Below are 88,997 nucleotides of genomic sequence, written 5' to 3' on the forward strand. Positions count from 1 at the left end.
ATCTTCTCAACCAATGATGTGCTATCTGCTTTTAATAACTCACTAGCTTGGTTAATCACTTGTTGCTGTTGATGTAACAATGCAATCGCATTTTCGCCAGTTACCGCTTCCACACGACGCACACCGGCTGCAACTGCACCTTCAGACACAAATTTAAATAAGCCAATATCACCCGTTTGTTTTACATGAATACCGCCACATAATTCAATAGAGAATGGCCCCATATCTACAACACGTACGACATCACCATATTTTTCACCAAACAGAGCCATAGCCCCTTTCGCTTTTGCTTCTTCAATATCCATTGTTGAAATAGAGACATTCAAGTTTTCACGAATTTTCTGGTTTACAATACGTTCAACTTCTTCTAAATCTGATTTAGCAATCGCTTCAGGTTGAGAGAAGTCAAAGCGCAAGCTCTGTTCTGACACCAGTGAACCTTTTTGTGCAACATGATCACCGAGAACTTGGCGTAAAGCCGCATGCAACAAGTGAGTTGCACTGTGGTTTAACGTAATAGCGTGACGACGTTGCGCATCAACTTGAGCAGAAACCGTATCACCCACACGCAATGATCCTGAAGTTAATTGACCAATATGTCCAAATACTTGACCATATTTCTGTGTGTCACTGACTGCAAAATGGCAAAATTCATTTGAAATTAAGCCACTATCCCCGACTTGTCCCCCTGATTCACCATAGAATGGCGTACTATCTAGGATAACAACAGCATTTTCACCCGACTGGATATGTTCTACGGCGACCCCATTACTAAATAAGCCAACTACTTTTATAGCACTAAGTTCTGCCGTTTCATAACCTTTAAATACTGTTGAGCCTTCAACTTTAATGACATTATTGTAATCTACACCAAAATTACTGCTTGCTTTTGCACGCTCGCGCTGTGCGGTCATTTCGGCTTCAAAACCAGCTTCATCAATGACAATATCACGCTCACGACACACATCAGCTGTTAAATCAAGAGGGAAACCGTAAGTATCATAAAGTTTAAATGCTACCTCACCTGATAAGGTTTTGCTTTCAACTTTTGCTAATGCCTCTTCTAATAATGCTAAACCACGCTCAAGCGTACGTGCAAATTGCTCTTCTTCCGCTTTTAAGGTTTTTTGAATATGAGCTTGCTTCGCTGTCAAAATCTCACCCGCTTTTCCCATCACTTTTGCCAACACAGGCACTAATTGATAGAAAAATGCTGCCTTCGCACCAAGCAAATTACCATGGCGTACAGCGCGGCGAATAATACGGCGCAATACATAGCCTCGCCCTTCATTTGAAGGCACAACACCATCTGCAATTAAGTAAGAACACGCACGAATATGATCAGCTACAACACGCAATGATTTATTATCTAAATCACTAACATTCAATAATTCTGCCACCGCCTTAATAAGCGTTTGGAAAATATCAGTTTCATAATTGGAATTCACATGCTGCATTACCGCCGTAATACGCTCTAATCCCATCCCGGTATCCACTGATGGTTTTGGCAATTTCTCCATTGTGCCATCCGCTAAGCGATTAAATTGCATGAAAACAATATTCCACACTTCAATATAGCGATCACCATCTTCTTCTGGTGTACCGGGTAAGCCGCCCCAATATTTATCACCATGATCGTAGAAGATCTCTGTGCAAGGCCCACAAGGCCCAGTATCTCCCATTGCCCAGAAGTTATCCGAAGCATATGGAGCACCCTTATTATCACCAATTCGAATGATATGATTTTCAGGTACACCAACTTCTTTATGCCAGATATCATAGGCTTCATCATCCGTTTCATATACCGTGACATAGAGCTTTTCTTTAGGCAAACCTAACCATTGTGGTGAAGTTAAAAATTCCCAACCAAATTTGATCGCATCCTGTTTGAAATAGTCTCCAAAACTGAAGTTACCCATCATTTCAAAAAAGGTATGATGGCGCGCAGTATAACCCACATTCTCTAAATCATTATGCTTACCACCCGCACGTACACAACGCTGAGCCGTAGTTGCACGAGTATAAGGGCGTTTTTCTAAACCAAGAAATACATCTTTGAACTGGTTCATCCCCGCATTAGTAAAGAGTAAAGTTGGATCATTTTCTGGAACAAGTGAGCTACTTTCTACAACAGTATGCCCTTTAGAATGGAAAAAATCTAAGAAACTTTGTCTAATTTCAGAAGTGGTTTTCATTAAAATTACCTTTAATACGTTTTACATCGTTATGCTTAACGGGCGATATTCTACACGTTTTTTAATTAGCTGTATTGAGGCAATGCAAAATTTCAGGCAAAAATATACCGCTTGTAGCAATAAATTCCTACTGCTACAAGCGGTACTAGCTTAATCCTAGAGCGTTTAAGCAATAACGCATTGAACTAAATTATCAACAGCTCTTACTCATCTGCCAAAGGAACAACCAGCATATCAATACTAATACTGTTCATCACTTGACGAGTTGAAGACATAAATTTACTCCAAAAGTCTTGATGATGCCCTGTTACTAAAAGATCTACTTGATATTTATCGACAGCTTCTTCCAATACCTGACTGAAATCACCACTGCCATTAAGACGCTCAGTAACAGGATAATCACTCTTACTAGCAAGTTCGTCTAACGCCTTCACAGTATCTTCAGACACTGAATTTTGCACTGACTGCATATTAATATCAATCAACCCTGTATATAGATCTGAAAAATTTACATCCACATGGATAATCGACAATTTTGCGCCGTGCCGTTTCGCAATATCAGCCCCTTTACGGACTAAAATCAAACTCTCTTCGGAAAGATCGACAGCAACTAAAACATGTTTATACATAATAAACTCCTTTGCTTATGGATGATTTGTTGTATCGGATAATAACAAACTTTACAAAAAGAAAATTTGAACTAGATCTCAAATTTAGAAAATTTCTTGCTAGATAAAAAAACAAGCGGTTGAATTTTGCAAAATTTCTGCAAATTCCAACCGCTTGAAGAGTACATTAATCGCCAAGCAATTATTTTTTCTTCGCTTTAGGATTTGGTAAATCTGTTACTGAACCTTCGAATACTTCAGCGGATAAACCAATAGACTCATGTAAAGTTGGGTGAGCATGGATAGTTAATGCAATATCTTCAGCATCACAACCCATTTCAATCGCTAAACCAATCTCACCTAGCAATTCACCACCATTCGTTCCCACGATAGCACCACCAAGGATACGATGTGTATCTTTATCGAAGATTAGCTTAGTCATACCGTCTGAACATTCAGAAGCAATTGCGCGACCAGAAGCAGCCCAAGGGAATTTTGCCACTTCATAGTTTAAGCCTTCTTGCTTACACTCTTTCTCGGTTTTACCTACCCATGCCACTTCTGGCTCAGTATAGGCAATAGAAGGAATCACTTTTGGATCGAAATAGTGTTTCATACCAGCAATCACTTCTGCTGCCACATGACCTTCGTGAACACCTTTATGTGCTAACATTGGCTGACCAACAATATCACCGATAGCAAAAATGTGTGGGACATTAGTACGCATTTGTTTATCCACAGGAATAAAACCACGTTCATCCACATTCACACCTGCTTTACCAGCATCAATTAATTTGCCGTTCGGTGCGCGACCAATAGCCACTAACACAGCATCATAACGCTTAGTATCATTACACGCTTTGCCTTCCATAGAAACATAGATACCATCATCTTTTGCTTCTACCGCAGTGACTTTGGTTTCCAGCATGAGTTTGAATTTTTTCTCAATACGTTTAGTGAAGATTTGTACAATATCTTTATCCGCAGCAGGAATAACCTGATCGAACATCTCTACCACTTCAACTTCAGAGCCTAACGCTTCATATACAGTCCCCATCTCTAAACCGATAATACCACCACCCATAATGAGTAATTTTTTCGGAATTTCTTTGAGTTTTAGTGCATCAGTAGAATCCCAAATGCGTGGATCTTCGTGTGGAATAAATGGTAATTGAATTGGGCGAGAGCCTGCTGCAATAATGGCATTATCAAATTTAATCGTTGTTGGATTACCATCACGATCACGAGCAACTAAAGTATTTGAGTCTGTAAATGTAGCTTGACCTTCAACCACAGTTACTTTACGTGCTTTTGCCATACCCGCAAGACCGCCAGTTAATTTAGCAACAACAGCCTCTTTACCTGCACGAACTTTGTCTAAATCAATGGTTGGCTCACCAAAGGTGATTCCATTTTTTTCTGCATGTTTCGCTTCTTCTAATACCTTAGCAACATGTAATAATGCTTTTGATGGAATACAGCCCACATTTAAACAGACACCGCCAAGTGTTGAATAGCGTTCAACAATCACAGTCTCTAAACCTAAGTCTGCACAGCGGAATGCCGCTGAATAACCTGCAGGGCCTGCACCGAGTACCACTACCTGTGTTTTAATTTCTTTGCTCATAGTTTTTTCCTTTTGTAGGATGGGCTTTAGCCCATCGTAGGGAAAGAATAATGGGCTAAAGCCCATCCTACAACAAGCGGTCGGTTTTGCAAAATTTTCTGCAAATCTGACCGCTTGTATTGATTACATTACTAAACGGCGAATATCCGCTAATACTTGACCTAAGTAGGTTAAGAATCTTGCACCATCTGCACCATCAATGACACGGTGGTCAAATGATAATGAGAGAGGTAACATTAAGCGTGGCTCAAACTCTTTACCGTTCCAAACTGGGCTCATATCAGAACGAGACACGCCTAAAATAGCCACTTCTGGTGCATTCACGATTGGGGTAAAGTGAGTTGTGCCTAAACCACCAAGACTTGAAATGGTGAAACAGCCACCTTGCATATCCGCAGCAGTTAATTTACCTTCACGCGCTTTCTTAGATACTTCCATTAATTCACGAGAAAGTTCAATAATGCCTTTTTTGTTCACATTTTTGAACACTGGTACAACTAAACCATTTGGTGTATCTACAGCAACACCGATGTTGATGTATTTTTTCAGCGTGAGTTTTTGACCATCTTCAGAAATAGAACTGTTGAAGCGAGGGAAAGCTTCTAATGCTTTCGCTGCTGCTTTCATAATGAAGACCACTGGCGTGATTTTCACATCTAATTTTTGTTTTTCCGCAACTTTATTTTGCTCTTTACGGAATGCTTCTAATTCAGTGATATCTGTACGGTCAAAGTGCGTTACATGTGGAATCATTACCCAGTTACGGTGTAAATTTGCACCTGAAATTTTATTGATACGGCTTAATTCAACTTCTTCAATTTCACCAAATTTGCTGAAATCGACTTTTGGCCAAGGTAATAAACCTAAACCTGCACCATTTGCGACACCAGTACCTGCCGCTGCTGGCGCTTTACCGGCTTTCACATCTTCAAAGACTTGCACTGCTGTTTTCACATAAGCTTGCAAGTCTTCTTTCACGATACGACCTTTACGACCCGTACCTTGTACCTTGTCTAAGTTTACGCCAAATTCACGCGCTAAACGGCGAATTACTGGGGTTGCGTGTGCATAATTTGCACTTGCTGCTACAGTTTCTTGGCTTAAGCCTGCTACGTTACCGCTTGCAGGTTGTGCAGCACTCACTGAAGAAGCTGCAGCTGGTGCAGCAGCTTGTGCAACCAGTGCAGGAGCTGCTGCTGGAGCTGCGCCTGCGACTTCAAAACGCATAATCAATGAGCCAGTTTTCACTTTATCGCCCACGTTGATTAAAATTTCTTTCACCACGCCAGCCACTGGTGCAGGGACTTCCATTGACGCTTTATCACCTTCAACGTTGATGATAGATTGATCCACTTCAACAGTATCGCCCACTTTCACCATAATTTCAGTTACGTTTACTTCATCGCCACCGATATCTGGTACATTCACATCTTGCACAGATGCTGCAACTGGCGCTGCTGCTTGAGCTGGTGCAGCCTCTGCAACAGGAGCCGCTGCACCTGTTGAGAATTTCATAATCAATGAGCCGGTTGAAACTTTATCACCTACATTGATTAAAATTTCAGTTACTGTACCTGCAAATGGCGCTGGCACTTCCATAGAGGCTTTATCACCTTCTACGTTGATGATAGATTGATCGGCTTCAACACTATCGCCCACTTTTACCATAATTTCGGTAACATTAACTTCATCGCCACCAATATCAGGGACGTTTACTTCAACGATAGCAGCCGCTTGTACTGGTGCTGGTGCAGCTTCAACCGCTGGGGCTGCTGCTTGTGGAGCTGGTGCAGCATCTGCACTTTCTAATTCTAACATTGGTGTGCCCGTGGTTACTTTGTCACCCACTTTCACTAATACTGCTTTAACCACACCTGCTTCAGGCGCTGGGACTTCCATAGAAGCTTTATCACCTTCTACATTAATCACAGATTGATCAGCTGAAATGGTATCACCTACGTTTACCATTACTTCGGTTACGGTAACTTCATCGCCACCGATATCAGGAATTTGAATTACTTTTGACATTTTATTTTTCCTTTATGAAAAATGTAGGGGCGCACGACGTACGCCCGCGGACGCAAACATTGCGTCCCTACAGTTTATTACGCATATAACGGATTGATACGATCTACATTCAAACCAAATTTCGCAATCGCTTCTGCAACCACTTTAGTTTCCACTGTGCCTTCTTTCGCTAATTGAGAAAGCGCAGCAACAACAACGTAACGTGCATCAACCTCGAAGTGTTCACGTAAGTTTGCACGGCTATCTGAACGTCCGAAACCGTCAGTACCTAATACGTGATAGTGTTTGCTTGGTACGTATGCACGAATTTGTTCTGCATAAAGTTTCATATAGTCGGTTGAAGCAACGGTTGGTAAATCTTGTAACACTTGTGCAACATAAGGAACACGAGGTGTTTCAGTTGGGTGTAATAAATTCCAACGTGCTACATCTGCTCCATCACGGCCTAATTCGTTAAATGATGGGGCTGAGAATACATCAGAAGAGATACCATAGTCGTTTGCAAGGATTTGTGCAGCTTCACGTACGTGACGCATAATCGCACCAGAACCTAATAATTGAACGCGACCTTTACCTTTTGCTTCAACGCTTTCAAATTTATATAAACCTTTACGGATACCTTCTTCTGCACCTGCTGGCATTGCTGGTTGCTCAGTGATTTCATTTAAAGTGGTGATGTAGTAGAACACATCTTCTTGTTTCTCACCGTACATACGGTTAATACCGTCTTGTACAATAACAGCTACTTCAAATGCAAATGATGGATCGTAGGTTACACAGTTTGGAATAACGCCCGCTTGAATATGGCTATGACCATCTTCGTGTTGTAAACCTTCACCATTTAAAGTTGTACGACCTGATGTACCACCTATCATAAAACCACGTGCTAATTGGTCACCGGCAAGCCACATCATATCGCCCACACGTTGGAAACCAAACATTGAGTAGTAGATGAAGAATGGAATCATTGGTTGGTTGCTAACAGAGTAAGAAGTTGCTGCCGCTACCCAAGATGCGGTTGCACCTAACTCGTTGATACCTTCTTGTAACACTTGACCATCCGTTGCTTCACGATAATAAGCCACTAAATCACGGTCAGAAGGCACATAGTTTTGACCCGCTGGTGAGTAAATACCGATTTGACGGAATAAACCTTCCATACCGAAAGTACGTGCTTCATCTGCAATAATCGGCACAATGGTCTTACCAATATTTTTATCTTTTAATAACGCGTTTAATACACGGCTAAATGCCATTGTGGTAGAAATACCACGCGGTTGCGCTTCTAATAATTTTTGGAAATCAGGTGTATCTAAGCTAGGAACTTGATATTCGCCCGTAAATTTTGGATTACGTGCAGGTAAGTAGCCTTTCAATGCTTTACGTTGTGCATGTAAGTAATTGTACTCTGCACTGCCTTCAGCAAATTTAATATATTCCAGATTCTCAACTTGTTCATCTGTTAATGGCAATTCAAAATAGTCACGGAAGCCTTTTAAGCTCTCTAATGACATTTTTTTAGATTGGTGAGCGGTATTTTTACTTTCCGCTTCTGGAATTTTATACCCTTTTACTTGATGTGCTAAGATCACAACAGGTTTGTCTGATTTTTGTGCTCTTGCATATGCAGCATAAAGTTTTTCGCTATCGTGTGCACCACGGCGTAATGCCCAGATTTCATCATCTGTCATATCTGCCACTAATGCTGCAGTTTCTGGGTAACGACCGAAGAAGTGTTCACGAATATAAGCACCGTTTTTAGATTTGAAGGTTAAGTAGTCACCATCAACAACTTCCATCATTAACTGTGCTAATTTACCACTTGTATCTTTAGCAAAGAGCTTATCCCACTCACTGCCCCACAATACTTTGATTACTTCCCAGCCCGCACCGGTAAATAGGCCTTCTAACTCTTGCACAATCTTACCGTTACCATGAACTGGACCATCTAGACGTTGTAAGTTACAGCTAATAGTGAAGATTAAGTTGTTTAATTTTTCACGTCCAGCAATGGTTAATGCACCTTTAGATTCGATTTCATCCATTTCACCATCACCTAAGAACGCATACACTTTTTGTTCAGAGGTATCTTTTAAACCACGGTTTTCAAGATATTTTAAGAAACGCGCTTGATAAATCGCATTCACAGGGCCTAAACCCATAGAAACTGTAGAGAACTGCCAAAACTCTGGCATTAATTTCGGGTGAGGGTAAGAAGAAAGACCATCAGCAAATGCTTCTTGACGGAAATTATCCATTTGTGCTTCAGTAATACGGCCTTCAACAAATGCACGTGCATAAATACCCGGTGCTGCATGACCTTGGAAGAAAACTAAATCGCCGCCATCTTTTTCAGTTGCAGCTTTGAAGAAATGGTTAAAGCAAACTTCATACATTGTCGCTGCAGATTGGAATGTAGAAATATGGCCACCTAAATCTAAATCTTTTTTCTGGCTACGTAACACCATTGCAATCGCATTCCAACGAATTGCAGAACGGATACGACGCTCAATAGCGTGATCGCCTGGATATGCTGGCTGCTCTGCCACCGAAATAGTATTCACATAATCAGTTGTTACACCTGATTGAATTGCCACACCTTTACCGCGTGCTTGTTGCATTACCTGATCGATAATAAATTGTGCACGCTCTACGCCTTCTTCGCGAACTAATGAATCAACAGCTTCTAACCAATCGTTCGTTTCGATTGGATCTACGTCATTTCGAATAATTTCTGACATAGTCTTTTCCTTTTTGTGAGTGAATAAACAGACAAAGTACTCAATACTTTGTTTACTTGTAAAATTTTTAAACAAAAACTTTTATCTTTCTTCACATTTATTTTATCGACATTCAGGCAATAGGCAGCGCTCAATTGCCAAGTTCAAACTTATCCAATTGATTTATAAGAACTTTTTATGACATTATAAAAATGCTAAAAAAGATTGATAAAAAGTTGCGTAAAGGTTACCAAAAATGGCTTATTTTGTCTAATTTCTTAGGTTCGACTAAGGCATGAGAAGAATTTAAATAAGCGCCTTATCACTTAGTGACAGACGATTTGCTAGAGTTATGCTATGCTTTAAAGAAATGTTGTAAAAGGAATCACAAATGCATAAAAAACTACTCATTCTACATACTGGTGGCACTATTTCAATGAGTGAAGGCGAAGATGGCAAAGTCTCACCAAGCACAAAAAACCCCTTATTAGCCTCATTAGCTAAACTCAATCATCCAGCAACACTACACCAAGAGGCGATCTTGAATGTACCATCACCCCATATAACGCTTAGCCATTGGTTAGTTTTAAAATCTCGCATTGAAAAAGGGGTAAACGAAGAAGGATTTGATGGTGTCATTATCACCCATGGCACAGACACACTAGAAGAAACCGCTTACTTTCTCGATTTGGCCCTAGATATCAATGTTCCTGTAGCAATTACGGGAGCGATGCGTTCAAGCAATGAATTGGGGGCAGACGGTTTAATTAATTTACAAAGTGCGATTTTGGTTGCGTTAAGTGACGAAAGTAAAGGTAAGGGCGTGTTGGTCGTGATGAACGATGAAATTCATAATGCCAAATTTGTCACCAAAACACACACGACAAATGTGGCAACATTCCAAACACCTACGTTTGGCCCTTGTGGTCTAATTGCTAAAAATAGGGTGATCTATTTCCAAAGTTTAGAACACTATGAGCGTTTTCCTATTAAAAAAGTAGAAAAAACCAACGTTCAGCTCATTAAAGCCTATGTTGGCATGGACAGCTTCTTATTAGAGCAACTAGCCCTAAGCCAATGTGATGGTGTCGTCATTGAAGGTTTAGGCGCAGGTAATTTACCGCCATCTTGTCTAGCCGGTGTAGCCGCACTGATGAATGCAGGTATTCCAGTTGTGTTAGTTTCTCGTTCATTTAATGGTGTCACTCAAGATGTTTATGATTATCTTGGTGGTGGAAAGCAATTAAAACAGCAAGGCGTTATTTTTACAACGGGTTTAAGCGGGCAAAAGGCACGTATCAAATTGATGGTTTTGCTTAACCAGCAACTAGAAAAACCATTAGCGGAATATTTTTAATCTTAGCAAGCGGGTAAAAAAGAACAATTTTTTGCAAAATGTCCATAAAAACACACCGCTTGCATAAGCACACATAAAAAAGGCAGCCTAAGCTGCCTTTTATTCTTTTAGAATGCAATATTAGAGCTGTGGGCCTGCCACTACTAATGCTTTACCTTCATCATTGGTGGTGTATTTGGTAAAGTTTTTCACAAAACGACCCGCTAGATCTTCCGCTTTTGCTTGCCATTGTGCTTTATCAGCATAGGTATCACGAGGATCTAGAATAGCAGGATCAACGCCAGGTAACGCTGTTGGCACTGCTAAATTAAAGATTGGCAATGTTTTCATCTCTGCATTTTCGATAGAACCATCTAAAATTGCATCAATAATACCACGGGTGTCTTTAATTGAAATACGTTTACCTGAACCATTCCAGCCCGTATTAACCAAGTATGCTTCCGCACCTGATGCTTCCATACGTTTTACTAATACTTCTGCATATTTTGTTGGATGTAATGACAAGAATGCCGCACCAAAACAGGCAGAGAATGTTGGGGTTGGCTCAGTAATACCACGCTCTGTGCCTGCCAATTTTGCTGTAAAACCAGATAAGAAGTAATATTTGGTTTGCTCTGGGGTTAATTTAGATACTGGAGGTAATACGCCAAATGCATCCGCCGTTAAGAAAATTACTTTCTTCGCATGCCCTGCTTTTGATACTGGCTCAACGATGTTTTTAATATGATAAATTGGGTAAGAAACACGGGTATTTTCAGTTTTTGAACCATCTGCAAAATCAACTGAGCCATCTTCACGCACAACTACATTTTCTAATAACGCATCGCGTTTAATTGCCGCATAAATATCTGGCTCATTTTCCGCAGATAAATTGATAGTTTTCGCATAACAACCACCTTCAAAGTTGAATACGCCATCATCGTCCCAACCGTGTTCATCATCACCGATTAATTTACGTTTAGGATCGGTTGAAAGTGTTGTTTTACCTGTACCAGATAAACCGAAGAATATTGCAACATCACCATCTTCACCAACGTTTGCAGAGCAGTGCATTGATGCAATACCTTTCAGTGGTAATAGGTAGTTCATCATTGAGAACATCCCTTTTTTCATCTCACCACCGTACCAGCTACCACCAATTAATTGAACCGCTTCAGTTAAGTTAAATGCAATAAAGTTTTCAGAGTTTAAGCCCTGCTCTTTCCAATTAGGGTTAGTCACTTTAGAACCATTCATGACAACAAAGTCTGGTTTAAATGTGGCTAACTCTGCCTCACTTGGACGGATGAACATATTTTTCACGAAGTGGGCTTGCCACGCAACTTCAGTAATAATACGCACCGCCAAACGGCTATCTGGGTTTGCGCCACAGAAGGCATCAATGACGAATAAACGTTTATTAGAAAGTTGATTTGTTACCAAACCTTTTAAGTGAGTCCAAGTTTCTTGGGTCATTGGCTTATTATCATTTTTGACTGCATCCGTTGTCCACCATACGTTTTCACGGCTAGTGTCGTCTAACACAATATATTTATCTTTTGGTGAACGACCTGTGAAAATCCCTGTATCTACTGCAATCGCACCACTTGTGGTTAAACGACCTTTCTCAAAGCCTTCTAACTCTGGTTTCATCTCCTCTTCAAACAGTTGCTCATAACTTGGGTTATAAACAATTTCAGACACATTTGTAATACCTAATTGAGCAAGCTCTTGTTCTACACGATTTAACATAAATTACCTCTGTTAGATAACGATAAAAAAAAGATATGCGAATTATAAAATTTTTCTTTAGAAAAAAATGTTACCTACTTCAAATTTTTACACATTACATGAAAAAATTTCCAAAGCTTCGACGGGCAATGTACAATAGCAATTGTTTAAAAAAGGAAGATATATGCGACTATTGATTGTATTTTTAGCGGTCACCCTTGTCTATTTCCAATATCTCTTTTGGTTTGGCGAAAATGGGTGGCTAGATTACCAAAAAGCAGAAACTGCATTCAAAGAACTGAATGAGCGTCATGATAAATTAGAAGCGCGCAATAAAATGATTGAAGCAGAAATCGACAACCTGCAACGAGGCTTAGAAGCGTTAGAAGAACGCGCTAGAATGCAACTTGAGATGGTAAAACCCGATGAACGCTTTTACCGAATTATCCCTAAAAACTAAGGAATCAATATGCTACATGCTCAACGCAATATTGTTGCAGTGATCCCTGCATCTGGCGTAGGTAGTCGAATGAATGTTCCTCTGCCTAAGCAGTACCTCAAAATTCAAGGGCAAACTATCTTAGAACACACACTCAAGGCATTTCTTGAACATTCTGGTATTAGCAAAATTGTCGTCGCGGTCTCACCGACGGATCCCTATTACTCTCAACTTGAACTATTAAAACATCCTAAAATTCAGATTGTTTTTGGTGGAGAAACACGGGCAGATTCCGTCTTTAATGCCTTACAAGTAGTAGAGGACAGCGATTGGGCATTGGTTCATGATGCTGCAAGACCTTGTCTCAAGCGCTCAGATCTCGACAAAATTTTGCAAAGTAATGATGAACACGGTGCGATCCTTGCCATTCCTGCGGTTGATACCATAAAACGTGCAAGTGGTGAAAAAATTGTACGTACAGAAGATCGCTCAACGCTCTGGCATGCATTAACCCCTCAGTTTTTTCAAGCGGGTTTACTCAAGAGAGCGTTACAGTCTGCATTTTGCCAACAAGCGATAATCACAGATGAAGCCTCGGCAATGGAATTTGCAGGCTATTCACCGCGCTTAATTGCCGGGCGAAGCGATAATCTAAAAGTGACTCGCCCTGAAGACTTGGCTCTTGCTGAATTTTATTTAACTAGAGGAAACGAAGAACATGATTAGAATTGGACACGGATTTGATGTTCACGCCTTTGGGCAGGCTCGCCCGCTAATGATTTGTGGTGTTGAAGTGCCTTATCATACCGGCTTTATCGCCCATTCCGATGGCGATGTTGCGCTACACGCATTAACCGATGCGCTACTCGGAGCCGTGGCGCTTGGTGATATTGGCAAGCTATTCCCTGATACTGATATGCAGTTTAAAAACGCCGACAGCCGAAAACTTCTGATTGAAGCTTACCGTCAAGTACAAGCTACCGGCTATAAAGTAGGTAATGTAGATGTCACCATTATTGCTCAAGCACCTAAAATGCGCCCTTATATCGATCAAATGCGAGCGACCATTGCACAAGATCTAAATTGCGATATTTCACAAATTAATGTTAAAGCTACTACCACCGAAAAATTAGGCTTTACCGGACGCAGTGAAGGTATCGCTTGCGAAGCAGTAGCGCTATTAACAAAAGCTTAATCTCAGATCTAAAAAGGCTAACCGATTACTCGATTAGCCTTTTCTTAATTTATGCTATTGGTAAATTAATTACCAGTATACACGCATACCTACACCGATTGCTTTATCAATTTCTTTACCTGTATAGGTGCTTGAACCAGTATAAGATTTAGTTTGTTTATGAGAACCTTCCACGAAAGCAACCACTTGTTTGTGGAATTTGTAGTCTGCACCTGCTAAGAAACCATGAGTTTTTGATTTGCTTACATCAACATCATGATCTTTTGATTTTAAGCGTTCATAAATATAGTTACCATAAACACTAACTGCTGGAGTTACTTGGTAAATTACACCTGGAGACACATAGAAACCGTGAGTTTTTAATTCGTCTTCTTTCTCAAATTTATAACCAGCTTCGTGTACTAAAGTTAAGTTTTCAACTTTATAGCCTAGAGAGAAAATTACGCCATCTTTACGATGTTTGTAATTAGCGTGAGTTTCGTAGTTAGTATGACCATAACCACCTTTAACGAATAAGGTTTGAGCTGGAGCTACTTCTGTCTCATAAGTTGCACCAATACCATATGCATTTTTGATTGGAGTTTTTAATGCACCACCTTTATCATTTTCGCTTTGTGCAAAGTTATAGTTTGCACCTACTTGTAAGCCTTCAATGCCTTTGTAATCATAGCGAACGACAGAATTACCAGCGGTTTCAATATATTTACTTTTTGGAATCATGCCGTATTCGTAATCTTTAGTTAAGCCATAATCATCTGCAATGGTTAATTGACGACCGAAAGTTACTTCACCAAACTGTTTGCTACCTAAGCCAACATAAGCACGTTTAGTATAAATATCACCGAATTTATCACGGCTTGAATTTACACCATCGAAACGTAACTCAGTGCGTGCAAAAGCAAATAAGTCTTCGTTAATATCATGTTTTACACGTAACGCGATACGAGTGCCTGCATTACGTAAGTTTGAGCGAGTTTGCCCTGATTTCACACCATTTGCAGTTTTAGTTGTAGTTCCAGCTTCTTCCATGATGAAACGTAAAGAACCATCAAAGTTAATGCTAGTACCATCATTGTCATAAATAGTAACTGCTGATGCTGATGCTGCGAAAGCGGTAACTGCTAATGCGACAAGAGTTTTTTTCATAGTGTTCACCTTAAATAGTTTTAGTTTAATTTAAAAATTACCCTCGTAAGGTATAAGAGTAATTCATCGAACTGCATTTTGCCTCTACACAGAAAAGACTGTAAGTAAAGGCAATCTTTGTTGCGGGTGAATAATGCCGAAAGAGCGTATAACTGTCAAATCAATAGCTTAGCAACACCAAATTTAAACAAATCCTTAAATATCAATAAGTTACGATTTAAATTTATGCTAATTTATGATTTATTCCATTTCAGAATAAAACGACAACCAGAGCTAACACATTGATTTTAAAGTGGTTTTGTATAAATTTTTAAAAAAATCAAAATTCTGTGAACTATTTCACATTTTTAGAATAAATCCTATTTTGAAGGCGATTAAATGAACAGCTTTTGCAAAATATTCTTATTTTTTAAGCGCTTGTCTCATTGTTCTATATAAGGCTTTAAGCTAGAATTGTGAAACTTCTCTTCGAAGCTATTACTATATTGAACGGTATCATGTCGATGTTTTACTCTGCTCTTCAACAAAAATTGCAAGCACTTTCGCCTTTTGCCCACTTAGAAATTCGCTTAAGCCATCCGCTATTTACGATAAAACAGGGGGCGGTTGCACAATTTGTGCAAGAAATAGAACAGACTGGTAAACACCTAAGCCGACAAACAGATAGCCATTATGCAGAATTCTATGCACAAAAATTAGTACAACAATTTGATTTACTACAACGTGCGATTACACAACAAAAAAAGACGCGCACTCAAACTCATCGATTTCACCAAACATACCGCTTCCCTAAAAATATTCATAATCTGCCACCAGAAAAGCGCTTGGCTGAATACCGTAAAGCCCTGCGTTTACTCAATGAAAAACTGACATGGCTCACAACGCAAGCACAAACTGCTGATAAAATGCAACGTATTAGCTATATCGATCAAATAAATGAAACAGAATATCGCAAGATGAAATGTTTGAAAGCGATTGATGAGCTAGAAAGTATAAAGAAAGGGTAAAATGACATTTACATATTAACATAAATGGTGGGCTCGCCCACCATCTATAAAACCACCCGCTGAAATTAACGACACTGTGCTTTAAAACGCAATAGATGATCGAGTAACACAATTGCCATCATGGCTTCAGCAATTGGCACTGCGCGAATGCCAACACAAGGATCATGTCGCCCTTTAGTGATTAATTCCACTGCCTCATTATTGAGATTTACACTTTTCCCAGGAATAGTAATACTTGAAGTGGGTTTAAGAGCAATATGGGCAATAATAGGTTGTCCTGAGCTGATGCCACCTAAAATCCCCCCTGCATGATTAGAAATAAACCCTTCTGGTGTCATTTCATCACGGTGATCTGTCCCTTTCTGCTCGACCACGGCAAAACCATCACCAATTTCTACCCCTTTTACTGCATTAATTGACATTAACGCATGTGCAAGATCAGCATCTAAGCGGTCAAAAACAGGCTCACCTAAACCAACCGGCACATTCTCTGCAATCACGGTCAATTTTGCGCCAATCGAGTTACCCTCTTTTTTTAGCTCTCGAATAAGCGCATCAAATTGCTCAACGGCATGCTCATCTGGGCAGAAAAACGGATTACTGTTTACTTTGTCCCAATCAATATTGGCTAGATTTTCAACGCTTTTCGGATTGATTTTCACATTGCCAATCTGTGATAAATAACCACGTATTTGAATGCCAAACTGCTCTTTTAAATACTTTTTCGCAATAGCACCTGCGGCGACACGCATTGCAGTTTCTCGCGCAGAAGAGCGCCCACCGCCGCGATAATCGCGAATACCATATTTTTGTTGATAAGTGTAATCGGCATGCCCTGGGCGGAATTTATCCATAATATCGCCATAATCTTTTGAGCGTTGATCACCATTTTTGATCATTAAACCTATGCTTGTTCCGGTGGTTTTTCCTTCAAATACGCCCGATAAAATTTGCACCTCATCATCTTCACGGCGGGGGGTGGTATAACGAGATGTCCCCGGTTTACGCCGGTCAAGATCAGGTTGAATATCTGCCTCACTGAGTGTCATATTCGGTGGTATGCCATCAACAATACACCCTAACGCAATACCGTGTGATTCGCCAAAAGTCGTTACTTTAAAAAGCTGTCCAATACTGTTTCCTGCCATAAATTTTCCTGTGTTTGCAAAAAATTAACTAACAATAACCGCTTGATTAGCGCTTGTCTAGGGATATTACTCTCTGTCTAACAACTACTTGCGCTTGCCTATACCAAGCACTTCTGCTAGTGCTAAAAGATGCGAAATTATCCCTAATTTGAGCTTTTTCTCTCTGCTTGATGCACATGGACATCAAGTTGATTAAAGGCAATTTGAATTTGATGCTGTTTAAAGAGCTGATCAATACGCTGATAGAGAAAATTGCGTGTGGCCGAGCGATCATCAATTTCCGCCACAAAAACATTCAGCTCATGCTCAATCCAGCCATCACCAAAGTGCGTGAGATTAACACTTGGGGAAGGTTCATGCATCACTTTTTCAGCTTCCTCTGCAGCTTGCAGTAAGAGCTGACGCACCAGTGGCAGGTTTTCACCAGAATTAATCTTCATTTTTAATTGTACTCTCGTCACGGTGTTATTCAGTGTCCAGTTAATAAAGCGATCGGTCACAAATGCCTGATTCGGCAGAACAACTTCCATGTTTTCGTCATCAATTAAAGTTGTTGAACGCAAACGAATACGGGTAATCACCCCAGTAAAATTACCTACTGTTACTTTATCACCAACACGAATTGGACGCTCCACCAACAATATCGTCCCCGAGACAAAGCTACCAAAAATCTCACGAACCCCAAAACCAAGACCCACTGACAATGCGGTAAAAATCCACTGCACTTTACCCCAAGATATCCCTAAAGCAAGAAAGGCGGAAATACTGCCGATTGTCACAATTAAGTAAGTAAGCACTGCAATGATGGTATGAGGCGTGCCTTTAGAGAATTTACTCCGAGAGAAAACGGTGACCTCTAAAATCCCTGCAATATTCTTAACTAAGAAGTAGGTAATCGCAATATAAAGCACCGAACGCAATAAATTCAGCAATGTGATGGATTCAACCACACTGCCCTGCGCAGTGTTTTCAATCTGCTCCCAGAGTATAACGGTATTTAAATAGTTTGCGACACTAATAAGGTCAGACCAAATCGCATATAGCCATGCAAAAAGCACAACCCAACCAACCAAATCGGCCACACGGAAAATTTGTTGGTTTACCGTTGAGATCTTAATTTTTTCTTCCGGTTTTTCTTTACTTGGCTCTACCCCTTGTTCTAAATGTTGCAGTGCCTGTTCACGGATCTTCTCACGTTTGCTTTGTAAACGGCGATATGCCATCCGGCGTGAAGAGATCGTCAAAGAGCGGTAAGCAAAATAGCGCCCAAACACCCAGACTAATGCAATTAAGTAACTTTTAATCAGATGTTCGATCAGATAAACCGCGGTATAATAGTAACCCAATACAATTAATACAATTAAACTAATCGGGGCAACAAATAACACCAATCTCAGCAGTTTAAATAAACTCACATTACGCTTTGTACCATCTTCTGTCTTAGCGTTCTCATACTCTTGAATACCGCGATCGAGCAATGGACGCAAAACAAAGGTACAAAGTGCAAGCGCAACAATTGTCATTACTTGTCCAATAACATCATTGCTAAAGCCAATCAGATCAACTTGTGAAAAAATAGATGACACAAGTAATAACACAACAATCCAAACTGACTGACGAATAATGCGTTGGAAAATCTCATTGCTCGCTTGTGGCATACCAAAGTGGCGATATGCCATGCCATTCGGGCGCAATAATGCCAGTACCGTGGCAAAGAAAATCCAATAGTAGAATGCCCGAGTTACCCATTCCCAGCTGGCTAAAGGATTAGGCACAAAAAGATATAAGCTGATAATCGCGACAGCTAAAAATAGCAATCCGCTTGGCAGTGCCAAAATAATTGTCCAAAACATTGCTTCTGGCGAATGCCAATGACTATCGCTAGTTAGCGTATTCACTTGGCTTGCCAGCGTCGAGAGTCGAGCCTTAATCGCGGCTTTCTTCCAAGCAATTAAGCCATAAATGGCAAATAAAAAGAGAATAAATGCCAACGTTGAAGGCAGGTTTTTGCCTAAATTATCAAAACCCAAATATTTCGCTAAAATAGCAATTTCATCTACTGCTAAGCTCGGAAATTCTTTTAGCCAAGAGAGATCAAGCGGGTTATTACTCTGTACCCAGAAGCTCTGCTGTTGCAATTTATCTTGTAGCGCATCACTAATCTCAATAATCTGTTTTTGTGAAAGATCCATTTCACTTGAAAGTGTCAGCTGCGCATTGAGTGTTTTAATCAACTCAACCAGAATTTTCTCTCTGTCTTTCAATACCAGTGCTAACGTATCCCGCTCCGCGCTATCCAACACACTATTATGTTCGCTTTCAATGCGGCTAAGCACATTGGGTAAGTTATAGAGTTCATCTCTGCGCTGTGAAAGATCAAAAATCTCTACCCGCAATTTCGCAATATCTTTCGCTAATCCTTTGTTTACACGCTCGGTCGGCAACGACAATTTCTGTTGATTAATAATGCGAGACAGCACTAAAGTGCCTTGTAGTGCATTAATCTGTTCCTCAACTTCGCGCTGAGTTTTGGTTAAATTATCGAGAATGCTCTTAATTCGCTGATTATCTTGAAATAACACATTAGAACGCTGTGTTTGTTCCACAAGATACTGGCTCAAATCCGTGTTGATACCCAATTCTTCTTGGATAAGCGGGTTTTCTGCCTTATCACTCGCTTTCAGTTGTTCTGTTTGCTTGGCTTGTGCTTCATGTTCTTCCAAGCGCTTGTTATTCAAGGTTTCTTGCACCGCTGACAACTGTAATTGTAGCCATTGCTGTTTTAAGCTTGCTTCTGTTTTTTGTGATTCATCAAGTGAAATGAGCACATCAATATTTTGTGCTAACAGATTGTTATATTTATTATTAATATCTAAATATTTCAGCTCGGTATCGTATTTATCAATTAACGAACGACTTGCTTGGCTATTGAATTTCCAACGGCGCAACTGCTCGGCTTTTACACCATTCTCGGTAATCTGTTTACGTGTTTGCTCTAATGCCGAACGATAATTCGCCACACTGGAATTTAATTCACTATTTAGCAACTTTTGGCTATCTGTTTCTTGTTGCAATGCAATCTGCTTTTGCTCTAATGCCTTAATAGACAATGGCTCAAACTGTTGATTATCAAAGTGTTCCAGTTTTTGCTGCAAACTTTGAATAGCACTCTGTAAGGCTGCTAACGTTTTTGGAGACTCTTTTACTTTGGTCTCTAATAAAGCAATTTCTGTTTGCTGTTTCTTAATTTTATCTAACAGCTGGAGTGAGCCTTCCAAGTTTTTAATTAGCTGGATATTTGCTTCATTATTTTCCGCTTTTAGCTCTTCAATTTGCATTCGCAAATCCACTGCATCATCAAGTGTGAGCTCAGCGCTCATTGTATAAGCGGTAAAAAAGCTAAATAAACAAATTATCCAAATATATCTTTTAATCATGCTGCTACCTGTTCGAAATCTGCTGAAGATAGTCTTGAAGACCTTTTCGGGAGATTTTAATCCCTGTGTTTGTAGAAGTGAGATAGTCGTCCAATGAAAAATAGGCAATGGGCTGTTTAAATTTCTCTAAATATTGTTTGGCAAAATTTTGCAATTTTTCGACCGCTTGTGAACTGAAATCTTCAATAAATTGTACAAACGCCACAGGACGTTGCCCAAATTCTGCATCATCTTGAGGGATAACCAACACATTTTGTACGAGCATGGAAGCATATAACACTTGCTCAATCTGCTCTGGCTGAATATTTTCCCCACCAGAGATAAACATATTATCTAATCGACCATTTATGATCAGCTTACCATCAGCCGTCCACACGCCTTTATCTTTGGTTGCAAACCAACCCTCTACTTTAGGCAATGGCTCAATTCGCCCAGCTTGCCAATAGCCTAAAGCAAGACAATCACTTTGCAGATAAATCTGATCTTGTATGATCTTGACTAAACGCCCAAGCAGTGGCTTACCCACATTATCTGTCTCTTGTTCCACTGCACAGATTGTTGATGCCATTTCAGTCATACCATAGCCTGCGAAAGTGGTAATACCAACTTGCTGTGCAGCCGAGATTAACTCCGCAGGGATATAACTGCCTCCCAGTAAGATTTTTTGCCCATATTTCTTTGCAAGATCTGTATATAAATAGCGCTGTAGCTGGGTTGGTACCAGTGAAGCATGACTCGTCTTTGCCAATAGTGGATAAAAATCTGCTTTCTCTTCACATAAACTTAAACTCGCACCACGTAGTAACCAGCGCCAAACAATCCCCTGTCCTGAGACATGAAATAACGGCAAGCTTAATAGCCAACTATGCTGTTGCTCAAACTGCATTAAACGACATACGCCCTCGGCATTAAGCAAATGGGAGAAAAGGGAGTGTACCACCGCCTTTGGCTTACCAGAAGAACCAGAGGTTAGGGTAAAAGTGGCAGGACGTTTCAGATCCCAATCGATCTGCCATTGCTTGTTACAAGCGGTTAAATTTGGCGAAAATTCTACAAAATCATTATCTTGAAGCAATAAATCAACGTGATTATCTGCCAAAATAGCTTTTTGTTGTATGCTTGGCAAGTTAGGATTCAAGACTAAAATCCGCCCACCTTCTGCAATAACAGAAAGATAACAGAGTAAGCCTGCTAACCGATGTGCGCCGCTATAGGCAATAATCTTGTCTTTAAATGGAATATGCCTGCGCTGTAGCCAATGGCTTGTTTGGGCTAACAGTTGATAGAATTGCCGCCAAGAAAGTGAAGATGGAAGCTGTGAGAAAAGTACAGAATTTCCCTTCTTCCAGACGATGGCTGTTTGTTGGGGAATTTGATTTGCCCAATAAACAGGCGGAAAAACGGGAAATTCTGTCATAGATAAAAGTTATGCGAATAATGCTTTGACACGCTCAATCAGCGGTTTTGGTAATTCCATTGATTCCATTAAGGCACACAAAATAATCCCTTTTCGTTCGGTATTATTATTGGTAATGACCCAAAATGGCGAATCTGGAATCTGTTTCGCTTTAGCGCCACTTCCGTTAGTTAAGATCGTCTCTGCATCACGAGCAAAGTAGATACGTTCACTACCTTGAATATTTTCAGTGGCATGTGCAAAGCCTTTTGGATAAGCAGTATAAAGCGCAGAAAGTAGCTGCAAAAACCGGTTTACCCCTTTTGTTTCATTCACAAAACTATTTGAGGCAAGCACGAATTCTACTTTCTTGACGATCTTTTCTTGCTGATTTAAATTCTGCTTTTTCTTTGGAATTTGCGCCAGATCTTTTAGTTCATTTAACATATTTTCCTGAACTAAAACAAAAGGTTGCGGAGATGCCGGCAAGCGTAACAATCGACGCAGAATATCAGAGGAACTCTCACCGATCACTTGTGTACGGCTGGCAATATAATGATATAATTCGTCATCTACTTCGATCGTTTTCATTGGCATATCCTTGTTTCTTTTGCTTACGAAAAATTATTGGCATTATACGCATTTCATGATGTTTTTTATAGATCCTTTCGCAGATATTGCATAACACTAGACAAATTATGAACAAAAATCCTTTATTAAATTTTCATTTTCAGCCGGCTGAAACACCCAAAACTGATAAACCAAGCACGCTTGTTTTCATTCATGGCTTATTTGGCGATCTCAATAATTTAGGCATGATCTCTCGTGCCTTTGCCACAGATCACAATATTTTACGCATTGACCTACGTAACCACGGGCAATCATTCCACCATGAAGAAATGCGCCTATCTCAAATGGCAGAGGATCTTTATCAAGTGGTTGAACATTTAAATTTAAATAATTTGATCGTTATTGGGCATTCGCTTGGCGGCAAAACTGCAATGATGTTTGCCCACCTCTTCCCCAACCTTGTACAAAAGTTAGTCATCATTGATATTGCCCCTGTTCGCTATATCAGCAACCGTCATGATGCCAATTTTGCTGGGCTATTTGCTGTTCGTGATGCACAGCCTGAAAATCGCCAACAGGCCAAGCAGGTTTTTCTTAAGCATATTGCTAACGAAGGTGTCGTGCAATTTATGCTGAAATCCTTTGATGCTAATAGCCCTGAACGTTTTAAATTCAATCTTTCTGGATTGTATAAAAATTATGCTAATGTGATGGGTTGGCAAGATGTGTTCGTGGAAAAACCAACGCTGTTTATCAAAGGGGCAAATTCAGACTACATGTTGCCCGCCTATACGGCTCAAACTGTCGCCCAATTCCCAAATGCAAAAGTAAAGGTGATTGCCAATACGGATCACTGGGTACATGCAGAAAAACCGGAAGCCGTTATTCGAGCAATTAAGGAATTCATTTAAGTCTTTTCTGACAAATATTCCCCCTCCCTGTGCTTCGCTAGGAGGGGAAATAAACCTATTTCACCAGACTTATCAATCCTTCAAAATCTTTCACCACATCGTAATGAACAGTATCAGCGCTCATTTTCTGGAAGAATTTTCTTGCACATTCAATTTTTGCTTTTTCTGTTCCCCGTAGATCCATTGAAGAAATAGAGCCTTTGGTTTCAGCAATAAAATAGGTATGTTTAACCTCTCCACTCATAAAGGAAATTGCCCAATCTGGATTGTAATCACCCACTGGAGTTGGAATAGCAAAACCGCGCGGTAACTTCGCATAAACCACTACATCGCGATCTTTATCTAACGCTTCAACAAAGTTTCTCTCAATACCCTGCGAATCCACCACCGCATAATCATAAATATGCTTTTTCAGCCCAATGACGGCTTTACTAAAATCCCGAATGGTTTGTTCTGCGGTGAACAAGGTTGTATCAAACACTTCATTGGTTCGGTGATAACTCAGCCGATCGATAAAGATCGTAGCAAGCTGTTCTTTAATCAAGCGACTCGCTTCACTGATAAATTGCTCTGGATTTAGTGCAAATTTTGCGAAACTCTGAGAGCTAATCTGCTTTAAAATTACCGCAATTGTCTTGCGAGTTAAGCCAACATTTTTTGCCAGCGTACCTACTAAATCGTATTTCACCTTGCTATTTAGCGTGACATTGTATTGATTTGTTACTGCTTCTCTTACCTTGAATTGATCAATACCAATTTGTTCACCACTTTCTAGCCTATAAGTTAAAGGCATAACGTTTAGTTCCCGCTCTAATGCTCGCACGGCATTGCTAATAAGTTCTTGACTATCAAAATTCACCTGATATACCGCTTTATGATGAATTTTCTGCCATAGTGCTTGAAACTCTTTACGGTTAAAATTAGCATTAAGCGGATTACTTTTCGCTCTATTGGTATTTTCAATTGGCACATGGCTTTGCGCTGAGCGACAAATTAAAGCCACAAGCGCTGCTTGATACTCAACAAATTCTGCTGGTAGTGCTAAAGCCCCATTTTCTACTGCGGAGTGAAACTCAGGAGTAAGCTGATCGTCATCATCAACAAAATCATTTTTTAGGAGATATTTATACAGAAGACGTGCTTGTTTTTCGTTGATTTCGAGCTTTTTATCATGCCCACACAACACTTTCCCCACAAAAAACGCCTCATTAAAAACTGATAATCGTGACAACGTTTCGCTAATTTCTGATTGTAATCCTTTAACAAAATCCGTATAGCTTTCATTTGCTACAACGGTTAATTCATTAATTTGATGAACGGTATTCAGATTATCTTGGCGCTCCCCTTTTTTATTCACCGCTAAACGTAATCCTCGCCCTACTTCTTGCCTTCTCGACACATTATTATCACTGTGTTTCAGTAAGCAAATCGTAAACACATTGGGATTATCCCAACCTTCACGTAATGCGGAATGCGAAAAAATAAAGCGAGTAGGCTCTTCAAAGGAAAGCAGTTTTTCCTTATCTTTCAAAATCAGATCATAAGCGTCTGTATCATCCGAAAGCCCGGCTTCCTCACCTCGCCTTTTCACGCTTGGATCAGTTAAACGCTTGGTTTTATTATCGATAGCAAAATAGCCATTGTGGGTTGCCCCCACCTGAATTTGTTGCAAATAGTCGGCATAATCACGGTTTAAATATGGTTCAGCGAGCAGCTCGGCAACTTGGGTAGCATACTCTTGTTCAAACATTCGGGCATATTCACCCTTTTCATCTGCCTGAGTGTAATCCCGATATTTCGCGACTTCATCTATGAAAAATAGCGACAAAGTTTTAATCCCTTGCGTAAACAATATCCGTTCTTTGAGAAGGTGTGCTTTAATCGTTTCACGGATTTGGATACGGCGTAACGCTTCTTCGCTAAGATCACCTACGGCATCCCCCACTGCGAGTACGATGCCATTAAGAAAATGTAGTTGATCTGTACGAGCATCAATATCGCTAACATTCCAGCCCTGATATTGTGCCAAACCATTACTTAATGTGTGTAAACTATCACCTTTTTTGATTTTGCAAATTTTACGTTTAATCTCACCGCTTGCCAGCTGTTGTTCTATTTCCACCACCGCAACAGGATCGCGTTTAGAAATCTCAATCCCTTGCAGATACAAATATCCACCCAAGCCATTCAACCCCTGGATTTGAATGCCTTTTACCGCAATTTTCTTCACCAATTTTTGATGAAAGGCATCTACCGCATCAAGACGATAAATTTTATTGTGCTCGGTTTTATGCGTTGCAGAATAACGCAGAATAAATAGCGGCTTGAATTTTGCCAAAGCATCCTGTGTTTTCTTACCTTCCATTTTCTGCGGTTCGTCTAAAATCAATATCGGACGCGTTTGTGCAATCACCTCTATCGGCTGGCGAGATTGAAAACTATCCAACACTTCATAAATTCGACGATTATCTTTACCTCCGGCATTAAACGCCTGAATATTGATAATCATCACATTGATATTACTATCCGCTGCAAAACTTTCTAACTCATGTAAACGCTTAGAATTGTAAATAAAGTGCCGTGCTTTTTTGCCGTAATCTTGCTGAAAATGTGTCGCCATCACTTCAAAGGATTTTTTCACCCCTTCACGAATCGCAATACTCGGCACAACAATAATAAACTTACTCCATCCATATTTGCGATTAAGCTCAAAAATAGTGCGAATATAACAATAGGTTTTGCCTGTGCCCGTTTCCATTTCAATATCAAGGTTGATAGGCAAGCTACCCGTGCCAATCAAGCGGTCGGATTTCGGCAAATTTTTGCTAAGCTGGATTTGTTGTATATTGGTTAGCAACTCCATCTCACTTAAAGTGAGTTTCGGATTGGCAAAGATTTCACTCAATGTTTGCTGACCGCTCTGCTCCTCTCTTTTACTGAAATAATTTTGCATCGAACGAAACGGCTCACCATTAAAGCAATCGGCAACGGCGTTTACTGCATCTAGTTGGTACTGTTGGTGTTTGAACTGGAGTTTCATTTTATATTTCTCATTTTTATTGGAAATCTCCCCTCTCTCCTAAAAAGGGAGAGAGCAATTATCGAAAAATGTTCATTCATCTTTCTTCATTATGATTTTGGAAAATCAGATGAATATTTATTCCTTTCTAAACGAGCCCCCTCTTAGTCAAAGAGGGGGGAGATTTGCCACACTCTTTAAATCACACTCAACCCTGTATTTGGGCAAATCTGTTTAAAAATCTGCACGGCATTGATTTTCACACTGTCACTTGCAAATTTTGCATCTAAAAAGACCGCTTGTTGTGGTTTCATTTCCGCAAGTTCGGTAATCAGATTTTCGTCAATCTCATCAAAACAGGCGATCAACTGTTTATCCGCTACGTTAAATACCGTTCTTCCCTGAATTTCTCGGTTTTCAATCGGGCTACTTAATGCAATTCCCAGATCCAACATGGCTTGGAATAGCAAATCTTCTGCTGTACGGTCGTTTTTTATCGCATTGGTAAACAAATCATCTTGACTTAATTGTTGTGGTGTATAGAAAATGTCCGCCATATTACTACTATCAACTTTCAACACACGAAAACCGACATCTACTCCACTATTCTGCTCGGCAATCTGTTTACCTGCACGGCGAATGCGTTCTTTGGAAATTTCGGCAATGGTGGCAAAACCCGCTTTATATGCTTCGGATTGAATATCCGTTTTTTCAGGTAACTGCACCATAATAAATTTGCGATTGCCGCCGTCTTCAGCATTAAGTTGCATTACAGCGTGGGCGCTAGAACCTGTCCCAGCAAAAAAATCCAAAATTAGAGCATCATTTGAAAGTACCTGTGAAAGAATTTTTTTCATTAACTCTAATGGTTTCCGATATAAGAAAACCTTGCTTTCCATCAGTTTATCAACTGATTTTTCTGTTCTTGATTGAGGATCAAACCACCCTAATTGTGATTTTATCGGCATATAAGGATTATCAAATTCAGAAAAGAATTCTTTTTGTTTTGGTAGCCCGTCTAGATTCTTTGGAAAAATAACTCTCCCTTCCAAAATCATTTTGGTTAAAGATTTTTGTGAAAATGCCCAATAATTGGTGTATTCATTGCCTGTATTAGGATCTTTAATAGTAAATTTGTCAGCTTCTCTTTCTAATGTACTTTTTATATTCGATAATCGCCATAAACCTCTTGGATCATTATCTGGGTTAGAAAACCCCTCTATCGTCCGCAACTCTCCTAGCAACTTTCCGGCATTTTGCCTTGTATAACATAAAATATATTCATGAATATTCACGACCATATTTTTAGGAGGAACACCTTTTGCTGAATTCTTCTTATCCCAAATAAAACATTCAACAAAATTCTGCTCCCCAAAAATCTCATCACAGACCCTTTTCAAATTTGCTTGTTCATTATCATCAATCGAGATAAAAATTACGCCGTCATCGGCAAGCAGATTACGTGCGAGTTTTAATCGAGGGTAAATCATTGAAAGCCAGTCGGAATGAAAGCGCCCGTTGCTTTCAGGATTGCTGACAAGACGATTGCCTTGCTTATCGGTTTGGTTGGAACGCACAAGAAAATCGGCTTTATCCTCGGCAAAATCATCACGATACACGAAGTCATTTCCAGTGTTATAAGGGGGATCAATATAGATCATCTTCACTTTGCCAAGGTAGGTTTCTTGCAATAGTTTCAGAGCATCAAGGTTATCACCTTCAATAAAAAGGTTTTCGGTGGTGTCAAAATTTACACTTTCAGCGCGCGCTGGGCGCAGGGTCTTGGCAATTGGCGCATTAGCAGCAAGAATTGCCTCTCGTTTACCAACCCAGTTGAGCTGATAGCGTTCTTGATTGCCTTCAATAAGATGCTCGGAAAGCTCTTGTTGCAATAGTTCAAAATCAATTTTGCCCTCTGAAAAGCAATGTGGGAAAAGGTGTTGAAGTTGAGAAATATTTTGCGCGGTTTGATCAGCACTGTGCATTTTTAGTTGTTGCATAGTGCCTCCGCAGAGAAAAGATTAAAGGCAGAATTTAGGCGGTTGCGTTGCGTTGCGTTGCGTTGCGTTGCGTTGCGTTGCGTTGCGTTGCGTTGCGTTGCGTTGCGTTGCGTTGCGTTGCGTTGCGTTGCGAGTTTATTCATTTTGTTTTCCTATTCAAGCAAAATTCAAAAAAACTTGTGAATTATATAAAAAAGCGGTCGATTTTGCAGAATTTTTTGCAAAATCGACCGCTTGCTAAGTGTTAAGATTAAGCTTTAGCCGTGGGCTACACGTTCCACCGCTTTACGTGCATATTTGTCTTCATCAAATTCTCGCAGTGGTTTATGTTCGCTACCTAAGAAGGTATAGATCACCGGCAATACGAATAAGGTAAACATTGTACCAATTGCTAGACCCGCAACAATGACCATACCGATACTGAAACGAGCAATTGCCCCTGCACCAGTTGCAAAGAGAAGTGGGATTAAGCCCGCAATCATTGCCGCTGTAGTCATGAGAATTGGACGCAGACGGATTGTTGCTGCATACATAATTGCATCAAAACGTGATTTGCCATGATGTAACTGCTCTTCTTTTGCCACCTCGCACATTAAGATACCGTGTTTAGTGATCAAACCAACTAAGGTTACTAAGCCTACTTGTGAGTAGATATTTAAGGTTGCACCCGCTTTCCCTGCAATACCAAGCACATTCATCACAATCAATGCGCCAGAAACGGCAAGCGGTACGGAAACCAAAATGACCATTGGGTCACGCCAAGATTCAAATTGAATCGCTAACACGAGATAAATAATGATTACTGCTAATGCGAAAGTCATAACCATTGCATTACCTTCTTGGATATATTGACGAGCTTCCGATTTGAAGTCGTACTGATAGCCTTTCGGTAAACTGCGATCCAATTCAGCTTGTGCCCATTTTACTGCATCACCAATTGAGCCAGAGACAACGCCGCCAATGGTTGCGGAATTCAACTGATTCATACGGTTTAAGCTAGACGGTGAAGTTGTTAATTCCATCGTAACGAATGAACCGAGAGGAATAGACTCGCCACTTGCCGTAGTAACATAGTAGCTCATTAAATCTTCTGGATTTAAACGATCTTGGCGTACGGCTTGCGATACAATTGGATAAGCCCGTGAATCAATATCCACACGCGTAATAATCGCTCCAGATAAGAATGAACCTAATGTACCACTCACTTGTTGCATCGTTACACCGTACGCTCCCATTTTTTCACGGTCGAATTTCATATTCATCGTAACGGTGTCAAATTTTAAGTCTAAGTTGTTAAAGAAGAATTGCCCTGATGCTCTCGCTTTACCAAGAAATTCTGCTGCCACATCAGCAAGTTTCTCATAACTATCTGACGTAGTGATAACCAATGAGAATGGTAAACCGCTTTCTCCTGTTGAGATTTCAGGGAAGGAAATCGCGTTTAAATCCATTGCAACGACTTTTTTCGCAATTGCCGCTACATCATTTGAAATAGCCGCTCGTTCACGCTCACGGTCGTTCCAATCTTTCAAACTAATAATTGCCAAACCACTATTGCTACCATTAAACCCTGCAATGCTCATCATTGAGTTTACTTCCGGAATCTGTAGCACTTCTTCTTCAAACGACTTCATTGCTTCTTGCGTATAGTCTAAGTTGGTATTTGATGGCCCATTACCAATACCAACAACGAAACCACGGTCTTCAGTTGGTGCGACTTCGCTTGAAAGTGAGGTTAATAAAAACGGTAGGCTAGCAAAGATTGCGACAGCAAATACAAGCATAAAACCACGCACTGCCATGACACCAGCCAACATATTGGTATAGCATTTGGTTACGCGATCAAGAATATTGTTAATGCATTTCGTGAATTTACTTTCGTTTTCTTCATCATGTGCTTTTAATACCTTACCCGACATCATTGGTGAAAGAGTTAAAGCCGCAATACCTGAAATAAATACAGCGCCAGCAAGAGTTAAAGCGAACTCTTTAAAGAGTGAGCCTGTTACGCCTTCCATTAACGCCATTGGCGAATACACGGCACCAAGGGTAATCGTCATTGAAATAACAGGAATTGCAATTTCACGCGTACCAATGATTGCAGCATCAAATGGTGGTTTTCCCTCTTTTACATGACGTTCAACGTTTTCTAATACAACGATTGCATCATCTACTACTAAACCGATAGCAAGAATTAATGCCAATAAAGTGAGCAAGTTAATGGAAAAACCGAACATTTGTAAAAAGAACAGTACTCCAATAAGTGAAATCGGAATCGTAATGATCGGTACAATCATCGCTCTTAACGAGCCTAGGAATAGCACAATAACAACTAATACAATTAAAGTTGCTTCCCCAATCGTTTTGATTACCTCATTAATTGAGCTATTAATTGCTATCGTTTTATCATAGAGAATTTCACCGCTGATGGAAGGAGGCAAGTTACGTTGCACCTGTTCAAACATTGGGTAAATATCTTTTGCCACCGTAAGTGAATTTGCTGTCGTAGCCGCTGAAACGGCAAACACAACTGCATCTTTACCATTAGCTGTTGCACGAGCAGCATCAGATGATTTATCTAATTCAACCGTTGCAACATCTTTCAGCTTGATTTGATCCCCTTTCGCAGTCGTGGAGATGGTCACATTTTCTAGCTCTTCAACCGATGGTGTAGTAGATTCCACTTTGTTTTTATACACCGTGTAATAACCATTCGCATTACCTGCGGCAGTTTGTAAGTTGTTCGCACTTAATGCCTGTAAAATTGCAGCACCCGAAAGATTTTTCGCTGCCATTTTGTCAGGGTCAAGCCAGATTCTTAATCCAAATACCGAACCACCAAAAATATTTACAGACGACACTCCATTTACCGTAAAGAATTGTGGCTTCACCACACGATTTAGATAATCTGTGACCTGTGAAGTATTGAGTTCATCTGAAACAAAGCGAATATACATCAAGGCATCATCGCCCCCAGTTGAAACTCGAATTGACGGATCATCAATACCACTTGGTAAATTTGCACGTACGGCATTTACTTTTGATGAAATATCCGATAACGCGGCATTAGGGTCGGTATTTAATTTCATTTTTACCGTAATCGTAGTGGTACTCGGCGAACTACTTGAGGTCATATAGTCAATATTATCCGCTTGAGCTACCGCTTCTTCTAGCTGCGAGGTTACCAATGCTTGCATTAAGCTTGCATCTGCACCTGAGTAGTTTACGCTTACAGTTACCACTGAAATTGTCATTTCAGGGTATTCTCGTACCTGTAATTTGCTGATGGACTGCAAACCTAAAATCGTAATTAAAAGGCTGATACAGACCGCGAGTACAGGGCGTTTAATAAATATATCGGTAAATTTCACGACAAACTCCCATTACAGTTTGTTGTTTTGTGCCGGTGCTGTCACACCTACCGCTTCACGCTCGGATACCATAACCAACGAGCCATTGCTAATGCGTTGCATACCACCAGTGACAATCACATCACCCACATTAACACCTTTAGCAAGCTGAGAATAGATTCCTCGACGTTCCAGCGTTTTGACTTCAGCTTGTTTTACTCGGTAAATTTTATCTACTTGCAAGCTTGGATTCTGCTCTGCCATTTTGCTTACTAAGCTTTTATCTTCGTCCGATAAATCCTGCAAAACATACACACTTTCGCCGTACATCGTATAAGCAACGGCAATCTGCGGTACCACCACTTGGTTATACTGGGTTGGCATGGCAATATTTAAACGAGCAAACATGCCCGATAATAATTTGTTTTGCCCTTCTGTAACTACTGCTTCAAGATTAATTAAGCCCGTTGTACGATCAACCGCAGGATCCATCGCGGAAATACGAGCAGGAAATGTTTGCCCTGGTAATGCATCAATCGTTGCTGTTACTTTCTGCCCAATTTCAATTCGCTCAAGATCAGTTTGCGGCAACGTAAAGCGAATTTTCATTGAGCTTTGGTCTTCCACTCGCACAATTTCTGTACCTGCTGTTACGAATTGCCCAACATTGACGTTCACAATACCCGCCATACCATCAAACGGTGCATAGATTTGGCGGCGAACAATTTGTTCTTTTAACGCTTCAATATTTGCTACCAATGCTTCGTAAGTTGCTTTGGCGTTATCAAACTCCATACGCGATGCACTGTTGCTCGCCACTAAATTTTTATAGCGGTTGTAGTTTGCCAAGGCGTTTGGAAGTTGCGCTTCACTCGCTTTTAAGCTTGCACGTTCTGCACTACTATCAATTTCAACTAATAATTGTCCTTTACGCACACGATCACCTGAGCTTACCGCCACACGGGTAACGGTGCCAGCAGCTTGAGCGCTTAACATTGCACCTTGATTTGGACGAATAGAGCCGGTCGCACCAATCATTGGTGTCCATTCGCGCGACTCCACCTGCATTACCGTGACTCCACTCACCGTCTCAGGCATATTTGCCGCTGCTTCTGCTTTCTTCCCTGCAATAAACTGTTGCATGCCAACTACCCCAGCAAAGGCAAGCAGGACAACAATCAAAGTAATCACGATTAAGAACTTCCGCCCTTTGCCAGGCTTGTTCTGCTCGTATGTGACTTGCTCTGTCATAATTTCTCCATAATTAAATTACAATTTAAACCATAATCGTTTTCCAAGTGCGGACTATCACCTCTTCAATAACCGCATCGGATAAAGTTTCCTTACGTAGCAGTTGCATATACATCAACTCCCACGTTACTTTCATGCTCATCGCCATCAAAACATAAGATGGCAATGGCGCAATCACACCTTCTCGCTTACCATTTTCAATAAATTGACACCAAGCCAATTCTTGATTATCAATACAAGACAATATCATCGTTTGGAACGTTGGCAATGACTCATATTGGTGCATATTGGCAACGACATTTGGATTGCTTTGCATAAATTCCCACGTAGCTAACCAAAGTTGCCGATATTGCTCAAAAAACGCTAACGTTGGGTCGTAATGCGTTTTCACAAAATGATGAAATTCATTAAATAGATGCCTAACCAGTTGATTCAACAATTCCTCTTTATCTTTAAAATAGAGATAAATTGTCCCCACTGAAACCCCAGCTTCCTTTGCGATTTTATGTGTTGAAAGATATTGGATACCTTTCCGTGCCATTAACGAATCAGCCGCTCTTAAAATGCGAATTGCCACATCATTATGTGGCAAAACATCATCAAACATAGTTAAGACCTTTTCGTAACTGAACGATTGTTCATTTTACTGATTTTTCAATTTTTCGCAAATATTCCTTAGGGTATGCTCGTTTAAATTCAGCGGCATTGGCGCTAAAAATGACACAAACAGCGACTAATAAAGTGTGCGCGGTTAACCTAGGTTCTTGTGCGCAAACAAGTTGAGCTCAATGATGAATTAGCATGAGCAACAGCGCCAGGACAATTTGCAAAAAATTCCACAAAAGCAACCGCTTGTTCTCTTTGTAATTTCATTGGATTTCATGAATAATAGCGACTCTACTTTTTAACCTCCACAAATACTATGCATAAAACCATTGTGATCAAACTGGGGACTAGCACCCTCACCCACGGTACGAAAAGTTTAAGCCGTCCTCACATGCTAGAAATTGTTAAACAGATGGCCAATTTACACCAGCAAGGACATCGCTTAATTTTAGTTACTTCTGGAGCTGTCGCGGCAGGGCGAGACTATTTAGGGCATCGCGAACTACCACCAACATTGGCAAGCAAACAGCTTCTCGCTGCAGTCGGACAAAGCCAATTAATTCAAGTATGGGAAAGTCTGTTTTCAATTTATGGGATAAAAATTGGGCAAATGCTCCTCACCCGTGCAGATATTGAAAATAAAGACCATTTCTTGAACGCTCGTGATACATTGTTTGCACTACTAGAACAAGGCATTATTCCTGTAATTAATGAGAATGATGCTGTTGCCACCGCAGAATTTCGTATCGGCGATAACGATAACCTCTCCGCCTTAGTGGCTATGCTCTCTCAAGCAGAGCAGCTAATATTACTCACCGACCAACAAGGTTTATTTGATAGCGATCCTCGTAAAAATCCTGCGGCAAAATTACTTAGTGTGATTGAAAAAATCACCCCTGAAATTCGTCAAATTGCTGGGGGAAGTGGTTCAACGCTTGGCACTGGCGGCATGTTTACCAAAGTCGTTGCCGCAGAAATTGCAACCCGTTCGGGTGTTGAAACAATTATTGCTTCAGGCGAACATGAAAATGTGATCTTTGAAATTGTAAACGGAGCAGCAATTGGTACCCGTTTCCTTGCGCAAAGCGATAAAATTGAAGGGCGTAAGCAATGGTTATTTGGTGCTCCACCGGCGGGAAGCATTACCATTGATTTAGGCGCAGAAAATGCGTTATTAGCACAGCATAAATCCCTCTTGCCTGCTGGAATTAGTGCGGTACAAGGTCAATTTGCGCGCGGGGAGGTATTAAAAATTCAAAGCAGTGACGGGCAAATTCTTGGTTTGGGCATTTCCCGCTACAATAGTGAAGCGCTTAATCAAATCAAAGGGAAAAAATCAAGTGAGATTGAAACGCTCTTGGGCTATGAGTTTGGTGCAGTTGTACTACACCGTGATGAAATGATTCTTTACTAGGAGAAATAAGATGGAGTTTAGTTTCGACATTATTGCGCTTTTGTTCATCGCTGCTTTTGTTTCAGGTTTTATTGATGCAATTGCCGGTGGTGGAGGCTTAATTACTATTCCTGCCTTACTCTCAGTCGGCATTCCTCCCGCGATGGCATTGGGGACAAATAAGTTGCAAGCCTGTGGTGGTTCTTTTTCTGCTGCACTGTACTTTATACGCCATCGACAAGTCGAAATTAAGCATTTAGGGAAATTAATTGCTTTGACATTTGTGGGGGCTGCGCTTGGGGCAATTACCGTCCAGCTCATCGATATTAGTCTGCTAAAATCTGCACTCCCCTTTTTAATTTTAATTTTGGCAGTTTATTTCTTATTTAGTCCATCCATTAGTGATCAAGACAGCAAACAGCGGATCAGCTACACACTATTTGCCTTCACTGCTGCAATAGGCATTGGTTTCTACGATGGTTTATTAGGGCCTGCAACGGGTTCATTTTTCACTCTTGCTTTTGTTTTATTGTTAGGTTTCAACCTGACTAAGGCAGTTGCACACACAAAAGTATTAAACTTTACCTCAAACTTTGCCGCACTTGTCTTTTTTATATTAGGTGGTGTTGTGCTATGGAAGATCGGTTTGATTATGCTCGTTGGTCAATTTATCGGTGGTAACCTTGGTGCAAAAATGGCGATCACAAAGGGCAAACAGCTGATCAAACCGCTTATTGTTACTATGTCATTCCTTATGGTGGCAAAAATGTTATGGGAACAAGGATATTTTGCTTAGCGATAATCACCCTTTAATTTGCATTACTGCAGCCCATAGCAAGCGGTCTCTTTAATCTAAAATTTTACAAAATTATGAACAAACAAAAACGTATCGAAATTCTTACCCGTTTGCGTGCTCAAAATCCACACCCAACGACAGAATTAATCTATCATTCTCCATTCGAACTATTGATTGCCGTGATTCTCTCTGCCCAAGCTACCGATGTTGGTGTGAACAAAGCAACGGCAAAACTTTTTCCTATCGCCAATACTCCCCAAGCAATTTTAGCGCTAGGCGTAGAGGGTTTAAAAGAATATATCAAGACTATCGGTTTATTTAATAGTAAGGCAGAGAATATTATCAAAACTTGCCGTGATCTAATTGAAAAACACAATGGTGAAGTACCTCAAACACGTGAAGAATTAGAAGCTCTCGCTGGTGTAGGCAGGAAAACGGCAAATGTGGTTCTTAACACGGCATTTGGGCAACCAACTATTGCCGTAGATACACATATCTTTCGTGTTTCGAATCGGACTAATTTTGCGCCAGGTAAGGATGTCGTAAAAGTTGAAGAGAAACTACTTAAAGTTGTACCCAATGAATTTAAAGTCGATGTGCATCACTGGCTAATTCTGCATGGGCGCTATACTTGCATTGCACGAAAACCTCGCTGTAATTCTTGTATTATCGAAGATTTATGTGAATATAAACAAAAAACCGATATGTAAAAAGAGGCTGAACATTTATGTGTTCAGCCTCTTTCATATAGATTAAGATCGACTATTCATTTAAAACTAAGCGAAGTAGCCTAGCCTTCAATAAACTTCGGCGCGGTAAATACCGTTACTTCTGGTACTTCACCTTGGAATTTTTCTACCTGTACAATTGCAGTATTTGGTGAATTGCCCTGAGCCAATTTTGATGTTCCTTCATCACGGGTCAGCACATTCGGGTTACCAAATTTACATAACGGTTGCTCAGATTGCCCTAAATCTGCTGGGTCGTACCATGCCCCCTCATGTAAACAAACCGTACCTTTGATAATGCCATCTGTTACCACTGCACCAGCAAGCACTTGTCCACGACTGTTAAAGATACGTACCACATCACCATCTGCGATACCACGAGCTGCCGCATCTTCTTTATGGATTAAGACTGGCTCACGACCAGCTACAGTGTATTTATCACGCAATGAGGTATGGCAAAGCTGACTGTGTAAGCGGTAGTATGGGTGTGGAGTGACTAACGCAAGCGGAGCTGCTTCAGTAACATTACCTGCATACTCATCTGGCACAAACCAAGTTGGGTGGCCTTTACAGTCATCATAATTCATTTTAGCGACGACATCAGAGAAGATCTCAATTTTACCTGATGGTGTGCCTAATGGATTGAGTAGCGGATCATTGCGGAACTCTTCATAGCGCACCCATTTTTTCGCAGCCTCTTTTACTGGGAAGGTGACAGGTTTATTTTCTTCCCAGAATTTTTCAAAGCGTGGCATATTCACACGATTTTTACGAGCAGCATCAAAGGCAGTTTGGTAGAAACCTTGTAACCACTGCATTTCCGTTTTACCTTCGGTGAATTTATCAGCCACACCTGCACGTTTGGCTAATTCTGTGAAAATATCGTAATCACTTTTCGCTTCAAATTGTGGCTCAACAACCTGTTTCATTGGGAAGATATACATCATTGAGTAGTCGCCTGACATGGTAATGTCGTTACGTTCATAGCTAGTTGTAACTGGCAATACAATGTCCGCCATACGAGCTGTTGGTGTCCAGTTCACTTCATTTACAATGATAGTATCTGGTTTTTGCCACGCTTTCACTTGTTTGTTGGTATCTTGCAAGTGAGTGAATGGGTTACCGCCGGCCCAGTAGATTAGTTTAATTTCTGGGTAAGTAATTTCTGTACCGTTATATTGAATAGTTTTACCAGGATAAAGCAACGCATCCGCCACACGTGCAACTGGGAAAGAGAATTTAGACGCATCATCTAACCAAGATTTTTCACCTGCTTCGGCAGCCGTTGCGGTAATTGCACCCACAATACCACCTGTCGCACTTGGTACACCACCATTTGCATAGTGATAACTGAAACCAAAACCACCACCCGGTAAACCAATTTGACCGAGCATTGAAGCAAGGGTCACTAACATCCAGTGAGTTTGTTCACCATGACGTTGGCGTTGCATACCCCAACCGCCCATTAACATTGTGCGTTTAGCAGAGAAATCTGCAGCTAATTGTTTAATGGTTTCTGCTGGTACACCTGTAATGTTTGCCGCCCAATCAGCATCTTTTGGCTGATTATCTTCTTTGCCTAATAAATAGTTTTCAAATTGCTCAAAGCCTTTGGTGTATTTTTTTAAGAATTCCTGATCGTGTTTACCTGTGGTTACTAATGTATGAGCAATCCCCATCATTAATGCAACGTCTGTTGCCGCACGGGTTGGAATCCACTCTGCATTTAAGAATTGGCAGGTTTCACTTTTCACTGGATCAATACAGATCACACGTTTACCACTCTCTTTGAGTTTTTTCAGGTATTCAATCCCGTGTTGGTCGGTTGATGTCCATGCATTACGCAAGGTTAAAAGCGGATTTGCCGCCCAAAATACTACAATTTCGCTGTTTTCTAACACCACTTCCCAGCTCGTTTGCTGTTCATACACTTCGATCGTACCTAACACGTGTGGCATAATCACCTGAGCTGCCCCAGTAGATAAGTCGCCTTTTACCCCCACGAAGCCACCAGTTAAGTTTAAGTAACGGTGTAATAAAGTACGAGCAGCATGTAATGCACCAGAACTATACCAGCCGTATGAACCTGCGAAAATACCGCTTGCACCGTGTTGATCGGTAACACGCTTCACTTCGCCAGCCACTAAATCTAATGCTTTATCCCAAGAGACACGCACCCATTCATCACGACCACGCAAGGTGGTATCTTTATTGCCTTCCAAGTAGCCTTTACGCACCATTGGATATTTCACACGGGCTTCACTATAAAGCTGATCAGGAACAACGGTTTGTAATTCGTTTTCAATGCTCATTGGCATTGCCGGCCCCGATTTCACCGCTTTACCGTCTTCCACAACAACCCCGATAGGTCCCCAGTGTGCAGCGGTCATCACCGTTTTACTTTCAGAGGCTTGCGCTGGCGCAGACACTACCGAGCCAACAACACCACCGCCAAGCGATACACCAGCTGCACCAAGTGTTGTATTTTTTAAGAAATCACGACGTTTGAGATTGATTTGGTCTTGTTTTTTCATAAAACACCTCATTTGAGAGAGTTCACAAGATTTGCAAAAAAGACGGGAAAAGTTGCCGCTTGTCATACAAACGTAGGGGCATGATGCTCACGCCCACGGGCGTACGCAGTACGCCCCTACAGTATCACAAATTCCACAAATCATTGTGAAGTTGAAAATACGACACCTTTCTAAACAGGAGTGGCCAATCCGTTTCCAAATTAACCATTGAGTGAAATTTCACTGGCACTGCCACCATATCGAACGACTTAGGTAAACAGGCTCGGAGTCGGGAAATAAGAACTGGTCGCATTATAGTTTTCTCTCTAATAAAGCATAATACGTAAAAATACGCATTCCGAAGCAAATTTGAGCAAGATCAAAGTTTATGCTATGCGATCAATGTGGCAAAAAATATGCAAAATAGACCGCTTGTATAACAAAAAGACGAAAACATTGCTGTTTTCGTCTTTCATCTTCAATCTTAATTAACTTGCTAGCTCTGCTCTTAAAAGCTCAGCCCCTCGGCTAAGTGCGTTGAGTTTACCTCGTGCTACTGCGCGTGAAAGCGGTGCCATGCCGCAATTGGTGCAAGGATAGAGATTTTCCACATCCACAAATTGCAACGCTTTTCGCAATGTATCGGCAACCTGTTCTGGGGTTTCAATCACATTTGTTGCCACATCGATCGCTCCCAGCATCACTTTTTTGCCACGAATTAATTCAAGTAGATCCATTGGGACTTTTGAGTTTTGGCACTCCAGTGAAATAATATCAATTTTAGATTGTTGCAGTTTAGGAAAGCTTTCTTCATATTGTCGCCATTCATTGCCTAGCGTCTGTTTCCAATCCGTATTCGCTTTAATGCCATAGCCGTAGCAGATATGCACCGCTGTCTCGCATTTTAGCCCTTCGGCAGCACGTTCTAAGGCGGCAATTCCCCAATCATTTAATTCATCAAAGAAAACATTAAATGCAGGTTCGTCAAATTGAATAATATCTACCCCCGCCGCTTCCAATTCTTTGGCTTCTTCGTTAAGAATTTTGGCAAATTCCCACGCTAATTTTTCACGGCTTTTATAATGCCCATCAAACAAGGTATCAATCATTGTCATTGGGCCGGGTAACGCCCATTTAATCGGTTTATCGGTATGTTGGCGTAAGAATTTAGCATCTTCAACAAATACCGATTTAGGGCGATGTACCGCCCCAACAACACTTGGTACACTCGCTTCATAGCGATTACGGATTCGTACAATTTCACGTTTAGTAAAATCCACGCCTTCTAAATGCTCAATAAAGGTTGTCACAAAATGCTGACGTGTTTGTTCACCATCACTGACAATATCAATGCCTGCCGCAGTTTGTTCCATCAAAGAGACTAAAAGCGCATCTCTTTTTGCTTGTAACAGTTCACTGCCACTTAATTTCCATTCTGACCATAATTTTTCAGGCTCAGCAAGCCAAGCAGGTTTTGGCAAACTGCCTGCAGTAGAAGTGGGAAGAAGAATTTTACTCATTCGTTATTTTCCTATTATTGAAAACGGGTAGGAGCGAACCAATGTGTCCGCCCTATTAAATTAGTTTTTATTTTTCATTCACCCAAGCATCTAAAATGGCTTTAAACGGCTGAATAAAATGTGTTTGGGCATATTCACCTTGTTTAATCGCAAGCTCGGTACGCTCTACACGGTCATATTCTACTTTGGTTACCGAATAATCTTCATAATTGAGGCTGGCTTTATATACCTGCCCTGCCACTGAGTTGGCGTTATACACCTCAGGGCGGTAAATTTTTTGGAAGGCTTCCATTGTTGCAATCGTGCTGATCAATTCTAAATTGGTGTAATCATTAAGCAGATCTGCATTTTGATCAAAATAGAACGCATAAGGTGCAACGGATTTTGGTGGCATAAAATAGCGTACCGTTAAGCCCATTTTGGCAAAATAGTCGTCCGTTAAAGAATAATCATCTTGACGGTATTCTACACCTAAAATTGGGTGTTCATTCGTGGTTTTTTGGTAAGTACGAGTCGTTGCTACACTTAAACAAAGCACGGGAGGTTTGTTATTTTTTGCTTTGTATTCAGGCGAATCAAGCAGATGTTTAAATAATTTACCATGTAGTTCACCATAGTTGTCAGGCACGGTAAAATTTGGCTTATCTTTGTTAAAATCACGCAATAGCACGCTAAAATCGTAATCACGCACAAAAGAGGAAAAGTTATTGCCGATAATACCATCAATGGTTTTACCTGTTTTATGATCAACGACATACGTTTTTAACCATTCCACACCCGGAAAAAATTCACCGTTGCCTTCCACATCAATATCCATAGAAACGATTTCTAATTTTACCGAATAGCGATCTGCGGTTGGATTATCCCAATTGGCCAAATCATTGAAACGTTTGTTAATCATTGCAATCGCATTTTGCAGATTTTGTTTACGGTTTTCACCGCGCGCTAAATTGGCAAAATTGGTGGTTAAACGAGTGCTTTGATCGGGTTGATAGTTTTCATTAAATTCAAGGGTTTGCACTCGGCATTTAAAATAGGCTGTCATATTACTTCCCTGTATTGTGTTCTGGAATAACGCCTATTCAATCATAAATTTTATGTGAAGAAAAATGAGATATTTCACATTTATTTATGAAAACCTTTCATAATAGTATAAATAACAAGCGGTTCTTTTTGCAGAATTTTTTGCAAAAAGAACCGCTTACAAAAAAGCGAAAACATGGCTGTTTTCGCTTTTATCACTTAACTGACAATCTAGTGTGAGCTGCCTTTAATATCTTTTGCATTACGTTGCAGATAGATTGTTACTGCACGTACATCGTCAGCAGACATTGATGTTCTGTCTTTCATTGAATTCACCACACCAATCCACTGATTTGCTGTGTAATGATCAGCACTGATCGCAGCATGGCAACCACTACAATGGGTTTCATTCAGATTATTACCAAAAGCATTTAAGGCATTAATATTTGCAGTCACGCTGTTTTTATCGGCAATAATCTCAAAGCTAATTTCTTTCCAATCAGAATCTGTTACGCTATCGTGAACAGTATTTAATACCGTTACTTTAGCTTGTTCTTCTGCACCAAGCAACGCAACCATAATTCGCTGACCAAGCCCCGCATACACTACGCTTTCAGCACCAGCTTGTTGCCAGCCTTTCACGGTTGCGGTTACCTTGCCATTTTCTTCTTTCCAGTTACTCATTTCTGCAAATGGCAATAAACGGACTTCTCCGCCTTGTTGCAGCTGAACACTGTTCATTGCCAACGAGAATAAAGTTTTATCATTTGTGCCAAATTCTGCACCATGCTTTGCGAGCTCACCTAATGCAGCAGCACTATCAACTTCAACCTCAGGCATAAAATGCGCAATCCCTTTGTGGCAATCAATACAGGTTTGATTGGTTTCCATTGCAAGTTTATGCATTTTCTGGGCAGCTTCTTTTTGCTCAGAGAGCACCATCGCATCAAAACTATGACAAGAACGACAAGTTGCAGAATCGTTGGCCTTCATATCATCCCAAACTTTTTGCGCCATTTCTAAGCGATGTGCTTCAAAAGCTTCCTGATCAGGAAGTTTATTGGTGACATAGGTATGCCATAAATCTTTTACCGCAAATACTTTAGTTTTAAGGTAATCAATACCTTCATGTGGAATATGACAGTCTTGGCATTCAGCTCGAATCCCTTTACGATTGGCAAAGTGTACGCTACCTTCCCATTCTTCTTTCGGGTGGCTCATAGAGTGGCAACTGACACAAAATTCTGTTGTACTGGTTTTATGCATAGCATATTGTGTGCCACCAAATAATGCAGCACCTAGCCCCACTAAGCCAAGAATTGCTAGGGACTTTTTCAATTTACTCATCGAATAATCACTCCAAATAAAATACTAAGATAGGTTTTATCCTAAAATCGGCAATGAGGAGTTGTGTGGGGAATATCATTACCGATAAGGAAAGGAGACCTACAACCTGAAAGGAACTACGGTATTATTTTATTTAGGCGATATAACTGCCTCAATACGCAAACTTGCGTATTGGTGGCAGTTGTTCTAAAGAGATTTGATAAAAATCAAATTTGTGTGGGTTGCAAGCGGGCTATTTTCAGCCAAAATTTGCAAAAAGTTATTTCAGTTCAAACCAGTTAGGTAATTTGAAATGGCTTTCAGCAAATAAGCTTGGTGCAATAACGGTATTACGCCCCTGCTGAATTTGATAGATCAAATGCGGCTGACTAATTGAGAGATCGGTCGTACTATCTGGATACGTTAGCCCAATTTGGTGTTCATTACCAAAAAAATACGAGCCATTGATGCCATGATTCACTAGCGTACGAATACCTTGTGTCACTTGTTTAAAGTGGCGGGGATAATCGCTCTTACGCCAAACATTCGCTAAGATATTGATTTGGTCAAACGCAAGGCTGGCCTGTGAAAAACTCGGTGCTTTACCAAAAGTATTTTGATAAAGCTGGTTAAATTGCTTACCCGCATAAGTAGAAGCAAGCCCCGTTGTCGTTGCCCAAACAACGCCTTCACACAACTGCTGATGCGGTTGTAACGTACTTGGTGAATAGATGGCATATAATACAGCATTGAGTGGTTGCGCAATGAACGCCGCATAAAAGTTAAGAATATCCTCTGTAAAATAAGAGGCAAAGACAATTAAAGTCGGATCAATATTATGCAGTTGCACCATTGCTTGCTGAAAAACATTTGTTGATTTTTCTAACTCAACTACCTCAACTTGCCAATTAAGTTTGCGCAAAGAGGCAACCAGTTCATCCATCCCAATATCAATGCATTGCCATTTTACAGTCACTATCGCTACGCGGCGATTTTTCAATAACATCGGATAGCTGGCTTGATATGCCTGCAAAAAGCGCACCACGCCTAGCCCATAGTTAATGCTGCTGGCACAGACTTGGAAAATATTACCAATTCTTCCCGATTTTTGTGATCCACTATGGCTCGCATCATGTAAGTAAGGAATACCCTCGCTCGCAACCAAATCATGCACTTCAGGTAAATAACAAGCATAATTAGTACATATTGCCTCAACTTCCTGATCAAAAAGCTGTTGATAGGCATTGATAATACTCTGTTTTTCTTCCACTTGATAAGCAGATTTCACTAATTGAACTTTCCGTCCATGAATACCACCTTGGCGATTGATCTGCTCTACCGCCAGTTGTGAACCATTCAATAATTCTTCTGTATCAATTTGCCCTAAGCCACTTTCGACAAACGGAATCCCTATAGTAATCGGCTTATCTGCACAATTTGCCAAGAATGTGCTTGTGCTAGGACTCTTTTCTACTTGGTGTCTGTCTGCTAATTGTGCCACTAATTGCTCAATTTCAAATGTCGGCAAAATAGAATGTTCTAGTTGTGCTGGCGTAGGCAAACAATATAAATAATGCTGTGTAGCAAAAATCGCCAACAATGTACGATTATTGATCCCAACTTTATCAAAAATATGTTCCACGTGTTTCGCCACAGTTCGATTGCTAATAAAAAGGCTTTCTGCAATTTCACTATTGCTTAACCCATGGCTCAGCAAAGTTAGAATTTGTAACTCTCGCTCACTCAATTGATAAGGAATCTGTTTAATCCAGCTGCAACGGACTAACGCCAAATAAGGCTGATGCAAACTCAGAGTAAACCGATACCAATTTTGTTCATGCTGATAGTAGAAACAAAGATTCTGATGCCTAGAATGGAATAACGCCCGCGCATAGTCAATAACCTGTCTAAAACGAGACAAAAATACTTTGCCCTCGCCATCCTCCCATTCCGACAGTTCTCCTTTTATATCAACTAAACAGGACCATTGTTCTCGCTGCATATCTATATCCATAAAATAATTTTTCTTATTATAAATAAAATAGGCATTTCAACAAATGACTCAAATCAAACTATGGAACTATTTGATTTGATTGCATTTTTATTTAACAGAAGTTTGTCTGCTAAAGAGAGAACAATAAAAAAAAGCCCGCAATCAACAATCGAAAGCGGGCGGAGGTCTTACCTAAGGAAATGAAAAAAACTTCGCTATATCCATTTAAGCATCTAGCGCTCTATCAGACTAAGCTCTGAAAGTAAAGTTCAAAAAAATTCAAAAATTTTAACGATTTTGAAAAAATTGTTTGTAAACGATAACGCTGCTTCATTGAATTATCCACAGACCCTAGCTAAAATGCCATTTTATTTTACTAGGGGAAAGCCATGTCGATCCGAATTCTTCCTGAACATGATATCAAACAAGCAGCCAGTTCATTGCACACGCCAGCGTTGCTTTATGCTAATCCGAAAAATTTATATGCCAGACGTGAAAAGCGCCTTCAGCAATTGGCCGAAAAACACCCCTTTAAAGATTATCTTATGTTTGCTGCACAAATTGTTGCAGCGCAAGCTAAAGTACTAGAGCATCATCCAATTGCTGATCACCATGCTGAGCTTGAAAATATTTTGCAAAAAAATCATGGAATTGCACCGCTTGATATACAACAGTTCCAACCAGATGCCGAGTGGCGTAAATTGCTTAGCTTGCTCATTGATGAACTTAGCCCCCATTTTCATGCTAATGAAACAGTAAACGCAACCTTAGATTGGCTGAAAAAAGCTTCTGAGACTGAGCTAGACATACTAGCTAAACGGTTACTGAATGGCCATTTACATGAGGTTGGTGCGGATAAAGCTGTTTTCTTATGGGCAGCATTATCACTTTATTGGTTACAATTAGCGCAGCAATTACCTCGTAATATGCAGACAGAAACTGGCGAACGTTGTCATTGTCCAGTATGTGGTTCAGCGCCTGTTGCCGGCGTGGTACATTTCGGTGAAACGCAGGGCTTACGCTATTTACATTGTGCACTGTGTGAAAGTGAATGGCATGTCGTACGCGCAAAATGTTCTAACTGTGAACAATCGGGGAAATTAGATTATTGGAGCTTAGATAAAGCTGATGCGCCAATTAAAGCAGAAAGCTGTGGTGATTGTGGTAGTTACCTGAAAATTCTCTATCAAGATAAAGATCCTTATGTCGAAGCGGCAGCGGATGATTTAGCAAGCCTATTTCTTGATGCAGAGATGGAAGAAAAATCATTCGCACGTAGTGCAATTAATCCATTCCTATTCCCTGCTGAATAATATAAAAAAGCCAGAACTGAGGTTCTGGCTTTTGACTGTATTATTTAATGACTTCTTGGCCATTCATATAAGATCTTAATACCTCTGGCACAGTAATTGAGCCATCAGCATTTTGGTAGTTTTCTAGCACGGCGACAAGCGTACGTCCCACTGCTAGGCCTGAACCGTTTAGGGTATGAACCAAGCGAGTTTTCTTCTCACCTTTTGCCTTGCAACGTGCTTGCATACGACGTGCTTGGAAATCCCACATATTTGAGCAAGAAGAGATTTCACGATAGGTATTTTGAGCAGGTACCCATACTTCTAAATCATAAGTTTTGCAAGAACCAAAGCCCATATCGCCCGTGCAAAGCATCACTTTACGGTATGGCAAATTAAGCAACTGCAACACCTTCTCGGCGTGTCCTGTTAGCTCTTCTAAAGCTTCCATTGATTTTTCAGGCGCAACGATTTGTACTAATTCCACTTTATCAAATTGATGCATACGAATTAAGCCACGAGTATCACGCCCATAAGATCCCGCTTCTGAACGGAAACAAGGTGTATGAGCAGTCATTTTAATTGGCAAATCGGCTTCATCGATAATTTCATCACGCACAAGGTTGGTTACTGGCACTTCTGCTGTTGGGATTAAACCAAAAGCACGTTGCACTTCATTCGGATCTTGTCCTGTAAGTGGTTGAGTGTGGAATAAATCTTCACCAAATTTTGGTAATTGTCCTGTGCCATATAACGTATCATGATTAACTAAATAAGGCACATAGGTTTCGATATAGCCGTGTTGTTCTGTATGTAAATCCAACATAAATTGTGAGATAGCGCGGTGCAAGCGTGCAATTTGCCCCTTCATCACCACAAAACGACTGGCAGTTAATTTTGCACCTGCGGCAAAGTCTAAACCGCCAAAACTTTCACCAAGAGTTACGTGATCTTTTGGTTCAAAATCAAATTGGCGTGGTTCGCCCCAACGTAAAATTTCTTTATTTTCCGTGTCATCTTTACCAAGTGGCACTTCATCTGCGGGTAAATTTGGAATAGTCAAAAGTAAATCACGAATTTCAGCTTGTACTTTATCTAATGCTACTTTGGCATCGTCGAGTTCATTGCCCATATTATCTACTTCGGCAAGCAATGCAGAAATATCTTCACCACGGGCTTTGGCTTGACCGATAGATTTAGAACGAGCATTACGTTCTGCTTGCAAAGTCTCGGTTTTCACTTGTAAATTTTTACGTTGTTCTTCAAGCGTTTGAACTTTTTCCACGTCCAAAATGAAATTACGTTTGGTTTTGAGTGCGTCTGCGACCTCCGCAAGATTAGTACGCAGTAAATTTTGATCGATCATGTTGTTTCCTTATTTTGCAAAATTTTGTTAATTTGTAACCGCTTATTTTACGAATTATCTATTCGCATTTTTCATAATTCGAGCTTTATCACGTTGCCATTCTCGGTCTTTGATATCATCTCGTTTATCGTGTTGTTTCTTACCTTTTGCTAAGCCTATTTTGACTTTCACCCATGCTTTTTTCCAGTACATTGCCGTAGCAACAATAGTAAAACCATCACGGTTTACTTTGCCAAATAGGCTATCAAGTTCACGTTTTTTCAGCAGTAACTTACGAGTACGAGTCGGATCGGCAACGATATGGGTTGAAGTCGCAGTTAAAGGGGTAATCATTGCCCCAAACAAAAAGGCTTCGCCATCACGGAAAATCACATAGCTATCGCTAATATTACCCTTTCCTGCACGTAGAGCTTTCACTTCCCAGCCTTGTAATTCAAGACCAGCTTCAATCTCATCTTCAATAAAATAGTCGTGTCTTGCTCGTTTATTCAGAGCAATAGTGTTATCCGACACTTTAGGTTTTTTTGCCATAGTTTGAATTATCTAGAAAAATTTGGCGTTAATTCTACCTTAAACTGAGCTATGTTTGAACGGACAAGCGGTGAATTTTCAGGAAGATTTTGCAAAATAGTAAGAAAAAAGCACCGCTTGCACGGTGCTTAGTTTGTGAATGGTTATTGTAAGGCGCTGGTTGCCTTCGATTTTTTCACTTTAATCCCTTTGCCTTTCGCAAGAGTAGGTAAAATTTCTACCCCTTCTGGCGGATTTTCCAATGCAATCGCTAACACTTCATCAATGGTTTCCACAGGGTGAATAGAAAGTGCTGCTTTGGCATTTTCTGGGATCTCTTCCAAATCTTTTTCATTCTCTTTTGGAATAATCACCGTTGTAATCCCACCACGATGCGCCGCGAGTAATTTCTCTTTCAAACCACCAATTGGCAACACTTTACCACGCAAGGTAATTTCACCGGTCATCGCCACTTCTTTGCGCACAGGGTTGCCCGTTAAACTAGATACAAGTGCGGTACACATTGCAATACCAGCACTCGGGCCATCTTTTGGCGTTGCACCTTCTGGCACATGCACGTGGATATCTCGTTTTTCATAGAAATCTTCGGCAATGCCCAATTTTTCTGCTCGAGAACGTACCACCACCATTGCCGCTTGGATAGACTCTTTCATCACATCACCGAGTGATCCCGTGTAAGAGAATTTGCCTTTACCCGGTACTGAGGCAGTTTCAATTGTCAGTAGATCACCACCCACTTCTGTCCACGCCAAACCTGTTACTTCACCAATGCGATTTTGACTATCCATTTTGCCATAATCAAAACGGCGAACACCTAAATAATCGTGCAAATTGCTGTCATTCACCGTGATAGATTTTAATTTTTTATCTAACACTAACGCTTTCACAGCTTTACGACAAATTTTTGCAATTTCACGTTCTAAGCTACGCACACCAGCTTCACGAGTGTAATAACGAATAATGCCCATCACGGCACTGTCATCAATGGTCAATTCGCCTTCTTTTAAGCCGTTATTTTCCATCTGTTTCGCAATTAGATGCTCTTTGGCTATGTGCATTTTTTCATCTTCGGTGTAGCCTGATAAGCGAATCACTTCCATACGGTCAAGTAATGCAGGTGGAATGTTCATTGAATTTGAGGTTGCCACAAACATCACGTCGGATAAATCAAAATCCACTTCCAAATAGTGATCGTTAAACGCTTTATTTTGCTCTGGATCTAGCACTTCAAGTAAGGCTGATGCAGGGTCACCTCGCATATCTTGTGCCATTTTGTCAATTTCATCAAGCAAGAAGAGCGGGTTTTTCACACCGACTTTCGCCATTTTCATCATTAGGCTACCCGGCATTGAGCCAATATAAGTACGGCGATGACCACGAATTTCCGCTTCATCACGCACGCCACCTAATGCCATACGGGTATATTTACGCCCTGTTGCGTTAGCGATAGATTGACCCAGTGAAGTTTTACCCACCCCTGGTGGGCCTACTAAGCAAAGAATCGGGCCTTTGAGTTTATTCAAACGGCTTTGCACCGCAAGATATTCCACAATGCGTTCTTTGACACGCTCTAAACCGTAGTGATCTTTATCTAGCGTTTCTTGGGCTTTTTGCAAATCTTTCTTCACCACAGACCGCTTGTGCCACGGCATTTGCAAAATCCAATCAATATAGCTACGTACCACTGTTGCTTCCGAAGAGCTTTGTGGCATCGCTTTTAATTTATTAAATTCGCTATCAACTTTTTCTTGCACCTCTTTTGGCAATTTTGCTGCGGTAATTTTCTCTTTGAGCTTATCTAGCTCACTCGCTTCACTTTCGTCTTCCCCGCCAAGTTCTTTACGAATCGCTTTAATTTGCTCGTTTAAGTAGTAATCACGTTGATTTTTTTCCATCTGCTGTTTAACACGATTACGGATACGACTTTCAGTTTCCATCGTATCAATTTCAGTTGCCATTGCGACTAATAAAGCCTCGAAACGTGCCACCAGATTTAACTCTTCAAGCAACGCTTGTTTTTTTGCAACAGGAGCAATAAGGTTGGCAGCCATGGTATCAGCTAGACGGTCTTCAAAAGCGATTTTTTGTAGCTTCGGAAGAATTTCTGATGGTACTTTTTTGTTTGTTTTAACGTAATTTTCAAATTCACTCAGCGCAGTTTTCGAAATTGCTTTAAGTTCTTCATTCTCATCATCAAATTCTGAAACTTGTGGGGTGACAGATGCCCAAAAACCATTTTCGTCGTCAAAAACCTTTTCAGCTTTTGCCCGTACTTGCCCTTCAACGAGCACTTTTACCGTGCCATCAGGCAAATTCAACATTTGAATAATATTCGCAATGACCCCAAAATGATAAATATCCTCAGAGGTAGGATCTTCATCATTGGGATCTTTTTGGGTGACCAAGAAAAGCTGTTTGTTGCTTTCCATTGCCGTTTGCAAGGCTTTTACCGACTTATCTCGCCCCACAAAAAGTGGCATAACCATAAACGGAAAAACCACGACATCACGCAGTGGTAGTAATGGAAGGTCAATAGATAATTTCTTTTTTCTTGCCATTCGATTTGCTCTCCATAAAAACAATTCGCACATTATGGGGGCGATATAGGGAAATACAAGGGGATTTTGTGAAAAAGCATAATATTGTGAAGATAACAAGAATCGGCATTCAAAAATGGTGGAAAAAATGCTATATTCTGCGTCAATTTTTGTTAATTACGGCTACAAATGAGCAATTATCAAGACATTTCTATCGCTTTTGCTGGTGTTTGCCAATGTGCAGAATTGGTTTATCAGTTTGCCCATACCGGTAATGTAGAGCAAACATATTTTAAAACTTCACTACAGAGCCTGTTGATTACCCAGCCTGATTCTACGCTTCATGTGTTTGGCGATAATCCTGCCAACCTTTCGATAGGCTTCGAAACAGCGCTTGCACAACTTGGTGGTAAACCTGGAAAAATTGATGCTGAAGTTAGTCGCTACTGGATTGGCATACTTGCCCTAAGCCGTAAATTAAATAAAAACCCACAAGCTAAAGCAGAGCTCGCTCGCCGTTTGCAACAACTTGAGCGCCAATTGCCCCTCTACGATAACGATATTCTGCACGCCCAAATCCTGAGTAGTATTGCTGCTATTTACAGCGATATTATCAGCCCAATGGGGACTCGAATTCAGGTTTTTGGTTTGCAAGAGCTACTTTCCCGAACCGATATTCAAAATAAAGTTCGCGCCAGCCTATTAGCCGGTGTACGAGCAGGTATTTTATGGCAACAAGTTGGAGGTAGCCGTTGGCAATTCTTTCTCGCGCGCAAAAAATTAATTAACACAACGCAATCGTTGTATTCATCTCGCTAGACTTACAGGAGCTTATTCTATGCAATTTACCGCCTTAACCGCACTTTCGCCAATTGATGGACGTTACCAAGATAAAGTCTCGGCATTACGTCCTATCTTTAGTGAATTTGGTTTATTGAAATACCGTGTGACGGTTGAAGTGCGCTGGCTACAAAAACTCGCCTCCCACCCTCAAATTCAGGAAGTTCCCTCTTTCTCCGCCGAAGCTAATGCATATTTGAATAAAATTGTCAGCGAATTTTCACTGGCAGATGCAGAGCGAATTAAAACTATTGAACGCACCACTAACCATGATGTAAAAGCGGTGGAATATTTTCTAAAAGAAAAAAGTGAAGCCGTGCCTGAATTAGCGAAAGTTAGTGAGTTTATCCACTTTGCTTGTACTTCTGAAGATATTAATAATACCTCTCATGCCTTAATGTTAAAAACAGTACGCGAAGAAGTATTATTACCTGAATGGGAAAAATTAATTAATGCGGTAAAAACGCTTGCTGTGCAATATAAAGATATTCCTTTACTGTCCCGCACTCACGGACAGCCTGCTACACCAAGTACAATTGGCAAAGAATTTGCAAATGTTGCTTATCGTTTAGAGCGCCAATTACAACAGCTACAACAAATTGAAATTCTTGCTAAAATCAACGGAGCTGTAGGCAACTATAATGCCCACCTTTCTGCTTATCCTGAAGTAGATTGGCATCAATTTAGCCAAGAGTTTATCGAACAATCTTTAGGTGTAACGTGGAATCCATATACCACGCAAATTGAACCACACGACTATATCGCTGAATTTTTCGATTGTGTTGCTCGTTTTAACACTATTTTGTTAGATTTTGACCGCGATATGTGGGGTTATATTGCATTAAATCACTTCAAACAGCGTACGATTGCAGGCGAAATTGGCTCAAGTACAATGCCACATAAAGTAAACCCGATTGATTTTGAAAATTCTGAGGGTAACTTAGGTTTAGCTAATGCAGTATTAGCCCACTTAGCTAGCAAACTCCCAGTCTCTCGTTGGCAACGGGATTTAACAGATTCTACAGTATTGCGTAATTTAGGTGTTGGTTTAGGTTATGCGTTAATTGCTTACGCCTCAACCTTAAAAGGTATTAGCAAATTAGAAGTCAATCAACAGAATTTACTTGATGAACTAGATCAAAACTGGGAAGTATTGGCAGAGCCAATTCAAACTGTGATGCGCCGTTATGGTATCGAAAAACCATACGAGAAATTGAAAGAGCTTACCCGCGGTAAACGGGTAACCGGCGAAGCAATGCGTCAGTTTATTGATGGGCTTAATTTACCACAAGCGGAAAAAGAGCGTTTAAAACAGATGACACCAGCAAGCTATATCGGCTATGCGGTAGATCTCGTTGAAAAACTTTAATTTGGTAAAATTTTCTCAGGAAGAGACCGCTTGCAAGCGGTCTTTTTCCATTCAAAAAATACAAAATAGAGAAAAGCATGAAACAAACTTTACGCCACAATAAGATCTTGGAGTTAGTCAAACAACAAGGTTATGTTAGTACAGAACAGTTAGTCGAAGAGCTCAAAGTGAGTTCTCAAACAATTCGACGTGATTTAAATGAATTGGCAGAAAATCATCTGATCCGTCGTCACCATGGCGGTGCAGCAACACCATCAACAACGGAAAACAGTGATTATATTGACCGTAAACAATTCTTTTCTCAGCAGAAAAGCTGTATTGGTCAAGAAGTTGCCAAGCTGATTCCCCATGGTTCATCATTATTTATTGATATAGGCACAACGCCAGAAGCCGTTGCTCATGCACTTTTAGCTCACCAGAATTTAAGAGTCGTCACCAATAATCTCAATGCAGCATATTTATTGATGCAAAAAGAAGATTTTAAGATTACCCTTGCTGGCGGTGTACTACGTACCGATGGAGGGATTATCGGTGAGGCAACGGTGGAATTTATTAACCAATTCCGCTTAGATTATTGCATTTTAGGCATTAGTGCGGTGGAAGCCGATGGCTCTATGATGGATTATGATTATCATGAAGTACAAGTAAAAAAAGCCTTAATGCGTAACGCTCGCCAAGTAATACTTGTGACCGATCATTCCAAATTTAGCCGTAATGCTATTGTACGTTTAGGCAATATTCGAGATGTGGACTATATCGTTACAGATAATCCGCTACCTTTAGAATTAAGCCACCATCTTAGTCATAGTGATGTTGTTGTTTGTGTTTGTGGAGAATAGATGAAATCGCATTTTACCCGAGAAAAATGCCAAGGTTATATCCAACTGATGCGATTAGATAAACCTATTGGTACACTGCTATTACTTTGGCCGACACTGTGGGCATTATTTTCAGCACAAAATGGCGTGCCTGATATAAAAATCCTGCTAATTTTTCTCTTTGGCGTTTTGCTTATGCGCTCTGCTGGTTGCGTGATCAATGATTATGCCGACCGTCATATTGATGGTAGTGTTAAACGCACCGCACAACGCCCTTTAGCGACAGGGAAAGTAACTGAAAATGAAGCCAAAGCATTATTTGCTCTATTGGTAGCAGTTTCATTTTTCTTAGTGCTTCATTTAAATCGATATACGATCGCACTTTCATTTATTGCTGTTGCATTAGCTTTTGTATACCCTTTTATGAAACGTTATACCCATTTGCCACAGTTTGTGCTTGGCATGGCTTTCGGCTGGTCAATTCCAATGGCATATGGTGCAATACAAGAGGCATTACCATTAGAATGTTGGCTACTCTTTTTTGCTAATTTAGCATGGACAGTTGCCTATGACACACAATATGCGATGGTTGATCGCGATGATGACTTAAGAATTGGCGTAAAATCAACCGCCATTCTGTTTGCACAATACGATAATAAAATTATCGCTTTGTTACAGTTTATTGCGCTAATGTTATTGGTAAGTTTTGCATATTTAAAAAGTTTTTCTAGCGCTTACTATTTGGCTTTAGCCCTAACAGCAAGCCTGTTTAGTTACCAATGCAAATTAACTAAACTAAGAGAACGCGAGGCTTGTTTCAAGGCATTTTTAAATAATAACTATGTGGGAATAGGCATATTTATTGCGATATTATTCGGTATTTTAGGCAATGCCGTTGAAATTTAAAGCAAACGAATCAGCCTACCCTTATTTCTACTTGCATCATCTCAGCATCTCCCTTAGAATAACGCTCGTTTTGTTGCTCTTGTCAGTAACAAAACGAGTTTAAAACAGAATCACCTTGCCTGGGTGGCGAAATTGGTAGACGCAGCGGATTCAAAATCCGCCGGTGAATAACCGTGTCGGTTCGAGTCCGACCCTAGGCACCAAATTTTAAGAGGCCGCTTTCAGCGGTTTTTTTATTTCATCAACACATCCGCAAAATAAGACATAATAGAAAAATGGTTGCAAAAAAACTGTCCTTTTTGCCAAAATCCACATATCCGTAAATATGGCGTAAGAAATAATATTCAACGCTATAAGTGCAATGCCTGTCTAAAAACATTTACCTTTAAGAAAAAATTAGCCCCACTGAAAATATGGCTTGAGTTTACAGAGGGTAAACAAACTTACCTTCAATTATCTGAAAAATATCATTGTTCGATAAGAACTATTCAAAGGTATATTGATAAATCCCCTAAAAAAGCATTATCTTTCCCACAAAGCAAATATTCAAATCTACTTATTGATACGAGCTTTTTTCATAGAAAATTTGGTGTAATGGTTTTTATGGAGACATTATCTAAGAAAGTGATTTACCATCAAATTGTCAAAACAGAAAAATATATTTATTACAAGAAAGCACCCAACAAACTGAGAGAAAAAGACTATATCATTAAATCGGTTACCTGTGATGCTAGGCGAGGGCTACTGAAAGATTTATTCGATACTCCTACACAAATCTGTCAATATCATATGGTTGCAATCGTGATGAGAGCATTAAGAAAAAAACATCAATCAGACGCAGGGAGAGAATTAAAAACTATCGTCAAAACTTTAAAAGAAAGTTCAAAAAATGAATTTTATCTACGTTTATATTATTGCTTTGAAAAACACAAGGCGTTTTTAAATGAACGGTCTGATAAACCGAATGAAAAAGGGAAATATCCTTATAAACATCGCGCGGTAAGAAGTGCCTATGCCAGTTTAGTAAGATATTGTTTATACAGGATTTTTGCATAAAAAAAGTTGCTAACAATTCAATGAAATAATTATTAGCAACCACTTTGCCTACTATGCCTTTTTACGCTCTACCCATTTTCCATCAATATAATCCACAATCCATTTTGTTGCTTTACCGTTTTTTTCTGAATTCACGTATTGACGTTTTTCTTTACGGCTAAAGCGAATCACGGCTTCGTTACCTTCAGGATCCTGTGTTGGAGCATTAGCTAAATAACGTAATTTTTCAGGTAAACGTTCTCGATATTGGGCTAATTCTGCCACTTTAGCAGGGCGACTTTCTCGTGATTTAGGGAAATTATGAGCCGACATAAATACCCCACTAGCCCCATCTCGCAATACAAAATACGCATCTGATTTTTCACATTTTAACTCTGGGAATGGAATTGGATCTTCTTTTGGTGGTGCAACTTCACCGCTTTTCAACACTTTACGCGTATTCTCGCAAGCAGTACAACCCATATATTTGCCAAAACGCCCCAGTTTTAAGTGCATATCCGCACCACACTTATCACATTCTACTACAGGGCCGTCATAGCCTTTGATTTTAAAGGAACCTTGCTCAATCACATAACCATCACAGTTTGGATTATTACCACAGATATGAATTTTACGCTCTGGATCAATCACATAGCTATCCATCGCTGTATCACATTTCGGGCAACGTTTGCGTTGGCGAAGTGCATTGGTTTCCGCTTCTTCGTCTAATACGTTCAACAATTCTGCTTCGGGAATTAAGTTGATCGTCGTTTTACAACGTTCTTTAGGCGGTAACGCATAGCCAGAGCAACCTAAAAAGACCCCTGTACTTGCAGTGCGAATTGCCATTGGGCGGTTGCATGTTGGGCAAAGAATATCGGTTTCCACCAAGTTATTCGGACGCATTCCACCTTCTAACTCATTGAGTTCTGCGGTGGTTAATTTTTCTGAAAAATCTGCAAAGAAGCGGTTAAGCTCTTCTTTCCAGTTGCTATTACCATTCGCAATTTGGTCGAGTGTATCTTCCATATTGGCGGTAAAATCGTAGTTCATTAAATCGCTAAAAGATTCATTTAGACGATCGGTGACGATCTCGCCCATTTTTTCTGCATAGAAACGGCGGTTTTCCACACGTACATACCCACGCTCTTGAATGGTTGAAATAATCGCTGCATAGGTTGATGGGCGGCCAATACCCCGTTTTTCAAGCTCTTTTACTAATGCGGCTTCAGAATAACGAGCGGGTGGTTTGGTAAAATGTTGGCTTGGATTCACCGCTTGTAGTGCAAGCGGTTCATTTTTGCTTAAATTTGGCAATTCTTGGTCTTCTGCGGTTTTACCTTGAATTGGTAACACCTTCGTCCAACCATCAAAACGCAACACTCGCCCTTTCGTCTTCAATTCATAATCGCCAGCTTGCACAGTCACGCTTGTACTGTCATATTCCGCTGGAGGCATTTGGCAAGCAAGGAATTGTCGCCAAATTAAGTCGTAAAGGCGTTCAGCATCTTTTTCCATGCCTTTTAAATCAGCCATTTTGGTTTTTACATCAGAAGGACGAATCGCTTCGTGGGCTTCTTGAGCTTTCTCTTTACTTGCAAAGAAATTTGGTTTGCCTGGCAGATATTTCTCACCAAATTGTGCTTCAATGTAACTGCGTGCCATTGCTAAAGCATCTTGGCTTAAATTCGTACTATCGGTACGCATATAAGTGATATAACCTGCTTCATATAGACGTTGAGCTAACATCATCGTTTTCTTTACACTGAAACCTAAACGAGTGCTGGCGGCTTGTTGTAAGGTTGAAGTAATAAATGGTGGTTTGGCTTTTGACGAAGTCGGTTTTTGCTCAATTTCACTAACAATAAATGCAGAATTTTGCAGATTTTTAACCGCTTGCTCTGCTTCATTTTGATTTTTTGCCGAGAACTTTTTGCCTTTAAAGTGCGTTAAATCAAGATTTAACCCGCCTTTTTGTGCTTGTGCTGTTGCGGCGATTTCCCAAAACTCTTCAGGTTGGAATGCCTTAATTTCACGTTCCCGCTCAACTAATAATTTCACTGCAACCGATTGCACACGACCAGCTGATAAGCCTCGTGCCACTTTTTTCCAAAGCAATGGCGACACCATAAAACCCACCACACGATCTAAGAAACGGCGGGTTTGCTGTGCGTTTACTCGGTCTAGGTTCAACTGTTCTGGCTTTTCAAAAGCCGCTTTAATCGCATTTTTAGTAATTTCGTTAAACACTACTCGAGAAAAACGGCTGTCATCTCCGCCAATCACCTCGCGTAAGTGCCACGCAATTGCTTCCCCTTCTCTATCCAAGTCGGTTGCGAGATAGATATGGTCAGCTTTTTTAGCGAGTGACTTGAGTTCAGAGACGACTTTTTCTTTACCAGCAAGAATCTGATAATTTGCTTTCCAATCGTGGTAAGGGTCTATCCCCATACGTTTAATTAACGCATTGCGATCTTTTTCTGCTTTAATTTTTGCTTTTTCTTCCGCTGATAGCCCTTTCGTAGAAATAGGCTTGGCTTTCTCGCTCTTTTCTGTCTTTTCTGCACCGCTTGTTGGCAAATCACGGATATGCCCTACACTGGATTTCACTACGAAATCACTGCCTAAATACTTATTAATCGTTTTCGCTTTGGCTGGCGACTCAACGATCACTAATGATTTTCCCATACCTATTCCTAATTAATTTCTGCTATTCAGCTCAAAATGCGCGAACTCTAACAAGCTCACACAAAAAAAACAAGTTCACACTCATCAAACGAATAAACTAAAGGCAATTTTTCATTGCCTTATAGCTTAATAATACAATTAAATGGCTATGCTTCTTTTTCATTTACCACAATCGGTATATTTTCTTCTTTGCGCAATAAGTTTTGCTCACGAAAATTAATTGGGAAATGACAAGCAAATTCATGCTGTTTAAGTTTACGTAATGGTGGCTTTTGCCCACATTTCCGTTGCGCAAAGGGACAACGAGGCCCAAGGCGGCAACCTATTGGCATATTTTGCAACATGGGTACAGCGCCTTTTAAACTATTTAAATGGCTTTTAAACGGCAATGGATTCGAAAAATCCGGCACACTATTGAGCAACACGGATGTATAAGGGTGATAAGGGCTTTTCATCAATGTTTCTTTATCAGCAATCTCCACGGTCTGTCCGCAATATAGCACATTAAAATGATCGACCCATTTATAGATACTTTGAATCTCATTACTCACCAGAATAATAGAAGTACCGAGGTTTTTGTTCATGCTGGATAACAAGCGATATATTTGCAAGCGTGTACTCGGCTCCATGGTATTAGTTGGTTCATCCGCCACTAACAACCTTGGCTGATTTGCTACTGCCATCGCAATCATGACTTTCTGCGCCTCACCTTCTGTAATATCACAGGGATAACTTTGCATAATATCTTGATGATCTTTAATGCCAACTTTATGCAACAATTCTATTGCTTTACGCTTACGCCAAGTAAAAAATTGCCACCACTTACCTTTAAATAGAATAGTTTGAATAAGTTGTTTCCCAATAGGTTGGCTAGGGTCCAAACAGGATAGAGGGTCTTGAAAGATCATAGAAATATCTCCTCCCACTAATTGGCGCCGCTGGTGTGGCGACAACTTTAAAAGTTCTACGTCATTGAACCGAAAGCGATCTGCACTAACAATCCATTCATCTTTAACTAAGCCGCAGATAACTTTTGCAATCAAACTTTTACCAGAGCCACTCTCTCCAACTAAGCCACATACATCACCACTATCAAGCGTTAAATTGATATTATCTACCATTTTAATCCGCCCATTAGGCGTATCAATTTCAATACTTAAATGCCGAATATCTAATAAAGCCATATTTCCTCGTTAATGACGATATTGACGTAACACACGTACGATGCTGTTACCAAGCAATGCAATGATAAGCACGCTAAACACGATGGCTAAGCCAGGCAATACGACTGTCCAAGGCGCAATATAAATTAGGTCGATTGCATCACGAATCATTGCTCCCCATTCTGCTGTTTGGCTTTCTGCGCCCAATGAAATGAAGCTAAGCGCACTAATGTCAATTACCGCGATCGTAAAAATCTGACAGAGCTCTTTAATCGCCACAATACTTACATTTGGCAAGACTACCTTTTTGATCAGTGTCCATTTATCTGCACCATCTAAAATTAATGTCACCACATACTCACGTTTTAATTCACGTCTTGTTGTTTGATAGATTCGGTGAATAAAATGCGGTAGTAGTGCTAAAAATACCGCAAGCATCGCATTGATCAAATTCGGAGTCATTAGCGTAGCAATAATAATTGCTATCAGTAACACCGGCGTAAATAAAAAAGTATCAAATAGATGGCTAAGCAACAATATAGGGCTTCCTTTTTGGATTCCAGTCAGAATCCCTATAATTCCACCAATAATAGCTACTGAAGCACTAATCAAGAGTGCCGAGCCCACGGTGTAATAAAAACCGTATAAAATACGGCTAAAGACATCTCGCCCTAAATTATCTGTGCCAAAAAAATGACTAATTTGTCCCTCATTGCTCCATGAAGGGGGCATAAGCTCAAACCCTACAAATTGCTGATCTGAACTGTAAGGTGCTAATAAATAACCCGCAAAAACTAATATCAACAACGCGATGAATAGCACTAAACTAATGAGTGCTAGCCGATCTTTACGGAGTTGCTGCCAAAACTGACGAAAATAATCCTGCTGACGAAATTGTTCTGGCTCTTGATTATTTAGCATTAAACCAATCCTTTTTATGCGAAGGGTCACACAATGTCGTGACCAAGCTGGCTAAAAGATCAACGCCTAAGACAAAGACCCCAATTGCCATTACACCGGCTGAAATCGCTTGATAATCTTGTAGTGCAAGCGCATTAATTAGCCAGCGACCAATCCCCCCCCAGCTCACAACATTCTCGACCAACATGCTAAATGCGAATACTAAAGTGACATTCCGTGCAATCATCGGGATTAGTGGTGGCAAAGTATTGCGTAAAACGTGCCGATACCATACTTTTAGTGGAGACCACCCTCGTGTACGCGCCACTTTAACGTAATTCTGTCTTAATACATATTCTGCGCGTTCTGCTGTGAATCGCATTGTTTCCAATGTCGCCGGTACTGCTAATATGAGCGTAGGTAACGCTAAATGCTGTAAGGCACTTTGCATCATCTTCAGCTTATATGGGCTATCTGATAAAAAAATATCAATCAGTTTAACTCCTGTAATACTCTGCACAGCATAAATTGGGTGGATTTCACCCATAGCCGCAATTTCCCAGCTATTCATTGATGCATACGCCTGTAAAACAATGGCTAACCAAAATACAGGTACTGCAAGACTTAATGAACCCAAGGATAGCAATAACTTGCCAAATATGTTTTTACGTTGTGTAATACCTAAAAAACCAAGCGGAATACCGAGCAGTAGAGACAATACTATGGCAGCTACCGTTAATGAGATAGTAGCGGGGAATACTTGCAAAATCTGCTTTAATAGCGGCTCACCTGTGCTATGGCTAATCCCCAGATCACCTCGTAAAAAATCCTGTAAATAGCCGAAATAGTTTGTAATAGCATAGCTATCAAACTGATAAATCGGATCTCGCAGCAGAATGTTATAACTAATTATTGATAGAATTCCTAATGTGATTAAGGTCAATAATAGCTTCTGAATAAAGCGAATCAGCATTATTTCAATCTCATTTTAGATAAATTTACCTGTCCGAAAGGGGTAATATCCACTTTCTCCACATCATTATTCGCGACCAACAAACGTTTTACATTTACTAATGGGAAAAGCGGTAATTGCTCTTCAAGCATACGCTGCGCTTGCAGATAAAGTAGCTGACGTAAAGCATTGTCTTGCGTTAATCGGGCGTAATTCAGCACATGATCAAATTCATCGTTACACCAGTTTGCTAAATTTGTCACTGAGTTTTTCGCTTGACAGGCAAGCATAGACGATAAAAAACTATCTGGGTCAAAATCATTCGCAAGCCAACCACTTAAAATCATATCGTAGTCAGCATTTTCTTCTTCCAAACGCTGCGTTAAATAAGCTCGACTAACCGCTTTTACTTTAATAGGAATACCCGCCTGAGCAAGATCAAAGCGGATCATCTCTGCCATTTTCATTGGATTTGCGTTATATACTCGCTTTTCATCCACCACCCACAGTATCAACGGCTTATTATCAAACTGAGGCTCTTGTCGATGCTGTATTTCTTGGTAAGGATAACTAGTGAGATTCTCTACCGCGGCTAATACCTGAGGCACAACATTTTGTGGCACTTCTGCTCTGCCATAAAATAGCATCTGTACAATTCTCTGACGATTAATTGCCTGAGTAATACGCTTACGCAGTGTAATATCATATGCAATCGCTCGGTCAAAATTAAACGCCAAGTAGGCAAGATTTGCCCCTGAGCGCTCTACCAAATAGCCCTTCTCATCTTTTAAAATCTGTAATTGACTTGGCTCAGGAAATGCAGCTACATCACATTCACCATTTAAGAATTTTGCCATGCGCCCAGTGCCGCTAGTCGAAAAATCCACAATCATATGGCTAATATGTGCTTTTTCTCCCCAATAATGAGGGTTCGCTTTCAGGCGCACAGAGTCATTTTGAATATAACTTTCGAGCTGATACACACCTGTGCCCACAGGTAATAAATCTAGCATCACTAAATTTTCATCTGCATTTAATTGCAAAGCATATTCTTTCGACAAAATTACCGCAAACTGACTAGCTAAATGCGAGAGCAACGAATTATCTGGTTTCGTTAAATAAATTTTAACAACATGGCTGCTCGGTGCAGATATTTTTGCAATTTTACTTTTAAGATCAATACTCTCAAAAAAAGGAAAATGCGTACGAGATGCCAAAACACGAGCCAAATCACTTTGATTGCGCTGTATTTCACTTTGTTCTTCTTTATGTGTCATGGACAAATCTGCATTTTCCTGACCGATCACTCGATTTAAAGAAAATAATACATCTTCTGCGTTAAAAAAGCGTGTAGGCGTGAACCAGCTGGTTTGATGAAATGCAACATTTTCACGCAGATAAAATGTAATTTCCAAGCCATCGTCACTCACCTCAAAACGTTTAGCTAAAGCAGGCTTTAACGTATTGCTTTCAGCATCAAAACTAAGCAACTTATCATATATCTGTTCCGTTACCACATTCATATTAGTGCCAAGATCGGCTTTTTGTGGATTAAATGAAAAACCAGATACACTGGTACAATAAACCAAGCTATCTTGCAAGAGATTCGCGGGAATACTCGGTGCAGACAAAGCTGATTTTGCACAAAACAGCGAAAAAATAAGCGCTTGTAACTTCAATTTCATTGCTTGCCAATCCCATAAAGACGCAATTTATTCGCCACCGCGGTATGCGAAAGCCCTAAACGTTGAGCGAGTTTACGTGTACTTGGATACTCTGCGTAAAACTTGCGTAAAAGCGAAGCTTCAAAGCGATCGACTAACTCTTCTAAACTATGATTGGCTAGACTATCCAGATCAAAGTCATTTGGCACATCGTCTGGCAGATTTAAATCCGCTAGACTCAATTGCCCATTAGCTAAGCTGCAAGCACGGAAAATCGCGTTATATAATTCTCGTAAATTGCCCGGCCAATAGTAATTTTGCAATGCTTGTACAAATTCTGGTGGATAAGTTGGCTTTTCAATTGCCAGTTGTTGGCTAATCTGTGTAACAAAATGCTCCGTTAATAGCGGTAAATCGCCTTGTCGTTCCCGCAATGGCGGTAAATTTAGCGTTAAGACATTTAAACGATGATAAAGATCTTCACGCAATTTACCCTCTGCAACTAGCGAAGCCAGAGATTTTTGCGATGTACAGATCACTCTAACATCCACTTGAATTTCACGATCCTCTCCCACTCGACGGAAAGAGCCATCATTTAAAAAACGTAAGAGTTTTGCCTGCATCTCTAATGAGAGCTCGGCAACCGCATCAAGCAAGACTGTTCCGCCATTTGCGTATTCGAAGAAGCCGATACTATCTATGCCGTTACCGCGATGCCCAAACATTTCACTTTCTGCATCTTCAGCAGGCAAACCGGCACAATTTACTGCAATAAATTTTTGCTCACGCCGGAAGCTAAATTGATGACAAGCTTTTGCTAAGAGATCTTTACCCGTACCAGTTTCCCCTTGGATTAATAATGGTGCATCTAATAAAGCAAATTTTTTTGCTTGTTCAATCACCGCTTGCATTTTATGACTCTGAGCCACAACTTGATCAAATTCACTGTATTGGCTGGCCATGAAATGACGTAAATCCAACTGCATTCTTTGTGGCTGTAAATTAACCACATAGCCTACAATTTGATTTTGCTGCTCTTCTCGTAATAGGAGTGGCAACAAATCTAGCTGCCACAACTGCTCATTAAATTGTGTGGCATGGGAAATAGGCTGTAGATGTGCAATCTGTGCATTGCGCCCTTTTTCTAAATACGCCCCATACCATTTGGTTCGATTTAAATTTGGCATCACCTCATTTAGTGGCAATTGTTCCAGATGCTGAATGCTATCTTGCTTACGCTTAGGTAAGTTCAAACGATAAATTGGTAATAAAAGTTTACATGCTTGGGAATTAGCAAATGTAATTTTGCCGTGAATATCCAAAGAGAGCACAGGATTAGGTAACGCTTCTAATAAAGCTTGCAATTCGAGCTGCTTACGCTCTTGAGGAAGGTGGGGAATTGTATGCACAGTTAAAACACTAGCAATCTGCTGAATTTCAGTAATCAATTGTTGCATAGCATGCTCTGCAACTTTCTCCGTACGTAAATAAATCAGCCCCTTCTCTGCAAGTTTCTCGAGTTCAATGGCTTCTAAGTTAATATTCTGTTCTGCTAATAATTTAAGCAAGTCTTGAGCGATACCGACTCGTTCAATACATTCGATCACTAAACGCATAATTATTCCCTTTGGTAAAATTTGCCACAATCTAAACCGCTTGATAATGGCGCATATCATACCCTGTAAACAACCAAATTGGAAACTTTTGTTTACAAAAAACAAAAGGCGGTTAAAAAACCGCCTTGGTAGTTATAACTAACCATTAAGAAATAGTCGTACCTTCTTCCGTACCGGTAATCACCTGTTTTAATGCTCCAGCTTTTCCCATATTAAATACGCGAATTGGCATACCATGGTCACGTGCAAGAGTAAAGGCTGCTAAATCCATCACTTGAAGCTCTTTATCAATAACTTCCTCATAGCTCAATGCTTTGTATAATACCGCATCTGGATTTTTCGCTGGATCTTTATCATATACACCATCCACTTTAGTCGCTTTCAATACCACATCGGCTTCAATTTCAATACCACGTAAACAAGCTGCAGAATCAGTAGTAAAGAATGGGCTACCAGTACCCGCAGAGAAAATTACCACACGTTTTTCACGCAACATTTTGATCGCTTCAGACCAGTTGTAGGTATCACAAATACCATTTAATTGGAAAGCAGACATTAATTTTGCATTGACATCAGCACGGAATAAAGAGTCACGCATTGCTAAGCCGTTCATTACCGTTGCAAGCATCCCCATGTGGTCACCAACAACACGATTCATACCTGCTTTTGCTAGTTTTGCACCACGGAATAAGTTACCGCCACCAAGCACAACACCGACCTCTACGCCCATTTCAATCAATTCTTTAATTTCTAACGCCATACGATCCAAAATAGATGGATCAATACCGAAACCCTCTTCACCTTGCAGTGCCTCACCACTAAGTTTTAATAAAATACGTTTATAGATTGGAGCTGACATCTGAATACCTCTTTTATTATCACATGGAAACCTAATAAAAAGCGGTTTGCAAAATTTCCTTGAAAACACACCGCTTGTGATTAAATTTCTAACCATAAAAAAGGCGGAAATCTCCGCCTTTTTAGAAGAATTAAGCGTTACCGCCAGTGATTTTTGCAACTTCTGCTGCGAAATCTTCTTCTTTCTTCTCGATACCTTCACCGACTTCTAAACGAATGAAGTTAGAAACAGAAGTGTTTACTGATTTTAAGAAATCACCTACAGAAACAGATGGATCCATTACGAATGGCTGACCAGTTAATGAAACTTCGCCAGTGAATTTCTTCATACGACCTTCAACCATTTTCTCTGCGATTTCTTTTGGTTTACCAGAGTTCATTGCAATATCAATTTGGATTTGACGCTCTTTCTCAACCACTTCAGCAGAAACATCTTCTGGGTTTACGAATTCTGGTTTGCTTGCAGCAACGTGCATTGCAACTTTTTTCAGCTCTTCTTCAGAACCTTCACCTGCTACTAATACACCGATTTTCGCACCGTGTAAGTATTGTGCAATTACGTTACCTTCTAAGTATTGAACACGGCGAATGTTCATGTTCTCACCGATTTTTGCTACTAATGCAACACGTTTTTCTTCAAATTGTGCTGCTAATGCTTCGATAGAGATGTCTTTATTTGCAGCAGCATAGTCTGCAACTTCATTTGCAAGACCAACGAAACCAGCATCTTTTGCAACGAAGTCAGTTTGGCAGTTCATTTCAACTAATACACCAAAACCGTTTGCAATACGCGCAAGAATGACACCTTCAGCTGCCACATTACCTGCTTTTTTCGCTGCTTTTGCTTGACCAGATTTACGCATGTTATCGATTGCTAATTCGATATCACCATTTGCTTCTACTAACGCTTTTTTACATTCCATCATACCTGCGCCAGTACGTTCACGCAGTTCTTTCACTAATGATGCTGTGATTTCAGCCATTTTAAAATTCCTCTTAAGTATAGATAAAGAAAAGCAGGGGAATTTCGCCCCTGCTTCACCGTTTAGGATGTGTTTTAAGGGCGTGCCTTAAATTAATGATTATTCAGCTGCCGCTTCTGCTGCAACTTCAGCTTCTTGACCACGACCTTCTTTGATTGCTGCAACCGCTGCATCTAAGTAAAGTTGGATCGCACGAGCTGCATCATCGTTACCTGGAATAACGTAGTTTACGCCATCTGGGCTTGCGTTAGTATCCACGATAGCAAATACAGGAATACCTAAGTTGTTCGCTTCTTTAACAGCGATATGCTCGTAGTCTGCACCGATAACGAAGATCGCATCTGGCAAACCGTTCATATCTTTGATACCGCCTAAGCTTAACTCTAATTTTTCTAACTCACGGGTACGCATTAATGCTTCTTTCTTAGTAATTTTATCGAAAGTACCATCTTGAGTTTGAGCTTCTAAGTCTTTTAAGCGTTTGATTGATTGACGAACTGTTTTCCAGTTAGTCAGCATACCACCTAACCAACGGTGGTTCACGTAGAATTGTTGGCTCTCTACAGCAGCTGCTTTAACGGCATCACCTGCGGCACGTTTAGTACCAACGAAAAGAATTTTACCATTGTTAGCAGCGATACGAGTTAATTCTGCTAATGCTTCATTGAATAATGGTAAAGTTTTTTCTAAATTGATGATATGAACACCGTTACGTGCACCGAAAATGAATGGTTTCATTTTTGGATTCCAATAACGAGTTTGGTGACCGAAGTGAACGCCTGCATTAAGCATATCGCGCATAGATACTTGTGCCATAAGAAATTTTCCTTTCTGTTGTTTTCTAAGCTAACGCTTAGATGGGTTTTGCCTCCACATATCCTTGTAATCGACTATCGCTAGCACCCTGATTAAAAGTGGCTGATATGTGTGTGATTTTGGGTTAATAACATAAAAAATGTTTTTGCGAACTTAAGGCGCACAAAAACGGGCGAATTCTATCAGAAAATAGCCAAATCACAAACATTTTTTTATTACAAGCGGTCTGTTTTGGCTAATTTTCTGCAAGTCCCCCGCTCATGTTATTTTTTCTTCACCGGACGTTGCCAACCTGCGATATGACGCTGTGGCACACGGGTAATCACCAATTCATTTTCCGCCACATCTTTCGTAATGGTTGCACCTGCACCGATAGTTGCACCATCTGCGATTTTTACAGGAGCAACTAATTGACTGTCAGACCCAACAAACACATTATCTCCGATAATGGTTTTAAATTTGTTAGCACCATCATAGTTACAGGTTATTGTCCCTGCCCCAATATTGGTATTTTTACCAATCTCCGCATCACCAATATAAGTTAAATGGTTTACTTTCGAGCCATCGCCTACGACTGCATTTTTAATCTCAACGAAGTTACCCACGTGAGTATGTGCAGCAAGGTTTGTCCCTGGACGGAGGCGTGAGAACGGCCCAATTTTTGCGGCTTTACCAATCACGGTATCTTCAATCACCGAATAAGGTTTGATCTCAACACCATCGCCGATTTCGCAATTTTTCAACACCGAACCTGCACCAATTTTCACGTTGTTACCGAGAGTGACCGAACCTTCTAAAATCACGTTCACATCAATTTCTACATCTTTACCATGTGAAACCGTACCACGCAAATCAAAACGGCTAGGATCAATAATCGTTACCCCAGCAAGCATCAACTTTTCCGCTTGTTTTTTCTGGTAGTAACGTTCAAGTGCCGAAAGTTGCAGACGGTTATTCGCCCCCTCTACTTCCATTAAATCGGTTGCTTGCACCGCTTGAACTTTAAAACCATCACGGTTTGCCATTGCAATGACATCGGTGATGTAGTATTCACCCTGTGCATTGTTATTGTCTAATTGAGCAAGCCATTTTTTAAAGCTCGCCCCGCTTGCGACCATCACGCCCGTGTTCACTTCTTGAATTTTAAGCTGTTCAGGATTGGCATCTTTCTGTTCCACAATCCCGACTACAGAGCCATTTTCACGAATAATACGTCCATAACCTGTTGGGTTATCTAACACAACGGTTAATAAACCAATGCCATTTTCAGGTTTTGCCGCAATCAATTTTTCTAAGGTTTCAGGGGTAATCAACGGTGCATCGCCATATAGCATTAAGATATTTTCATCATCTGCAAAAAACGGTGCGGCTTGTTGCATTGCATGACCTGTGCCTAATTGCTCTGCTTGATGAACCCAATTTACTGGCTCATCAGCAAGACGAGTTTGTAATAATTCCGCACAATGTCCGTAAATTAAATGAATTTGTTTTGCCGAAAGCTGTTTAGCCGTATCAATCACGTGTTTTACCATCGGTTTACCTGCTACAGGGTGCAACACCTTTGGCAAATCAGAATACATACGCGTGCCTTTACCTGCGGCTAAAATTACCACACTCAGTTGAGTCATAGAAAATCCTTGTTTTATCACATAAAAAATCGGCGTATTTTAACCGATTTTTGTTGAGGATTAAACGCCAACATTCCTTAAATAATCTAAAATTGCTATACTCCGTCCTTTCAACCTAAGGAGTCTAAAATGCCAAACAGCACAGCACAGCACAGCACAGCACAGCACAGCACAGCACAGCACAGCACAGCACAGCACAGCACAGCACAGCACAGCACAGCACAGCACAGCCTGATCTCAACGCTGCCACAAGTCAAGCCTTTTTAAACGAACTCGACCAAACCCTCTGGACTGCCGCCGACAAACTGCGTAAAAACCTAGACGCCGCCAACTACAAACACATCGTTCTCGGCTTTATCTTCCTAAAATACATCTCCGACAGCTTTACCGATTTTCAAGATAAGCTAAGAACCCAACTCACCACGCCCGAAAACGAACTCTATCTTGACCCTGCACTATTTGACGAACAAGAATTTAGCCAAATTCTCGCCGAAGAGTTGGAACAGCGGGATTACTACGCCGCCGAAAACATCTTTTGGGTGCCGGAGCAAGCCCGCTGGGACAACACCAAATCATTAAGCAAACTCAATCTTGGCGATGAGCTGCCTTGGGGAGACAAATTCAAAGGTGTCAGCCGTTTGATTGATGATGCCTTTGAAGCCATCGAGCGAGAAAACCCCAAACTCAAAGGCGTACTCCAACGCATTGCCGGCTTTGGCGTGCCTGATGAGATGCTCACGGGCTTGATTGACCTGTTCTCACGCACCAATTTCACCCAGCCGATGCTGGACGGCGAGCCTGTCCATCTGCAAGCCAAAGACATTTTGGGACACGTCTATGAATACTTCCTTGGACAATTTGCCCTTGCTGAAGGCAAAAAAGGCGGTCAATACTTCACACCCAAATCCATTGTTACCTTAATTGTTGAAATGCTCGAACCCTATTCAGGGCGGATTTACGACCCGGCAATGGGCAGCGGCGGATTTTTTGTTCAAGCCGACCGCTTTATTCAGGCTCACGCTGGCAACCGCAACGCCATTTCTGTTTATGGGCAAGAATCCAACCCTACCACCCGCAAACTGGCGGTGATGAATATGGCGATTCGTGGTATTCCTTTTGACTTTGGCGACAAGCCCGAAGATACCCTACTAAATCCTTTGCACATCGACAAAAAAATGGATGTTGTGATGGCAAATCCGCCCTTTAACCAAAAAGAGTGGTGGAGCGAAAGTCTAGCAAACGACCCACGCTGGGCATACGGCACACCGCCGCAAGGCAACGCCAACTTTGCGTGGTTGCAACATATGATTTACCACCTCTCCCCCAAAGGCAAAATGGCACTCCTGCTCGCCAACGGCTCAATGAGCAGCCAAACTTCAGGCGAAGGCGACATTCGCAAAAACATCGTGCAAGCCGACCTTGTCGAAGCGATGATTGCCCTACCCAACCAACTGTTCACCAACACCCAAATCCCAGCCTGTATTTGGATTATCAATAAAGCCAAAGCCAGAAAAGGTGAAGTGCTGTTTATCAACGCCACCCAAATCGGCTATATGAAAGACCGTGTCTTGCGTGATTTTACCGCTGATGACATTGCCAAAATCAGCGACACCTACCACAACTGGCAAAAACAGGACGGCTACGAAAATATCCCTGCATTTTGTTATTCCGCCACGCTGGACGAAATCGCCAAAAACGATTTTGTGCTGACCGCAGGGCGTTATGTCGGTGCGGAACAAGAAAAAGATGATGGCGTGCCGTTTGCAGAAAAAATGCAGGAATTGACCGCTTGTTTAAATGAACAATTTAAACAGGGGCGGGAATTGGAACAGCAAATCCGCAAGAATTTAGCGGAATTGGGGTTTGAGTTAGCAACAGAATAAAAATAATGCTCGTGCGTAGGGGCGTATGTCATACGCCCACAACGATATAAATGCCTAGATTTGAATATGAATAATGTTCCATTCGGGCGTACGACGTACGCCCCTACATTCATCATCAAATCACAAGCGGTGGAAAATTAACAGAAAATTGCAAATTTGGAGAGGAAAATGGCTGATAGAAATAAATGTACATTACAAGAATTAACAATAAGTATAAACACTGGATTGGATGCTATTCGCAGAGCCCCTATTATTGAAAAGAAAACAGATATTAGATGTTTAAGAATACAAGATATTTCACAATGCAAGTCTTTTGAAAAATGGGGATATACCGAAGTTATAAAAAAAGATTTCGAAAAGTTTCAACTAATTACTGATGATATTATTATGGCAAGAACTTGTTCTACAGGAATTTGCTATTTAGTAAAAGAAAACATCCCTGCCGTTTTCAATAATGGATTAGCTAGAATTAGATTAGATAAAGAAAAAGCATATCCACAATTTATGTATTATGTTTTTAAATCAAAGCATTTTACAGACTATATCGATGGTATATCTCGTGGTACGTCTGTTCAGTTGAATATGAAAATTGGAGATTTAGAAAAATATGAATTCCACTTACCAAGTTTAGAAAATCAAAAGAAAATTGCCTATATTTTAGGTAAATATGACGACAAAATCCACCTCAACACCCAAACCAACCAAACCCTAGAAGCCATTGCACAGGCGATATTCAAAAGCTGGTTTGTGAATTTTGACCCTGTGCGTGCCAAAGCAGCCGCCCTAAGCGAAGGCAAAAGCGAACACGAAGCCAACCTTGCGGCAATGTCGGTGATTTGTGGCAAAGACACCAGCGAGTTAAACGACACCGAATACAAAGCGCTTTGGCAAATCGCCGAAGCCTTCCCAAGTGAGCTTGTGGAAAATGAACAATTTGGCGAAGTTCCGAAGGGGTGGGAAATAACAACATTTGGAGAGGTTTCAGAATGCTTTGATAGAAAACGTATTCCTTTATCCAAAAAACAGAGAGAAGAAAAAAAGGGAACAATTCCCTACTATGGAGCAACATCAATAATGGATTATGTTAATGAAGCCATTTTTGATGATATTTATTTGTTAGTTGGTGAAGATGGTTCTGTTCTAAGAGAAGATGGCACCCCATTTATCCAATATATTTGGGGTAAATCTTGGGTAAATAATCATGCTCATGTTTTACAAGGTAAAAATGGTATATCAACTGAACATTTAATGACATTCATTAGAACAGAAAATATATCTGCTTATGTAACTGGTGCGGTTCAAATGAAATTAAATCAAGCAAATATGAATAGAATACCATTCCTAAAAGCCAACAATAAAATTAATATTGTTTTTGACTGTTTTTTAAAATCAATTTATTTAAAATTTAGAAACAATATTGAAGAAAATCAAATCCTAGCCCAAACCAGAGACCTGCTCTTACCCAAATTATTAAGTGGAGAAATCCACTTATGATGAAATGGATTTTAAGCTCCATAGATAAAGCACCCAGTTTTGGTGCTTATAATAGGCATGTTGAAAATATTATTTCTAATGTTTATTCAAACCCTGTTTTTAGCATTGAGCTGTGTAAGACACTTATAGAAGGAGTATGTAAAACTATTCTCAAAGATAAAGGAAATAAAATTACAGATAATTTTCCCAATTTAGTTTCTAGCACACTAAATAATTTAAATGTAGATTTACACCCTGATGCCAAGCATATCAAGGAATTATCAAAAAGATTGAACAGCGTTTTACATTATATTGCCGAAATTAGAAATCAATGCGGCTTCGCCAGCCACGGACAAGATATTGAGCATTGTAACCCTTCGTCTGATTTAGCTTTATTTGTCATTCATACAACCAATGCAATCCTTGGATTTATTTTACATTTTTATATTGTTACTGATGATTATAGGAAAGGACAAAGAATTAGATATGATGATTATGCAGAATTTAATGAAGAAATAGATGAGGAATATAGTGAATTTAATACAGGATATAAAATTTCCTATTCAAGGGCCTTGTTTGACCAAGATATTGAAGCATATAAAGAATTACATAATGAATATATTTCTTCAAAACAAGATAGATTGCTTGAAACATTGTGAGTAAAAAATAAAAAACTTTGAAATTTACACATGGGCGTACGACGTACGCCCCTACAATCGATGTTTTGATTTATATTTGAGCGAAAATAATGTTCCTTCGGTATTTTAATTTACATCTAAACCAAAATAATGCTCGTACGTAGTGGCGTATATCATACGCCCGCAAAAATATAAATTAAAATTTCGGATTGGGATTATCAGGATAAAAACAATCCTGTTGCCAATTTATGACATTGTTTTCAATATATTGGTAAATATGTTCAAATTCTTTTTGGTTGCGGATTATGCGGTCGTGATAACCACGTTGCCACGCAAAATCCAAATCATGTTGTCTGGCAAATGAGGTTAATGCGGATTTTATACCACGAACAATCGAACCAATATTGTGGGTATTGGATTGGAAATAATGCTGAGAAATATCAAAATCAGTATTTAATGTGATAATCAAATGAAGGTGGTTTGGCATTATGGTGTAAATGGGGATTTCGATAAATTGCCTTGTATATTTTGATGTTTCAATAATGATATTTTTTAATTTATTACCAAGTATAGATAAAGTCATTCCATCATAGGATATTTCACCAAAATAATGCAATTTATGCTGGGTGCAAATAGTAATGAAATACGAACCATTTTGGTAATTATCCCATTTTACACGAATGGATTTTCTGGTTGGTTTCATTTTGATACCTCATTTGTGCAATGGGCGTACGACGTACGCCTCTACAATCGGAATTTTAAATTTATATTTAAGCAAGAATAATGCTCGTACGTAGGGGCGTATTGCATACGCCCTCAATAACATAAATCCCAACGGATAAACGTAAATAATGTTCCGCTTGGGCTACGACGTACGCCCCTACAATCGGGATTTTAAATTTATATTTAAGCAAGAATAATGCTCGTATGTAGGGGCGTATGTCATACGCCCATAACAATATAAACCCAATATTATAACGATGAATAATGTTCCGTTTTAAATTTAACAAATCACAGAGATAAAATCCGATTGGATTGCTATTTTTTCGATCCAGATCGCAAAAATAAAAAACAAGGACACACTATGCTGATCAACGAAAACACCATTGAACAATCCGCCATTGCGACTTTGCAAAGCTTGGGCTGGCAATACACCTACGGCAAAACGATTTTGGCAGGTTTAGAACACGAATGGCGAGAGCGAACCGCCGAGGTGATTTTAAAGCCGTTGTTGATGCAAGTCATCGCCAAATTAAACCCCAATTTGCCCACTGCCGAGATAGACAATGTGGTGGCACAGGTGTGCCGTGCCGACAGTGGCGATTTGGCGGAGCGTAACCGTCAGGCTTATGATTGGCTAAGAAATGGGGTAAAAATCACTTATCAGCAAGACGGTGAGCAGGTGTCTGATGTGGTGCAGCTGATTGATTTTCAGCGTCCGGAAAACAACGATTTTCGTATTGTCAATCAGCTGGATATTGGCGGTAAAAAGGGCAAACGCATTCCTGATTTGATTGGCTTTGTTAATGGCTTGCCGCTGGTGGTATTTGAGCTGAAAAATCCGCTCAAAGAAAATGCCGACATTGGCAAGGCGTTTGCCCAACTGCAAACCTATAAAGATGAAATCTCCGATTTGTTTGTGTTTAATCAGGCACTCGTGATTTCAGACGGCATTGTCGCCCGTATCGGTTCGCTGACCGCCGATTTCGACCGTTTTACCCCTTGGCGTGTGGTCGATGAAAAAAATCAGAGCAAACGCGTTGTGTTTGAAGATGAACTCACCGCCTTACTGCAAGGCGTGATGAATCCCAAAAATCTCTTGGATTATGTGCAGAATTTTGTGGTGTTTGAACGGGACGGCAAAAACCGTTTGATTAAGAAAATCGGGGCGTATCATCAGTTTTATGGCGTGAATGAAGCGGTGGATTGCACTCTGCTTGCTGCCACAGGCAACCGCAAAATCGGTGTGTTTTGGCATACGCAAGGTTCGGGCAAATCGCTTTCTATGCTGTTTTATGCTGGCAAAGTATTAAGCAAAAGCAGCCTGAAAAATCCGACTTTAGTGTTGGTGACCGACCGCAACGATTTGGACGGTCAGCTTTATGCCACTTTTTGCGGCGGTGAGGCACTACTCAAACAAACACCAATCCAAGCCGATGGGCGAGATGAACTCCGCTCTGCCCTTGCCAGTCGTTCAGCAGGCGGTGTGATTTTTACCACCATTCAAAAATTCGGCTTAATGGAGGACGAGCTTGCCCATCCAGTGTTAAACGAGCGGGAAAACATCATTGTGATTACCGATGAAGCGCACCGTTCGCAATATGGTTTTAGCCAAAAAATCAACCACAAGGGCGAGTATCGTGAGGGTTACGCCAAGCATTTACGCAGTGCATTGCCCAATGCGTCTTTTATCGGTTTTACTGGCACACCGATTTCTCTTGATGACAAAGATACCCAAGAAGTCTTCGGCAAATATGTGTCAATCTATGATTTTGAAGATGCAGTGGAAGATGGGGCAACCGTGCCGATTATTTATGAGCCACGCCAAATCAGTCTCGGTGAAAGCCGTGAATTTGCCAAAGTGATGGAAGAAGCTCAAACACTGATAGAAGAAGATGAAACCAGCTATAACTTCCGCCTGCGTGAAAAACTGCACAGTGTGGATAGCCGTTTGCAGAAAATGGCGGAAGATATTATTGCCCATTATGATGAGCGTACCAAACAGCAAGACGGCAAAGCGATGGTTGTGGTGATGAGCCGTGCCATTTGCGTCAAACTCTACGAAAAAATCACCGCACTTCGCCCCGAATGGCACTCAAACGATGTGCTTCAAGGCAGCATTAAAATTGTGATGACAAGCAATGCCAGCGACCCTGCCGAGTGGCAAGTACATAATCAGGACAAAAAAACCTTAGAAAAACGCTTTAAAGACCCAGACGACCCACTCAAAATCGTGATTGTGCGAGATATGTGGCTGACAGGGTTTGATGCCCCTTGTTGTAACACAATGTATATTGATAAACCAATGAGCGGACACAACCTGATGCAGGCAATCGCTCGGGTAAATCGGGTATTTCGCAACAAAAGCCGTGAAAATGGCGGCTTGATTGTGGATTATGTGGGCTTAACCGATGAGCTAGAAAAAGCGATGAAGCAATACACCAACGCAGGCGGCAAAGAAAAGCCGGTGCGAGACATTTCAGCGGTGCTGGAAAAAATGGTGGAACACATCACGGTCATTCGTGGGCTATTTGCCACACCGATTGACGGACAAGCGGTTGATATTGCCAAAATTTTGCAAATCAGCGAACCTGCCAAACTGCTCAATGCGATTTTGCAGGCTGCCAATCATATTCTCGCCCTAGACCGCATTCAGCCAATTGATAACACTGCCAAAGACAAAACCCCACGCAAAAGCGCTTTTTTACAGTCGGTACGCTTGGCGAAAAAAGGTTATGCTTTATGTGGGGCATTAAAAGCAGTTGAACCCTATAAACAGGAATTGGCGTTTTATGATGCGGTGCGTGCCACCATTATCAAAAACAGCACCGCTCCTCGCAATCCTTCGGGCGAAGACCGCTTGTTGCAACTTACCGCCTTGATGAACCGTGCGGTACAGTCGGACGGTGTGGTGGATTTATTTGATTTGCTGAAAAAAGACCGCCCGAACATCAACCTGCTTTCTGATGAGTTTTTAGAAACAGTGAAAAACAGCCCGACCAAAGATTTGTGGCTGTCGGCAATGGAGCGTTATCTTGTCGCACAACTGCGAGAGCAAAGCGGTGCCAATCTTGCCACCAAAAAAGCATTTGAACAGAAACTCAAAGAGGCGATGAACCAATACCACAACCACAATTTAAGCGTATTGGAAATTTTGGAAGAGCTGATCGCCCTTGCCAAAGAGTTTGAAGCCCGCCAAAAACGAGGGGAACAGTTGGGGTTAAGCTCTGCGGAAATGGCGTTTTATGATGCTTTGGCACGCAACGAAAGTGCGGTGCGGGAAATGGGCGATGAAGTGTTGATGAACCTCGCCAAAGAGATTACCGATAAATTACGCAAATCGGTCACCGTAGATTGGCAATATAAAGACTCGGTGCGTGCCAAAATGCGAACCTTAATCCGCATTGCCCTACGTAGCTATAAATATCCGCCCGATTTACAGGCGGAAGCGATTGAGTTTGTGTTGCAACAAGCAGAAGAGATCGCCGGAGAATTAAGCGAAAACGACATATAACAAAAAACAAGCGGTTATTTTTGCCAAAAAAATTGCAAAAATAACCGCCTGTTAATCGTTAATTAGAAATTCGCATTACGAGGCGAGCGTGGGAATGGGATCACTTCACGAATGTTTTGTAAGCCAGTGACATACACGATCAAGCGTTCAAAACCTAAACCGAAGCCCGAGTGTGGCACAGTGCCGTATTTACGTAAATCACGATACCACCAGTAATCTTCTGGATTTAAGCCCATTTCAACCATACGTTTATCCAGCACATCTAAACGTTCTTCACGTTGTGAACCGCCGATGATTTCACCAATTCCCGGTGCTAACACGTCCATTGCGGCAACGGTTTTGCCGTCATCATTTAAACGCATATAGAACGCTTTAATATCTTTCGGGTAGTTTTTTACCACCACTGGTGATTTGAAGTGTTCTTCCGCTAAATAACGTTCATGTTCAGAAGATAAATCAATCCCCCACTCTACTGGGAATTCAAAGTTTTTGCCTGATTTGAGCAAAATCTCAATCGCATCGGTGTAATCCACTTGGGCAAATGGCGAATTGATGAAGTTTTCAAGGCGGTTGATCACGTCTTTATCAATGTGTTTGGCAAAGAATGCCATATCATCTGGGCGTTCTGCGAGTACCGCTTTAAAGACATATTTCAGCATATCTTCGGCTAATTTAGCGTTATCAGCTAAATCGGCGAAAGCAAATTCAGGCTCAACCATCCAGAACTCGGCTAAGTGGCGAGTAGTGTTTGAATTTTCTGCACGGAATGTTGGACCAAACGTATAAACTTTGCTTAATGCACAAGCGTAAGTTTCGCCATTTAACTGACCTGATACGGTTAAGAAAGATTCTCGTCCGAAGAAATCTTGGCTGAAATCCACTTTACCGTTTTCACCACGTGGTAAATTTTCTAAATCCAATGTTGAAACACGGAACATTTCGCCTGCACCTTCGGTATCAGACGCAGTGATTAATGGGGTTGCGACCCAGTAGAAACCTTGTTCGTGGAAGAAACGATGAATCGCTTGAGCTAAACAGTGGCGAACACGCGCAACCGCACCGATTAAGTTGGTGCGTGGGCGTAAATGTGCCACTTCACGTAAGTATTCAATCGAGTGGCGTTTGGCTGCCATTGGGTAAGTATCTGGATCTTCTACCCAACCGACTACTTCGACATTTTTTGCTTGTAATTCAACCGCTTGGCCTTCTGCTGGCGATTCAACAATCACCCCAGTAACAACAACAGAGCAACCTGCGGTTAAACGTAAAACTTCATTTTGGTAATTTTCAATATCGTTATTAACAATTGCTTGGATTGGGTCAAAACAAGAACCGTCATACACGGCAAGGAAAGAAAGACCCGCTTTTGAATCACGGCGGGTACGTACCCAACCACGCACAGAGACCTCGGTTCCTACGGCAATTTTACCGCTAAGAATTTCCGAAACTGATGGGAATTTAGACATATAAACCTCTGATATTTAGAATTTTTGCAAACAAAAAACCCAAGCATTCTACAAGAAAAAGCCCTTGCTGATAAGCGGATAATGCAGATTTACAAAAATTAACGGATAAATTAAAATCTTAGCCTTGTTCCTCCCTAAAAATGGTCACTATGAAAAAACATCATTTAGAAACGCTTATCTCTCGTGAAGACATCCTTTCTCGTACTCAAGAACTTGCCAGTCAAATTAACGCACACTATCAGCATTTGCAGTGTGAAAATTTAGTCGTTGTGGGATTATTACGCGGTTCTTTTATGTTTATGGCAGATTTAGTTCGTTTAATTGATATGCCATTAGAAGTCGATTTTATGACAGCTTCTAGCTACGGCAGCGGTACAGAATCTAGTCGCGATGTTAAGATCTTAAAAGATCTTGATGGTGAAGTCTTTGGTAAAGATGTCTTACTGGTTGAAGATATTATTGATACCGGCTTTACCTTAAATAAAGTGCGTGAGTTGTTAATCCTCAAGGGGGCAAAATCTGTCTCTATTTGTACTTTGCTCGATAAACCTTCTCGCCGTGAAGTTGATGTACCAGTACAATGGGCAGGCTTTGCAATTCCTGATGAATTTGTAGTGGGTTACGGCATCGATTATGCACAACGCTACCGTAATTTAGATTATATCGCTCAAGTTGTTATTGAAGAATAATTAGCAAAATTTTGTATAAAATGAACCGCTTGGTGGGAACACTAAGCGGTTTTTATGTACTAAATCGCGTTCAATGTAACCAAGAAGACTCAATATGTGGAAAAAAACGTTACCCGCTTTGTTTATTCTCTCTCCATTCGCGCTTGCTACACCAGCAACCATACCAACTATGCCACCCACAGAGAGCACAACAGCAGATGTCGAACTGCAACCTCTAGCCTTAAAACAGCAATGGTTGAATGAGCAACAAACTCTTTTGCTGCAACGTGAAAATTTCTTGCAGTTAGAAAATCTAATAAATACAGCAATTAAGCAAAAAATGGTTTCCGAGCCCTTAATAAAGCTTGCTTCGCAATTAATTTCTGAAGAGTATCCTTTGCAAGAAGAAACACAATGGCTTCTTTTACGCGCCAAACTGGCTATGGTTACTCCCGAAAACCTCGCAACACGTGTACAAGAAATACAGACCTTCAGCAAACAGTATCCAAATACAGCCAAACGCAATAAATTAGCACAACTTCCTATCTCACTTTATGCAGAACACCAAAAGCGAGAGGAATTATTGCAATATGCAGGTAACACACCTGCTGAAGGGTTAAAAAATCAATGCCTCGTATTCGAGAGTAAATATCAGCAATTCAATGCAGAGCATACTGAATCCTTCAAATATGAACAAAAAAAGCTGTTGCAAGAGTTTGATCTTTTTTGGCAAAACACTCATACCACATTACCCCCAGAATGCGATTCATTAACCCAAGAGTGGCTAAAGCAAGGCTTTCTTAATGTAGAAAAAATAAAAAATAAAGCTGTTATTCACTTTCAACATAATCAAACACTGGCGGATATCCCCTCATCCGATGAAAATGTGCAGCAATGGCTAACAGAACTTGAATTTCTACGAACCAATGCAAACAGTTTGCAAACTTTTGCCGAAAATCAAGCGCTTGACCCATGGAATCAAGCCATCATCACCAAAGCATTTACATCATTTGTGAAAAGCCAGCCTGAAGAGAGCAATCAGGATCACTGGGCTATTTACCAAACTTGGGCAGAAAAATTCCAACTCTCCGCTGATGATATTCGCCAATGGAAAATCGCTTTTCTCAGTCGTGCATTTGATAATGATAACGTGGCATTTCAGCAATGGCGCGATGCACAACTTGCTGAATTAAAAGCAGATAATCTGCTTGAGCGGCGTCTTCGTATGGCAATTTGGCAGAAAACAGATTTGAAACCTTGGTTGGCTCTCCTCTCACAGGAAGCACAAAATAAGCAAGAATGGCAATATTGGATAGCCAAAACCAGCCCTGAGAAAGCAGCGCGCCTAACTAAATTAAGCCAAGAGCGTGGTTTTTATCCGATGCTTGCCGCAAATGCTCTGGGAAAACCTTATCAATTTGATTTTCCAAAAGCGCCAATGCTCAATGAAAATCAGCTAATCGCCTTTCGATCCCAATTAGCCAGAGTTGCAGAACTCCGGGCGTTACAACGTTTCGACCGAGCGAAATTGGCATGGCAAGATCTGCTACAATCCGTCAGTTTTACAGAAAAACTAGCCTTAACACACTATGCGCAACAACAAAACTGGTTTGATTTGAGCGTAGAAGGCACAATTATCGCCAAAGCATGGGATTATATTGATTTACGCCTGCCAAATGCTTATAGCGAATGGTTTGATCTCAATTTAAAGAATAAAAAAATCAGCAAAAGCTTTGCTATGGCAATTGCACGCCAAGAAAGTGCTTGGAATTTCCAAGCTAAATCGCATGCCAATGCTCTAGGGCTAATGCAAATGCTACCCACGACTGCAAAGCAAACGGCGAAAAATAATGGTTTACCATTTAGCGGAGAGCAAGATCTATTACAGCCATTTCGCAATATTATGCTTGGCACCACTCATCTTGCTGAATTAAATGAGAAATACCCCAACAATCGCATTCTAATCGCAGCAGCTTATAACGCAGGAAGTCATCGAGTTGAACGTTGGTTAGCAAGAGCGAATGGAAAATTGGCAATGGATGAATTTATTGCCTCTATCCCATTCTTTGAAACCCGAGGCTATGTACAAAATGTGCTCGCTTATGATTATTACTATCAAATGTTACAGGGTTTACAACCATTGCAGATGTTTACTAAAGCCGAACAACAACGCTATTAGCTTAATCCCAATAAGCACAATAAAAAATAACAAGCGGGTGGTTTTGCAGAAAAATTTGCAAAACCACCCGCTTGTTAAGTTATGACGCGAATGCTAACCAACCACTGAAGGTAAATTCGGTAAGAATGGGATCAACATAATAAAAATCCCAAAAATTAGCGCTAAAAATAGCGCAATATTGCCCCCCGCAACACGATAAGGCAAATTCGGATGTTGCTGACGTGCTCTCCAAGCTAAGCCAATAGGTAAAATCAAACCATAAAAAGCAAATAGAAGCCCCGCATAACCAAGCGCTGCAATAAATCCATTTGGATAAAATAGTGCGAAACCTAAAGGTGGAATAAAAGTACAAATTGTCAAGAAAATGCGATTTGTAGAGAGATTAAGCCGCTTAAATAGATCACCCACACCTTCAAAAATCCCCATTGCTACCCCTAAAAATGAGGTAATCAACGCTAAAGCAGAAAACAGGCGTACTAATTCGCCGAGCATATTACTCCCTGTAATTTGTGCCGTTGCGCTAACTAATCCATTTAATGTCGGATCTTGTTTTAACACTGCAACAAATTCATTTTGGCTAAGCACGCCATGTGTTGCTAACTGCCACAATAAATAGGCGCTAAGGGGAATGAGTGTACCAATAATAATCGCTAATCTGATTTTACGAATATCTGCCTCAAGATATTCATTGATTGATCCCATAATCACGTGAAAACCGAAAGAGGTAAAGAAAATAGGCACTGCCGAAATCACTAATAAATTATCTAACGGAATAGCGCTTAAATTGGCCAACTTAGCTTTAGGTAACATCATCAGCAATACAACAAAAAAAGCGACAACTTTACCAATAAAGAGTATCCGAGTGAGCCCATCAACACTTTTAATGCCTATCGCAACAACAGCACCTAATACCAAGGTAAAACATAAAATTCCTAAAGTTAAGTTTGTTTGACTATCCGCCGAAAACGGCAATACACCAGATAGTAACGAACCACCTCCTGTAATATATGCTGCGAGCAGCGCATATAACAAAACAAGCAAACTGAATGTAGCTAATATACGCCCCATTACCCCAAAATACTGCTCAGCTAATGTCGCTACACCGACATTACGCACCTTTGCTGTTTGGTAAACCTCCATAAAAAGCAAGCCGGTATACGTTAATAAAAGCCATAACCCTACTAATAAAAGAACTGTCATTGAAAAACCAATACCCGCTGAAGTTAATGGCATTGCCAACATACCCGCGCCAATTGTTGTGCCTGCAATCATCAATGCACTGCCTAATAATTTATTTCGCATTTCTGCCTCCTTAATGTATAAGGCGGGCATTATAGTTAGCATAAAAATAAATGTAACTAATTATTTTCATTGGAAATTTTCTTATACAAAGATGTAAATTTTCTTGCAAAGCTTAGGTAAAAAACACCTCAAAATGATTTTGCAAAAAAGTAGCAACACTACCCGCTTGCCTCATTGCCACCAAAAATTAGCATAATTAAAAACTAACAAGTTGATAAATAAACGTATTTTTTAATATTAAAGACCAAACACTATCATTTACTATACAACTCTCTACTTTCAAATTTCTCGTATTAACGTAACGCATTCTTTCCAAACAAATAATATCTACACTAGTTCCAAATATCTTTCCTATCTTTTTGCAGATAATTTCAACACTTTAACTCAGCATATAAAAAGAAAACGCTCAATTCTGCAACAATGGTTACAGAACTGAGCGTTTTCATCACCAGTAAGTAATTTATTACCAGTGGCTGACTTATCCTACGTCTTTCGCCGCTAAACCTTGCAAGGCTGCCGTCACTGCTTCCACTGCTCGTTTGGTTTTGCTACCCGTGCCGTGTAGGCGTTATCAAAAGTCTGCTGTTTATCGTTTAAATCCTGTTTTAATGCAAGATATTCAGGATGTTGAGCGATTTCTTCTTCTGTTTTACCCTCATTTTTCAAACGGGTTTCCACTTTGCCCATTTCCAGCTTCGCTTCCGTCACTTTTTCACGCGCCGAATGCGTGTAAATTTGGAATGCCTTCTCCGCAATCTCACCTATGCCTTTCACCAGCTCCTGTGTTTCTTTCACCTCACTGATGTCGTGTTTCGTCACTTTTTGATTGGCGTTTTGTGTATCTCGGTTGAGCTGGCTAAGCGTTTTTTCGGCGTTTTTATCGTTTGTGAGTGCAATGTTGATATTTTCCCCAATCGCTGCTTTTGTCGTGCTTCGCTCACTTTCGTTTTTATTGCCCAGTAAGCTCAGTGCCGACATCGGGTTCACTCCGCTTGTGCCACCGCTAATCGCTGCACTTCTTGTTTTCAGTTCACTGTGGTTTTCAATATCGCCGGTGGTCAGCGTGCCGGCTTGGAAGCGGTTGTTTTCTTGGTCTGCTTCGCTGGTAATGATTGCTCCATCAAGATGTGTGTTGCCTTAAACGGTAACATTCATTCCGCCTTTACCAATATCGACACTCGTTTGGTTTTCATCCTGTGCCGTGTTTAATTTGGCTGAGTTGTAAGCCGCATTTGCCTTTGCCCCACCGCCAGAGCCGTAAGTGACAGACACGCTGCCACCGGCTTGCACTTGCTCACTACTGTATTTGGTGAGGTCTTGGCGGCTAATGGCTTCAAAGTCTTGCACCTCTCCGGCTTTGACATTAGTGGCATCCAGTAAGAGTTTGCCGTTTGCAGAATGTGTGACTAATTTGCCCGCTTGTAATTGGTTGTTTTGCCAGGCTTGGCTTTGCAAATGTAATTCTGAATGCCTAAATAGATTTTTAAACAACAACGAAAAAACATCATCAACCTTTGCTTTTGGCAAGGTTGACGATTTTCCCGAAGATTTTACCAATTCAGAAACCACTACAAATTGTTGTTGGGATTGACTGAAAATGATTTTGTGAAATCTATGGTTCATTTTTAATTTTCATATATCAGGCAAATGTTTATCACCCGTCTGGAGACGGGCGCTATCGGGGAGTACCATTGAATATACATTCACCAACCAATACTAACCTTATATTTACTAGGTAATTCAGTTATTAATCTATTGTATAAACAAGCTCCTTGTATAAAAAACTCAGTTTCATCTTTCTTAGATTTAAAGTTAGAATTTGGTGGATAATCATCATATATAGCATTATATTTATCTCCCCATGTGGAAATATCATTTTTCAACTCATTACTTATAGGTAGATTTGTAGGATCAATATTTTCAACATTCCCATCATCATATAAAACCCATAAAGAATAACAAAAAAAATCAGGGTAGAATTTCAAATTTATCATTTAGAACCCCCGATGGTGCGAGCGTCCTCGCTCGTACCAAAATTTACAAAATATTAGGCAATATGTTTATCACCCGTCTGGAGACGGGCGCTATCGGGTTAAACATTGTTCTTGATATCATCATATATGAAAATTTCAGATACTAGCAATTTTACCTTTTTGAAATAACTTTTTATCTGAAGGATTATTTACCATAATAGATTCCTTTATCCTACTTCCATCTTCTAGTTTTAATTCAAAAGCATTTTCTGCAGAATCCTGACCATCTATATACAAATCCACGATAACCCCTGTAAATATTCTACTTTTAATCTTTCCTTTTGATATATTATCCCACCATTCTGTAGTTCCAAATAATCCAAACTCTCCTAAAAGACCTATGTTGTTATTAGATAATGTTGCCTTTTGATACATTCTCATTAAATATGGCTCGTCTATATTTTTTTCTGAGATCAAATACTTTCTTCATAGTAATTACTCCTAAAATTATTTTTCTATAGCTCGTAGGTTGGGTTAGCAAAGCGTAACCCAACAAGTATTTATTCATTACATTGGGTTTTCGCAGGCTCAGCCTAACCTACGAGCTACAAGCTATCTCCTTTGTCCAAAATACATAATCATAATAGATAGAGCGGTAATAATAGGCATAAATAATAAAAATCTAATATCTTCGTATATAAAGTTCCAAAAAGGTATTCTCATCTTGTACCTAAAAAAATAAAAGTATAACTTTATAAATGAAAATATACCTAATATAGCAATATTAGAAAAAATATATGATATCAAAAATGCAAACACATAAACTCTTAGAGGGTGTTTCATTTTTCCACTCCATTCAAAAGTTTAAATTTTTCATATTCATTTTCTGAAAATTTATTACTAATACTATCTATAGCATTTCCTACTCCTACAGGAACTGAGCTAGGTTCTACAAACCGAGTAATTGGGCTTCCCACTTTAATCGGCTCTGTTCTCAGGCTATTTCCATAAGTGTTAATATTTTTACCTAAGGTATTTTCAACTCCTTTACCAAACCCATAGCCTAATGTGCTTGTTACTGTTTTTACTCCTGCATTTTCTAAACCACCTTCTAAGAAGCCTACTCCTAAATTCCAAGCTGTATAAGCTTTAAAGCTAAAATCTTTAGTTACATAGGCTTCTGCCATATCTTTTGCAGTATCTTTTAAGCTGACCTCTCCACTAGCAAGATATTGAGAACCAGCACTTACTGCACCATTCGCGCCGACAATCAAGCGAGTTGATGGCGAAGATAAATCAAATAAATTTTTCCCTATCTTTGTAAGCCCTAATCCCGAATAAACGTAATATTCAGGTACAACTGGCTCTGCCCCTAATTCTCGTCCAAATACTTTATAATCATTTGAAAGTACTGAAATATTTGGATATTCAAATTTTGCACTAAATTCATAGGCATTCGTTTTTTCAGTTCTTACTGCACTAGCTGCTTGATCAATTCCTTTTTCTAATGCTTCTCGTAAAGTAGGATCGTTTTCCAGTCTATTTCGTACATTAGGATCAGCTAAAGCCCTCTCAATATTAGTAATAGTCTCGTGCCCTACTAAAGCCTGACTTGGTTCAATTTTAGCTTCAGCCTTGTTTGTATTCATCACTCTTGCCATCCAGCCAGAACCATCAAATTGTACATTTGTTCTAGCGTAATCAAAACCATCCTGTGCTGCTTTAGTATGTTCTGCACAGGCTTCACTACTACCGCCAAGACGACAAGCCGCTTTTAAGTTTTCGCTATTTGCCCGATTAACATCGGAAAATTCGTCTTTTACTCCTTTGATACATTCTTGATTATCTCCGCAAGTGGCGATTTCTCGTTTGTAGTCTATCCAGTCTTGTTTAGAAAGATAGTTATTCTCCACCGCTCTCTTAAGGTGTTGTTGGCTGTGTTGTTTATTTGACCTCTTGTTGGAAGCGAAAAATCTACAAGCGGTCGTTTTTCAGAAAAATTTTGCAAAATGGAAACAACATCCACAGTATCAGCAGAAATGACTTTAGACTTTCCGGCTGATTTAGCAAGTTCAGATACTACAACGAATTGTTGAGTTGCCCTGTTGAAAATAACTTGATGGATGTTGTTCATATTTACTTTTTAAAAAGTGCAAAATACCTAACAAAACTAACCGCTTGTAATTTGTGTTAGATCGTACTAGCGTGGACGCTAGCAATATATACTTCAGGCTAATCCTTGCTCGTGCCAAAACAACCAGTTGTTCTACCACTAAATTTAGAGCTTGTTGAATTTGGTGATTGAATATACTTTTTTATCATAAAATAAACATCTAAATTACTTTTTAGCCCACCATTAAGTAATAAGAAAACTCTCATTGCTCGCTTCATATAAACAAGCAACTCTAAATAAGGGATTCTCTCCTCGTATTCATACCCTATAAAAAAAATAACATCATTACTATATGAAATAAAATCAATCCCATATATTTCCCCTCTGAATTCTGATTTGTTCAATATGCACCTAAATAACTCTATCAAATTAATATCATTATATGCAAAAGCAAATAATGTACACAAATGACTTCTACATTTTTTAAAATACATTTTTTTATAAAATAATGTTTCAGGCTCTATATTTCCATACCTAAGTTTCTCACATAATGATAATTCATATAGTTTATACTCTGATTTATTTAGATGATGGATGAACATTTCTAACCTCACCTGTATTTGGATCTATATATACTCTGAATCTAATGCCATCATAGGTTACTGAATAGTTTTTAAAACCTTGTCTATCAATATGATCTCTATAACTGGTTGCTACAGCATCTTTAGCTAAGTTATACATTGAGTTATCATTGTATATAGAACTATCATATACTGTTTTAGGCTCTTTTATATTTTTAAACCCGATATTATTCCCTTTTCCATCAAAAGCTGGAATTTGGTAATAAATATCATATATCCCATTGTAGGGAGTAGGTATTATATCTCTGATTTTTCCATTAATCTCGTTGCTATATAATGATGAGACAAATTTATCTAAGTTGTGTCCTCCTTTTATACCTTTTCTGTCAAACCCGTGTTCATTTGATAAATGAAATTTAATTTGTTCATTCATTGGTACATATTGGTCATATTTTCCAAATCTAGATCCACTATATGAAGAAATTCCATTTGATAAAAAATCTCCCCATAATGAAATTTTATTGACTATATTTTCAGATAGCCCTGCATATCTAGAAAAATCCGCATTTGCCTTCACTTTTGCATTTTTCAGCACATCATATCTGTCTGAAAAACTTGTGACTTTTTCATAATCTTCAGAATAAAGATCTGAATAACGAGTATAAGTCGGGTAGTTATAACCTGTCGGAGTATATTCTGCCCCTGAGTAGCTGAATTTATCTCGTTCGAGTTTTTGCCGCTCTACTTGGCATTCAGCAGACAGACGGTTTCCTTCACAAGCTGAAATTAAAGCAATATCACTTTCTCTATCTTTACGGTTAATTGCATCAAGCTCAGACTTCTCTGCGTCTGTAATCGTGCCGGTTTGAAGTTTGCCTTCTAAAACACGTTTTCGTTCCGCCTCCTGTCGAGATAGGTAGTTATTCTCCACCGCCCGCTTCGCCGTTCCTGCCCCAAACACCGTATCCGCCGTTGTGCCGCCTGCAAGGTTGCCCGATACCGCCCCCGCAAGTTGTCCCGCTACTTTTAACAGGTTTTTCTCTTCGGTAGTGAGTTCGTTCGGTTGTTTGTTGAACACTGTTTCAGCCAGTAACATTGCACTGCCTTCGCCGACTAAACCAGCCACCGCCCCTGCACCAACGTTGTTGCCTGATACCCCAGCTTCTAATGCAGAAAGGGCGGCGTGCGCCAGTAAATTTGCCGTTTTGCTGTCTTTCGTTAGCTCGTGGATTTGGGCATTCAGCTCCGGGGAAAGCGCCGCTACTGCCACTTGCCCTGCACTGCCGCCACTTAGCACTGCGCCAAGTGTTGCCACTGCAGCCTCCATTTGCCGTCTTTTCGAGCCACCTTCTTCCCAAGCTTTATCTTTGGTTTCTTTGGCTCTTTTATCGGCATAGCTATTCGCTGCTTCGCTGAGGTTGCCAAGCGCATTGCTAATAGAGGCTTGCTCTTTCAGAACTTTGTTAATATCCTTCGGCTGTGCCACCTGTCGATTTGCTTGGCTTAAATCCGT

67 protein-coding genes, 1 tRNA gene, 2 pseudogenes and 1 riboswitch (1 of these 71 only partly in view) are annotated in these 88,997 nt (G+C 40.3%); of the genes and pseudogenes, 23 read left to right on the forward strand and 47 right to left on the reverse strand.

All coding sequences use genetic code 11. The annotated features are described in order from the left end of the window. The 5 genes from alaS to aceE form a co-directional block, all read right to left on the reverse strand. A protein-coding gene (gene alaS, locus EDC51_RS01655; protein WP_131928002.1) for an alanine--tRNA ligase crosses the window boundary here: on the reverse strand, positions 1-2,195 show its 5' portion. The gene continues 433 nt to the left of window position 1, outside the view; only the first 2,195 of its 2,628 coding nucleotides appear in the window; it begins with the start codon at positions 2,193-2,195; the stop codon falls past the left edge of the window. A 203-nt stretch (positions 2,196-2,398) separates the two neighbouring features. Then, the gene (locus EDC51_RS01660; RefSeq protein WP_015432550.1) at positions 2,399-2,824 is read right to left on the reverse strand and encodes a universal stress protein; all 426 of its coding nucleotides are present in this window, start codon (positions 2,822-2,824) and stop codon (positions 2,399-2,401) included. Between the two features lie 181 nt (positions 2,825-3,005). Further along, entirely contained in the window at positions 3,006-4,430 is a 1,425-nt protein-coding gene (gene lpdA, locus EDC51_RS01665) for a dihydrolipoyl dehydrogenase (protein ID WP_125134908.1), read from the reverse strand. Between the two features lie 123 nt (positions 4,431-4,553). After that, positions 4,554-6,458, reverse strand: a complete 1,905-nt coding sequence (gene aceF / locus EDC51_RS01670) for a pyruvate dehydrogenase complex dihydrolipoyllysine-residue acetyltransferase (RefSeq protein WP_131928003.1) — start codon at positions 6,456-6,458, stop codon at positions 4,554-4,556. Between the two features lie 77 nt (positions 6,459-6,535). Then, on the reverse strand, positions 6,536-9,199 hold the full coding sequence (gene aceE / locus EDC51_RS01675) for a pyruvate dehydrogenase (acetyl-transferring), homodimeric type (RefSeq protein ID WP_015432553.1): 2,664 nt from the start codon (positions 9,197-9,199) through the stop codon (positions 6,536-6,538). 370 nt (positions 9,200-9,569) lie between these two features. Between aceE and EDC51_RS01680 the strand changes: the two genes are divergently transcribed. Next, positions 9,570-10,535, forward strand: coding sequence for an asparaginase (locus EDC51_RS01680; protein ID WP_015432554.1), 966 nt, complete (start codon positions 9,570-9,572; stop codon positions 10,533-10,535). 120 nt (positions 10,536-10,655) lie between these two features. Here the strand turns inward: EDC51_RS01680 and pckA are convergent, their stop codons facing one another. Continuing rightward, positions 10,656-12,266, reverse strand: coding sequence for a phosphoenolpyruvate carboxykinase (ATP) (gene pckA, locus EDC51_RS01685; protein ID WP_131928004.1), 1,611 nt, complete (start codon positions 12,264-12,266; stop codon positions 10,656-10,658). 163 nt (positions 12,267-12,429) lie between these two features. On the opposite strand from pckA, the gene ftsB reads away from it, so the two are divergent. From ftsB to ispF, 3 genes are read left to right on the forward strand one after another with little or no spacing between them, the layout of a single operon-like run. Continuing rightward, on the forward strand, positions 12,430-12,705 hold the full coding sequence (gene ftsB / locus EDC51_RS01690) for a cell division protein FtsB (protein WP_131928005.1): 276 nt from the start codon (positions 12,430-12,432) through the stop codon (positions 12,703-12,705). A gap of 9 nt (positions 12,706-12,714) precedes the next feature. Then, positions 12,715-13,410 (forward strand): 2-C-methyl-D-erythritol 4-phosphate cytidylyltransferase, encoded by a 696-nt coding sequence (gene ispD / locus EDC51_RS01695; protein ID WP_131928006.1) that lies wholly within the window; start codon positions 12,715-12,717, stop codon positions 13,408-13,410. Further along, on the forward strand, positions 13,403-13,879 hold the full coding sequence (gene ispF / locus EDC51_RS01700; RefSeq protein ID WP_015432558.1) for a 2-C-methyl-D-erythritol 2,4-cyclodiphosphate synthase: 477 nt from the start codon (positions 13,403-13,405) through the stop codon (positions 13,877-13,879). Before ispD ends, ispF begins: the two co-directional genes overlap by 8 nt. A gap of 69 nt (positions 13,880-13,948) precedes the next feature. Here the strand turns inward: ispF and EDC51_RS01705 are convergent, their stop codons facing one another. Beyond that, positions 13,949-15,025: a porin gene (locus EDC51_RS01705; RefSeq protein ID WP_015432559.1), complete on the reverse strand. Its 1,077-nt coding sequence runs from the start codon at positions 15,023-15,025 to the stop codon at positions 13,949-13,951. Positions 15,026-15,522: 497 nt separating this feature from the next. On the opposite strand from EDC51_RS01705, the gene priC reads away from it, so the two are divergent. Next, positions 15,523-16,032: a primosomal replication protein PriC gene (gene priC / locus EDC51_RS01710; RefSeq protein WP_131928007.1), complete on the forward strand. Its 510-nt coding sequence runs from the start codon at positions 15,523-15,525 to the stop codon at positions 16,030-16,032. Positions 16,033-16,097: 65 nt separating this feature from the next. Here the strand turns inward: priC and aroC are convergent, their stop codons facing one another. The 4 genes from aroC to seqA all read right to left on the reverse strand — a co-directional run bounded on the left by aroC (position 16,098) and on the right by seqA (position 22,604). Then, positions 16,098-17,180, reverse strand: coding sequence for a chorismate synthase (aroC, locus tag EDC51_RS01715; RefSeq protein ID WP_131928008.1), 1,083 nt, complete (start codon positions 17,178-17,180; stop codon positions 16,098-16,100). A gap of 143 nt (positions 17,181-17,323) precedes the next feature. Next, positions 17,324-20,617 carry a mechanosensitive channel MscK gene (gene mscK / locus EDC51_RS01720; protein ID WP_131928009.1) on the reverse strand — a complete coding sequence of 1,098 codons (3,294 nt, stop codon included), beginning with the start codon at positions 20,615-20,617 and terminating at the stop codon, positions 17,324-17,326. Positions 20,618-20,621: 4 nt separating this feature from the next. Continuing rightward, complete coding sequence (menE, locus tag EDC51_RS01725; protein ID WP_131928010.1) at positions 20,622-22,034, reverse strand: o-succinylbenzoate--CoA ligase; 1,413 nt, start codon at positions 22,032-22,034, stop codon at positions 20,622-20,624. Positions 22,035-22,043: 9 nt separating this feature from the next. Further along, positions 22,044-22,604 carry a replication initiation negative regulator SeqA gene (gene seqA / locus EDC51_RS01730; protein WP_025267038.1) on the reverse strand — a complete coding sequence of 187 codons (561 nt, stop codon included), beginning with the start codon at positions 22,602-22,604 and terminating at the stop codon, positions 22,044-22,046. A gap of 107 nt (positions 22,605-22,711) precedes the next feature. Between seqA and EDC51_RS01735 the strand changes: the two genes are divergently transcribed. Next, positions 22,712-23,494: an alpha/beta fold hydrolase gene (locus EDC51_RS01735; protein ID WP_131928011.1), complete on the forward strand. Its 783-nt coding sequence runs from the start codon at positions 22,712-22,714 to the stop codon at positions 23,492-23,494. A 55-nt stretch (positions 23,495-23,549) separates the two neighbouring features. On the opposite strand, the gene EDC51_RS01740 is transcribed toward EDC51_RS01735, so the two are convergent. The 6 genes from EDC51_RS01740 to EDC51_RS01760 all read right to left on the reverse strand — a co-directional run bounded on the left by EDC51_RS01740 (position 23,550) and on the right by EDC51_RS01760 (position 33,721). Next, positions 23,550-26,534, reverse strand: coding sequence for a type III restriction-modification system endonuclease (locus tag EDC51_RS01740; protein WP_131928012.1), 2,985 nt, complete (start codon positions 26,532-26,534; stop codon positions 23,550-23,552). A 176-nt stretch (positions 26,535-26,710) separates the two neighbouring features. Continuing rightward, the gene (locus EDC51_RS01745) at positions 26,711-28,513 is read right to left on the reverse strand and encodes a site-specific DNA-methyltransferase (protein ID WP_131928013.1); all 1,803 of its coding nucleotides are present in this window, start codon (positions 28,511-28,513) and stop codon (positions 26,711-26,713) included. Beyond that, entirely contained in the window at positions 28,501-28,656 is a 156-nt protein-coding gene (locus tag EDC51_RS10835; RefSeq protein WP_170169257.1) for a hypothetical protein, read from the reverse strand. Before EDC51_RS10835 ends, EDC51_RS01745 begins: the two co-directional genes overlap by 13 nt. 114 nt (positions 28,657-28,770) lie before the next feature. Beyond that, positions 28,771-31,884, reverse strand: coding sequence for an efflux RND transporter permease subunit (locus EDC51_RS01750; protein ID WP_131928014.1), 3,114 nt, complete (start codon positions 31,882-31,884; stop codon positions 28,771-28,773). Positions 31,885-31,896: 12 nt separating this feature from the next. Continuing rightward, entirely contained in the window at positions 31,897-33,114 is a 1,218-nt protein-coding gene (locus tag EDC51_RS01755) for an efflux RND transporter periplasmic adaptor subunit (RefSeq protein ID WP_131928015.1), read from the reverse strand. Between the two features lie 25 nt (positions 33,115-33,139). Continuing rightward, complete coding sequence (locus tag EDC51_RS01760; RefSeq protein WP_025267036.1) at positions 33,140-33,721, reverse strand: TetR/AcrR family transcriptional regulator; 582 nt, start codon at positions 33,719-33,721, stop codon at positions 33,140-33,142. A gap of 315 nt (positions 33,722-34,036) precedes the next feature. On the opposite strand from EDC51_RS01760, the gene proB reads away from it, so the two are divergent. From proB to nth, 3 genes are all read left to right on the forward strand, one after another. Beyond that, the gene (gene proB, locus EDC51_RS01765) at positions 34,037-35,134 is read left to right on the forward strand and encodes a glutamate 5-kinase (RefSeq protein WP_131928016.1); all 1,098 of its coding nucleotides are present in this window, start codon (positions 34,037-34,039) and stop codon (positions 35,132-35,134) included. Between the two features lie 10 nt (positions 35,135-35,144). Then, complete coding sequence (locus tag EDC51_RS01770; protein ID WP_025267034.1) at positions 35,145-35,909, forward strand: TSUP family transporter; 765 nt, start codon at positions 35,145-35,147, stop codon at positions 35,907-35,909. A gap of 74 nt (positions 35,910-35,983) precedes the next feature. After that, entirely contained in the window at positions 35,984-36,619 is a 636-nt protein-coding gene (gene nth, locus EDC51_RS01775; RefSeq protein WP_131928017.1) for an endonuclease III, read from the forward strand. 80 nt (positions 36,620-36,699) lie between these two features. Here the strand turns inward: nth and torA are convergent, their stop codons facing one another. The 5 genes from torA to EDC51_RS01800 form a co-directional block, all read right to left on the reverse strand. Continuing rightward, positions 36,700-39,171, reverse strand: a complete 2,472-nt coding sequence (gene torA, locus EDC51_RS01780) for a trimethylamine-N-oxide reductase TorA (protein ID WP_131928018.1) — start codon at positions 39,169-39,171, stop codon at positions 36,700-36,702. 147 nt (positions 39,172-39,318) lie between these two features. Then, a riboswitch (molybdenum cofactor riboswitch) is annotated at positions 39,319-39,451 on the reverse strand. Positions 39,452-39,638: 187 nt separating this feature from the next. Beyond that, entirely contained in the window at positions 39,639-40,670 is a 1,032-nt protein-coding gene (locus EDC51_RS01785) for a methionine synthase (protein WP_131928019.1), read from the reverse strand. A gap of 67 nt (positions 40,671-40,737) precedes the next feature. Then, on the reverse strand, positions 40,738-41,715 hold the full coding sequence (locus EDC51_RS01790; protein ID WP_131928020.1) for a putative oxygenase MesX: 978 nt from the start codon (positions 41,713-41,715) through the stop codon (positions 40,738-40,740). Between the two features lie 209 nt (positions 41,716-41,924). Further along, positions 41,925-43,040 (reverse strand): NapC/NirT family cytochrome c, encoded by a 1,116-nt coding sequence (locus tag EDC51_RS01795; protein WP_025267032.1) that lies wholly within the window; start codon positions 43,038-43,040, stop codon positions 41,925-41,927. Between the two features lie 259 nt (positions 43,041-43,299). After that, a complete protein-coding gene (locus tag EDC51_RS01800) occupies positions 43,300-45,021 on the reverse strand; it encodes an ABC transporter substrate-binding protein (protein ID WP_131928021.1) in 1,722 nt (573 codons plus the stop codon). A 380-nt stretch (positions 45,022-45,401) separates the two neighbouring features. Here EDC51_RS01800 and fdhE point away from each other — a divergent pair, with 380 nt between their 5' ends. Beyond that, the gene (fdhE, locus tag EDC51_RS01805) at positions 45,402-46,325 is read left to right on the forward strand and encodes a formate dehydrogenase accessory protein FdhE (RefSeq protein WP_131928022.1); all 924 of its coding nucleotides are present in this window, start codon (positions 45,402-45,404) and stop codon (positions 46,323-46,325) included. A gap of 40 nt (positions 46,326-46,365) precedes the next feature. On the opposite strand, the gene serS is transcribed toward fdhE, so the two are convergent. The 3 genes from serS to lon form a co-directional block, all read right to left on the reverse strand. Further along, entirely contained in the window at positions 46,366-47,670 is a 1,305-nt protein-coding gene (gene serS / locus EDC51_RS01810; RefSeq protein WP_131928023.1) for a serine--tRNA ligase, read from the reverse strand. Positions 47,671-47,724: 54 nt separating this feature from the next. Beyond that, positions 47,725-48,201, reverse strand: a complete 477-nt coding sequence (smpB, locus tag EDC51_RS01815; RefSeq protein ID WP_015432586.1) for an SsrA-binding protein SmpB — start codon at positions 48,199-48,201, stop codon at positions 47,725-47,727. A 143-nt stretch (positions 48,202-48,344) separates the two neighbouring features. After that, a complete protein-coding gene (lon, locus tag EDC51_RS01820) occupies positions 48,345-50,759 on the reverse strand; it encodes an endopeptidase La (protein ID WP_131928024.1) in 2,415 nt (804 codons plus the stop codon). Between the two features lie 168 nt (positions 50,760-50,927). Here lon and hflD point away from each other — a divergent pair, with 168 nt between their 5' ends. The 6 genes from hflD to EDC51_RS10905 all read left to right on the forward strand — a co-directional run bounded on the left by hflD (position 50,928) and on the right by EDC51_RS10905 (position 55,727). Further along, positions 50,928-51,557 carry a high frequency lysogenization protein HflD gene (gene hflD, locus EDC51_RS01825; RefSeq protein WP_131928025.1) on the forward strand — a complete coding sequence of 210 codons (630 nt, stop codon included), beginning with the start codon at positions 50,928-50,930 and terminating at the stop codon, positions 51,555-51,557. Positions 51,558-51,576: 19 nt separating this feature from the next. Beyond that, positions 51,577-52,947 carry an adenylosuccinate lyase gene (gene purB, locus EDC51_RS01830; protein ID WP_015432589.1) on the forward strand — a complete coding sequence of 457 codons (1,371 nt, stop codon included), beginning with the start codon at positions 51,577-51,579 and terminating at the stop codon, positions 52,945-52,947. 77 nt (positions 52,948-53,024) lie between these two features. Then, positions 53,025-53,786, forward strand: coding sequence for a DeoR/GlpR family transcriptional regulator (locus EDC51_RS01835; RefSeq protein WP_015432590.1), 762 nt, complete (start codon positions 53,025-53,027; stop codon positions 53,784-53,786). Then, complete coding sequence (ubiA, locus tag EDC51_RS01840) at positions 53,787-54,671, forward strand: 4-hydroxybenzoate octaprenyltransferase (protein ID WP_025267026.1); 885 nt, start codon at positions 53,787-53,789, stop codon at positions 54,669-54,671. Positions 54,672-54,788: 117 nt separating this feature from the next. Next, positions 54,789-54,874, forward strand: a tRNA-Leu gene (locus EDC51_RS01845). A 76-nt stretch (positions 54,875-54,950) separates the two neighbouring features. Then, positions 54,951-55,727 carry an IS256 family transposase, variant Zn-binding type gene (locus EDC51_RS10905; protein WP_249038450.1) on the forward strand — a complete coding sequence of 259 codons (777 nt, stop codon included), beginning with the start codon at positions 54,951-54,953 and terminating at the stop codon, positions 55,725-55,727. Between the two features lie 51 nt (positions 55,728-55,778). On the opposite strand, the gene topA is transcribed toward EDC51_RS10905, so the two are convergent. The 11 genes and pseudogenes from topA to glmU form a co-directional block, all read right to left on the reverse strand. Further along, positions 55,779-58,394, reverse strand: coding sequence for a type I DNA topoisomerase (gene topA / locus EDC51_RS01855; protein WP_131928026.1), 2,616 nt, complete (start codon positions 58,392-58,394; stop codon positions 55,779-55,781). A gap of 146 nt (positions 58,395-58,540) precedes the next feature. Continuing rightward, positions 58,541-59,578, reverse strand: coding sequence for a peptide ABC transporter ATP-binding protein (locus EDC51_RS01860; protein ID WP_015432595.1), 1,038 nt, complete (start codon positions 59,576-59,578; stop codon positions 58,541-58,543). Between the two features lie 9 nt (positions 59,579-59,587). Beyond that, positions 59,588-60,478 carry an ABC transporter permease subunit gene (locus EDC51_RS01865; protein WP_015432596.1) on the reverse strand — a complete coding sequence of 297 codons (891 nt, stop codon included), beginning with the start codon at positions 60,476-60,478 and terminating at the stop codon, positions 59,588-59,590. Beyond that, a complete protein-coding gene (locus tag EDC51_RS01870; protein ID WP_015432597.1) occupies positions 60,468-61,430 on the reverse strand; it encodes an ABC transporter permease in 963 nt (320 codons plus the stop codon). Before EDC51_RS01870 ends, EDC51_RS01865 begins: the two co-directional genes overlap by 11 nt. Next, positions 61,430-63,094 (reverse strand): ABC transporter substrate-binding protein, encoded by a 1,665-nt coding sequence (locus tag EDC51_RS01875; protein WP_131928027.1) that lies wholly within the window; start codon positions 63,092-63,094, stop codon positions 61,430-61,432. The genes EDC51_RS01870 and EDC51_RS01875 overlap by 1 nt, the downstream gene beginning before the upstream one ends. Next, entirely contained in the window at positions 63,091-64,035 is a 945-nt protein-coding gene (locus EDC51_RS10910; protein WP_081733709.1) for a sigma 54-interacting transcriptional regulator, read from the reverse strand. Before EDC51_RS10910 ends, EDC51_RS01875 begins: the two co-directional genes overlap by 4 nt. Positions 64,036-64,353: 318 nt before the next feature. Further along, positions 64,354-64,749, reverse strand: a pseudogene (locus EDC51_RS11040) (ACT domain-containing protein); the annotation flags it as partial. 85 nt (positions 64,750-64,834) lie between these two features. After that, positions 64,835-65,548 carry a UMP kinase gene (gene pyrH / locus EDC51_RS01885; protein WP_015432600.1) on the reverse strand — a complete coding sequence of 238 codons (714 nt, stop codon included), beginning with the start codon at positions 65,546-65,548 and terminating at the stop codon, positions 64,835-64,837. Between the two features lie 130 nt (positions 65,549-65,678). Then, positions 65,679-66,530 (reverse strand): translation elongation factor Ts, encoded by an 852-nt coding sequence (gene tsf, locus EDC51_RS01890; protein WP_015432601.1) that lies wholly within the window; start codon positions 66,528-66,530, stop codon positions 65,679-65,681. Positions 66,531-66,629: 99 nt separating this feature from the next. Further along, positions 66,630-67,346 (reverse strand): 30S ribosomal protein S2, encoded by a 717-nt coding sequence (gene rpsB / locus EDC51_RS01895; RefSeq protein WP_015432602.1) that lies wholly within the window; start codon positions 67,344-67,346, stop codon positions 66,630-66,632. A gap of 263 nt (positions 67,347-67,609) precedes the next feature. After that, positions 67,610-68,974 carry a bifunctional UDP-N-acetylglucosamine diphosphorylase/glucosamine-1-phosphate N-acetyltransferase GlmU gene (gene glmU / locus EDC51_RS01900; RefSeq protein ID WP_131928028.1) on the reverse strand — a complete coding sequence of 455 codons (1,365 nt, stop codon included), beginning with the start codon at positions 68,972-68,974 and terminating at the stop codon, positions 67,610-67,612. A 129-nt stretch (positions 68,975-69,103) separates the two neighbouring features. On the opposite strand from glmU, the gene EDC51_RS01905 reads away from it, so the two are divergent. From EDC51_RS01905 to EDC51_RS01920, 4 genes and pseudogenes are all read left to right on the forward strand, one after another. Continuing rightward, positions 69,104-69,241, forward strand: coding sequence for a hypothetical protein (locus EDC51_RS01905; protein ID WP_170169259.1), 138 nt, complete (start codon positions 69,104-69,106; stop codon positions 69,239-69,241). After that, positions 69,220-70,857 (forward strand): annotated as a pseudogene (locus tag EDC51_RS01910) (class I SAM-dependent DNA methyltransferase); the annotation flags it as partial. The gene EDC51_RS01905 and the pseudogene EDC51_RS01910, both read left to right, overlap by 22 nt. A 168-nt stretch (positions 70,858-71,025) precedes the next feature. After that, positions 71,026-72,351, forward strand: coding sequence for a restriction endonuclease subunit S (locus tag EDC51_RS01915; protein ID WP_249038451.1), 1,326 nt, complete (start codon positions 71,026-71,028; stop codon positions 72,349-72,351). After that, on the forward strand, positions 72,348-72,989 hold the full coding sequence (locus EDC51_RS01920) for an abortive infection family protein (RefSeq protein WP_015432606.1): 642 nt from the start codon (positions 72,348-72,350) through the stop codon (positions 72,987-72,989). The genes EDC51_RS01915 and EDC51_RS01920 overlap by 4 nt, the downstream gene beginning before the upstream one ends. Positions 72,990-73,164: 175 nt before the next feature. On the opposite strand, the gene EDC51_RS01925 is transcribed toward EDC51_RS01920, so the two are convergent. Further along, positions 73,165-73,671, reverse strand: coding sequence for a transposase (locus EDC51_RS01925; protein ID WP_131928030.1), 507 nt, complete (start codon positions 73,669-73,671; stop codon positions 73,165-73,167). A gap of 381 nt (positions 73,672-74,052) precedes the next feature. On the opposite strand from EDC51_RS01925, the gene EDC51_RS01930 reads away from it, so the two are divergent. After that, a complete protein-coding gene (locus EDC51_RS01930; protein ID WP_131928031.1) occupies positions 74,053-77,202 on the forward strand; it encodes a type I restriction endonuclease subunit R in 3,150 nt (1,049 codons plus the stop codon). A gap of 62 nt (positions 77,203-77,264) precedes the next feature. Here the strand turns inward: EDC51_RS01930 and asnS are convergent, their stop codons facing one another. Continuing rightward, entirely contained in the window at positions 77,265-78,668 is a 1,404-nt protein-coding gene (gene asnS / locus EDC51_RS01935; protein ID WP_125134931.1) for an asparagine--tRNA ligase, read from the reverse strand. Between the two features lie 149 nt (positions 78,669-78,817). On the opposite strand from asnS, the gene hpt reads away from it, so the two are divergent. Together hpt and EDC51_RS01945 are read left to right on the forward strand one after the other, a co-directional pair. Continuing rightward, positions 78,818-79,357, forward strand: coding sequence for a hypoxanthine phosphoribosyltransferase (hpt, locus tag EDC51_RS01940; RefSeq protein WP_025289387.1), 540 nt, complete (start codon positions 78,818-78,820; stop codon positions 79,355-79,357). 94 nt (positions 79,358-79,451) lie between these two features. Next, a complete protein-coding gene (locus tag EDC51_RS01945) occupies positions 79,452-81,515 on the forward strand; it encodes a transglycosylase SLT domain-containing protein (RefSeq protein WP_131928032.1) in 2,064 nt (687 codons plus the stop codon). Positions 81,516-81,608: 93 nt separating this feature from the next. On the opposite strand, the gene EDC51_RS01950 is transcribed toward EDC51_RS01945, so the two are convergent. From EDC51_RS01950 to EDC51_RS01995, 9 genes are all read right to left on the reverse strand, one after another. Further along, positions 81,609-82,817 (reverse strand): aromatic amino acid transport family protein, encoded by a 1,209-nt coding sequence (locus EDC51_RS01950; protein WP_131928033.1) that lies wholly within the window; start codon positions 82,815-82,817, stop codon positions 81,609-81,611. A gap of 519 nt (positions 82,818-83,336) precedes the next feature. Beyond that, positions 83,337-83,795 (reverse strand): hypothetical protein, encoded by a 459-nt coding sequence (locus tag EDC51_RS10915; protein ID WP_249038452.1) that lies wholly within the window; start codon positions 83,793-83,795, stop codon positions 83,337-83,339. Positions 83,796-83,954: 159 nt separating this feature from the next. Then, positions 83,955-84,440, reverse strand: a complete 486-nt coding sequence (locus EDC51_RS10920; RefSeq protein ID WP_249038453.1) for an ESPR domain-containing protein — start codon at positions 84,438-84,440, stop codon at positions 83,955-83,957. A gap of 80 nt (positions 84,441-84,520) precedes the next feature. Further along, positions 84,521-84,811: a hypothetical protein gene (locus tag EDC51_RS01970; RefSeq protein ID WP_131928034.1), complete on the reverse strand. Its 291-nt coding sequence runs from the start codon at positions 84,809-84,811 to the stop codon at positions 84,521-84,523. A 135-nt stretch (positions 84,812-84,946) separates the two neighbouring features. Continuing rightward, positions 84,947-85,267, reverse strand: coding sequence for a hypothetical protein (locus tag EDC51_RS01975; RefSeq protein WP_131928035.1), 321 nt, complete (start codon positions 85,265-85,267; stop codon positions 84,947-84,949). Positions 85,268-85,629: 362 nt separating this feature from the next. After that, positions 85,630-86,703 carry a hypothetical protein gene (locus EDC51_RS01980; protein WP_131928036.1) on the reverse strand — a complete coding sequence of 358 codons (1,074 nt, stop codon included), beginning with the start codon at positions 86,701-86,703 and terminating at the stop codon, positions 85,630-85,632. Further along, complete coding sequence (locus EDC51_RS01985; protein WP_131928037.1) at positions 86,667-86,924, reverse strand: ESPR domain-containing protein; 258 nt, start codon at positions 86,922-86,924, stop codon at positions 86,667-86,669. The genes EDC51_RS01980 and EDC51_RS01985 overlap by 37 nt, the downstream gene beginning before the upstream one ends. A 98-nt stretch (positions 86,925-87,022) precedes the next feature. Next, the gene (locus EDC51_RS01990; protein WP_131928038.1) at positions 87,023-87,307 is read right to left on the reverse strand and encodes a hypothetical protein; all 285 of its coding nucleotides are present in this window, start codon (positions 87,305-87,307) and stop codon (positions 87,023-87,025) included. Between the two features lie 175 nt (positions 87,308-87,482). Next, a partial coding sequence (locus EDC51_RS01995; protein WP_211334976.1) for a VENN motif pre-toxin domain-containing protein occupies positions 87,483-88,997 on the reverse strand: 1,515 nt, incomplete at its 5' end.

Source organism: Bibersteinia trehalosi (assembly GCF_004346205.1).
In the GTDB taxonomy this organism is placed as follows: Bacteria; Pseudomonadota; Gammaproteobacteria; order Enterobacterales; family Pasteurellaceae; genus Bibersteinia; species Bibersteinia trehalosi.

What these genes read in the sequence shown, in the direction of transcription:
- EDC51_RS01760 (WP_025267036.1), bottom strand. Translation starts at nt 33,721, where the DNA reads ATGTTTGATGATGTTTTGCCACATAATGATGTGGCAATTCGCATTTTA.
- EDC51_RS10835 (WP_170169257.1), bottom strand. Translation starts at nt 28,656, where the DNA reads ATGAATAAACTCGCAACGCAACGCAACGCAACGCAACGCAACGCAACG.
- lpdA (WP_125134908.1), bottom strand. Translation starts at nt 4,430, where the DNA reads ATGAGCAAAGAAATTAAAACACAGGTAGTGGTACTCGGTGCAGGCCCT.
- EDC51_RS01705 (WP_015432559.1), bottom strand. Translation starts at nt 15,025, where the DNA reads ATGAAAAAAACTCTTGTCGCATTAGCAGTTACCGCTTTCGCAGCATCA.
- EDC51_RS01930 (WP_131928031.1), top strand. Translation starts at nt 74,053, where the DNA reads ATGCTGATCAACGAAAACACCATTGAACAATCCGCCATTGCGACTTTG.
- ftsB (WP_131928005.1), top strand. Translation starts at nt 12,430, where the DNA reads ATGCGACTATTGATTGTATTTTTAGCGGTCACCCTTGTCTATTTCCAA.
- EDC51_RS01950 (WP_131928033.1), bottom strand. Translation starts at nt 82,817, where the DNA reads ATGCGAAATAAATTATTAGGCAGTGCATTGATGATTGCAGGCACAACA.
- seqA (WP_025267038.1), bottom strand. Translation starts at nt 22,604, where the DNA reads ATGAAAACGATCGAAGTAGATGACGAATTATATCATTATATTGCCAGC.
- EDC51_RS01875 (WP_131928027.1), bottom strand. Translation starts at nt 63,094, where the DNA reads ATGAAATTGAAGTTACAAGCGCTTATTTTTTCGCTGTTTTGTGCAAAA.
- proB (WP_131928016.1), top strand. Translation starts at nt 34,037, where the DNA reads ATGCATAAAACCATTGTGATCAAACTGGGGACTAGCACCCTCACCCAC.
- serS (WP_131928023.1), bottom strand. Translation starts at nt 47,670, where the DNA reads ATGATCGATCAAAATTTACTGCGTACTAATCTTGCGGAGGTCGCAGAC.
- aceE (WP_015432553.1), bottom strand. Translation starts at nt 9,199, where the DNA reads ATGTCAGAAATTATTCGAAATGACGTAGATCCAATCGAAACGAACGAT.
- EDC51_RS01800 (WP_131928021.1), bottom strand. Translation starts at nt 45,021, where the DNA reads ATGCAGCGAGAACAATGGTCCTGTTTAGTTGATATAAAAGGAGAACTG.
- EDC51_RS01680 (WP_015432554.1), top strand. Translation starts at nt 9,570, where the DNA reads ATGCATAAAAAACTACTCATTCTACATACTGGTGGCACTATTTCAATG.
- asnS (WP_125134931.1), bottom strand. Translation starts at nt 78,668, where the DNA reads ATGTCTAAATTCCCATCAGTTTCGGAAATTCTTAGCGGTAAAATTGCC.
- mscK (WP_131928009.1), bottom strand. Translation starts at nt 20,617, where the DNA reads ATGATTAAAAGATATATTTGGATAATTTGTTTATTTAGCTTTTTTACC.
- EDC51_RS01985 (WP_131928037.1), bottom strand. Translation starts at nt 86,924, where the DNA reads ATGAACAACATCCATCAAGTTATTTTCAACAGGGCAACTCAACAATTC.
- priC (WP_131928007.1), top strand. Translation starts at nt 15,523, where the DNA reads ATGTCGATGTTTTACTCTGCTCTTCAACAAAAATTGCAAGCACTTTCG.
- EDC51_RS01905 (WP_170169259.1), top strand. Translation starts at nt 69,104, where the DNA reads ATGCCAAACAGCACAGCACAGCACAGCACAGCACAGCACAGCACAGCA.
- pckA (WP_131928004.1), bottom strand. Translation starts at nt 12,266, where the DNA reads ATGTTAAATCGTGTAGAACAAGAGCTTGCTCAATTAGGTATTACAAAT.
- glmU (WP_131928028.1), bottom strand. Translation starts at nt 68,974, where the DNA reads ATGACTCAACTGAGTGTGGTAATTTTAGCCGCAGGTAAAGGCACGCGT.
- ispF (WP_015432558.1), top strand. Translation starts at nt 13,403, where the DNA reads ATGATTAGAATTGGACACGGATTTGATGTTCACGCCTTTGGGCAGGCT.
- EDC51_RS10915 (WP_249038452.1), bottom strand. Translation starts at nt 83,795, where the DNA reads ATGTCGGCACTGAGCTTACTGGGCAATAAAAACGAAAGTGAGCGAAGC.
- EDC51_RS01740 (WP_131928012.1), bottom strand. Translation starts at nt 26,534, where the DNA reads ATGAAACTCCAGTTCAAACACCAACAGTACCAACTAGATGCAGTAAAC.
- aceF (WP_131928003.1), bottom strand. Translation starts at nt 6,458, where the DNA reads ATGTCAAAAGTAATTCAAATTCCTGATATCGGTGGCGATGAAGTTACC.
- EDC51_RS01770 (WP_025267034.1), top strand. Translation starts at nt 35,145, where the DNA reads ATGGAGTTTAGTTTCGACATTATTGCGCTTTTGTTCATCGCTGCTTTT.
- EDC51_RS01860 (WP_015432595.1), bottom strand. Translation starts at nt 59,578, where the DNA reads ATGGCTTTATTAGATATTCGGCATTTAAGTATTGAAATTGATACGCCT.
- EDC51_RS01925 (WP_131928030.1), bottom strand. Translation starts at nt 73,671, where the DNA reads ATGAAACCAACCAGAAAATCCATTCGTGTAAAATGGGATAATTACCAA.
- ispD (WP_131928006.1), top strand. Translation starts at nt 12,715, where the DNA reads ATGCTACATGCTCAACGCAATATTGTTGCAGTGATCCCTGCATCTGGC.
- EDC51_RS01835 (WP_015432590.1), top strand. Translation starts at nt 53,025, where the DNA reads ATGAAACAAACTTTACGCCACAATAAGATCTTGGAGTTAGTCAAACAA.
- torA (WP_131928018.1), bottom strand. Translation starts at nt 39,171, where the DNA reads ATGAAAAAACAAGACCAAATCAATCTCAAACGTCGTGATTTCTTAAAA.
- smpB (WP_015432586.1), bottom strand. Translation starts at nt 48,201, where the DNA reads ATGGCAAAAAAACCTAAAGTGTCGGATAACACTATTGCTCTGAATAAA.
- pyrH (WP_015432600.1), bottom strand. Translation starts at nt 65,548, where the DNA reads ATGTCAGCTCCAATCTATAAACGTATTTTATTAAAACTTAGTGGTGAG.
- hpt (WP_025289387.1), top strand. Translation starts at nt 78,818, where the DNA reads ATGAAAAAACATCATTTAGAAACGCTTATCTCTCGTGAAGACATCCTT.
- tsf (WP_015432601.1), bottom strand. Translation starts at nt 66,530, where the DNA reads ATGGCTGAAATCACAGCATCATTAGTGAAAGAACTGCGTGAACGTACT.
- EDC51_RS01870 (WP_015432597.1), bottom strand. Translation starts at nt 61,430, where the DNA reads ATGCTGATTCGCTTTATTCAGAAGCTATTATTGACCTTAATCACATTA.
- menE (WP_131928010.1), bottom strand. Translation starts at nt 22,034, where the DNA reads ATGACAGAATTTCCCGTTTTTCCGCCTGTTTATTGGGCAAATCAAATT.
- EDC51_RS01660 (WP_015432550.1), bottom strand. Translation starts at nt 2,824, where the DNA reads ATGTATAAACATGTTTTAGTTGCTGTCGATCTTTCCGAAGAGAGTTTG.
- rpsB (WP_015432602.1), bottom strand. Translation starts at nt 67,346, where the DNA reads ATGGCACAAGTATCTATGCGCGATATGCTTAATGCAGGCGTTCACTTC.
- ubiA (WP_025267026.1), top strand. Translation starts at nt 53,787, where the DNA reads ATGAAATCGCATTTTACCCGAGAAAAATGCCAAGGTTATATCCAACTG.
- EDC51_RS01785 (WP_131928019.1), bottom strand. Translation starts at nt 40,670, where the DNA reads ATGAGTAAAATTCTTCTTCCCACTTCTACTGCAGGCAGTTTGCCAAAA.
- fdhE (WP_131928022.1), top strand. Translation starts at nt 45,402, where the DNA reads ATGTCGATCCGAATTCTTCCTGAACATGATATCAAACAAGCAGCCAGT.
- EDC51_RS01865 (WP_015432596.1), bottom strand. Translation starts at nt 60,478, where the DNA reads ATGCTAAATAATCAAGAGCCAGAACAATTTCGTCAGCAGGATTATTTT.
- purB (WP_015432589.1), top strand. Translation starts at nt 51,577, where the DNA reads ATGCAATTTACCGCCTTAACCGCACTTTCGCCAATTGATGGACGTTAC.
- EDC51_RS01790 (WP_131928020.1), bottom strand. Translation starts at nt 41,715, where the DNA reads ATGACAGCCTATTTTAAATGCCGAGTGCAAACCCTTGAATTTAATGAA.
- EDC51_RS01945 (WP_131928032.1), top strand. Translation starts at nt 79,452, where the DNA reads ATGTGGAAAAAAACGTTACCCGCTTTGTTTATTCTCTCTCCATTCGCG.
- EDC51_RS01970 (WP_131928034.1), bottom strand. Translation starts at nt 84,811, where the DNA reads ATGATAAATTTGAAATTCTACCCTGATTTTTTTTGTTATTCTTTATGG.
- EDC51_RS01915 (WP_249038451.1), top strand. Translation starts at nt 71,026, where the DNA reads ATGGCTGATAGAAATAAATGTACATTACAAGAATTAACAATAAGTATA.
- aroC (WP_131928008.1), bottom strand. Translation starts at nt 17,180, where the DNA reads ATGGCAGGAAACAGTATTGGACAGCTTTTTAAAGTAACGACTTTTGGC.
- EDC51_RS01755 (WP_131928015.1), bottom strand. Translation starts at nt 33,114, where the DNA reads ATGACAGAGCAAGTCACATACGAGCAGAACAAGCCTGGCAAAGGGCGG.
- topA (WP_131928026.1), bottom strand. Translation starts at nt 58,394, where the DNA reads ATGGGAAAATCATTAGTGATCGTTGAGTCGCCAGCCAAAGCGAAAACG.
- EDC51_RS01920 (WP_015432606.1), top strand. Translation starts at nt 72,348, where the DNA reads ATGATGAAATGGATTTTAAGCTCCATAGATAAAGCACCCAGTTTTGGT.
- EDC51_RS01795 (WP_025267032.1), bottom strand. Translation starts at nt 43,040, where the DNA reads ATGAGTAAATTGAAAAAGTCCCTAGCAATTCTTGGCTTAGTGGGGCTA.
- EDC51_RS10910 (WP_081733709.1), bottom strand. Translation starts at nt 64,035, where the DNA reads ATGGCCAGCCAATACAGTGAATTTGATCAAGTTGTGGCTCAGAGTCAT.
- nth (WP_131928017.1), top strand. Translation starts at nt 35,984, where the DNA reads ATGAACAAACAAAAACGTATCGAAATTCTTACCCGTTTGCGTGCTCAA.
- EDC51_RS01735 (WP_131928011.1), top strand. Translation starts at nt 22,712, where the DNA reads ATGAACAAAAATCCTTTATTAAATTTTCATTTTCAGCCGGCTGAAACA.
- EDC51_RS10920 (WP_249038453.1), bottom strand. Translation starts at nt 84,440, where the DNA reads ATGAACCATAGATTTCACAAAATCATTTTCAGTCAATCCCAACAACAA.
- EDC51_RS01745 (WP_131928013.1), bottom strand. Translation starts at nt 28,513, where the DNA reads ATGCAACAACTAAAAATGCACAGTGCTGATCAAACCGCGCAAAATATT.
- hflD (WP_131928025.1), top strand. Translation starts at nt 50,928, where the DNA reads ATGAGCAATTATCAAGACATTTCTATCGCTTTTGCTGGTGTTTGCCAA.
- lon (WP_131928024.1), bottom strand. Translation starts at nt 50,759, where the DNA reads ATGGCAAGAAAAAAGAAATTATCTATTGACCTTCCATTACTACCACTG.